The sequence below is a fragment of the Sphingobacterium siyangense genome (genome assembly GCF_023277505.1).
Lineage (GTDB): Bacteria > Bacteroidota > Bacteroidia > Sphingobacteriales > Sphingobacteriaceae > Sphingobacterium > Sphingobacterium siyangense.
In genome coordinates, this window is the sequence record NZ_CP080574.1 from 3,687,630 (window position 1) to 3,802,972 (window position 115,343).

Genomic DNA, 115,343 nt, shown 5'->3' on the forward strand with positions numbered 1-115,343 from the left:
TGCAATACCACCGATGACATACCAAGCAACAGTCATTAACTTCGTACGACTGGTCTTTTTTATGGGTTCGGCATCGAGTCCTGCCTGTTCCGGAATAGTCAATGTTGCGAGCCCTACCACAGTACCGAGCAAGGCTCCTTTAAGCAGTCTATTTTTCTGCCCCCCATAGCCGATAAGCGTATATAACATGGCATTTGATGCCACATCGGCGCCAAATGTAGCTGCTACCAGCGCATTACCTTGGGGTGGTTTAAATCCGGCGAAGCGTACTGTTTTCTTCATCGCCTCCTCACCCACCTTATCCACTTCGGGAGCCTGGGAATCAAATCTTTTGGCAGCGCTGTGCACTATATTGAGGACGAGTGCCCCGATCAATCCGCCCAGCATATTTTTATTCAATCCGTTCATAGCTTGTCTTTTTACTTTTTCAATCTTGCTTGTTAAGTTCTCAATCTTGCCGAGGCCATAGATCGACAGGTTATTTTAGAACGAATAGACCAGAAACCTCAAAGAAGCACCGGTCTTTTCTAACTATTTATCCATCAAATGGATTGATAGAAAGACAAGAGTCAGATTGAAATCGTTTAAAAAAGCTTCAGTTATCTTTAACAGAAAACAGCCCTTTTATCTCGGCATGTCTCTTTTCGATCAGAAGAACCGTATGATCGTATTCCTCCTGAACCTTCTGATCCCTAAAGAACGGATGCAGCTCACCTTCAACCAACTTATGCTCAGCAAATTTTAACAGAAGTGATTTGAGTTTCTCCCTTAACCGGCCGATCTCTTCATCATTGAACGTGGCTTCTCTAATCTTACGTCCCACATCCGCATCAACATCCTGCCATTGATCTTCAAATTTTTCCATAATTTAATTTATTTTAAAGTATCCTATTATATACCGAATCAGCCCCCTACCTTCTCTATCCAATCTCAATTTCTTCGATCCGCTATACATGCCCCCACGCTCCTTTCGGTTAACACTTTTTACACGTTTATTGCCGCTATTCACATACTTTCACACCTTTTATCGCCCTACTTTTGGATAACAACTTTTTTGCGGGTTGTTATTTAATATAATATTAATGGACACTGGGGCGAAGGGATTCGTTCCAGTATTTTTTTACACCAATCCGCACAAAAAAACAGCTGCTAATGCGCATACGCATCGCTCGCCGTTCGCATTCTTTCACGGTACTGCAGTGGATTGGAACCCGAATGTTTTTTGATAAAATGCCGAAAATTGGACTCTTCTGAAAACCCCATTTCATAGGAGATCTGGGAAATAGAAAGATCCGTATTTTCAATATAACGCAGCGCTTCTTTCAGAACGATGTCGATAATGGCATTCTTTGCCGTTTTATTCCAGACTTCTGTACATAGATTCGTTAGCTTTCTTGGCGTAATATGTAGTTTGTCTGCATAGAATTTGACGTTGCAATTTTCTTTATAATGCTTGTGTACGAGTATGGAAAAACGGTTGGCCATTCCCTGCACTGTACTGTCCGTACCCCTGCTGAGTTCCTTATCGAAATCTGTTTCCCATACCCCTTGTAAAAGGACCGACTCGATGAAGTTGTGCACGATCAGCGAAGTCACCGCGGCGTTTCTTGATGGATGACGTTGGATATTTCCCATGATCTGCATCTTCATCTCTTCCTGTTTTATCCGGCTTTTAACAGCTTTGAGCAATCTTTCACTGTCAAAAAATAGTCCTGAATTGATCAATGTCCTATCCAGGGCCGACCTTTCGTAAAACCGTGAAGTAAAGCGGATCAGATACCCGTTCGGAGTGCCCGATCCACTGAGGGTAAAATCTTTCGCCGGACCAATAAAAATCAGCGTATTGCCTTCCATGCAAAAAGAATCATTCGCCAGGCGGATCTCAATGTCATCAAATGGTACCAGGATAGTGAAAAGATCCTGACCATGATACCAGTGGGGAAACCGCTTCTGCTGCCATTCCTTTAACGGTATAATTTCAAATTCAGCCGCTTTACTGTCCATAAATGAGCTATGCTATGTATCTATCCTTTGCTTAATGGAGATCGGATGTCATCATCAAGCCAATATTTAATTTCGTCCAATGTCATTCTCAGGTTGGTTTTACTGAAAATGAAAAGTGCACCGTTGGCCTTAAACCGTTCAAGTTCGGTGACATTATCTGTGGTCGTATACCCGAATACTTTAATCGATGGAAACCGATCGCGGATATGAAGAGCGGCCTCATGTCCATCCATTACAGGCATATTAAGATCCGCAAGGCATACGTCGGGCAATTCAGTGGTACTTTCGAGTTTTTTCAGGAGCTCCAGTCCATTGCTGCAATTAAAACGCAGGTCAAATGTTTCATTGTTGACAAGCACTATTTTCATGAGCGTCCGCTGAAAGAGACTATCGTCGACAAATGCTATTTTTATTTTTCTTCCGATCTCAGTTGCCATCTTCTCCCTTCTGCAAAATATCCAATGGCAAATAGTCCTGTTCAGTTCCTGCTACAAAAGTAACCTGTATAGCCCCGAAAGCATCCTCCATCTCCACGCTGGTTGCATGAATTGCAGGTGGTATATATTCTCGTTTGGACTTTAATTGATCCTTCATTTGCGATTCTGTTTAAGTTTGAAATATATGCGTTAGTTACATAGTACTGTAGTCCAATTCAGACTACAACTTTTTTTTAATTAACTGATTTATAAAGGATAAAAAAAATGAAATTATCTAGCTAAATAGAATTTGTCATGAAATGAATAGCGATTAAGGTGTAGTTTTTAATAATATTTATTAGATTATTTTTTGTAAGGTAAAATAGTTACATTTGATTATTGGAACTGTAGTCTGAATTGGACTTCTCTGGAAAACTTATATATTTATTTTCAGAAAATTAGATTCAAGTCCAATGATAAATTTCAAATTTACGCTGCTATATTCCTCCCCTTTTTCAACAATATCCCTCACGATCCTTGATGATTCTCAGACGGAACATGTGATCAATACTCCCCTTAAAATTTGCCCGGATTTATGGGATTTAAAAAAACAGCGACCCCACAATATTTACCTCAAAAAAAATAAAAATTTAAATGCCAAGCTCGATAGGCTAAAAATCGGAATCGCCGAATACCTGGCCAATGTCACGGCAAAAAACAGCAAAATTTCGCCTATCAAACTCCGCAAGATCATAAAAGAAAATTGTGATGGCACAAAGACTTGTCGCCCCGCCAACAGCCTTCTAGATTATGTGGAAGCCTATATCCGGAGCCGTGCCCACCTTATTTCTGAACCGACTTCCAAGCGTTACCGGGTATTCCTCCATTTGCTTGAGCGATTTGAAGGCCATCGCAAAAGACACCTTTTGCTGCACGAAGTCAATGCATCCTTTGTCAAAGAGTTCCTTGAATTTGGCGAGCTGGAAGAATACAATAAAAGTACGATCGGCCGCACCATACATTTTGTCCGGACGGTGCTTAATTTTTTGGAAAAAAGAGGGGTCAGAACCTACGTATATGAACTTGAACTTCCCAAGGAAAAAAAAGTCAATCTTTTTGTCACCCTCAGTGAGGATGAACTGGTAAAACTCAAGGAAACGGATGTCCCGCCAAACCTACAGGCAGCCCGGGACTGGCTGATCATCAGCTGCTACACCGGCCAGCGCATTTCAGATTTCATGAATTTTGATATCCAGAACCTCGAGATAATCAAGGGAAAACCCTGTATCTCATTTGTCCAGCAGAAAACGCAAAAAGAAATTCTGCTGCCTTTACATCCGGTACCATTGACCATATTGTCGGGCAATTTAAACGTATTTCCCGAGAAGCTTACTGCGCAAAAGTATAATCTGCAGATCAAGGAAGTCGCGGAACTTGCCGGTATCAATAGCCTCGTCAAAGTCCGCAAAAGAAAGGGCTTCCGGGCGGTAGAAATGTTTGTCCAAAAATGGGAAGCGATCACGAGCCACATCGGAAGAAGAAGCTTTGCCTCAAATTTTTACGGTAAAATCCCTACTCCGCTACTCATGGAAGCTACAGGTCACAGTACCGAGCAGATGTTCCATCGCTACATCAGTACCATTGATACCGAGCGGACAAGAACGTTGGGACAGTACCTGGAAGATGCTTATAACGATAAATTCAGGGTAGCTTAATTAGCGATTAGATCCGTAATTCAGTTACAAGTTTCCGTAATTGGGGTAAACATGCTGCAGGCGCTGCTTCGTAATTTTGGGTAACAAAAATAAGAAGCAGATGAAAACAAGAAAATTAGGCACGCAGGGACTTGAAATTCCAATGATCGGCTTAGGCTGTATGGGGATGAGCAGTTTTGCGTCCACTGGCGATATCTACGGCAAGGCCGACGAAAAAGAATCCATAGCTACCATCCACCGTTCGTTGGAACTGGGTGGAAATTTTTTGGATACGGCCGATCTGTATGGGCCCTTTGAAAACGAAAGGTTGATCTCCAGGGCCATACGCGGCAAGCGCAACGACTATATCCTCGCCAGCAAGTTCGGCTTTGAGATTGATGATAAGGATCAGGTGACCTGGCGCATCAATGGTCGGCCAGATTATATCCGAAAGTCTATCGAGCGCTCGCTGAAAAACCTCGATACCGATGTGATTGACCTCTATTATATGCACCGCCCCGACCCCAATGTACCCATTGAGGAAACCGTAGGTGCCATGGGCGAGCTGGTCACAGCGGGCAAGGTCAGGTACCTGGGCATTTCGGAAGTCAGTGCCGAGCAGATCAGCAGGGCACATGCGACCTTCCCGATCACGGCTGTGCAGAATGAAATTTCCCTGTTCGGACGCGAAGTAGAGACCAATGGCGTATACGATCTGACACGGGAGCTGGGTATAGGCCTGGTCGCCTACTCCCCTTTGGGCCGTGGATTTATCACGGGTGAGATCAAGTCGCCGGACGATATCCCCGAAGATGATTTCCGCAGGCTTATCCCGAGGTTTCAGGGCGAGCAGTTTTATAAAAACCTCGATCTGGTGCGTGAACTCGAACAGATTGGAAAAGAAAAAGACATTACCTCGTCGCAGCTGGCCCTTGCCTGGCTGATCCAAAAAGGAATCGTGCCGATACCGGGGACAAAAAGAGTGCGCTATGTGGAGCAGAATATCGCCGCAACAGACATCCTATTGACCGCCGAAGAGCTGCAACGCATTGAGGCTATTCTGCCGATCGGACTGGATACCGGATCCCGCGATGTAAGTATTCCGCTGCAATCTTAAAAAATATAAATGCCATGCGAGCAAAAACCGCATGGCATTTTACTTAAATTAGGCTATTATTTAACAGGCAAAAAGAGCATGTCAAAGAAAGAACCCGTACTGATCAGGATCAATAGTATCGCCGACTATCATGAAGCGCTACAGCTGCCCAAACCGCAGCATCCGCTTTTTAGCATCACCGATTTCTCCAAAAACAAGCATATACATCCAACGGTCGAGACCACCTTTCAGCTCAACCTGTACTGCATTTCCATCAAAGAAGATGCACAATGCGTATTGGGTTATGGCCCACATCAGTACGACTTCCGGGAAGGCCTGATGACCTTCTTTAAACCCGGGCAGACGATCAGTGTTGATCCCGATACTGCCCATGCCGAAGTAGGTTATTCCCTTGTTTTCCATCCCGATTTTATCCGCACCTATGACCTGGCACACAAAATCCGCAGCTATAGTTTTTTCGATTACGAAGTCAACGAAGCACTTTTTCTGTCCGACCGGGAGAAAGAGCAGATCCGAAATATCGGAAAAGGGATTTTAAGCGAATATGACAGTCCGATCGACAGCTATAGCCAGGATGCCATTGTCAGTTTCATCGAACTGTTGCTGGTGTATTCGCAGCGGTTTTATAACCGGCAATTTATTACGCGTAAAGTACACAATGTGCCCTTGGTGAGCCGGTTTGAACAATTGTTGGATCAGTATTTTGAAGCCAAAACCCAACACAAGGGCTTGCCGCAGGTGGGCTACTTTGCTGAGCGGCTGAATATGTCGAAAAACTATTTAAGCGATTTATTACGGTTACAGACCGGTGAAAGTGCGCAGAACCATATCCAACATAAGCTCATCGAAAAAGCGAAAGATCTGCTGTCCAGGTCGGAGCTTTCCGTTGCCGAAATTGCCTATCAGCTGGGTTTTGAACAACCGCAGTCACTCAATCGTTTATTCAAAAAGAAAACGGAGCTCTCACCACTGGAGTTTAGACGGAAGATGGCTACAAGCTAAGATAGCATCCTTAAAATCTGCTGCATATTGAGCGGCGGGCCACCATACAGCAGACTTTTGATCTTAGAGGCGATAGCGAAGCGATAAATTGCGCCAGATTTCTGTCGCAAAATGCTGATCGGAGTGTCTGTTTTCAAAAAACCACTGGTCGCCTTTTTTTACGAGTTTTTGGTCAATTCCATCAAGCGAAATTGGCAATTCCGTATCGAGCTTTGATAAAGATTTTTTCAACAACACCAGCTGATAATCCTGTCCTTTGTAAGTTAAACGGAACACCTGTGAACGATGTGGTTCCCCGCTTATCCCGTCAATTGTGCCTTGCATAAATATAGATCTTCTAAAATTTTTAAAATACAGCAATTACGCCAATACGAATACGATAAAAAGTATAAAATCGAGCAAAAATCAGCTTAACATTGCATCATTTTCATAACGAATATCAACAAATAATCGTGCCAAAGTCGATGAATTTTCCGCTCCATTGGCGATGATTTTTTTCACACATTTTGATTTCGTCATTTTGGCTACAATCAAGCTCAATTTGGCAACAGGTATCCGATGCCTTCTTTAGACATTTGTGGTATGGAATCAAACAATAACAGCATGCAAAAGACAATTTTCATTACAGGGGCTTCTTCCGGTTTGGGAAAAGCAACTGCCAAATTATTTCAACAGGCGGGTTGGAATGTGATCGCAACCATGCGTAATCCCGAAAATGAAACCGAACTTACCGGGATCGAAAACATCAGGCTATTAAAATTAGATGTTACCGATGCTGCCCAGATCAAAGAAACTGTAGCAAAAGCAATCGCTATAAGTAACATTGATGTCGTTTTCAATAATGCAGGTTATGGGTTAATGGGTGCCTTTGAAACGTTGAGCGACGAAAAAATACTTCGTCAAATCGACACGAATCTATTGGGTGTATTGCGGGTTACACAAGCCTTTATTCCCCATTTTAAGGCACAGAAAAGTGGTTTATTTATCTCGACCACATCGATTGGTGGATTTATGGGATTCCCGCTAAATTCCATGTATCATGCGACAAAATTCGCCCTGGAGGGCTGGAGCGAAAGCATGTCCTTTGAACTGAAAAAATTTGGAATAGCCATCAAAACAGTTGCTCCGGGAGGAATAGCGACAGATTTTGCAGGTCGTTCTTTGGATCTAAACCGAACTTCCGACTATCAGGACATCGAAGACAAACTGTTCGAACAAATGGGTCTGATGATGCAAAATGCATCCACTGCCGAGCAAATTGCCCAAGTGGTGTATGAAGCCGCCACGGACAATAAAGATCAGGTACGTTATCTGGCAGGTGAAGATGCACATGCGCTCTATGAAAGACGATTACAAATCGGAAAAGAAGCCTTCAGGCAAGAAATCGCGAAACAATTTGAGGCCTAATTTTTTAAATCAGCAACTGCCTTGCGAGGCAGTTGTTTTTTGTAAATTTGTATAACAAAAAAAGGATGCATAGTATCAATTCCATATCCGAATTTCATCGGCAATTGTCCTTGCCGGCCCCATTACACCCGCTCGTCAGTGTAATTGATGTAGCTGGAATAAAACCCGATGAAAGCGACATCTGGGAGCAGTTCTACGTGAATTTCTACAGTATTTCGCTGAAAAAAGATGTTACTGCAAAAATAAAGTACGGCCAACAATATTACGATTTCGACAAAGGAACAATGAATTTTATTGCGCCCAAGCAGATTCAATCGTTGACGATGGCCGAAATCAGAAAGATGAAGGTCGAATGCGGAAAAGGTTACATGCTCCTATTCCACCCTGATTTTTTGTATACCCATCCCCTAGCCACCAAAATAAAAAACTACAATTTCTTTTCGTATGCGCTTAACGAAGCATTACATCTCTCCGAACGGGAAGAAAAAGACATTATAGAAATTTTTCTTAAAATCGAACAAGAATATCAGCATATCGACAAGCATACCCAAGACATTATTTTGTCCCAAATTGATATGCTCTTGCAATACAGCAACCGTTTCTATGAGCGTCAATTCATTACTCGGAAAGCGGTTAACCATGCGCTGCTGACCCAATTGGAAAAATTGCTGGACGATTATTTCGACAGCGAAGAAACCTTAAAACAAGGGCTTCCAACCGTAGAGTATTTAGCCGAAAGCCTCCATGTATCAGCACGTTATTTAAGCGATTTACTACGTTCCGTTACCGGTAAAAACACACAGCAGCATATTCACGACAAGTTAATTGAAGAAGCCAAGGAACAACTCACGGCGACAAGCCTTTCCGTGGCCGAAATTGCCTATAAGCTCGGTTTTGAACATCCGCAATCGTTCAACAAACTGTTTAAGAAAAAAACCAATGTTTCACCTTTAGCGTTCAGGCAATCGTTTAACTGACAAAACAGTGTAAAATAAATTTTAGTGCGAGTTGTGTGTTACATTTAAAGAAACCTGCGCTCCGGCAAATTGATATGGAATAGTTGATTAACGCGCAGGATACCTCGGCGCGGAATAAATACCGGAGGCTTCAAAAATTCAAAAGGTGTATCTTCCGGTCCATGGGAAATCAAGGATGGCAGAATGACCTTTAACAATCTTTAACTTTACTACCGCGATCTTTCAAATTTTATAGCGTATATTTACATTGTTCTATCGCTCAAGATCGAACGTAATAAATATTAAGCATATCTCTCGAGTAAAAATCCAAATGTCCCAGTCTGTAAAATTCAGCAATGTAAATACATTGTTCTCTAAAACGTTAAAACAAAAAATTAATAACTATTTTCAAAATTCACTTCAGCCAAAAACCGGGAATCGTAAGATCTATCTGAAAGCCGCTATCCTCCTGATCAGCTTTGCGGTATTGTATCTCCTTCTGGTATTTGCACCTTTGCATTGGAGTATTGCAATAGCATTATGTGTCATTTTCGGAGCTAACCTCGCTGCGATTGGTTTTAACATTATGCACGATGCTGGGCACAATTCTTTTTCGGACAATAAAAACCTGAACACTGTGCTCTCCTACTCGCTCAATCTACTGGGCGGCAATATCTACTTTTGGAAGCTCAAACATAATATTGCACACCACACCTATACAAATATCGATGGCGAAGATCACGATATCGAAGTAAAGTTTATGCGTATACACCACGACCAGAAACTTCGGAAACACCATCGCTATCAGCGTTTTTATTTTCCGTTGCTCTATGGAATCTCCTATTTAGCGTGGATCTTTTATCAGGATTATGAGAAATATTTCCGTGGGCGCATGGGACATAAAACGGAGCAATTTCATTTTCCGGTCAAAGAGCGTATTATTTTTTGGGTCAGTAAGCTAATTCACTTCAGTTTATTTGTCATTGTTCCGATCATTTTCGTCGGGTGGCTGCCCACACTTATCGGTTTGCTGATTTCTGGTACTGTATGTGGTATGAGTCTGGCCACAGTATTCCAGCTGGCCCATGTGGTGGAAGAAACCGAATTCAAAACCATTGACCAGTCAAAGGTCGAAGAAGAATGGATGATTCATCAGATTCAGTCCACCGCAAATTTTGCTACGGGCAGCAAGGTACTTACCTGGTTGCTTGGCGGTCTCAATTTTCAGGTTGAACATCACCTTTTTCCAAAGATCAGCCATGTTCATTATCCTGCGCTCAATAGGATTGTGAAGCAGACCTGCAAGGAATATAAAATACAATACAACGAGTTTCGGAGCTTCTGGACAGCATTTAGATCGCATTTAAAAGTGCTGGAGGCCTTGTCAAAATAACCTAGTTATTAGCAAGTCGCTTCATTTCCTTTGTCCCTTCCCTATGGCCTTTATGTGCCATAGAAGTTGGTAGCTTTCAGCAAAAAAGAAAAGACCAGAAATCGCTAAGAAGCCCGGTCTTTTCTAACTATTTATCCATCAAATGGGTTATTATAAGGATAAGATTGAGCTGAACATCGTTTGAAACAAATTCAATTTTCGGTTTGTTGTAGGTAGATCTTATCATTTCTGTCAATTTATCAGGTAAAATTTGACAGTTTTGCTGCAAAAATTTCAGTTTTTTAAGCTCGGTACCTTTTTTGTGAGATTTTTAATACAGTCGGCCGACTGATAGATTTAAATTATTGTTATACTTCATTAAAAGGAGGTTACTATGAAACTTGCAAAAAGAAACTGGAACAATTTTTCACTTTTTTCGCCCATGTTTGATAATTTTAACCGCGAGCTTTTAAACTGGGACAACAAAAATTATTCATCAACAAGTACCACCGTTCCTGCGGTCAACATCAAGGAAAACGCAGATAGCTTCGAAGTGGAGGTCGCCGCTCCCGGCATGGCCAAAGGCGATTTCAAGGTGACCCTCGACGGCAATCTCTTAACCATATCCTCGGCTAAGGAAGAACAAAACGAGGAGCATAAGGACAACTACACCCGCCGGGAGTTCAGTTACCAATCTTTCCAACGCAGCTTCGAACTTCAGAAGGAGGTTGTCGATCAGGACAATATTCAGGCACACTATGAGAATGGTATGCTCCGATTGACAATACCGAAGAAAGAAGAAGCCAAACAGAAAGAACCGCGGATGATCGAAATATCCTAAAGATCCAGATAGCAAATTTTAATGGTTAGCCTCCCACGGAGGCTAACCTATTTTTTTCAGTCTTTAAAACGAAGATTATGAAAACGTCGAATTACTATATTGAATTACAGATGTACAGCCACGGACATTATATCACTATCGCCAGTTTTGACCAAAAAAGCTGCGAAAAGATTATTCATGAATTGTTTGATGAACTGCGCGGTGAGCCTGAAGCCTCAGACAGCAGACGTCTTCGCATCAATCTTCTTCTGAACGACGCTACAATTCAGAGGACACAATTACGATCCATCCACTGTACACTGGATGAATTGGCCGAGAATACCAAGATTATCATCAAGAAGACCTTCCGCTCAGTAAACTTTGACTGACGGAAGTGTACTTTAGCATACAACACAAGCTATCAGCCTGTAGACCATTTAAACACATTTTTTTTACACTATTTTTTTTATTTCAATCTTGATTTTTATCAAATTGATTTTTAATTTGGGTGCGGTTTTTCAAAAAGGTAGCTGATACCCAAACCGACATTTTTTAAAAGCTAATATTCTATTTAAATATAAATTTTAGTTATTGGATCATGTTAACAGAATTACTAATTACAAACACAGACCGACGTTTTTCTTTCAGGCCATTTCTTATCGCACTTATTGTGCTGGCTAACAGTTTCTATCTATCGGGGCAGGCCTTGAAGCCCCTCAAATCCGGTTTCGAAGCGAGACTCATCAATATTGAGGCCCCCAGCAACGAACCTTTTCGTTATACGACGACCTTGACCAACGGATCTGCTCAATTGGTTAACTATAACCTGAATGCCCAGCTACCCGATGGATGGCAGATTAGCTACCGCGTAGAAGGCTCCCAAGTGACTTCCCTTCAGATGCAGCCCAATAAGGCACAGGAAATCAGCATTGAAATCAGCTGTCCGATTACGGCCAAGCCCGATAAATATAAAATTCCGCTACGGGCTATATCCTCAACCGATACCTTAAAGCTTGAGCTCGAAGCAGTCGTCAAAGGCTCCTATGCCCTTGAGTTGACCACCCCCAGTGGGCGGCTAAGTGACGAAGTCGTGTCTGGTAGCAGCAAGGAAATTCTACTTAAAGTCAAAAACACGGGCACCCTGCCACTCAATACCTTGGAACTGACGTCCCAATTACCCAGCCGATGGGAGGCAAGCTTCGATCCGTCGAACATCAAACAGCTCGAAGCAGGGAAATCTATTGACGTCAAAGTCAACCTAAAAGTTCCCGACAAAACTATTGCCGGTGACTATGCTTCAAAATTTGAGATCAAATCATCCAATAGTAGCGCCGACATTTCATTCCGTATGATTGTGAAAACTTCTTTGCTTTCTGGCTGGATCGGTATGCTTGTCATTGTATTGGCCATTGGTTTGGTGTATTTTCTCATCCGCAAATACGGCCGCAGATAAGGGCGCTACAAAAAGATTATCATGATGAAGGATCCTATCATTCAATTGACAGGCCTGACAAAAAGCTACGGCAAAGTAACCGCTGTAGATCAGTTGGACCTGCACATTTATCCCGGAGAGATCTTTGGCCTGCTCGGCCCCAATGGTGCCGGCAAGACAACCAGCATCCTCATGATGCTGGGCCTGACCGAACCCACTTCCGGCACAGCCTATGTCTGTGGCCATAATGCCACGCGCAATCCGATCGCCGTGAAACGAAAAGTCGGCTACCTGCCCGACAACGTAGGTTTCTACCCGGATATGACAGCGCTGGAAAACCTAAGCTTTATTGCCAGATTAAATGGTCTCACAGAATCCTATGCACAAGCTTCTGCAAAAGACATGTTACATGTCGTGGGGCTCGAACGGGAAATGCATAAAAAAACCGGCGCTTTTTCCCGCGGTATGAAACAACGTCTAGGCTTGGCCGAAGTGCTGATTAAGGCTCCCGAGGTTGCCATCCTTGATGAGCCTACGCTGGGCATTGATCCCAAGGGTGTTGACGAATTTCTTGAGCTCATCAAGCAGCTCAGCAGGGAGCATAACCTAACGGTACTGCTTTCTTCACACCACCTCCACCAGGTGCAGCGTGTATGCGATCGGGTGGGTATTTTTGTTGGCGGAAAATTACTGGTTGAAGGATCGCTCGAAAGCCTTGCCCATAACCTGCAGCAGCAGAAAGGCATCAGTACCGTCATTACCCTTGACCATGCCCAGGGCGATACCAAACGGTTTGAAGAAGCATTAAAGGCCCTGCCCGGACTCCGTGATCTTAAAGTGAACGGATTTACGATCGAATTAAAGACAGACAGCGATATGACAGCAATAGCGGTACGCATGCTGGTAAACAATGGCGCCGATATCGTTTCCGTGAGCCGCAACGACTACCAGCTCGACGATATTTATAATACATATTTTGAGAACAGCATAACTACAGATAATGCCTATGAAAAATCCAAGGGTTTCTTCAAAAGATACCAATAAACGGCCATCCTTTCCGATGCAGGTGCTGGTCCGCAAAGAAATTGCGGCACATATCCGCAGCTGGCGTTTTATTATACTAATCCTGCTCATCGTACTGACTTTCGGCGCATCCCTCTACGTTTCATCCATGGGGCTCAAGGACGCTGTCAGCAATATGCGCGATCCTGATCAGTCATTTCTTTATCTCAAGCTACTGACCACAACGGATAATTCCATTCCGCCATTTCATGTTTTTTTAAACTTTCTAGCGCCACTACTGGGCATAGCCCTGGGTTTTGACGCCGTCAATGCAGAATACAACAACGGTACACTCACCCGTTTGCTGGCGCAGCCAATTTACCGAGACAACCTGCTGTTCGCCAAATTTCTGGCACCACTGGCCGTGGTGGGCACATTATTTGTTGCGCTGGTCATGCTGATGATCGGCGGCGGTCTCCTGGGTACAGGTGTCCGGATAGAACCCCAGGAGTTGCTGCGTATCTTCGGTTTTACCTTGATCAGTGTGCTCTATGTTGCCTTCTGGCTGAGCCTTTCCATCCTGTTGTCGATACGCTTTCGCCAGCCGGCCACCTCAGCACTTACCGCGATCGGCATCTGGTTGTTTTTTACGGTATTCTTTCCTATTCTGGTCAATCTGGCAATACGCCCTTTTTTACCTAACCCCAATTATATTTCGGAGCAGGAGTACATCGGCTATAATGAGCTCATCTTAAATCTGCTCCGCTTATCACCAAGTCAGCTCTATACCGATGCCACCACTACCCTATTGATGCCCTCGGTACGCAGCTTAGGTCCCATTTCCATGGAACAGATGGTCGGTGCCATCCCCGCACCACTTTCCTTTCGGGAAAGTTTTCTGATGGTGTGGCCACAGGTCAGTGGACTCTGCGCAGCCATGATGATCTGTTTTGCCTGGTCCTATTACATTTTTATGCGAAGGGAAATCAGAAGTTAAGCGTTTCCACCAAAGCAGCTTGTCAGAACTGCTTTCACAAACTGTAAGGCGCACGCTTCCGTGCGCCTTTATTATTTCCTTTTCGCTCGCTCTTTTCGATCATTTAGCAAGCACCCTATTCACGTAGCCTATAGGTGGGGATGGCACAAGCACTCACTTCAAAGGCTCCAATGCACTGGAGTTGACCGAAGCCAGGGCAGAGCCAAAAAAGCTGTACACATGATGTTGCAATTAAAGTGCTACCTATTGAAGAAGTAAAAGATCAACTGCGTGTACCTTGCTACATTAGAATAAAAACACACCAAATCAAAACAAATTAGGTTTCATTGTGGTATATTTGTATACAACAAAATTAACAACTGAACTTAACAAATCAGGCTATGAAAATTCTATTGACCGGAGTGACGGGGTATATTGGAAAACGTCTTTTGCCTGTGTTGTTAGAACAGGGACATGAAATTATTTGTTGTGTAAGAGATAAGAATCGTTTTGATACCTCGGCAATCCCGGGGCATGTTCAAGTTGTTGAAGTCGATTTCCTGGATAACGAAAGTCTGAAAGAAATACCACTTGAAATTGATATTGCTTATTTCCTGATCCATTCCATGGCGACGCAGTCCGGTGATTTCCAGCAAATGGAAGCGCAATGTGCGACCAACTTCCGCAACTTTATGGAAAAAACCTGCGCACAACAGATCATTTATCTGAGCGGAATAATTAATTCAGATCACTTATCGAAGCATCTCGACTCGAGAAGAAACGTTGAAAACATCCTGGCCAGCGGGCGGATTCCGATAACCACCTTGCGGGCCGGTATCATCGTTGGCTCGGGAAGCGCATCTTTCGAGATCATTCGGGATCTTGTGGAAAAACTTCCGGTTATGATTACGCCCAAATGGTTGCAGACGAAATGTCAGCCTATCGCCATACGCAACGTGATCGAATTTATGATCGGTGTTATCGCCAACCCGCATACCTTTAACAAAAGCTATGATATCGGCGGTCCAGACATCCTTAGCTATAAAGAGATGCTGCTGCAATATGCTGCCGAACGAAAACTGAGGCGAAAGATCTTTGTTATCCCGCTCATGACGCCGCGGCTTTCCTCCTACTGGCTCTATTTTGTTACCTCGACGTCCTATAACCTAGCCAAAAATCTGGTCGATAGCATGAAAGTAGAAGTGATCTGTAAACCCAATAATCTGGCGGAAGAACTCGGTATTATGCTGATCAATTACAGGCAATCCATCCAATTAGCATTTCAAAAAATTGAAAGCGACAATGTGGTGTCCAGCTGGAAAGACGCACAGACCACTCATATTTTATCGGGCGGACTCACCCGGTTGCTGGAAGTGCCCAGTTATGGTTGCTTTAGGGATGTCCGCTCGGCTCCCCTCCACAATAGTGAAGCATCATTGACCAAAATCTGGTCCATTGGAGGAAATTCCGGCTGGTATTATGGCAACTGGCTCTGGAAAATCCGTGGATTCATGGATCAATTGGTCGGCGGAGTGGGGATGCGAAGGGGACGAAAAAATAAAAGCGATCTGGCTGCAGGTGATGCACTTGATTTTTGGCGCGTGCTGATCGCCGATAAAAAGACAAAACGATTACTGCTCTATGCCGAAATGAAACTCCCGGGAGAAGCATGGCTAGAATTTAAAATCGAAGATAATATCCTGCTGCAGACTGCGACCTTTAGACCCCTGGGCCTTGCCGGAAGACTCTACTGGTATGCCGTATGGCCTTTTCACGGCTTCATATTTAGGGGCATGATTAATAGAATTGCTAACACGTAGAAAAGTATTTTTAAACGATGATTTATAATGAACAGGCCATTGCGGCATTTGAAAGAAGATACAGAGCAAATTTTATAAACTCGCTGGGCGGCTTTAAAAGCCTGGTATTGATCGGTACAAAAAACAGGGACGGAAGTGAAAACCTTGCCACGTTCAGCAGTTTGTTCCACCTGGGCGCAGATCCGGCACTCTGTGGCATTATACTTCGGCCGACGACAGATTTTAGCAGCACCCTGGATAATATTCTGGAGCAGAAATGGTATACGATTAATCATGTCTCATCCGAATTTGTACATGAGGCACACCAATGTAGTGCAAAATATCCTAAAGGTGTTAGCGAATTTGAACAGGTTGGACTTAGCCCTGAATACCTGGAAAATATTCCGGCCCCTTTTGTTCAAGAAAGTAAAATAAAATTCGCCTGCAGCTTTGTTCAGAAAACAGCTGTTGAGCTGAACGGTACAACATTGATCATCGGCCAAATAAAAACAGCTTTCGTGCCCGATAACTGTTTAAAAGAGGATGGTTATATCGATATCGAAGAAGCCGGGACAGTTACTTCTAGCGGTCTTGACAGCTATCATACCACAAGCCGGATTGAACGATTACCTTATGCGAAGCCTTAAGCAACATTTCGCTAGGATTTTCATAAAGAAAGCACACCGTTCGGCTTTCTTCAAGACTTCACTTCCCAAAGCGGAAGATAATGTGTTACGCTATAGAATGTATTCTTTATCTTTGGTCTAATGGACATCAAGAAAAAATTTGGTAGTGCCTCATTTGGCGAAGACCTTATCTTACAGGCACTGAGTTGTTCTCCCGAGCCTACATCAATCTATACTGGAACAGAGATGACCATCCAGTTTGCCAATGAGGGCATGCTTTCCCTTTGGGGCAAAGACGCATCCGTTATTGGCAAAGCGCTGATCAGTGCTATTCCCGAACTGGAAGATCAGCCGTTTTTAGCTATTCTGCAAGAGGTTTGGCGTACGGGCAAATCCTATTCCGTGACCGAGGCACCAGCCAGACTCATTAAAAACGGTGTTCCGGTGACTGATTATTTCGATTATGAATATAGAGCCCTATTAGACGAAAACAATAAAACCTGGTGTATTTTAAACACTGCCCGTAACGTCACTTTAAGAAGGCAGCATCAGCAACAGATTCGGGAAAAAGAAAAAAAGGAACAAGGGCTGATGGAGGAAATGGCGGCAACACTCGAAGAATTGACCGCTACAAATGATGAGCTCAACAGTTCCTTACACCTTCTGGCAGAAAGCCGTGAACAAGTGCGGACAATTATTGAGCAGGCACCGGTCGGCATAGCGATGCTGAAGGGGCCGGAACTGATTATTGACATAGCCAATCCAACAATATTAAAAATCTGGGGCCATCGATTAGCGGATGTGCAGGGCCGGCCCCACGAAATCGCAAGGCCTGAACTGCAAGGCCAGCCAGTGAATCAGTGGCTCCGGGAAGCGTTCGAAAAAGGCGAACGTAAAACAAACAATGAACTCTCCATATTACTGCGTCACAATGACGGACTGCGAGAGGCTATCGTAAACTCGATCTATCAACCTATTTTTTCAACTGACAACAAAGTCACTGGAATTCTGATTATCCTTGAAGATATTACCGACCAAGTCCTTGAACGGCGGAAAAGTGAAAAAGATCAACACATGCTGTCCATGGCTATTGATGCCGGAGAGCTTGCGACGTTCTATTATGAGCCCAAAAATAATCTGTTCTCCGGAAATGCCCTGTTAAAATCATGGTTTGGTTTAGCCGATAAGGATCAATTGGATTTATCCGCCGCTATTTCTTCCATCGTAGAAGAGGATCGGGAACGTGTAATGGCTGCCATAACTGAAGCACTTAGCGAAGAGTCGGATGGCAATTACTTTATTGAATACCGTATTGCCCATGCGCAGTCCCCGAACGGCAGACTCGTGCAGGCACGTGGTAAAGTATTTTACGATGCTAAGGGAAAAGCAGTAAGTCTGAACGGTACTTTACGGGATATTACCGAACAAAAAGCTGAGGAACAGCGGAAAAATGATTTCATAAGCATCGTTAGCCACGAACTGAAGACACCCCTGACCTCTATAAACGCCTATCTTCAATTGATGCAGCGTCAGGCATTCCTTACAGCAAACACGAGTTATCAAGACATTACAATGAAATCCCTTCGACAAGTTCGCAATATGAAGAACTTAATCAATGGATTCTTGAACATCTCGCGATTCGACTCCGGCAGAATGATGATAGAAAGAGAAGTGTTTGATCTGAAGGAATTATTTGCAGAACTTGAAGATGAATTTAAATTGAGGATAAACTCCCATCAGATCGTCGCTGACCTGACGCAAAGTCTATCCATTGCTGCTGACCCGAATAAGATTTCGCAGGTAATCCAAAATCTTGTAGAAAATGCGGCCAAATATTCGCCGATAGGAACCCAGATTACATTTGGCTATTTGCCTACTGCAAATCAGGATGTAGAGATTTTTGTCAGTGACGAGGGTATGGGAATTGCCGAAGAAGACCGGGATCAGATTTTCGAGCGATTTTACAGGGCAGGAAAAGATAAGGTCGGAACAATTTCGGGATTTGGCATAGGACTGTATCTCTGCCGTGAAATTGTAGAACTGCATAATGGACATATCACTGTGGAGAGCAATTCAGCGGGCGGAACCACATTTAAGGTGCGGCTTCCAGCTCAGTAAATGTAAAAATTGTTAATATTATAAGTTCTTTTCTTCGGTTCTTAGCAAACACATACGCGGACATATCGGTCATTTAATTGCCTTTTTATGACTTTTCTTTTTTACGATAGGCTTACTTTTGTCGCAAATGTTTCCCGTTCGGGATTTAAGAAGAGCAAGATGAAGAAAGAATCGCGCATCATATCGCTCATTGTAGGTGGCACTTTACTTATGGAGATGCTCGACACCACAGCGATATCGACAGCCTTACCCAAAATGGCACATGATTTTGAGAGTGATGTTGTACACCTCAGTGCAGGTATTACCTCTTACACCGTCATGTTAGCTGTATTTATTCCAATCAGCGGCTGGATTGCCGACCGCTACGGCGCAAAAAAAGTTTTCAATTTGGCGATTATCGGATTTATACTTTCTTCAATCGCATGTGGACTGAGTACCAACCTAACATCTTTCGTTATTGCACGTATTTGCCAGGGTACTGCCGGAGCCCTCATGGTACCGGTGGGACGTCTTATTGTACTTAAGCACACCGAAAAGAAAGATCTGGTTGAAGCGATCGGTTATATTGCCTGGGCTGGGTTATTGGGCCCTATTATCGGCCCAGTGCTGGGCGGATTTTTTACAACCTATTTTAGCTGGCACTGGATTTTCTTTATCAATATACCCGTCGGTGTATTTGCGCTGTGGGCCGTGCATCAATTTATTCCAGCGATGGATTCCGAAAATAATCGTCCCCTTGATATTATCGGTTTTTTTATCAGCGGTATCGGTCTTGCCGGAATTATGCTGGGAACTGAAATGATCGGCGCAGCCCAAGGCGATTATACAAAACCAGCGGCGACCATTGTGGCAAGCTTTGCGCTGATGGCCGTTTCGATCTGGCACTCCAAACGTATCAAGTATCCGTTGATTGATTATAGTATTTTGAACGTAAAAACCTTCCGGATTACGGTATTTTCAGGCTCCATTACCCGTATGGTGATCAATGTTGCTCCTTTTATATTGCCCCTTATGTTACAGCTGGGTTTTGGACTGAGCCCCTTTCACGCCGGACTCCTTTATATGGCCAACATGTTCGGTAGTATGAGTATGAAACCCGTAGCCATGTGGATAACACGCAGATTTGACTTCCGCAAGGTCCTGATCGGCAACGGTATTATTTTAACACTCGTAACCGCCGGACTCTCCCTGCTTTCCATACAAACGCCGATCTGGCTGGTGGCAATTGTATTCTTTTTCTCGGGCCTTACACGCTCGCTCCAATTTACCAGCCTAAATACCCTGGCTTATGCAGACGTGCCCAATGAACAGATGAGCAATGCAAATACACTGTATAATACGGCACAACAAATGGCACTTGGTATGGGTATCGCCCTAGGCGCAGTGACGCTACACCTGGCAAGCAGTTATTATCAGGATACGGTTTATCAGATGCGGGATTTTAGCTTGGCCTTGCAGTTAATTGCTGGCTTATCACTCCTATCCTTAATCGAGTATTTCAAAATTAAACCAAGCGACGGAGCCAATTTAAGGGGTATATCCTTAAAGAAAGAAGTTCAGAATGCCGCTTAGTTTTTTAAATATTAGGTAGGCTTTTCGGTATTAGATAGGCTTTTGGGATTGTAGCCAAACTGCTTTTTAAACGCATGGGAAAAATGCGACAGATCTTCGAAGCCCAGATCAACAAAGATGTCCGAAGCAGACCGCTTTTCTTCCTTTAGGAGATAATGTGCTTCATCCAGTCTTTTTTTCAGCATCCATTGGTGCGGCGAGGTTTGGAAAACCTTTTCAAAATCGCGCTTAAAGGTGGCTAGGCTCCGACCGGTGAGACGGGCAAAACGGTCTAAATTAACGTTATACCTGTAGTTCTGATTCATAAAGGCTTCAAGGTCTATTTTATGCGGTTCAGAAAAATCAAACAGGATATTTTTGAGCGCTGGTTTCGTTTGCAGGAGGATCAACAAAAGTTCCTTGATTTTCAGGTCGGTGAGTGATTTATTATTCAAATTGCTTTGGAGAAGGGCCTTCAGCGACACGATAAAATTTTCAAGAACCGCATTGACATCAATTTTAACCAGCGCTTCTGTTGTCGTCGAATGTTCTGCTTTCAGCTCATACTCATGCGCAAAATTCTTTAGCGTTTCATCACTCAGGTAGATATTCAGACTTTCACAGGCGCCGTTTGGCGGCGGAATCTTTGCAAATTTCACCAGCTGGTTCTTTCTGATGAGATGAAAATCGCCCGGATGCGCAGTATGCTGGTCTCTATTGTCGGACAACATAAAACTTCCCGACAGCTGATATGAAATCGTATGCTGAGCCACAAAATTTTCCCCTTTTCTGCTCACTTGGTGGTAACAGGAATAGACAATATCCGAATTTTCTATCATAAGACTCTCGATCAAGACAAAGCGCCGTTCGTACGACAACGCTTTGTCAAATGTATAAAAAATTAGCTTAGTACGGCTTTGATTTCAAGGTAAGGTTGCAAACCATATACGCCATATTCCCGTCCAATGCCCGACTGCTTGAATCCGCCAAACGGAACCATTGGGTCGTGACTGAATCCATTGATACAGATCCGCCCGGCATCGATTTCTGCGGCCACACGTTTTGCCCTTTCGCTATCCGCCGATGAGATGTAGGCAGCTAGTCCATAAGGCGTATCATTGGCAATTTCTATGGCTTCCGCTTCGGTTTGATAAGGAATAATACACAAAACGGGACCAAAAATCTCTTCCCGCGCAATGGTCATCGCATTGCTGACATTTGTAAAAATGGTGGCTTTCACAAAATTGCCATCTTCCAGACCTTCCGGTTTTCCCAATCCGCCGGTCAACAAGGTCGCCCCTTCCTCGATACCCGTTTTAATATACTGCTGTACTTTATCAAACTGCTTCACACTCACCATCGGCCCGATGTTGGTATTGGCATTTTGTGGCAGACCGACAACCATACTTTCCGCAGTGGCCTTTGCTATAGCATTTACCTGATCCACCTTGTCCTGTGGCACGAGGAGCCTTGTCGGCGCTATACAGGCCTGGCCACTGTTCATATAAGCGCCGTATACGGCCATCGGAATTTCTTTATCGAGGTCTGCATCATCCAGTATAATATTGGGCGATTTTCCGCCCAGTTCGAGCGTGATGCGTTTCATGGTATCGACCGCTTGTTTAGCGATGAATTTTCCTACGGCTGTAGAACCTGTAAATGAAATTTTGGCAATTCCGGGATTCTCGGTCAGTTCCGTGCCCACCACATTTCCGAGACCTGTCACCACATTGATCACACCTTTTGGCAAACCGGCTTCGTGAAAAGCTTCCATCAGCACATTCGTCTGCAAAGCACTCATTTCACTGGGTTTGACGACTACGGTACATCCTGCTGCGATTGCGGTAGCGACTTTACTGGCCACCGAACTGTTACTGGCATTCCAGGGCGTAATGATCGCGACAGCACCTACAGGCTGAAATCGTACCGAGGCGGCGTTAATTGTCCGTTCAAATTCAAAACTGCTGAGCACTTCGATCATGCTGTCAAACCAGGCTCCGGTGTGTGCGTTGCTCATGCTGACAAATTGATGCGTTCCACCGTATTCTTCGATCATCGTATCGATAAAATCCTGCTTTCTGTTCTCAATCGCGGTTTTCAGTTTTGTTAAATAACCGATGCGTTCCGAAACGGTGGATTTTGAAAATGTCCGGAAGGCAGCTTTTGCAGCTGCAATGGCATTTGTTGTGTCGGTTACATCGGCTAAAGTGACTTCACCGATTTTTTGATTCGTAGACGGATTGATGAGCTCATAAATTTCCGTTCCGTGCGGGCTTACAAATTCCCCGTTGACATAAATCGTATTGACTGTTTTCATTTTGTTTCTATTTATAGTACAAATTTAGCTGTAACCTATTCACCTAACTTGGCAAAAAAGCTCAATTATACTTTGCAAAAAAGCTCAGATCCGACAAATGCGCATACTCGGTTTATAACAATGCCTTTGGATAAACACTGCCTCGGCAAAGGCCTTGTCTACCCGCAAGAATAATTCAAGGAACGTCATCTGATTGTTTTTCAAAAAAGTCAGAGATACAGCATTTTAGGCTATATCCGTTTGATCTTTATAATAGCAGAATTTATCAGTTCAGTGGTATAAGTTGGTCCCAGCCCTTATGCCGCAGATTATGTACGTTATCCAAAAAATCTTTTAACTTTTTTTCTTTTCGCATCCATTCTGTTACCAGCAGCAGGTTTCCGATCTCCATCGCCGTCATCTTCAACCTCAGACTTTGAATCACCTCCTTACGAAACTCCAGTTGAGTCGCGTTAGGCGAAATTGGAAAACGGATATGCATCATATTCACCCTACAGGTGCTACTTATACGGAAAAACCATTTGTCAAGTCCTCTAGTTTCTAGCTCATGCAAGAAACGATCGGCTTCTAGCCGCGTACCATCAATCTGTACAACTTCTTTTTTTCCTTTTTTAGAAAAATAAAAAGGGACATCAAACATACGAACAGCATCTTTCTGCAATGAACTTAGATCGAATCGAGCTTGGAGGTAAAGCACATCATAGAGTGATCCGATTGGAATACTTTTATCCAATGCGCTTGGAGGCAGTATGGTGACCACTTTTTCTACAGGAACTATTTTTTCTGGTAATAGATCGCTGAAAAGCGCCACTGCATTTGTTGGCGTAAGCCACCATAATTGGCCTCCAATAAAAACATAGCTTACATAGGCCAAGCATCCTGTAGCAATAAAAGGTATATAATGGAATAAATAGTTTATAAAAAGCATATACGTACTACCGCTACGTACAAAAGCGATTAAAAAGATAAAGCAGAGGTATAGCATTAAAACTGCTAAGGATGTGGACAGAATAGCCCATACCAGTTCTGATTTTGGTAAACTATTGGTCTGCACGCGTCCTCTTCCAAATAGTTGCAATTGCGGATATTTTTTCTGCCAATAAATCCACAAAACTTTCAATCGAACACGAATGAGCAGCGCAGCAACGACTATTGCCAAAGCAAATGCCAACGTCCAGGTCCAATACGCTGGCATCCAAATTCTATTTAATTTAAATCCATTGTTTCCAATTAGATTAAAAATCAAAGAGACGAAAAAACTCTCTACGAATAATTTTAACATTTTCATATCATTCCATCAAATACTGTTATTAGACTAAGGTTTATATTGTTTGAACATCTAATTTATTAAAATTAATCAAGTATTAAGCAAAATTTAATCTTCAAAAAGTAGATTATCCTCCAAAATCCCGGAGGTTATTCTTTGGCATTCGCTTAGGTAATCTTTAAAATAAATATTTGCCAAAAGAGAACTTTTATGAAAGAAAACTTAGACGATGTCGGTTTGACAGCTAAAGTTGCCACACTTCTCGCGCTACCTCGGGTAGATCGCGCACTAGCGCTGCAGCTTATGAGAGATAATTTTGTGGACTGGATGGAGCACAACTTTAACCTAAGCTCCAATCAGGCGGATAAACTTAACCAACTTCCCGCTGAGCTTAGTCAAAAACTTGGCATTGCGATCAGCAATTACCTCATGGAGGGCCATGTACTTCAAGTTCGAAAAGACGAAAAGAAAGTTGAGCAACCAGATTTCACAGAGCTTTGTATATACGGGGTCGACGAATGGCTCGATGGAGGAACTGAAGCAGAGGCGACTCCCCTGTATATACGGATTTCATACAAAAACGCCTAGCCTTATTATGTATGCCAGCCATTTTTCGAGGCTGATTTCATGATAGTTGCCGCTTTTAGCTGAAGCTATTTTTCTATTCTTGATTAGTAAACAAGCGTTTCTTTATAGAATACAATGAAAGCAATGAAAGGCCCAAAAGGACCTTTCACACTTTTTGGAGATAAAGATGTATACTTATTTTTCCAAAGGCAGCTTGACCCCCTCTTTGATTTCGTCATTGGCATGCAGCAAGATCTGATCACTGCTGTTTAGCTTTCCAAAAACTTCGGTAGAATCATGCGTGGATACCCCTTCTTTGATATCCACAAAATGTGTCTTGCCATCTATGAGCTGGATCACATACTGCCTTTCTGTAGAACGCACGATACTATTGGAAGGTACCAATAACGAATTGGCTCCGGCAGACAATGGAATATCGACCTCACAGTATAAACCGGGTTTGAGCTTATTATCCGAGTTTGCGACATCGACCTCTATTGCTTCAGACTGCATGGCGCCCAACGAATTCGCCGAACGGGCTATCATCCCTTCAAACACCTTATTCGGGGTATTATTAAAACGATATGCAACCTTTTTCGAGAGGTCTACTTTATCGACATAGGTCTCGGGGATCTGCACTTCCAACCGTAATTTATTGAGATCCTGCAGAATCAACAGAGGTTGATCATTGCCTTTTCCCGGTCCGACCAGTGCTCCTTCGGAGATATTACGCTGTACAATCACACCATTGAATGGCGCTTTGATGTTCAGGTACGATTGCAACATTTCAACTTCTTCCACATTTGCTTTTTCCGACATGGCGACTGCTTCGTCAGCTTTCATCTTCGAGAGGGCATTGTCCAGATCAAGCGGGGATACTGCGCCTTCCTCCTGTGCGGCATTTTTGAGTCTTTTATATTTATCCTTACTCGCAGATGCGGTCTCCTGTGCCTGTACAAAACGTGAATGTGCGGCCTGAACCGCTGCGAGCATTTCTGGCGCCTCCAGCTGCATCAGCAGCTGCCCCTTTTTAACAACTGTACCTCTATCCACAAAGATATGCTTAACAAAGCTATTCATCTTGGCATAGATATTTACTTCATTAAAGGGTTTGAGCTTACCGGGTAAACGCACACTGCTGGACATGACTTTCTCTTGTATGACTGTTGTCTGATAGGTACTGGCCTTAGCCGGATTTTTTGGCGTCAGGTCAATCGGCTTTTCGGTTTGACCGCAAGCGAAAAGTAAGCCTGTCAGTAGTAGTAAATAGCCTATTTTTTTCATCCGTTTTATTTTCATATTCATTACTCAATTGTGTCTTTAAGGCATCACTGCCATGGGCGATTTTATCTTTAAATACGATTCTCTTCCTGTTGCATAGCCACTTCCATCTTTATCGCCCTAGTTTATACTGCTGGGTTTAAATTCTGAAAGAACACTACATTTTTTTTAGTTAACACTATACTTGTCTTTTTCCACCAGTAACTTTTGATGATCGGGCTCGTCCTGCGGCAATAGTGATTCGGAATCGAACGTGGATTTTTCCTTCATCCACACAAACAGGAGCGGCAGGATAAAAAGAGCAGCAAATGTGGAGGCAAACAGACCGCCGATCACGGCCCGGCCCAATGGTGCCGCCTGCTCACCCGTCTCCCCCATTCCCATGGCCATAGGAATCATTCCGGCAATCATTGCCATACTGGTCATCAGGATCGGACGTAGCCGCGTTGTCGCGCTGGCCAGCGCCGCCGTCCTGGCATTACGGAAATCCAATCGCAGTGCTTCCGCATTGGACACGATCAAAATAGCGTTGGCTACGGAGACACCGGTAGACATAATCATACCCATGTAGGATTGCAGATTGAGCGTCGACCCTGTGAGCAATAGCATCGCCAAGGATCCAAGGATCACTGCAGGAATAGTCACCAATGCGGTCAGCGAAAGCTTCACACTCTGATAATTCGCTGCCAGTAGCAGAAATATAACAACAACTGCACAGGCAAGCCCCAACTGCAAACTACCCATGGTATCGAGCAATAGTGTCGACATCCCTTTCATTTCTACCACGACACCGCGCGGTGGAGCCTGGAGTTCACGAATAGCCTGTTGCACATCCGCTGTTGCTGTGCCCAGGTCTTTCTTATGGATATTTGCCATCACGGTCAAATACCGCCTTGGCCCCTGCCGGTCATACTCACCTGGTAGATACTGTGTATTAAAAGTGGCTATATCGCCCAAGGTCGGTGTGAGCTGTCCTTTCACCAGTGGAATTTCGCGCAGCTCGTCCATGGTATTCATCACATATTCAGGCACCTGCACCTGTACCTGATAGGTATAGGTATTGTTTTCATCGAGCCACTGGATCTTCTGCGTAAACCGGCTCGAGGAAGTGCTGGCCGTTACCGATCGAGCAATATCATCCATCTGCAGACCAAGCTGGGATGCTTTGAGCCGGTCGATGGCAATGGAAATGGTTGGCAGCCGCAGCGGTTGCGCGATCTGCACATCCCGCAGATAATCGATGTGCCACAATGCGCTGACAACCTGATCGGCATAGACCTTCAGTTCGTCCATTTTCTTTCCGGCTATGCGCACCTCGATCGGCGTTGCAGCGCCCTGGCTCATAATCTTTTCGGTCATATCAATAGGCTCAAAATTAAGGCGCAATTTGGGCAGTTTATAATGGATATTTCGTCGTAAAACATCTTTGAGTTCGTCCATATTCACATGGTAGTCTGCATTGAGGTTCACTTGGATCACGGCTTCATGCGTTCCGGTATTGAATACATAGAGGTTGCTGACTCCATAGCTGCTGGGCACCAGACCAACATAGGCCGAACTGATGGCGACCTGATGGTTCACCGTACTATCGATTACCTGCAGCACCTGTTTAACGGACTCTTCGGTACGTTCCAACCGGGTTCCATCGGGCTCTTTGATCCGTAGCTGAAACTGTCCATTGTTGACTTTTGGCATCATGTCCTTGCCGATGTACACAAATGCCGCTGCTGCAAGCCCCAGCGTAAGCACCAGATAACCGATGATGACTTTGCCCTTATGGCGCATGGAGCGGTATAGGCCGAAGCGATAACGCTTTTTGAACTTATCGAAAAAGCCCGGCGAGTCTGACTTGAAATGACCGATATGATGCTCTTTGAGCAGCCAGTTGGATAAAATAGGTACCAAGGTCTGGGCCATAAAGTACGAAGCGATCATCGTCAATCCAATGGATAAAGAAAGTGGCAGAAACATCGCCCGGGGAATTCCAGTCATCATAAAAGAAGGTGCAAATACGGCCAAAATACAGAACAGGATCAAAAGCAGCGGCACGGCAATCTCCTGACAGGCATTGTAGATCGCCTTACGCTTGTGCGTACCCTGTTCCTGATGCTGGTGTATGCTTTCGATGGTCACCGTGGCCTGATCCACGAGGATACCGATGGCCAGGGCCAAACCACTCAAGGTCATGATATTGATGGTCTGGCCAAACAATGTCAGTAGCAGGACGCCGATAAGGATGGATACCGGTATGGTTACGATTACGATCAGGCTGCTCCGCCAGTCGCGCAGAAACAAGAGAACCATGAGACCGGTAAGCAAAGCACCGAGCCCCCCTTCGTGCAAAAGGCTCTGCACCGAATTCATAACCGCTACTGATTGGTCAAATTCATAAGACACCTTCACATCCTCGGGCAGCAGATTCTGGATTTCCGGAAGCTTGGCCTTGAGGTTGCTGACCACTGCCCAGGTGGACGCATCCGATGTCTTAACGGCAGGGATATAAACAGAGCGCCGGCCATTGATCAGTGCATAACTTACCGTCACGTCCGAGGCGTCCGATACGCGTGCGACATCTTTGATATAAATCGGAATTCCATTTTTTGTCAGAATAGGGATATCAGCAAAATCTGCGACATTCTTGATCAGTGAATTGATGGTTGTCACATACATCGTGTTGTTGAGGTGCAGGTTACCGGATGGTGACATCACGTTAAATTTCGACAATGCCATCACCACCTCGTCGGCGGTCAGGTTGTAGCTCCGCAGTTTATTGGGGTCAACATTGACCGTAATCGTCCTGGAGTTGGCGCCAAAAGGTGGCGGTGCAGAGAGACCCGGTACCGCAGAAAACATGGGCCGCACCAGGGTACTCGCCATATCGTAAATCTCCTTGAGGCTTCTTGTCTTCGAAGATAGCACCAGTTGCCCCACCGGTAAGGAGGAAGCGTCAAAACGGACCACCTGTGGCGGCAGCGCCCCTGGCGGAAAAAACTTCATGGCGCGGTTTACCTGCAGTGCTACCTGCGCTGAGGCTTCGGCCATATCGGTATTTTCGTAAAAACTAAGTTTCAGGAGCGTAAGTCCCTGAATATTTTTGGCGGATATATTCTTGATTCCATTGACATAGAGAAACTGATCCTGCATCCGGGAGGAGAAAAAACCTTCCATCTGCTGGGGAGACATCCCGCCGTAAGATTCAATAACGTAAATGGTCGGTGAATTGAGCTGCGGAAAGATATCAATCGGTATTTTCAGTACAGCGAGTACCGAAAAGAGCAGTAGGCTCAGGGTGATGATCACTGTGGTAATCGGCCTTCGTAAAGCAGCTGTGACTAGTGACATAAGTGATTAGTTAAAAAGTTGAAGAAAGCCATCGACATTGTTCTGCGCCACCACCTGGTGGAACAATGCCAGATAATAATTATACTTGGCGGTGATGTAATCGCGCTCTGCCTGATTGAGCATGTTCTGGGCAACATTGACCTCCACAATATCGATAAGTCCATTTTTATATAGGGAAAACTTCTGGCGGTAGGCGGCATTTGCAGCTTTGGTCTGACGCGGAATTTCCTTCAGACGTCTTTCTGCAGTCGCCACTTCAGTGGTAGACTGTGCAATATTCATGGCGATGTTGGCCTGTTGTTCCTGTAGCTTTTGACCAGCCTCGTCCACCATGAGGCGTTGCGTATGGAGTTTTACCTTTTTGCGGCGCAGATCAAACAGGTTGTAGTTTATTCCCAGACCAACGAGGTAATTACCTCGCTGTAGCCCAAAGCCATCGGCGAGCGAACCATAACTATTATCGCTATGTACACTGGATGCCCTACCCCATACAGCTCCCGAGAGAAACAGCTTGGGACGGTAACTGTTGGCAACCAGCTTTTCTTCCATTTTCGTTTTGTCGAACAATGCATTATAATAGGCTACCATAGGATGCTGACGGCCGCCATCGAGTTCAATTGGCGCGTTCTTTACCTGTTCGAAAAGAATCTTTTCGGCAGTGGTATCCGCTACAATCTGCGCTGGCGGCATACCCGCCAAAGTAGCCAGTTGAATTTGTAATTGTTGTTGCTGATTATCCAGTTCAATGAGACCAAGTTGGCTACGCGATATTTCAGCATCGGCCATACTGGTATCCACGCCTGCCCGTATACCACTTTTGACCAGGGCAAAGATCGATTGCCGTATTTCCTGATTACGGGCTATACTGCGCGACTGGATACCGATGAGGTCATGCAATTTCAGTAGCTGCAGGTAACTATAAATCGTGAAGGACTGTAAGTCATACTTCGACTGTTCAAAACGACGGTTCTCCAAGGTCACCTCCGCCTGCGCAAGTTGGTCCTGGGCATTGAATTGACCAAAATTATAGACCTCCCACTGGAAGGCGGCAATGCCAAGATTGCTGCTCACAGCCTGATACTTATTATCGGCACGGATACCGCCATTATTGGTCGGCACGAGACCAAATCCGAAGTAAGGCCCCGGCACATTATTATTGGAGCCGACGTCTGCCTGATACGACAGCTTTAGGCTCGGCAGACGGTTGTTTTTGACTTCTGCGGCGCGCGCCTGCTGCACCTGTGTACGTACATAGTCGGTGCGTAGGGATGGCGCATGCTGCGTTACCGAAGACAGCAGCTGGTTGAGTTTAATAGGCACATGACTCTCCTGTCCATAGCTAAAGAAGCTACAGCAGAGCAGCACATGCCCCATAAGGACAAGTTTTTGAAACATATAAAAAGCTTATTTTAAAATAAATGAATGTTTGCAGCTCCATTGGAGCCACTTCATACGATTAAAATGGCTTTTTTATCATAAAGTCAGCTGAAGATGACGGAGGTATAGCCGTTCGAGCGGCAATATTATTTTGGATAGCAAGTTACCAATCGAAAACGTATCCGAATTCGGAAAGAAGGTGTTAAAGAAATGAGTAATAAAAAACGTCTTTACTTTGGCGGTAAAGTGACGAAGCGGCGATATCGTCAGACAGGCGCTATCGTTTACATCAACCCAATCCAGGTACTCCTGTTTTCGTTTACTAAAGGCCTTGATAACGGTGATAAACTCATTCTCGCCCTGTGTCTTTGCCTGATGATACAATGAAAATCCGATCAAAGGCTTCACGATCAGTAGCATAGCGCTTACCAGTAAGAGAAATTGAAATATGACTCGTCTTAACATAGGTTGTATGATATCTAAAGCACAGCATTTTGATTTGCGTACACTACAAATATAAAAAATGACGCAGTAGACCATTGTAACATTGACGTAACGAAAGCTTTTGTAAACATCATGTTGCAATTAGATTGCCTCTCACAAAAATCCAATAATACTAGCAATGTGAACCAGAATCTTGCTCCGGTTTTTCTTGTAGTCTGCTCGGTAGGTTTTATTTAATGGAAGATTTCCCTTCATTTATGCGGAAGGGTAAAAGCGATATCGGTGCCCGGCCCCTCTTTATCGAGCACATGGATCTGACCACCATGCCGCAATATAATATCGGCGCAGAGAAACAGCCCGATACCGAAACCTTCAATATGGCTGTGACCTTTGGAGCGATAAAATTTCTCAAATACTTTTTTTCTATCCTCAGGTTTTATTCCTATACCAAGGTCGCTAATCAATACGGATATTTCATGCTGATCTGTTGTCATCGTGATGTGTATGGGTGATTTTTTATCACTGTATTTAATGGCATTATTGATCAGGTTGGTAATCACCTGTCCGATACGATAACCATCCGCTTCCAAAAATACGGTATCATCGGGCAGATGTAAGTACAGATCACTCTCGGGAAATATGAGCGCAGCATTATGACTTATTTCAAGGATAAGCTGGGTCAAATCTATCGTAGATCTATCGAGTTCGATTCCTTTAGCCATTACCATCACGGGAGCTATCATCTCATTGAGGAGACGATTAATACGGTCAGTGGCTTTGAGCGCATTTTCTACGAGTTTATTTGACAGAGCATTTTCTTGCGCTGTCAACTGCCTGTTCAGAAGCTGCAGGGTTCCTTTGACGGATGATAGCGGTGTCTTAATTTCATGCATGGCGATGCTCAACATTTCATCGCGCAAAATTTCAAGTTCCTTTTTCTCTGTAATATCAAGCGTTGTGCCCGAAATTATCTGTGGGCAGCCGTTCTCGTCATAAGTAACCGATCCACGTGCCTCAATCCAATGGATGCTATCATCACCATATCTTACACGATACTGTGCAATATAGGGTATGTGCTGCTCAATAGCCCTTGCGACACTCGCTTGCATCGCTTCCCGATCTTCATCCACAATACAGCCCAGCATATCACTATAGCTAAAATCCTTTGCCGTATCCCAGCCAAAATTTCTTTTGCATTGATCGGTACAGGACATGTAATTTTTTTCCCGAAGGCTAACTTCCCAGAAGCCGATACGGGCCTGTGCGAGCGCCTGCGCAAGATGTTTTTGGGATACCGTAAAGGTAGAATCCGCACCGTGCAAGTTAATCATACAATTGTTAGGATTTAAAAGTGCTTTTCAATTACGTAAAGATACTTATTGTAAGAATATTAGCATTATTATTTTACACCTTATATTAACCTATAAAATTCGGGAAGTCTGTCGGCTAATTTAGTCAGCAAAACGGGCAAAAAAAACTATTCCACGCTAACCAAGATTTATTTACACATGAATTCATCTAGAGACGATTACGCATAACTGGAGCAGGATGATTTTCCTGATGCTGTAAATTGTATCGTTTATTTTAGTTTTATAAGCAAAAGAGATACATTTGAACATAAACAAAAGTCCTTATGAACAGTGCTACTTCCATTTTCGAATCGAACCATAAAAAATTAGGCCTGATTTCTTTCGATTCCTCCTCGCTGGACCTGGTAAACGGCGAAACGTTCCGCCATTACATTAAAATATTGCTCATTCCAGCTGGTTACGCACTAACGGTGGATTTCACGGCCTATGAAACCCAAAATCCCACCTTACTTTTCATCAATACCAATCAATATCTTGACATTCAGTCGGCCAATGAAAATAAAGCCTTTTTAATCCATTACAACAGGGATTTCTACTGTATTCAGATTCATGATGAGGAGGTTGCCTGTGACGGACTCTTGTTCAATAATATTTTTGAGAATCCGATAGTGGACTTGTCCGGCGATGAGCTGCACGCCATCCCCCAATTATTCGCTCAAATCAGCAATGAGCTTGATTTTCAGGACCGCTCTTCGGAAGAAATGATCCGAACGTACCTCAAGCAGATTATCATCCGTGCAACGCGGCAGTGGAAAAAGCAGAACCTCCAAAATGAAACGCTCGACCTCGTCAGCATGGATCAGGACTTTTTCAGAAACTTCAGCCGACTGGTCAATATTCACTACAGGGAAAAACACAGCGTAGCCGATTATGCAGACCTACTGAACCTTGCCCCGAAAACGCTTTCCAACAAATTCCATAAACTCAACCTTGAAAATCCGAACGAGATGATCAAAAACAGGATCGTCCTTGAAGCCAAACGCCTGCTCCTTTACAGTGAGCTTACCATAAAGGAAATCGCTTATCAATTGGGTTATGAGGACCCAGCTTACTTCAACCGGATCTTTACGCAGAAATCGGGAAAAACTCCGGCGGCTTTTCGGAAAGAAATTAAAAATTAAACTATAAAAGGAAAAAAGTACAATTTATATAGACTTTTTGCTCTTTATTTAGATTGCCTATATGACATACCTTTGTCCTATAAGAAATTAACAATCAAAAATAAAGCGTATGAAACGTAATGCTACCGCCGTTTGGAACGGCACCATCAAAGAAGGAAACGGACATCTGACCACACAAAGTTCTGTTCTGAACCAGACCCAGTATTCATTCAACAGCCGCTTCGCTGAAGGTGTCGGTACAAATCCCGAAGAACTGCTTGCTGCTGCCCATGCAGGATGTTTTACAATGAAGCTGAGCCTTGATCTCACACAGGCGGGTTATCCCCCTAAAAGACTCGAAACAAAGTCCATTATTACCTTGGATAATGGTAAAATCACACAGTCGGAACTTCTACTTGATGCAGAAGTAGATGGCATCTCAGCGGAAGAATTTGAAAAAATTGCCCGAGAGGCCGAAAAAACCTGTCCCGTAAGCGCAGCATTCAGCTTCAAAATCATCTTAAACATCAACCTAAAAAAATAATCACGATGAAGACAATCTATTCAACAGTTTTAACATTGGCGGCACTCGCCATCACAAATTCCAATATCATGGCACAATCAAACCCCGCATCTCAAGACCCCAACATTGGCCGGGAAACAAGAGCATTCTTAAAAGAGTTGAACAGCGGCGACGGAAAACCGCTGGAAACCCTCTCACCAAAAGACGCCAGATTGGTGTTGGTAGGCGCTCAAAAATCAGTAAGCTTCGATTATTCCGATATCCAGGAATCAGACAGAACCATTACCCAGGACGGGCAGACCGTAAAAATACATATCGTAAAACCCAAAGGTGCCCAAGCTGGCCTACCCGTATTTATGTTCTTTCACGGCGGCGGATGGGTATTGGGAGACTACCCTACCCACAAAAGACTGGTTCGTGACCTTGTTGTCAACAGTGGTGCAGTAGCCGTGTTCCCGGATTACACGCCATCTCCGGAAGCCAGATTTCCCGTAGCCATCAATCAGGCTTATGCCGCAACAAAATGGGTTGCCGAGCATGGAAAAGAAATCGGGGTCGACGCCAGCAGGCTTGCTGTTGCCGGAAACAGTGTCGGTGGAAATATGGCCGCAGTGGTCGCATTGATGGCCAAAGACAAAAATGGTCCCAAGCTAAAACAGCAGGTACTTTTGTGGCCCGTAACAGACTCCGACTTCAGCAGAGCATCGTACACAAAATTTGCACAGGAACGGTTTTTAACAACGCCGTTGATGAAATGGATGTGGGATAATTACCTGCCTGACTTAAAAGAACGCGACAACAAATACGCGTCCCCACTGAAAGCTTCTCTGGAAGAGCTGAAAGGTTTGCCTCCTGCACTTGTTCAGGTGGCCGAGAATGATATTCTCCATGACGAGGGTGTCGCCTATGGAAGAAAATTGGATGAAGCCGGTGTTCCAACGACTCTTACAGAGTATAAAGGCTTTATTCACGATTATGGGATGCTGAATCCGCTAGCGCATATCCACGCCGTACAGGAATCTGTGCTGGATGCGGCAACCGCTTTAAGAAAAGCGCTGTTTGCAAAGTAAAATACCCTGCATTTCCAAAGAATAACACCAAATAGGTATCTCTGTTTGGTGTTTTTTAAGTTTATAATAGCGTCTTAAGCATGTATTTCCCCTAATGAGCGGGATTTCTTACAAAATCTTTTCCAATTCATTTCTATGATCCTCACCCCATTGGGCCGTTACCGCAATGACTGGTATAAGGCTTTCCCCTAGTCCGGTCAGTTCATATTCTACTTTCAGCGGAAGCTGATCAAAGACGACTTTATTGATTAATCCATGTTCAATCAATTGACCAAGCTGCACATCAAGTACACGACGGGTTGCATTGGGGATTTTCCGCTGCAACTCACCCGGACGCTTGATACCTGAATGAATGGCCCAGAGCAGGTTTATTTTCCATTTGCCCTGAACCACCTGCAAAAACAGATGTAAACCGCAATCTAAATTAACCGGAAGCTTTTTTTCGTACATAGCTGATATATTTTACGAAGGCATAAAGTGGGTATAGATAAATTTATCCGTAATTGACACGGTTACTTGATGCCCTTAACTTAGCGGCAAAGTAAATATAAAAATATGAAATACAAGATATTTGGATCAAAAACAGGACTGCATGCCAGTGAAATAATCTTAGGAGCCGCCAACTTTGGGACAAAAAAAGGCTATGGAGCCGATCCCGATGAATCAAAAAAGATTTTAACAGCTTATGCAGATGCAGGAGGTAATTTTATCGATATATCGGATGTCTATCAATTTGGGGAGGCAGAAGAAATCGTTGGTAACTATTTAAAGGGACAGCGAAATAATTTTATCGTCTGCTCAAAATATACTAGAAGTAGTGATCCCAACCCTGCAATCAGTAATTTTGGGAATAACCGTAAATCTATGCGACAGGCTGTTGAACAAAGTCTGAAAAGATTGAAAACGGACTATATCGATATTTATATGCCGCATTACGATGATGGTGTAACTTCATGGGAAGAAATAGCTTTGGGACTTCAAGATTTGGTCAGCGAAGGGAAAATAGTGTATGCGGGACTCAGCAATTTCCCGGCATGGAAAGCATCGGCCATTGCATCAGCAACGAAAGTCACTGCTTTACAAATTGAATATAGTTTGTTGCAACGTACCGCAGACCGTGAACTGATGCCGATGGCAAAGGAATTTGGTCTTGGTGTGATGATGTACTCGCCACTGGCTGGCGGACTGCTGACCGCAAAATATAGAAAAGGAGAAGCCGGGCGCATCAGTCATTCCTCTGGCGCTGATTATTCGGAGGACGAGAAAACCAAACTGATCATTGATGAACTGGTATTAATCGCGGAAAAATATGAAACAACACCCGGTCAGATTGCATTTGCGTGGAATTTATCAAAAGAGGCATTTCCATTACTGGGAGCACGCAATATCAATCAATTTGAGCAAATTATTAGCGCTACTGAAATTAATTTGACAGCTGATGAGCTAACCAAACTGGACGCTTTAAGCTCTATTAGCCTCGGGTATCCGCACGATCTACTGCATACCGTACGAGGTTGATATTAAAAGATAGAATCTAATACAACTAAGAAGGAACTAACATAAAACGTAATCGATAGTAATTCTTAAAGTATATGAACTAAATTTGAACTTAAAATTGCGCCGCATGCCAAAAAGAGATTCTATTTTAGTGAACAGCATGGATTCCAGCAGCAGTATGGCTGTTGGAATATGGGATGGTTCAACGACGGGCATCCTAAAAGCGCTCAATCCGCATCGACATGACCATTATACCTGCATGCTTGTTGAAGCTGGACAGCTGGAAGTCCTATTTGATTTTGAACAGCTGATCATGCCAGCGGGAACGCTTTTTGTCTGCCCTCCCCATCAGGTCCATCAGATCACCACGGTTTTAGGCGCATCCGGTTATTACATTTCCTTCGAAGGCCATCACATGACCAGGTCAGCCAAAGATATGCTTGATGCATCTTTAAATGAAACCATTGTATTGTCCCTCTCAGCGACCGAGCAACAATGGTTTACTTCCATCTTGGACTCGCTAATAAATTTGGACAGTATAAACTATAGTGCCAATAAGGAAGTGCAGCAGCCACTGCTGTCAGCATTTATAACCCAGGCGGTGATTTGTCACGATTGCAGATCCGCCGCAGGGTCCATAAGTCACAGCCCCAGGGTTATAAGTATTGCCAACGAGTTCAGAAACCTTGTGAAGCGTGATTACCGCAGCCTTAAACGCCCCGCAGCATATGCCCAGCAGTTAAATATCTCCGTGGCCCACCTGAACGATGTCGTTAAAATGGTGACGGGCTTATCCGCATCAGCGCTGATACAGAAGGAAGTACTGAGCGAAGCACAGCGCCTGCTCTATTATTCGCGATTGAGTATTAAGGAAATTGCGGTGCAGCTAGGCTATAAAGACACCAAGTACTTTATCAGGCTTTTCACAAAAAAAACTGGGCGATCACCGGGCGATTACAGAAAGACGCTACGTTTCAATCCGAACCTGGATTAGACAATCTTATACTATTCAACTCAAACACGGCTTCTTTTTTTGTCCACCTTTTACCTTTGTTTGTCAGTTTTCCGGCATTCATTTTTTGATCAATTTTGCAGTATAGATAAGTTGTAAATTTAAATAGTTTAGCTATGAAAATCTTAGTAATCGGTGGTACAGGTCTTACTGGAAGGCTGGTCACAAAAAAACTGGCAAACCTTGGTCATCAGGTAATCATTGGTTCGCCTTCACATGGCGTGGATCTCATGACGGGAGAAGGTCTCTCCCAGGCCCTGGAAAATACAGAGATCGTCATCGATCTATCCAATTCCTCCTCTCCTGAAGAAGAAAATGCAATCCACTTTTTTCAGACCGCAGGAAAGAATCTGGTAAAAGCGGAGCGGACCGCAAACATCAGGCATCACCTCGTACTTTCCATTGTCGGAACGGACGATGCGCTGGAGATCGGATATCTTCGCGCCAAGAAATATCAGGAGGACAATATCAAAAACTCCGGAATACCTTATACCATCATTCGTTCGACACAGTTTTATGAGCATACTGATGCCATCATTGCCGTTCAGGGTCAGGGTGACGAGGTTTTTGTTTCCAAGATCGACTACCAACCCATTGCCCTGGAAGATGTGACAGACTACATTGTGCAGTTTGCACTCGAGGAGCCTAAAAATGGCACGGTCGAGATTGCGGGGCCTATAAAGGCCAATATGGACGATTTTGTTGCGAAATATATCGCGATCACCGGGAATCACATAAGGGTAGTTTCTGACGACGATAGCAAATATATGCATCTTGTTGTTCCTAAATCATTGCTCGTACCTGCTGGAGCATATTGTGCCGGCAAGGTTCATTTTGAGGATTGGGCACTAAATACAGCTGTGATTTAAGCCATCAGAAAAGAGAAATCACCGACCTTTGCTGAGCTGGATATCTTATAGATCGATACGCTCAGTAGTTGGTGTATATCAATAGAAAGTGCTGGAATTTTTTCAAGGTTCCAGCACTTGCATTTCAAAAGTAAAGTCCCAATTATAAAACCATTCCACCATCAATAAGGATTTCCGTTCCGGTCATGAAACTTGCCACATGGTTATCTGACAGATAAATAACAGCTTTTGCAACATCCTCAGCAGTTCCCATTTTTTGCAAAGGGATTCCGCTGATTAACCATTCATCAAGACCTTCCAATGTTTTTTCGTCCAATCCTGCTTTGGTCATAATCTCTGTTTTTGTGGGGCCCGGACTTACTAGATTTACCCTGATTTTTCTTGGTGCTAATTCTGCAGCAGCGGTCTTCGCAATGGAATTCAATGCTGCTTTGCTTGCCTGGTAAATCGAACTATTTGGTTTGGAGGTGGTCGCGACGTTGGATGAAAGAAATACCACTGAAGCACCATCGTTCAACAGCGGAATAAATTTGCTCAAAGTAAAATAAGCACCTCTGAAATTAATATCCATTACATTGTCAAAATTTTCGGCACTCATATGTTCGATCGGACCTAAACTTCCGGTGATGCCTGCATTAATAAACAGGATGTCAATTTTTCCGAATTCCTTTTCAATATAGCTTTTGAAATTTTCAATATCTTCCAATTTCCCCTGATCCGCCACAAAAGAAATAGCTCCTAGCTCTGCAGCGGCCTTTTCAATGGCCTCTTTTCGTCTTCCAGTGATAATGACTTTTGCTCCTTCGGCGATTACCTCTTTTGCGGTGGCATAGCCTATTCCGCTGTTTCCACCTGTTACGATGGCTAATTTGTTATTCAACTTTTTCATTTCTTTATTTTTTTTACAAAGTTATCAGAGAAATGGTATACTTTTGTTATCAGTATAACTGAGTATATCAGTATAACTGAGTATATCACTTAACTTTGTAACCATGGAAAGAGATCAGACAGAAGAACTTAGAGCGTTGCAGGACACCCTTTATTTCATTGGTGGCAAGTGGAGAATACCTGTTATTAATTCGCTTTGCAACGGCAACCGACGTTTTCGCGAAATTGAAAGAAGTATCCCCGGGATTACCACACGAATGCTTTCAAAAGAACTGAAAGATATGGAATTAAATAAGTTGGTTAAACGAACTGTTTATCCCGATACGCCTGTTTTAATTGAATATGAACCCACTGCATATTGCAGGACTTTCGGGAATATTATTTCGGAAATGATTAACTGGGGTAGAGAACATCGAAAAATGATTGTAGAGGATAAGGTTTAGAATTGTATTCTATGTACTACCATCAGCTAAAATGCTGATGCTGGTAGTACATATGAAATGCTTAGCCAGTTATCTAACAAAAAGATTGAAAAGGTCTTCAGCTCCAGCGTTGAACTTCTTGCCGTTAACATAAAACGATGGTGTCCCATTGACCCCGCTGATAACGCCGCCCTGAAAATCGGCATCTATTTTATTCAACAGCTCCTCTTTTTGTATATCGGACTTAAACTTTTCTATATCTAATCCTATTTTTTCCGCTATTGTAAAAAGATACTGGTCGTCAAGGTTCCGCTGATTTTCGTAAATGGCATCGTGCATTTCCCAAAACTTATCCTGCAAAGACGCAGCTTCTGCAGCGATCGCGGCCGGAAGCGCGTATTCATGCATTTCAGAAAGTGGGAAGTTTCTAAATACAAATTTCACCTCTCCACTAAATTTTTTCAAGAGCTTCTTTAGCACCGGATAAGCGGCTCCACAGTAAGGACATTGATAGTCACCATACTCTACGATAACTAAATCGGCATTTAGATTGCCTTGGGCGTGGTCAGTTGTACTGACAGGTATTTTTAATGACATAACTATTTTATTTTAAGATTTTCAAGAGCTTCCAATATTCCATCTGCACCGGGATTTACCGCCGTCGGTGATTTGTAGCTCCATTGGATGATACCTTCTTTATCGATTACAAAAAGTGCGCGGTTGCACTGACCTTCATTCGCATTATAGACATCGTATTTCTTTGCTACCCCACCCTTTGGCTCAAAGTCTGCAAGTAGCGGAAAGTGTAGGTTACGGGACTGCGAAAAAGCCAGATGACACCATTTGCTGTCCACTGAGATTCCGAACAATTCTGCGTCATACTTTTTGAAGTACTTGAGCATTTCATTGTACAGTGCCATCTGATCACTGCAGACTGGACTCCAATCGGCAGGATAGAATGCTAAGATCACGTTACGGCCCTTAAATTCGGATAAGGTGATTTTCTGGTCTGGTGTTGCAAATAATGTGAAATCAGGTGCAACAGTATTTTGTTCTAACATAATTTTATTGTTTAATAGTTGATATAGGCAATATGAATGCCGCTACCGGTAGAAAGAACGCTCGTAGAAAAACCTTCTTTTCCGGCAGCATAAGATTTACTTTTTAGGTTGAATAAAAATCTTTTTTGTTGGAAATTTTTCAATCTCGCCATCTGTAAGCCCAAAGTTTGTCACCACCACATCTTTGGGGTTGCCCGAAAGCCATTCGCTCAGATCAATAGACTCGTATTTCCCGCTGTTAAATCCGATAAGAATACGGCACACCGTATCACCCGTATTTTTAATGTAGTGCCCGGCTCCCATAGGTACATAGCCTACGTCACCTGCATTGAACTGTTCGGTGACTACAGTACCCTCGGCAAGAAAAACAGACATCTGCGCCTGGCCCGAAATATAATATTGCCACTCGTCGGCATTCGGATGCCAGTGCATTTCCCGAAGTGCCCCAGGCTGCAATTCAAGAATAGAACCGGCCATGGTCGTACTGATCGGAAATTCCTTACTTGTAACCAATCGCTGAAGACCACCCCCGGGAATAATTCTAGGCTGCTGGGCGTGAAGCGGATAACGATGTAAATTGGTAAGTTCTATGTCAGATTCTTCTGGTCTTGCAGCAGCATTAAACGACAATTCATCCGGGACAATACCTGCGGCGAAATAGGCTTCTTTTTTCGGCAGCGCAGCAACTTCTTCCAATGTCAACCCTAAATTCTGTGCGACAATTTCTGGAGGCATACTCGCAACGAAGTCAGTTACGCTAAACGTGTGGTCTTCAGAAAAATTACCGTTGTCAAATATCAGGATGAAGTGACACTCTTCAGTTCCTGTTGCCTGGATCGAATGTCCATAACCTTTAGGAAAATACCATACATCACCCGGTTCAAAATTGTCGGTATAGCTATGACCGTCCGGATGAATAATGGTTGTACGAACGGTTCCTGAAATGACATAGGCCCATTCAGCAGCATTTGCATGCCAATGGAGCTCTCGCATACTCCCCGGCTGTAATCGCATCGACACACCTGCGATTCCGATCGAAGCTGGGAAGTCGGTTACAGAAGCACCTCTGGTGGTGCCACCATCGTTTGTGCGAGGCTCTTTTTTTTCTAATTCATACTTGAAGCTTAATGATGTTGTTTTCATAATATTGTTTTTTTAATGGTTGATCTTCCTATTTTTTACTATTGTAAATTTACCGAAGAAAGGACGCGAGTGATACTGGCTTTCGGTGAACAGGCAAATATGATCGTTGAACGAGTCATGTAACAAAACATTCGTCATTCACATTATTATGGATTGGAGTAGCTTTTAGACTTATTTTTTAAAAAGTTGATCTATTGAGATAGCATGGTACTCGTTCATTAGCGCAATAAAACTTTGTTTAGTTGAAAGGCTTATAAAATTGAGGTACCATTCTTAATTGCTCCTTAACAAAAAAAGTGAACCATGCGGCTCACTTTTTTATATTTTTTGATAAGGAAGTTTTAGGATTCAATAAAGGCTAAAATATCCTTATTGATCGTAGCAGCCTCTGTCGTAGGCATACCGTGCGGAAAGCCTGGGTAAGTAATCAAGGTTCCGTTCTTTAAGAGTTTAGCAGATTTGACGCCAGCGTTTTGATATGGAACAATCTGATCATCCTCACCGTGCAGCACCAGAACAGGAATATCAACTGCTTTTAAATCTTCGTTGAAATCTGTTTCTGAAAAAGCTTTGATACCCTCATAATGGGCGACAATTCCCCCCATCATACCCTGTCTCCACCAGTTTCTCCGAATTCCTTCCTTAACATCGGCTCCTGCTCTGTTGTAACCGTAAAATGGAAGTGTTAGATCGATATAAAACTGTTGTCTATTGTTCAAAGTCTGATCCCTGATATTATCGAATACCTCCATTGGCACACCATCAGGGTTACTTTCATTTTGTACCATGATCGGAGGAACAGCACTGATAAGTACAGCTTTCTTTGCTCTTCCATTAGCATATTTGTTCACGTAACGAATGACCTCACCTCCGCCTGTTGAGTGACCGATATGAATGACATCTTTGAGATCAAGGAATTCAACAAGTTGGGCAGCATCAGCAGCGTACTGCTCAATGGTGTGTCCATAAATATCCTGACTCGATCTGCCATGCCCTCTTCGGTCATGAGTGACTACGCGATACCCTCTCTGTAGGAAGAAAATCACCTGTGCATCCCAGTCATCAGAAGATAACGGCCAGCCGTGGTGAAACATCAATACTGGTCCCTGTCCTTGATCTTTGTAAAAAATTTCTGTTCCGTCTTTTAGTTTTAAAGTGCTCATAGCTATTTGGTTTAAATGTGAATATGTATTTTCTTTTTGCTACTATAAAACTACACGAACAATTAGCCAATTTCAAAAATCATTCGACGAATGGGCAAAATGAGTCGTTAAACAGACAACAAAAAAGATCATTAAGCATGAGCTGATGATCTTTTCAATTACGTATTGTTCATGTAGAACTTAGTCCGTATAGCTTGCTAATAAACGTTGAGCTTCTTCGACGGCTGCGGTAAGGATCTGCACGACTTCGGTTAAAACACCTTCCGATAAGGTGTTCTGTTCGGTTGTAAGTTCAAGTATTCCCAGTTTATCATCAAGAATAGGAAGCAATCCCATAATGGCGACGCTAGTTTTAAAATCATGTGCTCTTAATTTAAATCTGGAGAAATCCTGACTTGCATAAGCGGCCTTTAGCTCCTGAAGCTGGCCTGGAACTTTGTCGATAAACTGGCGGGTGACTGTCCGCTCGAAAGCGGCGTCCCCCCTACTTACCGAATGCATGTAAGCAAGGTCCAAATAAGTATACTTCCCCTTATCCGCAATTTCTTCAAACTGCACTGTAGGCTGAAATCCGATGCCAAAATGTGAAATAAGCTTAAAGAGCTCTTCTTCATTGATGGGTTTGGAAATATATTCGTTCATTCCTCTGCTGAGGCATTTTTCTCGTTCACCTGCCAAAGCGTGCGCAGTCATGGCAATGATCGGAATATCCAATTGCAACACTTCCCTGATGTGTTGCGTTGCAGCATAACCATCCATCTGGGGCATCTGTAAATCCATCAACACAAGGTCGGCCTGATTATTTTTTAGATACGCTACGGCCTCCTGTCCATTGGAAACAATATCAAAATCTACATTCCATTGTACGAGCAGATGCTTCATCAGGCTCTGGTTCATCATATTATCATCAACCACCAAAATATGAAGCGGTACATTGGATTGATCTTTAAAATAATTAGTATGAGCCAGGGGTGCTATTACTAGTTGCTCTTGTGCTATACCGTAGGGAATAAAAAACTTGAACGTTGTGCCGCTTCCCTGCTCGCTCTGTACTTCAATGTCGCCATGCTGGAGCAGTACGAGGTTTTTTACGATAGACAAGCCGAGTCCTGTTCCGCCATAATTGCGGGTAATGGAATCTTCGCCTTGATTAAAACGTTCAAACACTTCATTGAGTTTTTCCTTGTCAATTCCAATTCCTGTATCTGTGACGACAAATCCAACCACAACTTCCTTTTCGCTCCTGCTCTTTTGGTAAATTTCGATATGTATACTGCCCTGTTTGGTAAATTTAATGGCATTTCCAATCAAGTTTACCAAAATCTGGGTTAACCTGGTTGCATCGCCTGTTAGTGTATCCGGAATGGATGGATCGACCTTACTAGAGATTGAAAGCCCCTTTTCTTTTGCCCGTTGAACAAAAAATGTTTCAACAGAATTTAACAATCCACTGATACTGAATGTACCGACAGTGATGCGCATCATACCAGCCTCGATTTTGGAAAGGTCCAAAATATCGTTGATGATCGTCATCAAATTCTCTCCCGACTGTTGAATGGATGATACAAACTCAGAAGAGGTCGCGTCCAGACTTCTTTTTTGCAGCAGGTTTGTAAATCCGAGAATTCCACTGAGCGGGGTTCTGATTTCGTGGCTCATATTGGCAAGGAAGTTCTCCTTGGTCTGCGCTGCAATGGAAGCTTTCTTTTCCGCAGCGTCCAATTCCTCGATCAGCACACGTTGCCGGCGGAACTGGCGTAGGATATGGAAACCGACTACCGAACCGCTCAAAATCAATAAAACCAATAGGGAAATATCGTATAGCCGTGCTTTTCTGCCCATTTCCTCACTCTGCAAGCTGAGCTCACTCATGTGCAATTGCCTACTTTTATAGATCTTCGCTGTTATTCCCGTAATTTCGTTTGAAATGATTCGGGCTCTTGGATTGGCAATTGAGGTTTGATCATCCATGTTTCCAAGAGAAAGATACCGTGCCAAAAGCTGATCACGGACTATTTTTTTGTCCATTGCAAGGACGCCCAGCCGTTGTATAAGCTTTTCTTCAACAGGATCGGAATTATCTCTGGACAAGGAATCCAGAAAGTTCTCGATCTGATTTATCTTTTTATCGATCCCTTCCAGATGGGTCGTATCGTTGGTGGCTATTGATGCTCTGATCCTACTTTCCACACCAAGGATATCGCGGTCGATTTCGCGCAGATGATTGCTCGCACGCAGCTCGTTCAGCAGTGTGTTATTGTTATGGATAAGTGCTTCTGTATTTCTGGCCGAATTGACCTGAACGGCAATCAGCAGTATTGTTCCCGCTATAAATGTCAGAATTATAAAGTAGCTAAACCGTTTACTGTTCATTATAGAATTACTTGTCATAAACAAAAGTTAAGAGGATTGGTTAAGTAATAGCTTAAGAAGAAAAACAGTAGGTGATTTAAAATACATTCATTCTTGTATTTAAAGCCTTACGGTACGCATCTGCTACCGGAATGAATGTACCGTTTATCACAATACCTCCGTCCTGTAAAGTATCTATTTTACTGATAGATACAATAAAGGACCGATGCACTCTGATAAAATCATTCTTCGGTAAACGCTCCTCTGCGGTTTTCATCTTGCCATGAATGGCAAACATCTTTTCTTTTGTGTAAAATTTCACATAATCTCCCATTGCCTCAGCGTAAAAGATATCTTCAAGCTTCAGGCGCCTCGTCACGTTAGCATCTCTGACAAACAAAAATTCATCGTTACTGATATGCACATGGTCTTTTCGGCTATCCAGGATTGCCTGGGCTTTCTCCACGGCCTGTAAAAACCGGACAGGAGAAATGGGCTTTAAAATATAATCCGCGATATTAAGCTCAAAAGCCTCGATCGCATATTCCTTTTTGGAGGAAGTGAAAATGATGATTGTATCTTTTCCCGATAAACTTTTGGTAAGCTCAATACCTGTCATTTCAGGCATTTCAATATCCAGAAAGAGCAGGTCAACCTCGTTTTTCTGAATAAAATGGTAAGCCTCCATAGCGTTTGAAAATTCCTGCACGATGGTAAGATCCGGAACCTGCTTTGCCAAATGGGCCAAGGTCGTTCTTGCAATATCATTATCGTCAACAATCAGAGCTTTCATAGTAATAAGTATATATGTTATTATGACAAATATACTTATTACTTTCTTTTTTTATCGCTCACCAATAGCTCCTATCTAAAATAAGAACGGATCATCCATGCCATCTGTTCATGAGTTTCCATCAGTCCAGTGATAAAGTCACTGGTTCCGTAGTCTTTATATGACTCTGCAAAAGGCGTAATATTTCCACGTAAAAATTCAATGATACTTTCGTGGTCTGCCAGCAGGTCTTTCATGTAGCCAAGACCATCATTCGTCCTGTCACTATACTCGGTAAGGTGAGTCAGTTCCAGGTAGCTCTTCAGGGTTGCTGGTGCATAATGCCCGATTTTTCGTAGGCGTTCTGCAACACTATCAATAAGTTCGTCCAACTGCTTGTACTGCTCCTCAAAGAAGATATGGTTTGCATGAAAATTGTCTCCGGTGACGTTCCAGTGTGCGTTTCGGGTCTTGATATAAAGTACAGTTTCATCGGCCAATAATTTTGCCAATTGTGCAGCAACAGCATCTGTGCTTGCTTCGTTTATTCCAATGTTTGCTTTCATAATATGTATGTTTTTAGTGTTATTTTTTTAATGTAAATGACCTGCGCTATCGAACAAGAATAATTTTACCTGTGTGCGTCCCTTCTTCTAACAGCTTATGTGCTTGAATAGCTTCGCTAAAGGGAAATGTCTGAAAAATGACAGGTCTTATCTTTTTTGATTCAAGCAGCGGCCATACGTTTTTTTTAACTTCGGCTGTTAAATATTTCTTAAACTCATACTCCCGGCTTCTTAAGGTACTCCCTGTGATCGTTAGACGCTTGATCATCATCTGCCAGATGTCAAGATCCACATGACTGCCAGATACAGCATTGATATAGACAAGCCGCCCTTCAGGTTTAAGGATATTGAGGTTCTTTCGGACATAGTCCCCTCCGATCATATCCAGGATAACATCTACACCTTCCTGCATCAGTTCTTTCTCGAAATCCTGCTTTTTATAGTTGATATAAAAATCTGCCCCCAGGTCAATACAGTTCTGACCTTTTTCATCTGATCCTACGGTCACAACGACGCGTGACCCAAGCGCATGCGCCAACTGTATGCCTGTAATACCAATTCCACTATTACCTCCGTGGATCAGAAGAGTTTCACGAGGCTTCAATGCCGCTCTCTGAAAGACATTTGACCATACGGTAAAAACTGTCTCTGGTAAACTTGCAGCCTCAGCATAAGTGAGATCAGCGGGTATTTCAAGGCATTGCCCTTCACGCACAGTTACAAATTCGGCGTACCCGCCACCAGCGAGCAGTGCGCACACCTTATCGCCCACTTTAAAGTTTGCGACCTGTGGACCGCATGCTACGATTATACCAGCTATTTCCAGTCCCAGTATGTCTGCGGGTACACCGGCAGGAGGAGGATAATTGCCCTCCCGTTGAAAAATATCAGATCTATTGAGACCCGCCGCTTTTACTTCGATCAGGACTTGGTCGGCTGTGGGTATTGGTGTTTCAAATTCTCTCAGCTGCAGGACCTCGGGCCCGCCGTAGCTTGTTATTGCGACCGCTTTCATATGTTTCAATTATTTGTTCTTAAATTTTCAGCTCTTTTCCATTTCAGTTTGTGCACAACTTCTTTTCCCGCTGAGAGAAAAGGTTTGCCACTTTCCAAAAACAGATATTCATTATCAAAATGTATCAACCTATTCTGTGTTTGACCGGTCCAGTTTGGAAAAAGCGAAATAAACATCGTATGACTTAATGTCTGTTTTACTTCATCAGTATCAAATGGACCAGAATAGGCTAAATAGGTAGAGCTTTCCTGCACATACTCTTCTGCAGTAGCACCGGTCCAGTGCTCTTGACTAAAGTTCTTCCGCTTAGGATTCATAATCTGTGCTGACATATAGCCGTCAGGATTATATATGATGAGACCCTTGGGTGATTTTCCCATCGGATATGAAATATCACCATTTTCGAGCCTCACTTCGATCAGTTCCACCAAAGTCCAGGTACCGATCAGTCGTTTAAATAATGTCGCTTCCATTTTTAAAAGAGTTTTATTAGGCGCAATTAATGGTACGCCTACTTGCTGTTAGAAAGGCTGATTGTACTTTCCTGTAAGGGCTTTATTTTCGATACTTTTAGCAAAGTTCGGAGTCTCCTCATGGTTGTGTGCATCCGAAGCGGCCTGTCTTGCTGCAGCTGCATCCGAAAGATTGATGCCATTTTCTTTGATATAAGCCAGCATTTCAGGAGTAGCAGTTGCATGGATCTCATTGGTGTAAAGACAGGAGTTATCGTCAATTTTGGTGGCCTTAAGCTCCCAAAGCACCTGAACTTTTGTACGGCCTCCTTTGGTGATTGAGTCTGAAATCGAAAGCATCCGACAGTAATCCGGTTCATGGACAACGGCTACGTAATGCTGTACCATTAAGGCATCTCCTATTGTTTCGACATTAAGTGAAACCGGTTCTCCGTCAAATGTTGTGGAGATTGCTGCACCGATATGCTGGGTAGAGCATCGCTGATATTCTGCATCGGGCAGGTTCAATAACCAATCGGCAATATTTACTTTCTCAATTGGTGCATTGATGATTGCTGTAACTGCTGAATGTGACAATGCGTTTTCTGAGGTTTGAATAATTTCCATAATATTAAATTTTAAATGATTGATTTGTGTTTACTGATGTAAATCTAGGCCTATTTACCGTCCGCCGAATTTACTATCCATCGGACGGGCATAAAGTATCGTTAAAAAGGGAATATTAATCGTTGAGGCGATGAAGGATGAAGTAATCTGCAAAGCGCGCGGCGGCTCTATGTTTTTTACGTTCAGGGTGTCAGTAAATGTTCTTCTGCAATCTGATGGTTTCCTTAACGATTATTTCAGCATCAAGAACAGCATTGTAGATGAAATGTCAGGGGGAGGTTTTTTATAGTTGGACTTTTGCTACTTGGTATTAAATCCCATTTGAAACGGGCTTTGCTACCTCATTTGGTGTCTTTCCGAATTCTTTCTTGAACGCAAAAGAAAAATGCGACAGATCTTCAAACCCTACTTCAAGATAGACATCACTCGGCTTTCTGGATTGCTCGGCAATTTGAAAATAGGCCTCCTGCAATCTTTTTCTCTTGAGCCAGGTGCCCGGAGCCATTCCGAATACACGTTGAAAATCCCGCTTGAAGGTCGATAGGCTCCTCCCCGTAAAAAATGCAAACTTTTCCAGGCTGATGTTAAACCTAAAATTTTTGTTCATGTATTCCTTTAAATTAATCCGATTAGGTAACGAGAAATTGAACAATATATGAATGAGGTCAGGATTCGATTTTAACAGAATAATCAGTAATTCCTCTCTCTTGACATCAACAAAATCTGCACTGATCTCCAGATCGCCGGTATAATACGGTTCCAGGGATGTTATAAAATTCTTAATAAACCTATTTTCCGGTATGAAAATAAAGCAGTCGCCGATGGCTGATGGCCGAATTTCATAAACATGGCGTTCAAGAAAGCGCTTCAGGAATTCCTCATCCAGGGTGATGATGATTTTTTCAAATTCATCATTGTCCTTATATTTTGTATAACGTACCAAATGATTTTTCCGGGCGATACAATAGTCGCCCGGTTTCATGCTGTAGTTTTTTTCGCCGTCATAAGCCTTCATATCTCCCTTCAATAAATATAGAAAATAGTTTTCCGGTATATAGTTTTCGGGGGAGATCTCTGGACCCAGGTGACAGGATTGGATGTTGTTTACTTTCATGGTTTACCAAATATACCGATCCCTAACGTTTAATCCTGTACCTGACTAAATTTTAGACTGTCCACGCTTGCAAGTATCGCCAGTTCTTTCGCACGCGGGTGCCAGCCGAGCATTTCTGTCGCTTTTTTGTTGGACATCTTTGTATACTCTTGGGGTGGTGTAGGCTGCAGAAAAGCAATTTTTCCGGCCAGTTTTGGGCGTTCTTTTTTGATCAGTTCGGCTACATCATAAAAGGACATAGCCCCTTCCGAAGTTGCCAGAAATCGCTGTCCGGCCGCTTCAGGGTGTAACATCGCTTTAATATGGATATCAGCGACATCGCGTACATCTACCACACCAAATGTAAACGGTGCATTTTCCTTGACGAGTCCGTCAACAATACCCTTAACGACAGTATCCAGCGAGGCCGACGAAATACCGCCGAGGATGGGGCCAAAAATTCCGACGGGATTAATGACCGTTAACTCCATACCTGTGGCTGCATCCTCCATAAATTGCCAAGCGGCCTTTTCTGCAATTGTTTTTGATTTTATATAAGCCTGTATCGGTGCGTTTTCATCGGTCCAGTCGAGCTCCGTAAAAACATGATTTTTGGGATCGATGCTATAACCGATCGCAGCAAAAGAGGATGTGAGCACGACACGTTTGACGCCTGCCCTTTTCGCGGCTTTCAAGGCTCTCAACGTACCTTCTCTGGCAGGTATAATCAGCTCGTTTTCGTCTTTGGGCTGCTCGGCGAAAAATGGCGAGGCCACATGCAGGACATAGTCACATCCCTGCGCCGCTTCGTCCCATCCGCTGTCGGAAAGCAGATCGGCCTGATAAAAAGATAGCTGATCAAACGTGCTGATGCCGCCTTCGCTCAGCGCATCCAAGATTTCGTTCTTACGGGCGAGCGTGCGTAGTGTTGTTCTTACGGTAAATCCCCGCTCAAGTAGTGCAAGAATAGTATTAACGCCTAAAAATCCGGTACCACCGGTTACTAAAACTGTTTGATTGTTCATTTCGGATCAATTATTTGAATTTGTAGGTCAATTGTATGGCGTTTTCCGCATAATCCCACAGCCTTTTGGCAAGCGCTTCATCATTCATCGCTGCGGTATGATGATTTGATAGCGCCGGATATCCCGCATATTCTTTCGGACCATCCGGTCCGTAAAATTTTCCGCCTTCAACCGACGCATCTGTCGCTGCGAATAAGCTGGGCAAAGCTCCCTGCCAGGGATCCATCACCTGATCAAATGCAGCAAACATGCCTTCCAGATTTTCATCCGGTATATTCCGCTGTAAATCGGTGCGCGTAACACCCGGGTGTGCCGCCACAGCAATCGCTGACATACGGGCATTTTTGAATCTCCTGTCCAGCTCATAGCTGAACAAGATATCTGCCAGTTTGCTCACCGCATATTCACGCCATTCGTCATAGCTCTTTTCCAATCTGAGGTTATCAAAATCTATGCTATCCACCAACGTAGCCGCCCCGCTGGAAAGTGTCACTACCCGTGCGTTGGCAGTCTGCTTAAGTAGCGGTAGCAGATATCCTGTCAGCGCAAAATGCCCCATAAAGTTTACACCGAACTGCAATTCAAATCCGTCATCCGTTTTAGCAGCTGGAGGCACCATTACTCCGGCATTGTTGACGAGTATATCCAGTTTTGTATGCTTTTGCATAAAGAGATCTGCAAATTCCCGAACCTGTCCAATGTTTGCGAGGTCGAGTTTTCCATAGTCTAATGTTCCGGTCCCTGCCGTGTCGGATTGGATTATTTGGATCGCATTTTTTGCTTTTTGTACATCTCGTGCAGCGATGGTCACCTGTGCACCTGCTGCATACAATGCTTTTGCTGTTTCAAACCCTATGCCCGTGTTTGATCCCGTCACGATTGCTATTTTACCTGATAAATCAGGTATATTATTTTTTGTCCACATAACCCTTTGTTTTTATTCTGCTACAAAATTCGTGGAATAGCTGTTACGCCGTTTTGTTGTGAAGTTCAATTTTTCTTTGTTGTGGAGTTCATCTTTCCGTTCTATTCCTAAGGTTAGCGATGTTGTACCAGAATTCCTTCCGTTCCAATGCTGTTACCCGGCCTTGCCCTAATTTTTGGATACCACTGCCGATCAAATCTTTGAAATGTCCTGTTTTGATATGCCTGTGTCCTTTAGGAATTTTTAAATAGAGGGAGCTAACGGAATACTTCTGGTTTATTGCTACAGCTCCCTGTATTCCTGATCTTTAATCTTCAATTTCCAGATGCGTACTCAAAGCAATGCGGTTCCAGCCATTGATGGTGACGATGAGCATAATGATCTGAGCAATCTGATTTTCATTAAAAAATTGGGACGCTTTGCTGTACGTTTCTTCACTTAATCCCTGCTGTTGGATAAGGGTTATTTCCTCTGTCATTGCCAGTATGGCCTGCTCCTCTTCGGTGAAAAATTTCACAGCCTCCCTCCAGGCACTCAACAAAAAGATACGCTCCGGTTTTTCACCATTTTTAATGGCATCCTTGGTGTGCATGCTGATACAGTACGCACAGTTGTTGATCTGTGATGCACGGATTTTGACGAGCTCTTTAAGCGTTTGCGCGATCTCAATTTTCGAAAGATAACCTTCCAATCCCAACATTGCTTTGAATGCCAGTGGTTCCGTTGTGCTGATGTTAATTCGTTTTTCCATGTTTCTTATTTTTTAATTTGATACTACAAATTTGAAAAATGGAGAGCCCAAAAAACTTAAACGGGTTTAAGAAAAATTCTTTTTGTGTATTTCGCTGAGATACCTCATCCAATATACCCGATCCGTGCTTACAGAGCGTCACCTACAGATAGAAGGAAAGTTCTGCCTGCTGATTTCTAGTCGAAGACGTTATAATCGATATGTCCTACTCCACAGAAGCTGCGTGGACCTTTGCAAACCTTGCTACCCTAAATGATAGGCTATTTCCGCAACTCCCTTCTCTCCCAATCTCAGTAGATTTTTAGCCTCCGAAGTCAAAAATATATGGATGAGTTCCAAAGCAGTTTTACCTGTTTCCTGTTTTAGTACGTCACTTAAATAACGTGGCGAAATAAACAGCTGTTCGGCAATATAGGTAACGCTTGGCAACCCGTTTTTTTCCAGAGCTCCTTCATCAATATATTTTTTAAGGATATCATTGAATCTTGCTGCTATTTTTCCAATAACCTGTTCTCGGTCGACAAACTGTCTTTTGTAAAAACGCTGTGCATATTTCAAAATCGATGATATATGACTCAAGATAATCTCACGGCTATATTCATCGGGATTATTAAAATATTCACCCTTAATTTTCGCATGAAGATCCAGAATAATCTGCTCTTCTTTTGGAGAAAGTTGCAGCGCTTCCGTTACATCGTAGTCAAAGAAGCCATAATTGTTAATGCTTTTAAAGAGCTCGTGACCGTTCAGATAATCTTCGTGAATCATCAACATATAACCTTTTTCTTCAAATTCAAGGTCTTTCATTTCAATGATCTGCCGTGGTTTGGCAAAAAATAGACAGCCATTATCGTGGTCGTATTTTGTACGTCCGTACATAAACATCCCTGATTTTATTCTTTTGAAAGCGATAATGTAACAATCTGTGGTAAATTCCCTATTTCCCAACGGAAAGGCCGCCTGACAGCCAATCATACTGAAGAGCGGATGCTCCGGAGCGTCCCAGCCATTTCCGCTGTGCAATTCTGTAAGGGTTTTATAATGTTTCATTTTATTCTTTTATAGAATGTTCGACAATCTCTTTCTATTACAACTGATTCTCTGAAGTTAAGCTAGAAAAGCAAACCAGTACAACTGTAGCAAGAAAACAATTTCTTTGTGCGGATCATTCCTAATAAATCTAGTGCCCATGTGCGGCAATGCTCACCTCTTTCCAATTTTGGATATCTTTCAATCTTTTGGTGTAAACCTCATTGACCACGTGATATGCAATTTTACCGAACAACAATCTTTGTGGAGGATTTTGATTGTCAATAAGATTCAAAACTGGGTCTACTGTCGATTCAGGTTTTCCCCATGTATCAGGATTGTCCCCTGTTTCCGCAAATGCCTCTCGTACTGGATCGTAATCGGTAATATCCGAAGAAGTCTGCACCGCTGAAGCTCCTGCCCAGTCCGTTGCAAATCCATTGGGTTCAATTAATGTTGTTTTTATTCCCAAATGTGCTGTTTCTGAACCAATCGTTTCAATTAATCCTTCGACGGCAAACTTTGAAGCATTATACAATCCTAAAAGCGGTAGCGTCGTTAAACCCAAAAAGCTGGAAATTTGAATGATATGCCCACTTCTTTGTTTTCTCATCACCGGTAAAATTGCTTGTGCTACCCAAAGTGAACCAAAAAAATTGGTTTCCATTTGGTCTCTCGCCTGCTGTTCTGTTGTTTCTTCCGTCGTTCCGAATAAACCAAAACCAGCGTTATTAATCAAAACATCAATTCTTCCAAAGTGTTTTTCTACTTTCTCCACTACTTCAAAAACTTCTGTACGGTTGTTAACATCCAGTTTCACAGGAAGAATGCTGTCACCATACTTCTCTTTTAAATCCTGCAACGCTTCAATATTTCTAGCGGAAGCAGCAACTTTATCGCCTCTTCTAAGTAAGGCCTCAGCCCATAATTTTCCAAATCCTTTGGAAGCTCCTGTTATAAAAATTATTTTGCTCATTATTTTTTCTTTTTTTGTTAATCCAAAATTATCGTTATCCATACTCATACACTAACTCATTTCAGCTGAAGAATAGCACATAATTACGATATAGCTTTAGCTCTACACCTTAGTTAAAAAGAGAGCTCCTTCAATTTCTAAAAGAAGCTCTCACCAACACGTCAATTAAAACACTTATTATAAACTTTTCGCTACCGGAAAATCAATCGGGATCTGGGTATTTGCAAAAACATAATTCGTAAAACTTCTAAGGGCAACCAAGGCTGTAAGTTCTACGAGCGCTTTCTCATCCAAACCAGCTTTATAGAAGCCTTCCATTGCAGCATTTCCGGCATTACCTTTATTGTTTGCGATCGATTGCGCAAGTTTGATGATGGCATCCAATTTAATATCCTCGACACCTCCCTTTCTGATTGCTAAAGTGTCCTCCTCACTAAAACCATTTAATTTAGCCAGCATGGTATGTGCAGCAAGACAGTAATCACAATTATTTACCTGTGACACAACCAAGTTGATCGCTTCCCTTTCCTTTGCAGTGTAAGAAGAATGATGCGCTAAGGTTGCTTCTGTTTCCAGCATCGCTTTTAAAGCTGATGAAGAGTATCCTATAGTAGCATAAAGGTTCGGGATCTTGCCCATTTTTTTCTCTACTGATGATAAAATGACCTGAGCTTCTTCGCTCAATTGTTCTTTGTTTGGAACTGTAATAGTTTTCATATTCTTATTATTTATTATTGTTTACTTGAATCTTTCAATTTCATCCCCGTCTAAGGACTGATCTTTTAAAGACAAAAATCCCAAATGTGTAAAAAAGCACGGCATTACCCGTGCGCTGCTTCTGAAACATCCTTCCATTCCTTCCACTGTTGAAGTTTTTCACCATACACTTTTTCTGTTTTGACATAACCCAATTTGCCCAGGAATAATCTTAACGGCGGATTTTCACTGTCAATCAGTTTTAATATAGCCGGAATAGTAGCTTCCGGAGTACCGTAATCAGTAGGGCCAAGTCCTTCAATTTTAGTTAGGCTTTCTTTCAGCGGATTATAAACATCGAGCGAATCGCCAAAAACTGCCGAACTTCCTCCAAATTCTGTTTTATAGCCATTTGGTTCGATAAGCGTTACATGGATGCCAAAATCTTTTACCTCGCTGGCCAGCGCTTCACTGAGGCCTTCCACCGCAAATTTTGTAGCGTTGTAAATGCCTAAGGTCGGAAGGCTCCATACGCCCAGTACACTTGAAAGCTGGATGATATGCCCATGTCCCTGTGCTCTGAGGATTGGCAGTGCTGCCTGTGTCACCCATAGTGTTCCGAACAGATTTGCATCGAAAACATCCCGGGCTACTTTTTCACCGATTTCTTCCACTGCACCAAAAACGCCATACCCTGCATTGTTGATCACCACATCAAGCTGACCGAAATGTTCCTTTGCTTTGTTTACGGTAGCAAATACAGCTTCTCTATCGGTAATATCCAACTGTAACGGTAATAACTGATCGCCATACTTTTCTGATAATGCTGTAAAAGCATTCGCTTTTCTGGAAGTTGCGACCACGTTGTCCCCACGTTGCAACAGTGCTTCTGTCCAAAGTTTTCCAAATCCTGAAGTTGCTCCTGTTATAAAAATTGTCTTTGCCATGTTGTTATTGTTTAAATTATTATTTGTTATTTTGATAAGACAAAGTTATATCCAGAACCGGCCTATGCTCTACTCCATATCAGCGGAAGAATAGCACAGATTTACGAAAATGTAATTTTGAAACATTTCAACAAGCAAATTCCTAAAATTAGAGACATTGGAAAAGATCAATCATTATAAAAGCATAACCGAACTTCATGATAAAAGTGGTTTTGAAACTCCGAAGCATCCACTATTGAGCCTGATGACCTGTAAAGAACTTATGACCTATTCGGTCGGAGAAGACAGGTTCACCGGAGACTTTTATATGGTTGCTCTGAAAAAGATCAAATCGGGCTATGTGCTATATGGCAAAACGAAATACGACCACAGTAATGGATCTACCGTTTTTATGAAGCCAAGGCAGATTATTGAGGTCAGTAATGTACAGTTTGCAGAAAAGGGTTTTGTTATATTTTTTCATGAGGATTATCTGGCCGGCCATATTCTGCATGACCAAATCAAAAACTACGGCTATTTTGAGTATGAAATAAATGAAGCCCTGCACCTATCTCCTGCTGAGGAGGTTATCATGTGGGAGCTCTATGAAAAAATACGCAAGGAATATGACGAAAACTCCGACGAATTCAGCCGTGAAATTATACTGTCACATATTGATTCCATCCTAAAATATTCTGACCGCTTTTATAAAAGACAGTTTGTGGATCGAAGTAATAACGTTTCGGGAACCACGCTAAAAAGGTTCCAGACAGTATTACAGAACTATTTTGATAGCAAGATACACCTTAAAGGAGGCTTGCCCACCGTAAATTACCTTGCGGGAGAACTTTTTCTATCAAGCAGGTATCTGAGCGATCTTCTTAAACAGGAAACCGGAAAAACCGCTCTCGAACATGTCCATATTTACCTGATTAAAGAGGCGAAAAATCTATTGCTGGGATCGGACAGCAACATTTCGGGCATAGCCTATGATCTGGGATTTGAAAGCCCTTCATATTTTACCCGTTTGTTTAAAAAATTGGTAGGTGTTACACCTGCCCAATTTAAAGAAGCCAAGAATTGATTTCATAATTATGGGTGCTGATGTTAATTCGTTTTTCCATGATTTTTATTTTTTAATTTGATACTACAAATTTGGAAAATGGAGAGCCGGAAAAACTTAAACGGGTTTAAGAAAAATTCTTTTTGCGGATTTCGCTGAGATACTCGGGTGTAAAGCCCAGATAGGAAGCCACGAGATATTGAGGTACGCGCTGGAGGAATGCAGGCTGATTCTTGAGGAATTGACGGTATAGCTCCTCCCTGGAGTGCTCGTAAAGCATCTTCACACGCATCTGTGCTGCAGCATACGCTTTTTGGTACACCATGCGAAAATACTTCTCCATGACCGGGTGCTTTTCCAGCAAATCATCGAAGGCATGCTGGCGAATGACCAGCACTTCCGTAGGCTGTACAGCCTGGATGTAAAATTCTGTGGCGGTCTGATTGATATAAGAGAAGGTCTCCGTCATCCACCAGTTTTCAATGGCGAATTCAGTTGTCTGCTGCACACCCTTTTCATTGATAAAAAATTTTCGCAGAATTCCATCCAGTACAAAATAACTTGCTTTGCAGATCTGCCCTTCGGTCAATACGTTTTCTTTCTTCTTAAGGCGCTGCCGCTCAAAATATCCGGTTATATCGACAAATTCATCGTTGGAAATTATTATAAATTTATCCAGGTGTTTTTTGAACTGTTCAAGCATTATTGTACGTCTGTTTCATTATCTTTAGTTCAATTAAGATAATAAAAAATAAGATAACTTCTGCAACCTCGGTTGGCGCTTTGTTTCTTTAGTTTATTTACTTAACTACCAAATGGGAGGATATTCGAGAGGGGTTAACACTGTAAATCAAGAAAATATGTTTACAATAGAACAAATTAAAACAGCGCATAGCCAAGTGAAATCAGGCGCGGACTTTCCTGCCTATATCCAGGAGATCAAAAAATTAGGGGTTACCACTTACGACGTTTTTGTTGCAGATGGACACGCTGATTATTATGGTGATAATCATTACAAAACCAGCTCACCAGCTAGTCATGAACCATTAACTATTGGTGGTACTGTTGACGCTGAACAGTTCAAAAAAGGTTTAAAAGAGCATCAACAGGGCAAAACAGACTACCCCACTTTTATGGCGATGTGTGCAACATGTGGTATCGAAAAATGGACTGTCTTTTTGGACAAGATGACCTGCGCATATTATGATAATGCCGGGAATGAAATTCTGGTGGAAGAAATACCGCAGTAACACGATCAGCAATTGCGCAAATACACATCAAAGTTAAATTAAACATAGGAAAGAAAATGGGCCAATACTTTTGGATTGCTATACCAGCGGAGCTATTTTATCAATATTGCGCGGAAACGATGGAAAAACATCGGGCGCATGCCTATGTTGAGAAGATAAACCGTCGTTCAGGCCAGCGGAATTATGTGAAATATAACAAGGAAAATCAGTCGGCATTTTTGAAAAGCTTTTCATCAGCAGATTATCAGGGATTTTTCCTTTCCACCTATCCTTTTTCAGATCAGGAAACCAGCGTAGATTCCGGTGTCTTCTATGACTCGCCTGTAGCCGAATATACCATTGCAGGAAGCGGTGGTTATGAAACGGACCGGACAAGAGAAATTATCCACTTACGGCAGATCATGAAGCAAGCGGACAAATCCGCAAAAGCATTTTTTAATGCCTTGCAGCGCAGCCTCAAAAAGATCCCCGATCTACGCGATACCTTAAGCAGTGGAAATAAAAATTATTTTTACCTGCCGACATCAAAAAGTATCATTCCCCAAAATGCACATAGTCGGCTTATAACACTACCCTGGGAAGAACACTGCCTGAGCAAAGACCTCGTCTACCAACAGCAATGATTCACATTTATAACATAAACAAATGGCAAAATCTATTTTAACAATCACCCTGAACCCATCCGTAGACAAGAGTACCCGTGTACCACATATCGTTCCTGAAAAGAAATTGCGCTGTGAAAAACCTGTATATGAACCTGGTGGCGGCGGAATTAACGTATCTCGGGCCTTGAAAAGACTTGGTTTGGAGTCAACAGCCCATTTTACATCCGGGGGAAAGACAGGCAGTTTACTCGAAAGCTTATTGGAGCTGGAAGATATTGCTATAGATCCTATTCGGGTGAACGGCGAGACCCGCGAAAACTTTATTGTGGTTGACAGCGCAACGAATCAGCAATATCGGTTCGGGTTTCCAGGCGAACAGTTTGAGTCCAACGAACTGGAGGGGATCAGGACTTCGATTGAGGAAATCACCTATGTTCCGGATTTTGTCGTTATCAGCGGTAGTATGCCCGCTGGTATGCCGCCCGAGTTTACACGATCGCTGATCAATACGTACAAAACGAAGGGCAGTAAAATAATTATTGATACCTCTGGCGATGCACTTCGCCTTGCACTGGATGAAGGTGTCTATTTAATCAAACCAAATGCCGGAGAGCTCGCTGCTCTTGTGGGAAAAGAGGAATTGGGGCATTCCGATCTGGATATAGCGGCCCAGCAGTTCATTTCGCAGGGAAAGGCTACGCTAATCGTGGTCTCGCTAGGTGCGCAGGGCGCTATATTATATTCCGAAACAGAGAGAATCCAGCTGCCTTCCCCACTGGTCAAGGTACGCAGTACGGTGGGCGCTGGTGATAGTATGGTTGCCGGAATGGTTTCTGTCTTAGCCCAACAGGGAGATATGGAGCATGTCCTTCAGATGGGAATCGCCTGCGGCTCGGCGACGACGATGGCGCAGGGAACCGGGCTGTTCGCTAAGGAAGATGTCGATCGGCTGTTTTCGGAAATAAAAAAAAGATAAAAATTGAAGATGTTGCCTTACACATAAAGATGTTGCTTTACAAAAAGGCGCACAATCCCGTGCGCCTTTTTGTTCAACTCATCTTTTCCGTTTACCCAATTTGGCCAGCAACCTACTTGTGGCGAAACTGACCAGCGTACCCAAAGCAGCCGTCAAGGCGGTCTGCAAAACATCCCCTAGCGAGATACTGGCCCAAATGGAACAGACGGTACCGCCGATGGCCGAAATGCGGATATCATTCACTTTCATCCATCGCGCTCCTTTCTACGGTTTCTTCAGTTCCATCTTTAACGGACCTATTCTTCGGGCCGCCCGCCGAAGGATCCTTATCGGTAGGCGATTCAGCTGCCGACATCGTATCATCCATTGCCGACTGATTCCTTTCGCCATCGTCCGGATTGTATTTCCCTTCCTGCGGCTCCTTGGCATCGTCTATCTCGGAATGTGATTTAGCCTCGTCCAATATTGTTTCCACGATACCAAGCCCCAAAGCCAGGTATTTTAATACATTTCCCACCTTACCCGGCAGCTTTACAGGTGCCACCAACAGCAGTTGCAGCACCTGTCCTATTTTATTGAAGATCTTTTTCATCTGTATAAATTTGTTTTTCAATTGAGATGAAGCTATCAGATTTATTCATTCTCCAATATGATTGAATAAATCATGATGGTTTCATGTTTACTTTTTTAAGGATGATCAATTATTTAGCAGGAACCGCTACTCACTCGACCTGTACTTCGACCAGTCCCTGGAGCAGCAGTTCGACCACCAGCGGATAGAACTTTTTGTAGGCGACACCCGAGGCTAACAGACGATAATCACCATCCTCCAGTACATATTGCGTGCCTACCAGGATGCAGCCCGCAGTCTCTTTGTAGCTGTTTCCTTTGTGGAAGTAGACATAGCTAAAATTCGGAATATCAAGCATCTCTAACATCCCGCGATGCATTTTTGGGTAAGCGTCGTAGTAACGGCCATTCATTGCCCCCTCGCTGTTAAAACCCAGCGGGTAATGCCCGGCTGGTATGGCGGTTTCGCCCCTTATTTTCACGGTGCGCGGAATATTCTCCAGCCCGTAGCAGACAAATTGATTGTTCAGGTAGATCTCGGACAGCGTGCTATGCTTGCCCTGTTTTGTGCGGAGAACTTTTATCGTTGATTTCATACGCTAGCTATTCATTAGAAAAGACCGAGGTACTGACTTCTGGAATACAGGTTTTCATCACGATCATGTAGGAAAAGGTACAGGTGCACCGGTCGATCATGCAGAATGGATGGCAGCTCGATCGTCATTTGGAGATCCTTGCGCAGCACCTGTTGTTCATTGATGGCTGCCTGCTCGCCAATAATATCATAAGCACAGAGTATGACCTGGTCATCCCATTGGTTATAATCTTTAATGTTGGATTCGGTTACATCCCAGCTCAGCTGAATCGTATTGGTCGTACGTACACAGGTGTTCACTGCGAGCGGAGACAGCATGCCATTGCTAATTTTTGCCAGGGCGGGCACCACCTTAAAATCCGGATATTCCCCCTGTATCACGTTCGTCAGCGTATGTGACATGGCACGGCCAAAAGCCGCCTGCACCGTGCACTTGCTATGGGCAAAACCTTTGCGGATGAGCGGGTACAGCGGATTTAAAAATCGGCGTGCCAGCCGAAAGCGCTCTTGCGCAGCCTCCCTACGTGTCGGATCTGTAACCTGCTTTTTAAACTCAGAAATCACCAGCATGTCTTATCATTTTGTGTTCAAAAATCAGGAGGAGCCACATGCTCCTCCCGTTCAATTAATCCTTTAGCGGCTAAGCCAGGTCAAATTCGCCCAAATACGTACTTTTGGATACCTTTTCGGCCTTGCGGTCGGTAAAGAAGATCCAGACATGCCCCTTGCCACCGAGCAGGTGGGCCGGAATCTGGATGTCTATCGTACCGGCAGCACGGGTAGGCGGTGTAGGTGCTGTCATAAATTCATCCTTTTCGGGTGAATAGACCAAGATAATGACCTGATCATCGGCCTTGGTCTTGTACAGGCTGTTGAGGATGGTATCCCAGTAGATAGAAAGAATTCCATTATCCACAGCAGCCTCCATGCCGCCGCCGTTGAGGTAAGAGCCCGTACTGATTTCGATCTTGCTGTAATCCAAGCTAAAGTTTGGATAAGTACCGCTTACCGCCTGTGCGATATTGAGCTGCAGTGCCACGTTTGTGGGCGTCATCTTTTCGGTTTTGGAAAGCCCAAACCCCACCTGCAGGATCGGCGTGATCGGCATCAGAAATTTGGAGATTTTCAGGAAACGGTCCTGTTGGATCAGCTGTTCTTCGGACATCCCTTTCGTCCGCTTTTTGGGTAGGCCTTTGAGGTAGTTGATGGATTTCCAGGACGAAGCTATCACAGCGCCCACTTTACCACTTGCTCTTCCGATTACACCATTGTTGATTGTTGCCATGTTGTTATTTTATTTAAAAAGTTAAACCCCATAAAGCTTTCATTTATACCGGTATGTATTGCTTTACTTCGACAAACATACCACATCACATAGCCCCTTGTCAATAGCACTAATCAGCTTGGCGGAGACTCGTCGGCGGTACCCCGATTTTTGTCGGCGGGCTGTCGGAGGCAATCGGACATATTCCATCCACACAGTCGTCTGGCACTTCAAAAACTACGGGTTTGAGCAGCAGTCTTGGGCCTTTGCTTCGGACCTTCTCCGTACCTGCTTCGGATCAGCAATAGATCTTGTACAGATACTGACCAGACCTTCACCAGTCTCCGAACAGGGAAATACTGTTCAGCAACGGATTAACAGTGGCTGCCTTTACATGCAGCGCCGAAGACAATACGAAGCAGGTACGAATAGTGTAGGGATTTAAGGCATTTGTCTTATACTGAAATAGGTTTACATTTACCGAACAGATTACTATATAGATTTTACATCCTATTTTTTCTACTGGATTTGGTTGTCATTGTCCGTTTTCTGACTGTTATCGGTTGTCCTTTCCCTAACCACAGTTTCCCTAGTTTTGCTGCGGAACTTTTTTGACTCAGCGTTACGTCTTTGAAACATTTTGGGAACTTTTTGGTTCTGCAATTGCTGATGTGCCTGCTGGGGAGACATCATATTGCAGGACATATGTGGCCTAAAATGATTGTATATATTGACTGCCTTGACCAGCTGTGCAAGTGCCGTTTTGTAGTCTGGAAAGGTCTCAGCCATGCGATATTCGCTTTTTAGGATGCCATTTAGCCTTTCTGCCACGGCATTGTCGTACGGGCTTCCGGATTGTGTCATGCTTATTGTAATCCTATTTTCCTGCAATATAGTGACATAATTTGTACTGCAATACTGGATGCCGCGATCGGAGTGGTGGGTCAGATCGCTCTGTGGATACATTCTATGTGATATTGCCATCCTGAGCGCTGATATACAGGCCTGTGCTGTTGGCCTGTGCGTAAGTTTGTAGCCCACGATCTTTCGGGAATAGGCATCTGTGACCAGGCACAGGTAGATCCATTTGTCCCGGATGCGGATGTAGGTGATGTCACTTACCCATATCTGCTCGGGACGCAGGGCCTGCCTGCGCTGCACAAGGTCGGGCCACTTTTTGAAACGGTGGTCGGACTGGGTGGTGATGGCATACCTGCGTTTGCATTTGACCAAAAGGTCATTTTCGCGCAACAGTCTGAAGAAAGCGTCCCTTCCCAGTCCAACCATCGCACTACCCATTTCTTTGACCAATATGCTGCGGAGTTTAAGGGTACCCATGCGATGGGAGTCCTTCCGAATTTCACGTACCCGCGCCAGCACAAGCCCGCTGCGAACGGAGTATTCCTGTTCTCTGCCCATATATTTATAGTAGGATTGCCTTGTTCTGCCAAATAGTCCACAAAGTCTGGAGACCGAAACATTCTGGTAACACGACTTCATTTCTTGGACGATTTGGCCCCAGACTTTTTTACAAAATCAGCCCCATGGAGCTCCTCCGCTTTTTTGATCAACATCTCCAGGGCAGTAATTTTGAGGTTCGCCTGGAAGAGTTCATCCCTGAGATCCTGCTCATTTTTCACCCCAGTGTCTTCTGGCTCAACAGTCTGGGAAACTTCCAGCTCCAGATTGTTTTCCCACTGCTGGTACCATTTCATAAAATACCGCGGAGTGGCTTCCCCCGGAAGATTGTACTTCTGGGCAAGTTGCGAATAACTCAGCTTGCCCGCAAGGTATTCTCTGGAAACGAGGATCTTGAAGCTATCACTGTAAACTTGCTGTCCCCCTGATTTACGTTTTGTCATACGCTTTTTCATAATATTAAATTTAAGATTTTAATATTCGGTTTTTGTAAACCTTTTTCAGGAATGGACAATTTGCCGCGGCCATTTTTTATATTCGGTCACATACAGCTGCACCACATCTTTTTTGAGAAAGAGATCCGCATTACCCTCTTTATAGGTGGCTTTGAGCAGGCCTTTGGCGATACGGCGCTCGATGGTACGCACACTTTTGCTCAAAAAATAGGCGACTTCGTGGATGGTCATCGTGCCTGTCAGCTTGTGGAGCTCGGTATACTGCTGTTCCTGCAGCAGGTCGAGGATACGGTCCAGCTTGGCCGCTAAGGGCGTATATCCGATGCCTGATTTTAATTGAAAAGAATAGTGGATTTTAAGGTGAATAGCTGTCGCATTGGACACAAAACGGGGGGTGATCTCCTGTTGATCAGGAGATCCTTTTACAAAAAACATAAACGGTTAAGGTTAGCTCGACTAACCGCCGAAATCCAGCTCAGCAGCAGACCTGTTGTCTACTGCGCTCGGTCTATCTAAGTTTATAAAATGGGATTTTTTAATAGAGCGGCATAAGGTGATCCCATCCCTTATGCTCCAGGTTATTGACGTTATCCAAAAATTTTGTAAGCCTTTTACTCTTTCGTATCCATTGCGATACAGCCAAGAGATTTTGAATCTCCAGTTCGGTCATTTTATCACGCAGGTTAGCAAATACTTCCTTACGGAATTCGAGCTGCGTTGCGTTTGGAAGTACCGGATAACGAATGAGCATCATATTGACGCGGCAGGTGCTGCTGATGCGGAAATACCATTTATCCAATCCAATTACTTCCAGTTCCTGCATAAAGTGCTCCGCTCTACGTCTCGTACCGTCCATCAAAATAACTTCTTTCTCCCCTTTCGTCGAAAAGTAAAACGGTACATCAAACATGCGAATGGACGTCTTTTTTGTAAAGTCATGTTCAAATTTGGCGTGGTTATAAAGGATGTCATACAGCGACCCCACAGGGATCTTTTCATCTAATACACTGGGGTTCACTATAGGAATTTCTTTTTCTACGACCTTTTCCAAGGTGATTATTTTTTCGGGCAGCTGCCGCTTGAACACAACAATCGCATTTTGAGGCGTAAACCACCAGAGCTCGCCCTGTTTAAAAACATAACCGATATAACACATGCAGCATATCGCGATAAAGGGCATATAATGCTTAAGATAGCTCTTAAATAAAACATCCGGATCATAATCGCGGCGCACATAAGCAATGCAATAGACAATACAGAGATAGGCAAGCTGCAGTACGACTGCCGTCAACAGGATAGCCAATACTTTCTCCCAATTGGGTAGCTCCCTGATGTGCACACGTCCCTCCTTGAACAATTCCAATTCAGGATATTTTTTTTGCCATTTTATCCAGGATATTTTTAAGGAGAAGCGGGCCAATATCGTGGCAATAATAATTGCCACAGCAAAAGGTACTGTAAATACCCAGTATGTACCGGTTCCAAAACGTTCGAATTTAATTCCGTTATTACTGATCAAATTAAATAGCATGGAAAAGCATACGCTGCCCAAGCATAGCTTCAAGAATTTCTTTCTCATGTTCCGTCAAGCGTAAATATTTAAGTTTAATGTCTGAACATCCAAAATACTAAAAATTTAAAGTTTTAAGAAATATTGAAAGTACTCAAAGAAGATTAACCTACTAAATGTGGTAGGTTATTTCCAAATACTGGCTTTAATAACCTGTAAAGTAAATATTTGCTAAAATTTCAATTGCATGAAAGAAAATTTAGACAATGCAGGTGTGGCACGTAAAGTAGCCACACTTCTCGCTCTGCCCGTAGCTGAGCGCACCATTGAGCTGCAGCTTATGGCAGTGAATTTTGCCGGTTGGATGGAGCAAAATTTTAATTTACTGGAGCATCAATCGCAACAGCTCGATCGTATGCCGATTGATGTCCGGGAACAGCTCGGCAAGTCCATTTCCAATTACCTGATGCGCGGATTTGCCGTGCAGTTTCAGAAGGACGAAAAGGAAAAAGAAGATCCGGATTACAAAGAACTGTCGACCCTAGGGCTTGAGCTATGGGAGGAGCCAGAGCCCGAACAAGCCTGGAGTCCACTCTTCTTTCGGATACACTATCGGTATCCGCAGGCCTAATTAAGCCCAACGTTATCCAAAAACCATTTCCCCCGATCATACCGAAATCCTGATCGGGGGGATTTTATTGACCTATACACCATTATGAAAACAGCACTACAGATCGATATCGCAAAGGTATTTGACCAGCCGATCAGTCCGAGAACTGATATGCTCAAGCCAAGAATAAGCATGTCCAATGCGGACTATCAACATTACGAAAACCAACATGGGCAAGCCTGCCTGCAGCAATTTGATGGCATGCTCGGCTACATCAATATATTGGATCTGCATCTACCTGCCGATATTGTCATTCCTATACAAGTCACACGTTCAGACCTGCATATCTTTTATCTCTTCACAGAAGATCGTGCTATTCAGATCAGGGATGTCCAGAAGCGGATCAGTTACAGCATCTCTTGCAATCGTGGCCGCTACTTCTACTTAACCAGAAGTGATTATGAAATCCATGTTCCTTCCGGAAGTTATACCCTTGTTAACTTTTATTTCCGCGGCAGCATTTTCCGCGATGGCAATGAGCGTCCCTTCCAGTTTCTTCACCCCTTAATCCATGCCTATCGAAAACACGATCCGAATTCGTGGTGCAGCATCGATTTCCGTGCCGGCACCAGGACCATTTCATTGCTAAAAACCATTGCGTCAAAAATCAAGAAAGGCGACCTCGACAGTGAGGTCAATATCCTCTGGGGTATCAAGAAACTGATCCAGCTATCGAAGGAAAAGATCTTTGAAGAATATGACAAGATTTCGGAATCCCAAATCAAATCCAAAGAAGCCCATGCTGCCATTAAGCAGGCAGTAGCCGAGCTTGGCCAGGATTTTAAACTGGACGACATTGCCTGGCAGCTCGGGATCAGTATGGACTATCTGCATCAGCTTATCCAACTTTATTACGGACAGAGTCCTCAAGAGCTGAAGGTAGAATTTATGCTGGATCTCGCCAAGAAATATATTGTAGACGGTATGCCTACCGATGCAATCGCCTATGAACTGGGCTATGCCTCACCGAGCAGTTTTGCACGCTTTTTTAAAAAGAAAACGGGCATGACGGCTACGGAGTTTTTTAAGCGGTATAACCAAGACTATTTATAAAATTTATTGTTAAATTAACCTAGTGACCTAAAAACATGAAAGAAATCATTCAAAAAAGCGTAAAATTTTTCAGCGTGATCGGACAATTTTTTGTAGCTGAGCCAGCTGACAAAAGCACGCTAATTGCGAGAAAAGTCTGTGGAAAATATAGAGCCTGGAAATATGGCCCGTTACGTATTTGTATCGAGATGGCCGCCTCATATTTCCCTGAAAATTATCAGCTTGATGAAGAGGTACTCAGGAAAGCAAATGCTGCTGGCAACATTTATTCTCCAAAGGCTATGCTTTATTATCTTTTGTCCCATGCGAGAAAGGTAGCGGCACCACGGCAGCCATTACCCATTAAAAAGAGCTATAGCTATGTGGCCTGGCAGATGATCAATCTATCAAAAGTGGATATCGTGACAACCCTCACCAAACACCCTCGTTTAATAGAAATTCGTGAGGAAACGCTGGAACTGTCTGCAGCGAAAGCCGAGATACTGATCTTGAGCAGCGGTGGTGATTATCTTGAAGTAAATCATCTTCTTTCGAAGGTTGACCTGACACATAAATATGTAATTATCTGTTCTGTTTTTGAAGAAGCCTTTATACGCGATCATATTCTTTATCGAGTAGATCGGAAAATTACACCAAATTTTAAAAGCGAAAACGAATATCTGGCATTCATTGACGAGATTATCCAAGAAGCCACCACAATACCTTTGAAAATTTAACCGTAGCATTCCCCCCCGAGGGGATTTTTTATTGCTATACGCTTTCATTATTCCAAACCTGTACATACACGACTCCAGATTCGGCCAAGCCCAGTGCTCCTTTAAGGCCGAACTTTGGTATAAGTTAACGACGAAAACGTTAACCGGATAAAACGAAGAAATAATAAAAGTCAAGTGGGCAGGCCATGATAAGGAGGCGCCGCTGCCAATAGAAAAATGGATCAGGTAAAACAAAGTTGTATGAACAGAAAGCACCATATATTGAACAGGATGACAGCCCTTTTCCGCTGGATCGGAAAGCTATACTCGTCCCTGAGGACGCAGGTGCATCTGCTGTCTATGCCCAAGGCATTGGTCTGCAGACTGGTCAAAGACAAGCTTCAGCTGGACACTTTGCCGCATCAGATAGCCTTCGCCCAGAAGAGAGTTGTTCAGCGAAGGTCGCACAACCGTAAAGGGGCACTGTTCACGGAAATCCCGGATGGCCCTTAGGGGGCATCTGGGAACAGGCAGGCTGCGTATCGGGATGCAAAGCCGGCCAGCGAGGTCTGCTAAAAGACACCCAACAACATAAAAATTAATCAAAGTTTTTTGAGGCAACCTTTTTTTGACCGTATAAAAAAGACCACAACCATGATTTCAAAAAAAATCATTAAAAATAATAAAAGATGGTTCAGTGCGTCTGCGCTAGCCACTATGGTCGGAATTGCGACCCTAACATTTGCTTTTAAGCCAGATGTTAAAGACAGTTCAAACCACAATGCCAATAAAGTATTTGCTACTAAGTGGTATCAATACAATGGTAGTGGGTCAAGAACTGCCGAAAGCAACTATACCCTGTTAAGCACACAGCCTGCAAATGAAACCGAAGCGGCAAATTTATGTCCGAATGTAGGTGAGATCTGTGTAATTAATGCGCCGGAAGGTAGTGGAATGCACCCTGCTTCGTTTTCAACTGCATTTAAAAACGAAATCAATAATGCGCAAGCCAGCGGTGTGGAAACGACTAATGTTAAATTAAGAGATTAGTTGTAAATTGAGATTAGTTGTAAATAAAGGAACTGGAGGCCGATATATGGGCCTCCAGTTCTCTTTTAACGCTCATTTTGTGGAAGTCCGGTAATTTCAATTATTTTTAACGGAATCAAGCTGATATACCGATTATCATCCTGTTTTAATTCAAACAGTTCGTTATCCAGTTTTCTGACCGGATAGATACGGTACCGATCTTCTTTATTCAGTCTCCTTATATCCGACCAACGTACACCTCTAAAAACCAGCTCCTTTCTTCTTTCCGACAAAACAATATCCAATGCCTGTTGGGAAGTACTAGCCTGTATTGCCTGATATTTGCCTTTCAAAAATCGTTTTTCAAGCATAAGATTCAGATATTGCACTGCAGCCGGTATATTGTTCAATCTTGCATAACATTCGGCCAAAATCAGGTATTGTTCATCCGTAGCAAGACCATTAAAATAAGCACCTCCATAACTCCCGTCATAGCTCGCTTTTACTGTAAAAGAACCGTCCGTGTTAGCTTTAAAAAAGATGTCTTTACGGAGATCGTTTTCCGCATAACTCCTATACAAGACAGTATCTATTCTGCACCTTGATGTGTACAGCAACGACGATTCACTAAAAGAACGGCTTGCAAAGATCACTTCCTCATTAAATTTTGGGATGGGTACTGCTGCCGTTGGACTTAATGCATTATAGTCCATCAGCTTACTATAAATTCGCAGGCAGGAATCGGCATACAACGCGGCATTTTTATAATCCCCCATATTTAAATATATGCGGCCGAGCAGTCCGAAAGCAGCAGCTTTGCTTGGTCTGTTTTTCGTTTCTGAATTCTCAGGCAGGAGCCGAGCAGCAGTACGCAGGTCGTTAATCATTTGGGAATAGCATTCGCTAACGGTCGCCCTCACCGAAGGTATAGCAGGATCAGGATTCAGACGCAGTGGAATGCAGGGGGCCGATAAAGTATTTTCCGCATATTGCGGTGCAAATATCTGTGCCAATTCATAAAACATAAACGTCCTAAAAAACAACGCAGATCCCCGAACTGCATCAAATTGGTTCATATCATCAGGCTCGTTCTTAGCTACTGCATCAATTTCATCCAATACAACATTGGCATAAAAAATCGCACTGTAAGCATTTACCCAATCGCTAAAAAGCTCGCCTTTGTCATTCCAAATATAATTATTGCGGGTATTTATGTTGGAAATCGCTTTGAAACCCGTAGCGGTTAAATAATACGTGTCGGCATATTCTTCTCCTGCTCTTGGAGAAGACATATTCATCTTTGTATAGTTATCCAACAATGCCCACAAATCTGCTATCGTAGCTGGTATAGCTAATTTTTTATCAGGTTTTGCATCAAGATATTTCTTGCATCCCAAAAACATGCTACATACTATAACGATGAAATAGAATCTAGTTTTCATAATTTAATCTTTTAATTTAGAGACTTGTCTTCAGTCCAAAAGCAATGCTTAAAGGTGCTTTTAAACCACCGACAAAATTGGGGTCAACTCCTTTCTTATTGGCTTTCCATAAGATGATGTTTAGGTTGTTCAGATAAGCATAAATCTGGATCTGTTTAAATAGACCACTTTTGTTGATGCTATAATTTATCTGTATATCATTTAGCCGGATATGATCGCCCCGTTCAACCGTAGCTTCTGAAAGTGCATAAAAGTTGTCACGGTCATTATCTAATGGATAGGTAAACGAAGGTACATTTGTCAATTTTTCATCGCCTGGCTTTTGCCAGCGCTGCGCAAAATCGCTATGCCCCTTCCCATAACTTGCCAATAAAGAATAGTCAATGGAGTTGCGCCTGAAATAATAATCAAAATTGTAGCTGATGTTGAGCGAAAATGATAGATTTTTCCAGGATATATCATTGCGTATTGCCCCGAAATATAAAGGTAAGGGCGAGCCATGAAATACCGCATCCGATAATAGTGAACTATAGACGAGATTATAGTAGTCTTGACTAAGCTCGCCGTTATAAAAGCCCTGGGGATTACCATTATTGCCATCCAAGCCTGCCCATTTATAACTCACCACCATATAGGGCATTTTTCCTTCAATTGAAATTAAATCGCCACTGTTGACATAACTATTTGCATATACTGACGGTTTTGTCAGGAAACGCGTAAGTTTATTCTTTACGTAGCTGAACAATACATTGGAGCTCCATTTTACGGCACCAGTTGTATTCACAGAGCTTAGGTTTATATCCAACCCTCGTCCTTCCATATTGGCACTATTGGTCACCATACTGCTAAATCCTGTAGAAGCGTCCATCGTCTTATTTCCCAGCATATCCCTTACATTTTTATTGAAATATTCGATAGTTCCAGAAAGCCTGTTACCCTTTAACCCAAAATCAAGCCCCATATTGAACATACCAACTTTTTCCCATCTCAAATTTGGATTGGGCGGATTGGTAATGGTTGCATAAGGAAGTTTTACCTGACTTGCAGTAGCGGGCTGATAGTTCATAATTACCAGGGCAGATTGGTTCGCTGGCAGATTACCACTAAAACCATAAGTAAGTCTTAGTTTTAGATTTGACAATCCATCAATCTTGTAAAAAGGTTCATCTGCAATATTCCACAAGACTCCTGCAGACCATAGTGGCACTCCTTTTCTATTTGTTTCTACTCCAAATAAATTTGAAGCATCTTTCCGTGCACTTCCTGTTACCGTATATCGCTTTTTATAGGTATATGAAACATTACTATACAACGAAATAAAACGGTTCAACAAGGAACCAAAATTCTGATTCCCATCTATCCTATTCGACCCAAATAAATTATTGTAACTCGGAAATTCCGTCACATAATCTACGGGAACAAAAGTGAGCAGATTATCATCGTAGCCATAAGTTCGCGTTGTTTTACTTTGAGTTTTGATCTCCCTCGCTTCAACCCCAGCAATTGCGACAACTTGGTGATCATTTTTCCAGCTCTTGTTGAAATTCAGTTGAGAACGGATTGAGTTTTCGGTCAACTGACTCACATTTTCATCAAGGATACCTCCGTAAGGAATATTTCGGATCATTTTACCGGACGATATATCTGTAAATCTATTGATCAGGTCACGTGCGAAATAGGTTTTCGAACTATGGTAATTCCTACCATTTACATCATACGTACCATATTGATAACGGACATCCAGTTTTAAGGCGGATGAAAAACTATATGTACCATTCGCTCCGATCCGCAGGTCTTTACCCCTATTTCTATTGTCGGCTAATTCCAATTCTTCTAACGGCCTATAAGACCAGTCCAAAAAACCCGTCGTTTGCAGGCTATCGATATAAGATTGGCGCAGATTCCGTTCAATAGGCAAGGGATTACCCGCTTCATCAGCAAATCTTGTATACGGGTAAAGCTGTCTATTTCCGATCGAATAGGCTCCAAAATAACCACCAGGGCTGTTGGATTGGGTTGAATTTTGAGTAAATAATATATTCGTGCTAATTTCAAGATTTTTAATAGGTTTCAGACTTTGATTAAAACGAAATGTGAACCTCTCACTGCTGTTGCCTTTTAACTCGCTGGCCGTCTTATCATAGCCGGCACTCAACACATACTTTATTTTTTCATTTCCGCCATTTAGGTTCAGCGCATACTGTTGGTTAATAGCTGACCTGTAGAGGTATTTTTCAAAATCGTTACGAATATCAATCTTTCCCAATGCTTTAATCTGCTGATCAATAGCAGATATGCCCACCAAGTCACTTTCCGGAGTATTTTTCTGCTTTTCCAGCAGTTCAATCAGCTGTCCCACTGGAGGGTGATAATCTAAGTCATTCAGTTCATTATCATAAAAGCCATTTTTGAACAAAAACTTTTGCGCTTCAATATAATCCGGGGTGGACATTATTGGAATGTTAAAAAGATTAGGCTTTTGTGCAATCGTGAGGTTTGTATTCAGATCCAAATGAACAGACTGATTGTACCTGCCTTTTTTCGAGGTGAGCACAATAACCCCATTTCCTGCCCTAGCACCCCAAATGGATGCCGCTGCTGCATCCTTCAAAACTGATACCGACGCTATATCATTAGGATTGATATTGTTGATATCCCCCTCATACGGGAAATTATCTAATATAATCAGCGGATCATCGGAAGCATAAAGCGTACTGACTCCCCTTATTTGAAGTTTCACCTGGTCGGCATTTCTTTTGTCGACTAGTAAACTTCCCGTCACTCCCTCCAGCCTCGAAAGCACATCGGGCCCTACCCTTCGGTTAAACAAAGCACTATCGATATGTTCAAATGAGCCCGTAGCCCTTTCTTTTGGAATATTCTGATACCCCGTGTTGATGACACTGACTTCTTCCAGCGCCATTATCTCTTTACCCATAGGAATTAAGAGCATTTCCTTTTGGGAAAGATCCACCTGTATTTCCTTCTTTTTATATCCCGTATAAGTAATCGTCAAAACCACTGTTGGTTTATCGGTTTTTAAACTGAATAGTCCACCCTCATCAGTGACAAGGACATTTGCTTCTCCACCAACTTTTATAGTACAATGGGATAATGGCCTATGCGTATCTGTATCAAAAACTTTCCCCAGCAGCGTAGTTTGAGCGATCAACCCTTTCATTCCGGCTAAGGCAACGAATATTACTATCAGTATGTTTTTCATGGCTTATCGGATTTTATGAATGGTAAATGTTTCTATCTCCCGATCTTCCAGCATACAAGCATATCCCTCGGCTTCAAGCGATGTACGCAAACTTATGAGATCTTTACACTGCATAATCGACGAAGAAACTAGCTTCGTAGGATCATTCGTTTCATCCACAATCAGTGGAACTGAAGAAATCGTATTATTGAAGGTCCAAATTAGGTCAGATAATTTGATACCGACCTTATTGCTATTTCTAGCGGTTTTTGTAGAACGGATGACAAGGCATTGCATATTGGTCCTATTTAAATATCCCGCTATGCCAAAATAGCGTTTAAGGTCTTGCGCCAGCATATCGTTAAAATCTGCAGAGCTTGTATGTTCGGGCATCACCGCCTCGTAACAATAGGTATTTTCCCTATTCCAGTCCTCACTATAAACAGCTTCAGGCCGTACGTACATACTTTTTTTAGCGGTCGGATATACATATTGCTTTGCAGATAGTTCGGGTATGGATTTTCCCCATGCAATCACACAAAGATTTACCAGCCCTACATTGATAAAGTATTTGCGGACTGATTTGGCTATGCTGTCCCTAGATGTACCCACAGTTGGGTTCACACCATTCAGATGCCCTGAAAACATCGTGTAATAGATTTTCGATGGTACGGGAGCCCCGTTTTCTGTAGATGTGAGCAGCGGCATGTCCTTATTAAATTGGAGCATGTCATTTTTCATTGTCCAGTTTAGCACTTTGCCTTCCAATACCATACTAATGTTTGCAGCATTGGCATATTCAGACCATGTGGTTGCCCTAAGTATTCCCTTTTTATCAATCCACACCAAGTGTGAAAGTAATTGATGCGGGAAAACGGTGGAAAGCAATGTGTCACCGGTGACAAGTGAGAAGTTCAGCTTCTTACCAATTTCATTACGCTTTATAAAGGTATTTACAATCTGTTCCTTTTGAAAGGTAATGGGAACTATCGCTATTTGGTCGCTGAAAGCGGCCTGTAGCTTTTGCAATTTTGGAAGGGCTGCTACACAAGGGCTACACCAAGTCGCCCAGAAGTCCAAGATAATGAGCCTTCCTCTGTAGTCATTTAAAGAAATGACTTTCTTACCATCGGAGTGGTTTACAACCTGCAAAGGCGTACTCCAAAGTGATTCGGGTATAGTATCACCGATCTGCAAAGGAGTTGGCCCATTGGCCCCGCTGTCCTTGCGGGGCGTCTGAGCCGATAAACTAAACATATGAAATACAGCAATGCAAGTAAAAAGCATTGTTGTATTCTTCAATGCCTTTAAAAAACAAGTTAAATAGGATTGAAAAACTAGTATGAATAAGATTACAAGTAGTGTAATCTGTATAACTGGAATATTGACTACCTTATCCAATAAGGCAGTGCATAGATTAGATCTTTTTATCATCTGCTTATGGATTAGATATTATTCTGAAATTCTATTAAAGAAACTGTGGATATTTTGCTTGGCTTCCAGATCGGCGATTATCGCTTCTGCAGGTTCTGCGAAGGAAAATGGTACCGCATCCATTTCGATCTTACGAAAATGCACTAGGAAATAAGCCATCAGCACACGGCACACTTTCATCAAAAAGGTATGCATCTGCTTTACATCAATAGCATCTTCCTGTACCGTACACTTTCTATAGTTTTCAAAGAGTGCGCATAGGCTTTCCTGACAGTCATTTATTGTATTTTGGGACCAGAACTCCCGAATGGTATTTAATGGATCGTATCCAATGTCGTATATTTCATAACATGCTAGCTCAAAAGGTAGCATGTTGTTTGCTTGTTGGTTCATAATTTAGTTTCATCAAGTATGACAAACCCGAGTTACTAGCTTAAATAAAGGCATAGCTTCCCCCTTCGCGATTTTTTCGCGTTAAAATGGCTTGTCTTTGCACAGGTCAAATGCGACCTATGCCAAATGGACAAATAAGGTTAAAAGTCCGAAAAGCGCCGAGATACAATTTCAAGGCATATATAGGGTTAATTATGGCGCTCCCTGCCGGAAAGAAGTAAAAACCGACCTACAGCAATATCGTCTTGCAATAAAAACTACGGGTAAAAAGTTTGGACTCAATGAAAATTTGCTTAATTTTAAGGTGCAAATATTAAATCAAGCTGTAACATTGGCCAATATTACCTTTTATGCAATTATATATATGTATAGGTCGGTGACAGGCATATCAAGAGGGAAATTAAACTGAACCGGGTTCAGCTGTCTTTTCGTTATAAGGAAAGTCAAGACCTCCCCTTTTTATTGCTCTTTACAGCCTGTTTTTGATTGGACGCAACCTATTCAGGTGCGCGGAATATGTTCTTTAAAAATGATTTGCGGGAATACCTCGACATCCGATCTCTGATCGAATGCGGGTGATGGGTGGTGTTTGTTCGTTTCGTTCTCATAATCGTTTTGGTTTTTATGTGAACGACCTAAAATGCAGAAGGCAGGGTTATCTGTCTCATACCTGAATCCAGGGACTAGCAGCCCTCAAAGCGGTAATCAACAGGCCCTGCCTAAAGACTGCGTAAATATACACAATATCTTTAGACGTGGGTTAAACCTGCTACCTCGCTTTGAATTTAAAGTTGCTAGTTTTTGGATTCAGAGGCTCGTTCAACTCACTCTCCACCTAGGCGGAGTTAGTTAACTATTTTATAACCAATCCTTGATTGGGTACACAAATATACACATAATGTTTAAGACGACCAAATATATGGTCGTATAATTTATTTAAATGATTGAAATTTATCAAACAAAAGCTATATTTCGAATAGAGTACGAATTGATGTGCAATATCAAAATTCTACGTGACAAAAAAGGCTGGTCACAAGAAGCATTGAGCGACAAAATGGGGTTTGCTGTAAAATTTGTAGGTAAATGCGAATCCCTCGACCAACCTGAAAAGTATAACCTTCGCCATATGGGAATATTAAAGAAAGTATTTGGTTTGAAAAGCTTGGATGATTTTTTTCCTAACGGAATTCCTATTGATGAGCAAATCGTAATTCAATATAAAAAGGTACCGAAGAAAAAAGCTGATGGTACGGACTCAAAGTTGATGGAAAATGTAGTCGTTGAGATTGTAGTTGTTGATGCAGAGACTAAAGCGGAAGGAAATAAGCAGAATAAACAATAATAGTATACTCTATCTTTAACTTTTTTCAACTTAACTTTAATACTAATTAAAAGAAATAAATGAGACTAACAAATGAAGTCTATGGCGTATCCAATAAATTGATTGATACATACATAGAAAGACCCCAAGTCGATGAGCTATTTACAAAGGGACTTCAGAAAAATAAACATATAATTATTTATGGGGCATCAAAACAAGGGAAAACATCGCTAACTAATAAACATTTGACTGAAGACCAATACGTTAAAGTTAACTGCTCACCAACTTCCACAGTTTTAGACATTTATAACTCAATTGCAAGACAACTTCAAATAGATATCCTCGAAACTAAAGAAGTATCGACAACAGTTGGTGGAGAAGCTACAGTTGGTTTAAAAGCTAAAATACGAATTCCCTTTTTCGGCGGCGGCGACGCTGAAACATCAGCCTCGATTTCAGGAGAAAAAGAATCCGGCCAGTCTTTCAGGATAATTGATTTTAATTTGGCTTTAGCTCAAGATCTGTCAGAACTATTGAAAAGTATAAGTTTCAAAAAAAGAATAATATTGGAAAATTTTCATTATTTAAATGAAGATACCCAGAAGCAATTATCTATCGACTTGAGAATTTTTGAGGATTATAATATTCTTTTTATAATTCTTGGTATTTGGAGAGAAAAAAACAGATTAGCCCAGTTTAATGGTGATTTGCTCGATCGAGTTATAGAGGTGCCAGTTGAACCTTGGGAAAGAGATGATTTGAAAAGAATTGTTGAGGAAGGGCGACCGTTATTGAATACAGATTTTGATTCAGTTGTAGATTATATTATAGATAGTTGCTTTGATAGTGTCGGTGTTTTCCAAGAAATTTGCAAAGAGTCTTGCTATTCAGCTGGCGTAAACGGTACTCAAGGAGCTTCAGTAGAAATTACAAAAGAACATGTTGATTCTGCTATCCAAAAGAAATTGGATGATTATTCAAGTCGACATGTCAGGTGTTTGGAAAGTTTTATTGAGCAAAAGGCTCGCTCGTCTCAAGAAACCCCTTTATATATACCTTATTATTTTATCAAGATTCTTTTTACAGAAAATATAGATACTATCATTCAGGGGCTAAAGCGAAAACCTTTACAAGATAAAATAAAAGAAATTCATCACCGTCCAGATGATGTTAGGCCCTCTGATATGGGATATTTTCTTAAAAATCTAGTTTCAAGTCAAATTACAAAAGGAATTTCACCACCAATATTTGATTATGATAATAGTACCGCGTCTATTAAAATTATTGACTCAACTTTTTATTTTTATATTAAAAATTGCGTGAGACAGGATGTAATTGAAGAGCTTGCAATACCTGAGGGATTGAATCCATAATAATATAAAAGAAGTTTTTATACCCACTGATTATTTCAAAACTCTAATTAAAATAAAACAGCCATATGTGAGCCACCTTCCTCAGTGCCCCTTAGTTAATTACATTTAACGCAAAAATTCATAACCAAAATATTAAAGATTAAAAGATATAATTATTAATCATAACAACAATTTCTTTTATTAACATGAAAAGTGGTGTTGGGAAAACAACATCAGTAGTCGAGATAGCAACTATTCTCGCAACAGAACATGATAAAAAAGTTCTCGTAATTGACCTTGATCCCCAAACTAATGCAACCCTTTCATTTATAACCTTAGACAAATGGGAGCAGTTAAAGGATAGTGCAACAATAGCAGACGTTCTCGGTATGAATAGGGGTGCATCTTCGAGAGATGATGATTTTGACATACGAGACGCAATAATTGAAAATGTTGGTGGAATTAAAAATTTACACTTAATTCCATCTCATTTAGAATTGACATTTCTTGACTTAGATTTAGTATCAGTACCAGCAAGAGAAAACCAAAACTAATGAGTCAGATAAAGCAATTAATCAGATTGTACCAGAGCGGTAGCGGAATAAAAACAATCGCCCGCATTCTTGGTATGAGCAAGAATACGGTGAAGTCTACCTTTTCAGGTAAATTGTAGGAGTACTTATCAAAGCTTAGATGAGCTCCATCTTTAATGTAATCAACCTAATACCTGGTATATAACTCCTTCCATACACCCTTTATCCAATACATTGAATATTAACTTTATCATTCTACCCTATGTTTCTTCCTTGCTATCTTAGGTTTAACTTCTCCTTTTAGCCTAACAATCTCAGCTAACAAATCGTTCGCATCGCCATCGGTAGGCAGCTGTGGAACTAGTTCACCCTTGAAGGCTTTGTGCAAGATAGCTTGCGGCAAGGCATCAACTTTTGCTTTTAACGTTTGATAATGTGATTCAATTAAATCAGCTTTAGCAAACAGGCTTTCTACTCGACAGACTATTTCTTGTTGTTCTTGAAGTGTAGGAACATTAATTTTTAGATTTTCAATTTGAGTTTTAGATATAGCTTCCATTCCCGCTCCATACTTTATCTCTTCTATAAAACTTTGAACTATATTGGATCGTAAACAACATTCTAGAAACTTAGGGTTGACAATTTCTCTATTAGAACGAATAATAAAAACATGCTGATTCACTCTGCCTCCAGTGACGGTTTTATCAGCTAAACACAAACGACCAATTGAGGCGCCTGTTATATTTAACAGGATATCTTCAAATTGAATTTCTACACTTTTTAGTGCGGTAGCTTGAGCATCGTTGATAAAAGCTAGACCATCCGATTTTATTCCTCCAAAAACGATATTCATCGACCGAACAAGTGGAATTCCTTCAGAAAGATATGTTGTACTTCCGCCACGTGGAGTCGATCCGCTACCGAGTTTAGTAGTAATATTCTTCATCAGCCGTTCCTGCCAATCTCCCAATTTTTTTCCTCTACGCCATGACTCTGTAAGTTTTCCAGAAACGGCCTGTGTCAATACCTGCTGACGGAAATCTTTAAGCAATTGTGGAATGCGGTCCAACACCGTTTTCATCTTTTCGTGCTGTGCAAAAAGTTTATCTAATTTAGCGACTATACGTTCTTGTTCTGCTAATGGCGGTAGAGGGATTTGTATATTCTCAATTAATGTTGAAGATATATTTGGCTGAGCTCCCCCATATGCCCGATCTTCTATTTCTTTTCTTAATGAAGCTATCAAATAGTACAAAAATTTTTTACTACCTAAGCTATCTTTTTGAAGCTTGATATTGCCCACACGTTGATTTTGCAGTAATAAGTCATTAGAATTATATACACCAAATTTACCCGTAGTTGCTCCTGACATGGCTATCACAATATCGCCAGATTTCACCAAAAAAGCTTCATTAATTAAGCTTTCGTCAACATATTGTGGATTAGAAATATCCACTTTGCCATCCTTTGTTATATTTGAAATCTTTAAAATTGGTATACCAGAATCTTTAAATTGTGTTGTTTTATAAGCATAACCATTTTTTAAGTATGCAAAGCTTCCCAACTCCGTCTCTACCCACCCCTTAGGTAACACCTTTTCCATCAATTCAACTCCTTTATCAAATCATTCAACTCCTTGGTAATAGCATCCAGTTCCAATAACGCTTCACGGGCGATATCAATAGGCTCTCCGAGATCATCTCCACTACTTAATGAGCTATCGGCTATTAAGCCAATATCTAACGAGTCCCCTTTGGCAGCAATGGCTTCACGGCTGAATACCTGCCAACGGTTATCGTCTTTGGCAATTTCTGCACGCTTAGTCTCATCGATATCACCTTGCCAGTTTTCTTTGACTTCATCAATAGAAATCCCTCCAGTGTATGCTTTTACAAAATCGGCAAAGGCTGTACGGGTAAATGGTGTGCGCTTACCAAAGCTCGGCGCATTGGTACGCATATCATAGACCCATACGTTTTTGGTGTTGCCGGTTTCTGTATTGCCACGTGTAAAAAATAATACATTCGTCTTGACACCTGCCGCGTAAAAGATTCCTGTAGGTAAACGCAGGATGGTATGTAGATTACACTTGTCCATCAGGTCACGACGGATTTTCAAACCGTCACCGTCTTCAAATAGCACGTTGTCTGGTAGCACAACTGCCGCACGTGCTTTACCGTCTTTTTTCAATGAGCGGTAAATGTGTTGTAAAAAATTCAGCTGCTTGTTGGAGCTTAAAAAGGTCAAGTCTGTACGGGTAGGTCGCTCCCCTCCTTTTTTGGTACCAAAGGGCGGATTGGCCAGTACACCATCGTAATTGTTGAAAGCCTCTCCTTCTTGGCTCAGTGTGTCCGCCAAAGCAATCGGGGACTCTATACCATGTAGTTTGGCATTCATTAATGCTAAACGATGGGCATCTTGTACGAGTTCACAGCCAGTAAAGGCTTCATACTTCTGAAAGTGAAGCTCCTTCTCGCCCAATGTAAAATAGCTATCGGTCTTCTCTTTAAGATAGTGGTCTGCTGCGATCATAAAACCAAATGTTCCCGCAGCAGGGTCGTTCCAACGTTCGCCAATTTTGGGCACCAACAGATCGACCATCACATTGATCAACGGCCGTGGCGTGAAATATTGCCCAGCGCCAGATTTTTTCTCGTTGGCATTTTTCTCTAAAAGTTCTTCATAGATCGTTGCAATCTGATCTTTCTCGGTATCTTCAAACCAGTCAATACCGTCTATAGCTGTAACCAAGGTACGTAAGTTAACAGGCTTACGCAGCATACTGCTTGCATTGGTATAGATCTCTTTAATCGTTGCGTTTTGCGTCTTTGCAGATATTGTAGCTAAGAGCTCCCGATAGGTGTCGTATAATTCTTTATTATCTTTGATCGACTTAAACTTGTTCCAGCGGTACTCTTCTGGTATCTCGTTGTCAAATTTCCGAACTTCGGAAAGTTTGAGAAAAAGAATATAAGTCAATTCATTTAAATATTGGTGATAGGTAACTCCGTCATCACGTAGGACGTTACAGAGGTTCCAAAGTTTCTGTGCGATTTCTTCAGCGCTCATGATTTGTTATTGTATCTATTTCAATAAATTGCGGTCCTCCACGTTTTGCAATATGCTTATTTGTTGAATAGCTATTTTATTGAGTTTTATAAGTTTTTGTTTTACATTTTCAACCTTTAAAGTGGTGAGATTCCACCACTTTAAAATGACATTAACACCCTGTTACAAACGAAAAATAATCTCTATTTGCTATTGATAAAACCACTAGTATGGTATCAGGTACATTAGTTTTAGACATTTCAATTAAGCTGTTTGATTTCCATTATACATATAAGTGTTGATCTTCTGCAGAATATCAGGCAGATGATTTTCAAACCTTTTATTGATCCGTTCAAATCCACCTATCTCATCAAAGGGCTGCTTGTCCAGATCTTCTACAGTCACAATGCCTTCGGCAATCATCTGCTTTTCAATTCGCTGGAGCAAACTCTTCTGCGGCACGGTCCAGTTTTGTTCCTGGTACAGCCGTAGAAAGGCTTTTCTGACACGATCTTCTCGGCTTTCAAGTACAGATCCTAGCATAAGAGTACGAATATAGGCAATAATATCGGCAGCCACATCTTGTCTTTTTGCATTTTTCCATGCATCATGTAGGGTGCGAAGATTATAGCCCTTGGTATCAAGCAATAAGCTTAGTTCCTTGAGGTCGGCACGTTTTAATTGCGTTGGAGATGTGGCAATCAATTTAAGTGCAGCTATCTCATTTTGATTTTCTTCTAGATAACGTCTGAATCCTTCGATATAATCTTCTGGTTTATCCATCTCCCCATATCCGGTACTTACCTCACGAAGTACATCAGCATGATTGGAGTAAAACTGATGAGCTGGTGCTTGCCTGTACTCGTCTAAATACTTCCAGAGCTCCGTTTTTTCAGTCAGCATTTTCACCTGCTCTGTAATGTCTTTCTCGCGAAGGTGCTGAATAAATTCGTCCAATGTATCGGCTCCGGTAAAGTATTTGATCATTTCAGCATCTAGGCCTGCGGTTCGCTTTTTGCGTTGCAACTTCGCAATGATCTGATCAACCTGCACAGCGGCCCGTTCATCGGTTTGTATAGCTGCAAATTCGCTGTTCAATGTACTGAAATCAACCGAAGGATTGACAACCAACGGTTTCATATCGGTGTAATCTTTGATACCCTCATACAGATTGACCGCATCAAAAACACGAAAACTTTCCTTGTTTATCTCCGGACAGAGACGGGTGGCACGACCGATCATTTGATCGTATAAGATACGTGACCGAACGCGACGCATAAATACGAGATTAGCAATCTTAGGTACATCAATCCCTGTGGTCAATAAATCTACTGTAACAGCAATATTTGGGTATTTCTCGTTTTTATACCGTTTGACCTTCTCTTCAGGCTTATCAATGATACCTGTGATTTTTACGATAGCGTCATCAGGTACAGGTATCCCTACAGCGGCAAACTCTTCTTTCAGAATTTTGACAATCATATCTGCATGATGGTCTGTAGCCGCAAAGATAAGGGTTTTGGCGTCGCCATCGGGATCAATATGATTGACAAGTTCTCGAAGTACTGTACGGTTAAAGTTTTCGGTAATAACACGTTTATTGAATCCTGAGATATCGAATTTGAGTTCGTCACTCAACTCATCAAGTTCAACAATCTGATTACCTTCCTTGTCGTAGACAGTAGGTTTTTCGCCTTTCTCCCATACAATTCCTTCTTCTGACAGTTGGGTCTTGATCTTGATTGGTGGGTCTTGATCAACTAGGTAACCATCTAATACGGCTTCTCGTAAACTATAGTTATAGATAGGTTTATTAAAAATTTCTTTCGTATGAAGCGCTGGTGTAGCTGTTAAACCAACTGCAAAAGCATCAAAATAATCCAACACTTGACGGTACTTGCTGACATAATCATCTTGGTCTTTGAAGTAAATCTCTTCATCGTCCATTTCCTTATCCAGTAAATAGCCCCGATGTGCTTCGTCGACGATAATACAGTCATATGTATCTATACTGAGTGCTTTTTCATCACTCTCATTGGAATAGAGTCTTTTGACCATGCTCTGTACAGTAGCAAAGTGGATACGGCTATCGATATCGGGCCATACATGCTTTAGCCCATCAATGTGGTAATAGTCGCTGAAACTTTTCAAATCTTCAACCTTGTAATCTTTAAAACCGTCGAGTGCCTGTGTAGCCAGCAGGGTGCGGTCTACCAAAAATAAGATACGTTTAAAGCGATTGGTCTGGATTAAGCGATAAGCCAACCCGATAACTGTACGTGTCTTACCAGTACCGGTTGCCATGGCCAATAATGCCCGGTTGATCTGGGGATGATGGATAATAATATCTTCGACAGCTTGAATTGCTTTAATCTGATAATCTCTCAAACCCAATCCTGTCTTGAGCTGAAGAAAATCCAATGAATTATCTTCTAATTTCTTATTGGCGAGTGCTATATCTTGCTCAAACTTTTTTTGCAGATCCGCTGGGCTATGGAATCCTTTGATGGAGCGAGAATTATTATACTTCTCACGGATATCAAGAAACCATACACCACTTTTGGTAGCAATCTGTTGAAGATATTCGCGACCATTGGTTGAATATAGAAATGGTACTCGAAAGCCATTCCAGTCGCCCAATAGCTCGACCCCTGTTTGCGGAACAACATTCATTGCATAGCGCTTACTTTGATCAAGATTGGTCGATATATCCTGACCATATTTTTTGGCTTCAACGACACCATATAAACTTGTCCCTATGAATAGTGCATAGTCTGCATAGCCACCTTTAACTGGCCACTCAGCAATAGCCATATTACGCCCTCTTTCAGGTTGTGTCTTATGGATTTTAGCATTCAGTAATTTGGTATCTGCTTCCCATCCTATCTTACGCAAATTTAGATCGATAAGCTCTCTGGTCTCGGATTCGTCCATATCAAGTTTGGATGCAGACTGTTTGGCACGCGCCGTAAACGTCGACCGTTGTTCTGCACTGACCATTTTTTGCTGGGCTATCGCCTGCTCATATTGATCCTTTAAAACCTTATTTTCCTGTTCAAGGATATGCAATGCGTGTCTAGCATCTAAATCCTTCGGTGTACCAAATCTTACTGTAGAAATGTCCATATTCTTTACAGAATAGGATTCGTAAAACCATTTTCCTAGTTTAAATGCAGAAAAAAGAGATGAGGTCGCATCTGCAGTGGTTCCTATATATTCATGTACTGCATCATTACCCTGCTTGCGAAGTATTGTAAAATGGTCTATTACGTTTGAAGGTAGAATACCCTGACTCCGCAGGTTATAAATCAGATTTTGAAATTTTGTATCATCCGGCAGATCAATTCCATAGGTCTCAAAAATCTGCTTGGCCATGTATTCTCCATATTGCCGCAGCTTGAATAAAGATGTCGCTGGATCTTGATATAGATTGTATTCGGCGGCTTGCGCCAAATTAAAAAGCAAGGGATATTCTAGTTCTAAAAATTGGAAATTAGATACGGCCATATTTTCTACTTAATTGATCTGTCGGTTGAAAACAAATATACTGAAATTAAAATACGATTTCTTTTTTAGACAATTGAAATTTGTTATAATCTGGCATAATGTCATACATTCTGACATGTGGAAAATGTATTTTTAAAACATTAATTAACCTCTCTCGTAAAACAGGATCTACAGAAGCCCCAAAAATAACTTCGCTAATAATACTGTTAGGCAACTTATAATAGAATCTTTTATTTTTAAAAGCAAGAGGCCTAGCAATTAGCCTAATTTCTTGCTCATAACTCCATACTGAATGTTTGGTACCAAACCAAGCCATAACACTATCTATGCCCCTAAAATCTTTTATCTTGGTAATTTCATCTTTATAGCTTACCGCAATAACACATGACTCTGGATTTATCGCAGCAATATGATCTCGTAAAGCTAATAGGTTGTAGCCAATACATATACCTTTATGACTTGCACCATAATGTGCCCACATAAGCATTTTATCGCAGCATTTGGAAAAGCATGTTACACCTCTATCAGCATTCTCATTGATAAAACACTGTTCCATAAATTGCGTAGTGTTGGACTTAAGCCTAGATTGAAAATTTTTATATAACCTAAATCGCTCTTGATAGTTGCTCCCCTTTTCGCGCTTAATAAGATCTTTAGCATATCTCTCCACCTCTTCCTCTCCAAATTCAAATAAAGCGACATTACAGTCAAATGGGTCGTTAAATACGCTCGCATGCGAAAACTGTAAACCACCCTCGTTAAGCACAATCTCTGCGGTTGATGCATCATAATATTTGTAATTGACAGGCTGTACGTGAAGATGTCTACCCAGTTCATTTAGTTCTTTAACTAACATATCATTATCTCATAAAAACTTTATAAATCTCATCTATAAAAACTAGGTTTATCTGCATTTTGGCACTGGAAAAATAACCTATTGGACATATGCCTGCGTTCTAACCCAATCACCTAACTATTTTTGACCTCAAAGTATTGACAGTAATACCTAGTAGTCTGGCTGCTTCAGCATTGCTTTTTGTCATCTTTAAAACATTAGCAATATGTCTTCTTTCAACGGAAGCCAAATCTAGCCTATTTTCTTCTTTCGGCTCTAAAATTCTATTTGGCACTGAATCTATCCCAACATTTTCTCCATTATAAACGTAGAAACTTTCGATAACATTTTCCAATTCACGGACGTTTCCGGGAAATTGATAGTTCAGCAACGATTGATAAACGTCTTTATCCACTAACAACTGTTTCGATCTTTTAAAGATTTTTTTCTTAGTTTTAATAAAGAAATCAATCAACTCCTTTCTTTCGTCCTCTTTTCGCTCTCTTAAGGATGGTAATGATAACTCAGTTACGGTTAATCGATAATAAAGGTCCCAACGAAAACGACCATCGGCACATAAAGATGGTAAATCTTTATTCGTAGCAGCTATAATTCGAACATCTATCTTCTTTTCCTTACTCGAACCTACGTCTAATATTTTTTTCTCTTGAATAACCCTAAGTAATGACTGTTGCATGAAAGGAGAAATATCACCTATTTCATCCAAAAAGATTGTACCTCCTTTAGCCTCTTCAAACAAACCTATTTTATCTTCAATAGCTCCTGTAAAAGCCCCCTTTTTATGACCAAATAACTGCGAAGACAGCAATTCATCCGTTAACGCAGAGCAATTTACAGCAACGAAAGGTTTCCCAGAACGAGCAGACTCTTGATGGATGAAGTTTGCTAAATGTTCTTTTCCGACGCCACTTTCCCCATAAATTAACGACGTAACCGAATCTGCCGCCGCAATCATTTTGGCTTTTTCATAAATAGGCTCCAATGATTCTGTGATCTTATAGTCTTCAAAATATTTGCCCAAAGCCCTCTCTTTCATTAAGCTGCTCAATGGAATAGTTGACTTTTCCGTAGCTATTTGCAGCAATTCTGGTTTACCATTCTTAGTATGCTTCCCTGGTCTTACTTGATATAGAGAAGTATTAAATGCTGACGATTCATTAATTAAGTACCAGGATATTTGCATAGCAGAGGTTCCCGGCGAAAAGAAAATATCGATATCATCATCTATATGATTCTCCAAAAGGTAGTGCTCAACTTTACTTCTTATCTCCTCAATATCAATAACATCTAGAACATCGATATAATAGACCTGAACATCATGATTGACAAACTCCTTTCTTAATTCCGTGCTAAGTACTTCAGTTTTTGGGTCGGGTTCCTCCCCTTTACCCCGGCATAATATAATATGTCTATCATGATTATAAAATTCTCTATGAAAATTAAACGTTGGCCCATTTAAATTCACTTTGTTACCTCTCTCATTATTCTCTTGTTGAAAATCATGCATAGCTGCCACCCACGAAATAAGTATTTTCATATCAATATTTGATAGTTAAAAATCAAATATTGATATAATTAATGATTAAAACAAGATAAAAACAAATATTTTTCAATTGGCACATAATTAGACTTGTATACCGTAAATAAAACAGAAAGGAGGTATATAAAAATGGCAAAGAAAACATCAGTGCACCGCGACGCAGGAACTGGACAATTCGTAACAAAAACTTACGCGGATAAACATCCTAAAACAACTGTTAAGGAAACAGTCAAAAAATCCAAATAATTCACCGGAGTTATCAAGGATAAGATGACTCCATTTTTAAACAATTTAAGCTTTACAAAATGGCTACAATAATCACTTACGACATTCCTTCTAAGCATCGGGAATTCAAACAAAAGATGTTTGAATTGGGGTATAAACAAGTTCTCAAAGACGCAAAAGGAAAAGATGTTAACCTTCCCAATACTACACTTCTACATCAAACAAAGAGTTCAGAGAACGCACGTGATGATGCTAAACAAATCTGTTTTGCTTTGAAGATAACTCTTGAAAGGTGCATCTCGAGCCAATTTGGCCCAGATTGGTCAGGAATTTATGGAGAACTACTAAATTAAAAGCTATTGCATGGATAAAAAATTTAAAATACTCTCCATAGATGGAGGCGGGATAAGGGGACTTATCCCAGCCAAAGTCCTGGCTGAGTTAGAGGCAGAACTTCAAAAGGAAGAGCCGGACAAGAAACTATACGAACATTTCGATTTGATTTGTGGTACATCAACTGGAGCGATTCTAGCAATCGGCATCTCCTTAGGGATACCGGCCAAAGATTTGGCAAAATTTTATGAAGATCATGCCAACATTATCTTTCCTCGGTTTGTGTTTCGCTTTTTACCACGAAAAAGTAGAGCTTTCTTTAACGCAATATATAGCAACAAAAAGCTATTGAAGAAATTGAAAAGTGTGTATGCTGATGCCAACGGAGGACGAGACCCATTAATGAATGATCTGAAGACTAAAGTATGCGTTCCGGCTTTCAATGGAAATGACGGAGCAATAAACGTACTAAAGACCAAGCACCATCCAGAGTACAGAAGGGATTATAAACTTCCCGCTTATCATGTCGCAATGTCGAGTGCCTCTGCCCCTGTCTATTTCCCTCCTCATACATTTTCGTTTAAAAATGAGTTCGGCGAAGGAACAAATATCAATATGATTGACGGGGGAATTTTTGCGAATAATCCTGCTTTGATAGGCGTGTTTGAAGCAACGGACAAACTAGATATTCCAATTGGAAATATAGTTTTACTATCACTTGGAACAGGCCAGGGGAAGCAAATTATTAAGCGCTCTTGGCGACCGAAAAATGTATTTGACTGGTTGTTTCCAAATCCGAAGCTCGTAGACATAGTGCTAGATACACAAGCACAAATCACTGAGCAATATCTTAATTTCTTGCAGCGTGCTTTGGGGAAAATTGGAAACACATTTCAACATCTACGGATACAGTACGATATGAAAGGGGACAATATAGAACTTAATTCTTCCAAAAAAAAGCATATAGACAGAATGAAATCTATTGGGGAGGAGTTAGCAAAAAATAGATTAACGGAAATTTTAAACTTTTTAAAACAATAACAATATGGCAAACTGTCACAATTTATTTCAGGATTATCACTCAGAGATATCCATTGGCTCAAAAAAGAATGAGAGAATGAAGTACTCAAAAGAAGGCCTACGTACCAGAATAAGAAAATGGTTCAAGGAAAACCAACCGGAGTATATCCCATATTTTTACATCCAAGGATCTTACAAAATGAAAAATGGAATTCGCACATCAGAAGATATTTGCGACCTAGACGATGGAATTTACTTTTTTCGTGCACCAGATGTCACTGCATCAACGCTTAAAGAATGGGTTCGGCAAGCGGTTGACGGTTACACCAGTACTGCTGCGGAGAATCGTAAGAAATGTGTTCGCACAATATTTTCGAATGACTACGAAATTGACCACCCTGTCTATTGTAAAGAAGACGGAAAGGAGTATCAGATCGCAGTTAATGGCGTTGGTTTTGAAGACAGTGATCCCAAAGCCATGGTAAACTGGTTTATTGGAAAAAAAGATAAAGAAGGGCGACTTGTTAGAATTGTGAAATATCTAAAGGGCTGGGCTAATCAACAATCCTTCAAAATGCCTAGCGGATTAGCCTTAACTATTTTAGCAAGCAATGCTAAAGATAAGATTGTCCTTAACGAGCGTGATGATATAACATTAAGAGACGTCGCAAAAGAGATTAAAAACGAACTGAATAGAGCTTTTAAATGCATCGTACCTGCAATACCAAATGATGATCTATTAGAAAACTATGCCAACAAAGAAAAGTTCTTAGATGCATTGGATAAATTTATCGAAGATGCTGATGCGGCAATTCGTGGAACCAATCAAAAAGACGCTAGTAAAAAATGGCGTAAACATTTAGGTGAAAGATTTCCTCTTGGTGAAGACAAAGAAGAAACGAAGTCTTTTGCCGCAGCTGCAGCGGCAGCCGGAGCGATAACATCATATCCATTTGGCCATGAATAACGCATACATTAAATTTACGACTGATGCTGATGAAGCAATAAGTGAATTTCCCGAACTACAGTTATGTGTTCGGGAAGATTCACTTCCGTTTTTAACTGGGACTTTCGAACTCAAGGACGCAAACAATGTTCTATACGACACCTATTCTATAAAAATAGAATGTACTAACAATTATCCCAACAGCTTCCCCTATGTATACGAAACTGGAAAGCGATTACCTCATAATATCGATTGGCATGTATACTCCGACGGGCATTTTTGTATTTGTACACCTGTCGAGGAATACATCCACTGCGCAGGAGAAATTACACTTGTAGGCTTTATTAAAGAACAACTTATACCGTACTTACACAACCAAAGTTTCCGAGAGAAAGAAGGTTATTTTCTTAATGAAAGGTCTCATGGCTCAGAGGGAATCTTAGAATCTATATATGCTCTATTAAATGTGAATGAACTAAATAAGGCATACCAGTTACTAAAATTAATCTATAAAAATGAAAATCCGTCACGCACATCGAAGTGTTTTTGCCGTAGTAATAAAAAATATCGGTACTGCCACAGAAGTTCTTACCAAAAACTAAAAAACATTGGTCAAGATCGCCTGTTGGAAATAATTAATTATTTAAAACGTATAATCAATTCTCAATCAACTCATATTTGAAATGCTCATTTGTTGCATACCAGTCTTGATGTGGATTTTCGAAAGAAACGGTGTCTTCTCTTGAAACTATTACCTTATTCAACTTAGGCGTTTTCTCTAAAAGTTTTCTGAGGTTTTGATCTCTATTCACAGGGTCTTGATAAACTAACACATAGTTATTCAAAGGATATTGGTTAATAAAATTATTCAAGGAGTCAGCCAGTTCCCCTATTTTATCAAGATCAAGACATGAAAGAGAATTAGCGATCGTTATAACAACCGTATAAGGTAAGATAAATTCATCTCTATAATAGCTAGTGTTACTTTTGCCTATGGCGCCGCAAAGGTCAAAAGTATCATTTGGTTTAAAAATTCCTGATCCAATAAATTCCTGTGCCTTCATAAGCATAGTCTCAGAAATATCTATTCCTAAGTAATGCACTTTTCTTGCAATATGAGATTTAAAAACATTATTGAATGCTAATGATGCTGTCAAAGGTCCGCAGCCAAAGTCTATAAACATTACTTTATTATTCGTGTTCTGAAACTTTGATAGAAAGAATGCTTTATGATGTATAAAGATATTTTCCAAAGAAAGAAACTGCTTTCTCATATTCCAATAACAATAGAGTAACACATTCTCGCGTGCAGTATAATAGGTAAGAAAACCTTGATCAACTATTAAATCGCCTAAGTTCTGCTCATAGTTTAAATCAACTTGCTGATCAAAGTCAGCCATACCGTATCGTATTAAATTATTACGGGCAAAATCAGTATTTAGCCCCAATATCTCTTTTGGCCAGTTTGTTCGCTTATCTTTTCGAAGTGGAATTTCTATCAGGGTTTCAAATACTCCTTTAAAAGGCTCAACAATCTGAACAGTTTTTACGTAACTTTTGGAAATAGTTTCATCAGGGAAATAGATTGGTGCTCCACTTATCATATCCGGCAACGAATTGTTGATATATCCTCCCTTTGACTTACAGTACTCGATCAACCGCAAATATATCAGATTGCTAGATAAAATATTATCATTACCAATCAATATCATTTGTTCTCTAGCTCGAGTAAGCGCGACATTTAGCTTCCTATCAACATCGCCTTCGTCATTCAGATTTATCATCCCCCTTAGCTGGAAAGGATTATTAATTGAAAAGGAATAAATAATTATATCTCGTTGACTTCCCTGGAAACGCTCAACAGAGTCCACAGTAATTGCTTCATAGTTTGGAATCCCCGCTTCCTCCAACTTCTGTTTAATAAAGGCTATTTGACTTCTAAAAGGTGCTATAACACCTATGGTTTTATAGGGATCGAATACCTTATTATTTGATTTATATAAAGAGATAATATCTTTAACGATTGTAACGACAAAATCAGCTTCATACGAATTGGATTTGGCATAAAGATCATCAACGTTCTTATTATTGAAGAATATCAACCGTTTTTGACTTAGCAATTTCGGAAGAGTATTAACGCTAGGTTCGTGAAAATCCAAATTTGCAATCTGCCTTTGCAAGAGCATTTTTGCAGCTATATCGATATCTGGCGTATCGTAAGCTTCAAGCAATCGACCTTTATAGAATGCAAAATTTGGGAATAAAGAAATCTCTTTATGCATACGCCCTTGATATGTTAAGGTATCATAGACATCCGTTAAACCACTATCCTGGCAGAACTTATAGAGACGTTCAAATAACGAATTTTTTCTATTATAAAGCCCAATAGACTCAAGCAACGTATCATTTGTTTTAGATTTTTCTATTGACTGTAAAGATATTGCAGGCAATTGCTTATGATCTCCTATGAGAATAAACTTGGAGGCCTTAGACAAAATGCCCACCAATTGCGGTTCCAAAATCTGAGAGGCCTCATCAACTATAATATAGTCGAAAGTCTTTACTTGAAAAATATTCTGTTTGCTTCCGACAGAAGCCACGGTAGAAACGTATACATTGTTCTGAACAATTACGTTCCTTACTTCAGCACGGTCAAATCTCTTATTCAATGCTAGCAGTTCTTTTTCCTTCGCTTCCATCACAACATCTATAAGATTATCGTGATATTCATCGCTAGTGGACAACTTTGAGCCGAACCGTATAAAATTTAAATTTTGTCGACCACCGCAGGCGTTATCAATAGCTTCACAAAGTTCGTCCACGGCCCTATTTGTATATGCCAAAACTAGAATACTTTTTCGAGCATTAATTAGTTCCTTAACCAAGTTCTTAATAATAATAGAAGTTTTTCCTGTTCCAGGAGGGCCATTCAGTAGGAAGTAGTCATTGGCTGATAGTGCCTTATTGATCACTTTTCTCTGTTCTAAAGACAGAGATGGATTTATATAACCATAATCCCTTTCTTTCTTGGGTTGCCTTTGAGTCAATATTAGATCTTTAAATGATTGTCGGGCTTTTAAGAAACCATAAAGATTTCTATACATCGAATTGAAAGAGGTTTCCATAAAATCACTCTCTAAAGCCCACTTTCCATTCAGTCCAAACGAATCAAAGAAAGCCTTATTGCGCTGTTTGTATCGAAAGTAAACAGTAACATAATCAGCAAAAATTTCCTTTATTGTGCATTTAAAAATTTGGCTGTGAGATACAATTTCAGTATCTGTATTGCGTGGATATAGGACGCAAATATCACCCTTTCTAAAATTAACATGCTTATTTTCAAGATTGGCTCTTTTAAATACAATCACCTGCTCTTCTTTGTTAATTTTGTTTTCTACAATTTCTAGGTCATATAATATCTCGAATTTACTTTTCTTTTCCTCAAAACTATCCAGCCATAACCTTGCTAAACCATTTGATCCCCCCTCTCTATCTCTGTCGGGGCCTCCAACTTTGCTCAAAAAATGCTCATATGAAACATAGTTTGCAAATGAGAGAAAATAACTTTTCTCAAGATCCGTAGCCGAAGAAATTGGAGCTAGAAAATCGATTATTTGAGCTTCAATTATAATTCTAAATTTAGGATAAATATCCTTATTGATTAAATTTTGTGGAGTAATTCGACACAAAATATTCTCAGTAGTTTCTTTATTGTCTGCAATTAAAAGGTGTTCAGTAGCTACAATTCTATTCCTAAGATCAATTACTTCTTGAAATCCCCTTAAATATGCACCTTTATTTCTTAAATTATTTTCCCCAGGTTTAGAATAAAGAATGAAACCTTGTAAGCGACTATTCACCTGACTAAGACTTAATTTCCCCACCTGAGAATAAAGAATATAATACATAAATAACTGAGCAAGATGATTCCCTTTAATACTAGTTCCATCATCACGAAATGGTGTACTTCCCGATTTCAGCTCTATAATCTTTGACACCTCAGTACCTTTTCGCCAATCGAGCATATCCAATCGACCTTGTAGACCGAACTTTTCGGATAAGAAAGATGGCTCAAGTGAGATATTCTCTAAATTTATGTCTAATTTGGAAAATCCATTTTCAATAGTGTCTTTAATTTTTAAAAACTGCTTGTGGCACTCTTCATGATAGCTTTTAAATTCTTGTATATCGTTGATATCTTTACAGGTCGTATATTCAAGTGGAGTTGTTTTGAAGTGTTTTCGGAAAACACCGCTAAATTCTATCGGTGTCTGTGGATTTGAAAAGACTTCATCAACAACTAAGTTGGCAAAGTTTCCCAATAAGAGATGTTTCGAATCTGGCTTTTCTTCGAACTTTGATTTAAAAAATAAAAGTTCGCTTTCTCCATAGTCTTGTATACATTCAGCAATAGAGGATACATCGAGTAGATAATCTGGCTCTAAAACAATTATTTTGGGGTGAAAAACCTCATTGATATCAATTTCAATATCAACAAGATACAACAAAGCACCAACCCAAAAACTATTGCATGATGTAATAGCATCATTCACTCCCGTTTCAAATATCTGAATAGTCATCAATTTATCTGGAGCAAATTCATACTTCTCCTTGACTGTCAAGGGGTCTAATTGACAAACCAAATGATTCTCACGTTTTTCGACGATACAAACCTTTGCCTCAGTTAAATGAACATTTTTGACAGGTGTATAATCGACCCTCCGTTTTCCCTCAAATAATAACGTCGCGGGAATATTAATGCCGTAAACAACTTTAAGAAACTCAGCGAAAAGAGATACGTGAGTTTTATAGTCATCTTCATTAGGTTTAAGTCCCGCATGCAATACCTTATTGGCGATAATACGTAACCCATGTATTGCCCTGTCTACTTTGTATTGATTGCAAACATAAACCAATCTAGAAAAAAAATCGGAAAATTGTGTTGAACTATTTGAGGTTAAATTCTTACAAACTTTTTCCAATAAAGTCCTAAGTTGCGGATATTTTATAGATAAAGATAAAGCCTCATTTTTATGAATGCTTTCAAGCTCCTCGAGAAATTCCAGCGCGATTATTTTTTGAGACATTAGTAAATACAGTTTAATTTTTTTATCATAATTTTATTATAGAGAATATAAAAAGATTATCTATAACATTCCAATTACCAAATACAGCCTCTCTCGTTAAAAATCCATAATATAGGCAATCACAATATGGTGTATTTTTGAAAGAAACTAATACTTCTTCCATTCAAAACTCTTAAAACCACTATCTTTAGCCCATTTATTCCAGACAGCCTCTAAGATTTCATTATCCCTTAGACCGGTAGCATATTTGTAAGTTTGCAATTGATCATTCTTGTCACGCTCATGTGTTTCAAATACATGTAATTCTAAATCCTCGTTGAAAGAATAAGGATATGCAGGCAAACCTAATGATGGTTCCTTACGTAATGCTTCGGTAATATTTGTCTTGTTCTGGATACAATAATCTCTAATCTTATGAATCTCTTTTTCTCCAAAATAATACTGTTTATTCAAATTTTCATTGTTATATTCTAGGTATCCATCGGTAAATATGTAGATATGATTAGTAAAGTTTACATAAGTTGTGTCAACACCATTGACCACAAAAGTATCCCTTTTACCTATAGAACCACTCTTGACTTTTTCCATTAAGCTACTGATTAGGTCTAATCCAGGATTTCTTGTATTAGCGTAAATAGAATGTACTTTACTCTCGAAAGCTCCTAATTCAAAATCCAAGCCTTTACCTTGATAATTACCTTTTGAGTTTACAAACTGCTGCTTCTCAGATATCCCTTTGATCTGACTTAAATCAATAACATTTTCAACTTTTCCACCAAAAGATGCAAATGAAAGCGATGATTTACTACCTATTTTTTTTCCCGGTTGTACACAGTCGTTCTTAAAAAATTCAACAATCTTGTGTATTTCGTCGAAATCCTTATTTTTTTTATTATCCAGTCGACTCGACAAATCTGACATAATAACAATATTTGGATATTCCACAGATACTATTTTCGATTCCGTTTGGCACCCTACAAGTGTAAATAAGCCAGCGATAAAATATAATATTCTTTTCATTTTCAAATTTCTATGCTACTATCCGTAATGTCGTTTGCTCTATTTCTCTTACTCTCTTCGCGACCTCATCTGGAGCAAAATATTCAGGCAAGAACGCTACAAATCCGGATTTATAAGCAGATACAACGCTATCTAGAATCATTTCTGTAAACATTTTTCCACTCATTATTCGTGCATAATAATCATCAAATATTGACTTTATATTCTTCTGATAATCTGAATATAAAGTTGCTATCTGAGTTTGAAGAGAATTTAATTCCATATCCAAATTTTGCATCGTTGAAATATGACCTTCAATTACAGAGGTAGTATATCCAATTTTACTAAATAAAACCTCCTTCTCCGTATTCAAATCAATCAATTGTTTATCCAAAAAAAGTATTCTGCTATTTGTATTGGCATCTACAATATCCCTTTGCGACTTTTTGTAGACATTAGTAAGATAATCTATAATATGATGTACTATAATTAATGGAAGCATCCCAAAGGCAAAAATTAACCAGAATTCGGCGTGTGAAAATGCCTGATATATCTCGATATCAGACTGCTCACCATTTACTAATGCTTTCACTTCCGCAGTTGTCATGGTAATCATAATAGACACAATTACATCAAATACAACGATACCTATCCAAAACATAAGTTTATTTACCCGTTCATTCTTATTACCAAAAATTTTAATATTGGAAATCAACACTGGAACTAAAAAAAATAACATACCTACAAAACCAAAAGCAAAACCATATCTGGTAAACATCTTCCCAATAGCATTGGCGTCTACAATAGGTGGAATGCTGGCATTACCGGTGGCTTCCAAGGCATTTCGTATTTCATTTGCTTCAAAGAAAGATTTAAAAACAGCTGATCCAAAAAATATTGACAAATAAATAGACAATAATCCTAAACCTATTACAGCCATAATTGTACCTGGGGTCCAGAATTTTTGCAATACAACAGATTGTTCCAAAGTACTTTTTTCTAATTTATTCTGTTCAACTTCCATATTTAACTGGAGAATTCCTTTTTCTCCTGTAATTTTATCGCCTGACTCCAACTTTGATTTTTTCTCCCTCGCTTCTTCTAGCTTACCTTGAATTGAAAATTTTTCTAAATCATTTTTACGCTTTTCATTGAGAAGTTTATCATCACGTTCAATATTTAAACTAATCTTCTCACTTTCATAAGCCATTGAAATATTCGAAATCAAAAGATTCTTTTTACTACCAAGGCCCTCATCTGTAGCATAACTTCTTATTTTTTCTTTAATACTATTATATTCAGTACGGAAAATATCCAAATTACCCGTACTTTCTCTAGCATTTTCATAACCTTTGTCTCGATAATTATCTGTATTTAAATCTATTGCCGAATAAACTAGACTGTTTAATTGATCTGAAAAACTATCAATTTTATTTAATGATTGCATTCTTGGTTCTTTAGTAGATGTATTATTTTCACTTTGATTATTATATATTCGATTTAATTCAAGTTTATGGTCAATATTGTGTCTTAATCTTTCAAATTCAGCCAAAAACTTAGAATACAATGCTGTATCATAAGAAATAGATACATTCTCAACATTGTTCTTACTTGCATTATAAGAATAATTATAAGAGCCATTAATTGTCAGTCTATTGTCGATCAATATAAACTTGTGATGCATTATTCCCCTAGAATCGCCTGTTTCAAATGCATGTACTGCTATATTCGCCTCAACAAGCATATTCTTAACGGTTTCATTCTGCTCATTTGAAGATAGAATAACGTCGACATAAACGTTCCTATTTTTTGCTTCGATCATTGCTGCTGCAATATCACGATCTGTAAACCACGCCATAGCTAGCAAAACACTTTGCTCTGCCCCTTTAATTTCTAAAATAATTCTATTTTTTATTTCAGAACCATCTGTAATTAGATCACTCATTACTATAAACTGTTTTTTTTAATTTCTGAAAAAGCATAAGCTAACATTTAACATGTATAGAGTTTAATATATCTTGAGGAATCATGAATTTTACATTTTTAATCATATTCTACTATATTATTTTAATATTTAAGTCAATAAATCTTCTCATCTTATTGAAGGCATAGTAATACCATTGCCTAATGTCATTGGAAGGATCATCTTGATTGAGAAATTCTGCCAGATCTTTATTTAAATGTAAACCTATACCATTGATAGTTTTCGAATAAATAAATTCCTCTCTTTCTGCTTCTCGAAATATAGGCTCATATTTTAAATTTTTGTTATAATACAAATGGACATTCAAGACCTGTGTTTCAAAATCTATACTGTATGCTAACTCATTTGGAGAATCTACATTATAATCAAATCCAACAATTTTCCATCCGATTCGAATGCTATTTCCCGAGGCAACTTCTTGTTTAGAAATAGACATTCCCGGCCCTAAGAAAATTGATTGAAAATCTGATTTGCTTATTTTTAAATAGTATTCGAATGTCTTCAAGGTATCCTGCAAAAACTTGGCTGCATCAAGCTTTTCCTGCGTGAGTTCGTAACTATCGGCCATATGTTGTTTTTTTAAAAAGTGATAAAAACTTGTGATATAATAATTTTCAGGATATTGTCTTAATAGCTTGGAAAGTTGATGCCAAGTAAATTGGTAAAAACGATGATCGGCAATTGTTTTATCCTCATAATACTTCGTACAGTATCTTAAAAACCTTGTCTTATTTATTTCTGTTAAGACATCAGAATAACGGAGTAACTGATCGTCGCCTTCCGACGACTCTACCTTATTTTCAATAAAACAAATTTTATCATTACTCTCAAGCACAAGATCCACAATACACGCACATCCAGATTTTGAGGGAAATCTTCTTTGTGTATAAATGGTATAGTCATCTACTGGCAAATGTATCAAACTATAAAATGACTGAGCAAACTGTGATTCAGCTTTGAGTAAGCTCGCTAAAATTTCGGTTGTAAAATCCTCGCTAGCTCGGTTACCTCCGCCGTCTTTTGGAGAGAGCTTAAATAATTCGTAAAACATAAATAGAAATCGCTTAAGTTTTTTTTAATCAATAAGGTGAAGATTATGTGGCGTTAGTTCCTTCAACGATTCGTACTCTTCTACTGAACATTTCATGCGCGATTTCAGGCTTCAAAGTTTTCTCTTCAAAGCCTCCAAAGAGAGATGTATAGCTCGCTCCTATAGCGCTAAAGACAGTGGTACCGATAACAACATTGGCTGCTAATGGATCATTAAATCGTGAAATCTTCCTCCCTTCGATGGAATTGGTGGTAGTGGTGGTTACTATCATGGCATTATACTTTTCAATCGGGCAAGGTTAATACCCAAGCCGAATATACATTATTTATGCTGAATTAATATCTTTACGGATATTAACTTTCAAGATTATTACAAACTGTAAGGCTAAAGTATGGGTTTGGAAGAAGGATTGGTTACGGGAAACCGTAACTGATGATCCATCGGTTCTACAAAGAAATCAAGGTAAATAGTTAACCAATAAAGGTACTGTTTTAAATTTCAAATATTTAGACAAAAAGTATTTTTGTATTCTAAAGAAGTTCAACATCTGAACTATATAGTGTAATCTCGATTTTCCGATCGGGACTATTTACTTTGAGACTGTAACATGAACTGTGTCAATGGAATAATTCAATAAGATTATTTATATTCAATTATTCAAACGACATGGTCATGAAAGAAAAAGACCCATTCGACTTTGAACGCTTCAAGACAGAAGCCATGCAAGGTCTTTACGAAGGTAAAAGTTTGTCTCCCAACGATGGCGTCCTAGCGCCGTTAATGAAGCATCTGTTGGAATCAATGATGGATGGAGAACTGGAAAACCATTTGAACGAAGAGAAAGCGTCGGGCAATAGTAACCGGCGAAATGGTAAGACAAAAAAGACTGTCCGAGGCCTTAATACTGGGACATTTGAACTGGAAACAGGTCGTGATAGATCCGGCACGTTTGAGCCGAAAGTAGTACCTAAAAGACAATTAATCATTACTGAACAGCTTGAGGGACACGTATTGAGCATGTATGCCAAAGGAATGAGCACACGGGCGATAAGTGAGTTTATCCGCGAAATGTATGCAATGGAGATCTCTGCCACAGAAATATCACGTATTACCGAAAGTGTACTTCCAGCGGTAAATGAGTGGCGTAGCAGGCCTCTTGAAGCTGTTTATCCCTTTGTTTTCCTGGATTGCATGCACATTAAAGTTCGCCAGAATGGAACTGTTGAATCAAGAGCTATTTATAACATACTGGGAGTTGGCATGGATGGTAGAAAAGATCTGATCGGTCTTTATAGCTCAGAAAATGAGGGAGCTAAGTTCTGGCTTTCAGTTCTTACGGATCTAAAGCAACGTGGTGTTGAAGACATCCTTATAGCTTGTATTGATGGTCTAAAAGGGTTTCCCGAGGCCATAGAAGCTATTTTTCCAAAAACAAAGATCCAACTGTGTATTGTTCATCAGATCAGAACAAGCATGCGCTATGTAACCGAAAAAGATAAGAAGGTAGTAATGGAGGATCTAAAGCCAATCTATAAGGCCGTGAACGAAGAAATGGGATATGAAAACCTACTGTCTTTCGAAGAAAAATGGGGTAAGAAATACCCTCTTGCCGCCAAATCCTGGATCGATAATTGGACTAATCTTTCCACTTTCTTTGAGTACGAAGAACAGGTTCGCAAGATTATATACACCACAAATCCGATTGAGGGAATACACCGTCAGATACGAAAGATTACTAAGTCCAAGGGAGCGTTTAGCTCTGAACAGGCTTTATTGAAGCTGATGTATCTGATTATTAAGGACATTTCTAAAAAATGGACGATGCCAATACATAACTGGGGCTTGACTATATCCCAACTATATATTAGATTTGGGGATAGACTCAAACTCGAAAGAGGTTTTTAAGTTTTTAATCCAATGACACAGTTGGTGTTACACTCCCTTTACTTTATAATTTTCTATAAATACTGTATCATTTTTCCAAATCGTATGCATTATGATTAATAATTTTCTCTGTATGGCAACCTGCCCGACCATTTTTGATGACTTTTTTTGAATGATTCTAACGTTGGTTTCCTTTAGCTATGCATTGTATCAACAAGCTACCATAGCCGGAAAATACAGTGCATTCCTCTTCTTTTTAATACTCCATTTGTTAATTTTCCTCTTCCAGCTGCATATCTTCTTCAAAATTTATTGGCATCAGACTCTCGGGTACTTTCTTTTCAGACTTTAAACCTAAATTTTTTAAGCTTATTGCCTTGTCAATCAAGTTCCCTTTTCCGTCTTTAAGTCGACCTAATGCAGTCTCATAGGAACCTTGAGCGTCTTTTAACTTTTTTCCGATAGCTTCAAAACTCTCTGTAAAGCCTACAAATTTGTTATATAGGCTCTCCCCTCGCTCTACAATCTCCATTGCATTCTTGTTTTGCCATTCACGCCTCCATAAATCAGAGAATAACTTAAGGCAGGCTATCAGCGTAGTAGGGCTAACTAGAAGAATCCTTTTTTCATAAGCGAAAGACCATAAATCAGATTCTCCTTGTATTGCAATTAAATATGCTGGTTCAATAGGAACAAACATCATTGTGAAATCTAAAGATTTTTCTTCAACATCATCATATTTTTTATTGTTCAGCCCGTCAATATGTTTTTTTATTGATTTTATGTGCTCAGCCAGATATTTTGATTGTTCGTCTACATTTTCACTAGCAGTATATTGGTTATATGCTACTAATGAAACCTTTGAGTCAATCATGATTGCCCTCTCGTCAGGAAGGACAACTTTTACATCAGGTCTTAGACTATTACCTTCCTTATCTTTCATTGACTGCTGAACAAAATATTCTCGATTCTTAGTCAAACCAGAAGACTCAAGTATCCTTTCCAAAATCATTTCACCCCAGTTACCCCTTTTTTGTGAATTCCCTTTTAATGCAGAAGCTAAACTGTTGGCCTCCGAACTCACAATATTTGTTTGATCGATCAACCCTTTTATTCTTTCCTCTAATGTTGATCTTTGTTTTGTGTCTTCTGTATGCGTTTCTTCGATTTTTGCTTTGAACTTGTTGATATCCTCCTTTAGCGGATTGAGCAATGTTTCAATATTTGATTTGTTGGTCTCTGTAAATTTTGACGATTTTTCTTCAAATAATTTGTTGGCAATTTTCTCAAATTGCAGGTGTGCTGTTTTTTGGAGATCTTCAACCTCTGTTTTTTGCGTGGTCAGCTTTTCCGATATTGTGGTATTATATGCTGTTAATTTGCTGACCTGTGCTGTTAGCTCATTAAGCTTTGATTGTAAACTATCTATCTGTTCAGTTTGCTTATGGTTTATATCGTTCTGCCTGGATAAGGTTTCAGAAATAGCACTATTGACCGCATTTAATTCAGATATTTTTTGCTTATGGTTGTTGATCTCATCTTGTCGAACTATGTTTGTTTCAAGCTCATTTGTAAGCCTGTGTGACAGCTCAGCTATTCTGTTTTCTCTGTTAGTTAACTGTGTTTCCAGTGAAGTTGACTTCGTTTGGAACTGGATAGCTTCATTTTCTTTTGATCTGACCTTATCTAAAAGTTCTTCATTCTTCGTCTGGCACATTGCTATCTTCTCTTCATAAACTCGAAGGTGTGTCGTTGTTTCATGGTATTTTGAAGACATTTCGTCGTATGCTGATTTTAAAACATATTTTGTTTTGTTGAATAAATGAAAAATAATGTAAATTACTATTCCACCTACTAAAAAGCCAATTGCTATGCTTATCGCTTCCATATTCTATTTTTTATTTTAATTATTCTTTATTAGTCAGTCTTATGTGTAATACCTACTTAAGGCCCCTCGTTGTTATCGGGGTACAGTACGAACTCTTATTATTGCACGTCTCTCTTTATGGATTAGGTTATTAATAATGAATCGAAAGAATATTTCGATGACGATAATAGAGGTAAAAAAATACCCTCAAAAAGTTTAAATAGCTCGCACCTATATCACTAAAGACAGTAGTGCCGATAACAACATTGGCAACTATTGGATCATTATAGCGTGAAATCTCCCTCCCTTCGATGGAATTGGTCGTGGTTACTATCATGGCATTATACTTTTCAATCGGGCAAGGTTAATACCCAAGCCTAATATACATTATTTATTCTGAATTAATATGTTTTCAGATATTAACTTTCAAGATTATTACAAACTGTAAGGCTAAGGTATAGGTTTGAAAGCAGGATTGGTTACGGGAAACCGTAGCCGATTTACTCAACCGTTTTAATAAGACAATAAATAAACAAAAAGGCCTCCCTCGTTAACCGTCGAGGGAGGCCATGTTGGCTAGATGTCCGCTTGGGCTAGATGTTAACCGGCTTTGGGCATTCATCTACTGTAAAGATCGCGAGATTAGTTGAGATAATTGTTGTTCATTTCTTATAAAATGTTGTTCAAAAATTCCATTCTAATTATAATTCAATTCCAAAAGGCTATTTCACTTCATCAAATATTATTATCTGTCTTAAGAAAATTCCAGATCAACCCACTCTTCGATAATGACTACCGTCTTTTATCAAAAAGTTCTTCCATGATCATCCCCATCTGATCCGTCAATGTAAAATATTTTTTAATGCTTAGAATTTCTATAGTCAAAAATCAGGTAACAGAAGACTTTTTGACTGTTCGTACTCCGTGCTCAACAGCTAGAAATAATGTTTTTTCAAAAACCAAACAGGATTCGCCCCTCCCAGACTCAAGGTTATTTTATTCCTTTTATATCCGTTTTCATCGAATATCGTCCTTTATCCACTTTAATTCCCCACGTTGTATCATAGCTATATACTTTTGCACCTGATCATCGGTCAATAAGCAATTGTCTTCAAGGTGGTAATTGAACTGCTTAGTGAAGGTGTAATATTGAATACTTCCTACATAAGCATTATTGAGATAAATATGCCAAAGGCTGTATTTCTTGGCCCGGACTTCCACTACCTGGCGTTTTCCATGATGATAAAACAACTCAGGCACATCCGTATCAAAGCGAAGTATAAGAGCGTCAATGCACGCTTCCTTGATGTCATCGGCAAGTACACCGAATGCCAATTGCCACACGCCCTGAGATTTCCTGAAAACATAAAAAGCAAGACCATTTTTGTTGTAAAGATGATAATCTTTCATGCCCATGCTTTTATCATGCACGGTAATTTGAGCGTACAGTACCCGATTTCGGCAAAAGATTTCTAGCGGTTTCATTTTACAATATTACTAATATTATTAGTAATATTGTAAACGGTATAGATTTATAGGTTTCTCAATTTTTATATGTAATCGGATATATTAAGCCTATCATAGCCCGATAATAGCATCGCACAAATTGTTTGGACATATGGCTTGAGCGTTGCTATGACACGCTTGTACATTTCCTGCATCTTCTTCTCATACATGGTAGAGCGGCCACCAAAGAAATCGACATAGCTCGCTGCTATATCGCTAAAGGCAGTGGCGGACAATATTGGCAGCTATTGGAATGTTGGAATCGGTCGTGGCATTCTGAATTAATATGTTTACAGCTATTAACTTTCAAGATTATTACAAAATGTAAGGGTGAGGTATTGGTTTGAAAGTCGGATTGGTTGCGGGAAACCGTACTGATTTAGTTAGCAGTTTTAAGAAGGCAATTAAGATAAACACCAGGTAGCGATTTCTGGATATGAATACATAAAAGTAAGGTACAACGGAATAAGACCGTAGGACAGTGGAAAGGTTTCAGGATATTGAAAAGCTCACCGAAATTGAAAAGGATCACATATTTGCACTATTTGACGCATTCATCGCCAAAAGCAAGATGCAGGCGATACTCAAATAAAGCAATAACGCCCAATCTCTATAGGATTGAGGGTTTTATCTCAAAGGTACCATTCGGTTCTTTTCTATAAGCAAAAAAGCCGGGCTCCATATCAGAAAGAGACAACAGTTCCTCATCTATGTTCAATATCTCTTCCATGGAAATAACTTTATACTCCGATTCTTCAACCGCTCTGTCACTAATAAATTCCCACATTCCATCCTCTAGATGATGATACACTCTAGTTATTTGATCCGTCTTATTCAAAACAAATGATGTTGTCAAAACTGCCTCTTTGGCATCAGAAAAATAGTTAATTAACTCCATTAGAGATCCTGTTGTAGTAGCGGCTTAATGCCCACCGAAACTAAATAAAATATGACTTTTCCCTTTATACGATATTCCTCTAAAATGGTACTCTTTTCATAAACGTTTTATATTGATGTAATTTTCGATTGGACAAATTTTAGAAATTTATGAATGAGCTTATTTTACACTTTCTAGTTCTGAACTATGCAAATCTGCTATTTTTTTATCCAGTTTATTGGCATCTATCTGTTGTAAAAATTTTTCTCTATTGGATATCATTCCTTGTAAATTATGAAGCCAAACATCCAACTTGCCAAACTTCCATTCAAATAGATTCGGTGACCAAGATATTGAAACGTTATTTATCTCAGTCAAAACTTGTTCAACCTTATTTATATCGTTTACATAAAAAGCTGCTAAAAGTTTTGCTTCAAAAAGTTTTGCCTGTCCAACTGGACTTGATTTTATAAGCGTTTGGGTAAACTGTTTATTAAAAATCTCAAATAATTGACCGACAGTTATATAATTCCTCCCAAGAATTGGAACCTGTTTCTTTGTACATTCTACAGCTTCTTGAAAAAAATTCAGATGTTTCTCGTAAGGAATATTAAATTGAAAACCTCTCCTATTATATATTTCCTGTATAAAAATAGGTTCTATAAGACATTCCTTTATGTTTGTTTTCCATAGAGGATAACACACAAAAATTGGCCTATAACATTGTGTTCGCGGAAGACTTAATATTTCTATGCCTAAAAGAAATGCTCCACATACTTTGTACAATTTATTTTGGTTATAAACGGACAATTCTAAAAAGTTATCGGACCAATTATTTATAACTTCTTTCTTTATATTATTTGCTATCATTTCTGTTTAATAACTTGTGTAGATAACCATCAAAGAAATCTACATAACTCTCACCTATATCACTAAATACAGTGGAGCCGATGACAACATTGACAGCTATTGGAAAGTTGGAATTGGTGGTGGTTACCATCATGGCATGCTAATTTTCATTGGGGCAAGTTAATGCCCAAGCCTAATATACATTATTTATGCTGAATTAATAGGCTTACAGATATTAACTTTCAAGATTATTACAAACTGTAAGGCTAAGGTATTGGTTTGAAAGAAGGATTGGTTACGGGAAACCGTATCCGGTTTACTCAACCGTTTTAAAAAGACAATAAAATAAAAAAAAGCCTCCCTTATAACCGTTAAGGGAGGCAATTTTGGCTAGATGTCTGCTTGGGCTAGATGTTAACCGGCTTTGGGCATTCATCTACTGTAAAGATCGTGAGATTAGTTGAGATAATTGTTGTTCATTTCTTATAAAATGTTGTTCAAAAATTCCATTCTAATTATAATTCGATTCCAAAAGGCTATTTCACTTCATCAAATATTATTATCTGTCTTACGAAAATTCCAGATCAACCCACTCTTCGATAATGAAAACCGCCGTTTATCAAAAAGTTCTTCCATGAGCATCCACACCTGATCCGTCAAAGTAAAATATTTTTTGGTGTATAGACCATCTATAGTCAAAAATCCGGTAACAGAAAACTTTTTGACAGCTAGTACCCAGTGCTCAGCAGCTAGAAATAATTTTTTTTAAAAACCAAACAGGACTCGATATTGTATTAATAGTACTTTTCAAAATAGGTAGTAATTAGGAAGCCTTGAGATCCTCCCAGACTCAAGGTTTTTTTTTATTCCTTTTATATCCTTTTTTCATCGAATATCGTCCTTTATCCACTTTAGTCCCCCGCGTTGGATGATGGCTATATACCTTTGCACGTGATCATCGGTCAATAAGCCATTGTCTTCAAGCTGGTAATTGAACTTCTTATTGAAGGTGTAATATTGAATACTTCCTACATAAGCATTGTTGAGATAAATATGCCAAAGGCTGTATTTCTTGGCCACAACTTCCACTAACTGGCGTTTTCCATGATGATAAAACAACTCAGGCACATCCGTATCAAAGCGAAGTATAAGGGCGTCAATGCACGCTTCCTTGATGTCATCGGCGAGTACACCGAATGCCAATTGCCACTCTCCCTGAGATTTCCTGAAAACATAAAAAGCAAAACCATTTTTGTTGTAAAGATGATAATCTTTCATGCCCATGCTTTTATCATGCACGGTAATTTGAGCGTACATTATCCGATTGCGGGAATCCGTAGCCAATCTATTTATTCAGTAACTTTAATGAGACAAACAAATTAAGCAATAAAAGCTCCTCTCGTTAACCACCAAAGGAGGCAATCTTCGCGAAATATGTTCATACGTATAAAGCTCACAAGATTGGACAGATTCCTATCCCGGTCTATCAAGGATAGAAACTGACTGAAAACACTATCCGCCACTTTTTTATACGAATTATCTTATCGTTTTGGACGTTTCCTCTGTTCCAACTTTGCTTAGAAGATATTGAAATTAGACCTGATATTTTAGCTGATACAATGGTGGTTACTGTTTTTATAGCAGAAGAACTTCCAATGGATATAACTGCCAACGGAAATGAATGGCTTTTGCGAGAATATAAAAAATCAGACAAATTAATAATTAAAGAATTAAACAATCCTGATTCAGGACTAAAACCATTCCCCCTAAAACCTTCAAAAATAGAAGAAGATTATCCCGTGTGGGATGGAGGTGGTTTAACAAGTGAAATGGAAAATGAAATATTAAAACTTGAAAGTTCGGGAATAATTGAAGGTTATTATGATATAGCTGAAAATCAATATGGACACAAACTTGGAGGATATCCAAGCTTTTGTCAACCAGGTGTTTATTTCGGCAAAGACTTTGAATTTGTATTTCAAATTGCATCCGACGACAAAGCAAATTTGAATATAGTTGATAGCGGAACGATGTATTTTGCTAAAAATGCGAAAACAGAAGAATGGAATTTTTACTGTGACTTTTATTAACAAAAACAGCAGAGCTCAAAACAACTGTAATAGCCACTACTTGATCTGAGGATCAAAACTTCAAACAAAATATTCCTTCCCGACATTTCCAATTGCCTAAGCCTCCTGCCTAATATTTTCCCAAGTGCTTTTTGTCATTTCAAACTTAACCTCTTTACTGCCGTGCATTCCGTTTCTCTCCCAACCTGATTTCAGATAAAACCCTTCTGCTCTTGAATTAGGAGCTGTGCCCAGCCATACAAATTGCTTTCCTGTAGAAAAATACCAGTCAAGCATCATTTGATGGAGCTTGCGGCCTATTCCTTGTCCTTCAAATTCCGGTGCTAAGAAAAGTGCCCAGATATTATCTTCTTTTAAATCTGCAATCGCAAAACCTACAATTTGGTCAGCTATCTCACAAACCCAGCCCTTTCCCCGCTCAAATAAAAATTCTTCGCAGTCTTTATCACTTACCAGTGCTGGATCAGAAAGCGTATTTTCTTTGACAGAATTTCTAACGATCTGGATCTGTTTAATATCTTCAATTTTTGCTTCTCTAAATTTCATGGTTATAAAAGGCTAATAATTCAATTTTTAAATATTTTGACCGTACCAATATAATTATATTCAGCAAATGGATAGTTAATATTCACAAAATATTATCAAAGAAAAATTAATACCACAAGGATTTGATCCAATATATATATTTGAAGAAACAACTTTCTCAATATAATCGAATAAAAATATTATGACCAATAAATCCCCAAACCTTAAAGATGGAAAAAGTTTGTAATTTTTCAGCGCTTTAACGGAAGGTGGATTACATTCCTTAAATAGCGCTATTGGTTAGCTGCTGATCCAAATTATCACTCCGCTACCCGACAATCGAACCCAGCTCATGCTGATAGTTATCTACCTCCGATCTGGGCATCAGGAAAACGTATAGGTCCAAGACCGACCCTCGGCAGCAGTTTCCAAAAGGGTGAATGTTTGTCATTATGATTAATATGCATAGTTAAATATAATTCTTTTCTAGCCTATAATATGTCCGTCCTGCGCACTTACACGAACGAGCTTCCCCTGTTTATTGTACACCAGCTGCAGCCCATGTTCCTGCTCCCAATCGCAATCGCAAAGCAGTTGCAGATATACACCTTTATCTTCATACGGCTCGCGGCTTACATATAGCCCGGTACATTTTACAAACTGCCACACCTCTTCAGGCTGCTTCATCTTCCACATCGCATCATCAGCATCATCGTAACCAATGGCGTCCAAAAAATCCATGCAATTTTGGTACACATATGCCGATACCGTAAGGCGGTGGCTGTTATCCTGCGCCAAGAAGTTACGTAACAGTTCATCCGCTTCCTCGATAAAAGAATGGTCTTCATTTGGATTAAAATCCGTAAACGAAACCGGCATTTTTTCATTGTTGAAGAAGGGAATGTCGACCTCATCTATGGCCGTCCACCAATCATCATACTCCGTATTAGTTAATCTGCCGACAACGGCGGACTGTATCTCGGTTTGGGTGATGGGAGACGGTTTGGTGACAATTGGCACCTTGTTGTCGAGTGATTCAAAAATAGTACGTTTTGTTGCTTCATCACGCTCGATAAAATTATTGAGCTGCTGTGACAGTTCCTTGATATTAGTGATCCGGGTTATTCCTTTTGCGGATATCCTGATAGTAAAATCCCCTATAGCAGCATCATATTGCATAGAGACATATTGATAATCATAAGTGGGCAGTTCAAAATATGTATAGGCGTTTATGGTATAATACGCCATACAATATCGGAAATCATCTGTTTGATAAGTTTCGTTCTCGGGACTGCAATTTAGGGAAGGGTGGTACTTACGTATGATAAGCAAAATGTTATGGTCCGCGCTTACGGTAGCCAGCGGGTATCGCTTTAAAAACTCATTCAATGTTTTGTTTAACCTGTTACGGCTAGTTTGCAGCAACTCTCCCGGTTTTTCAAGTTCCCATCCAGTCATTATTTATTATATATTAATAATACTACCCCAAAGTTACTAAAAAATAAAATTCTTCGCTATTGGCTGGCAAAAGAAAAGCCCTGCATGACACATCAGCTATTCACCGTAAATGCCTTTTCATCCCCCCGCTAAGCAGCTGCGCTACGTGTTGATTTTCACTTTATCTTGGTGATTATAAAAACATGATTATTTAAACATAGCACAAAAAGCCGATGAACGCGGAGACATTGAACCGGACAACACAGCGGCAAGCCCGTTATGTTGCCCTGCGTTCATCAAAGGATATATTGGGGATATGCTTATAAGACGCCGAGTTTTTGATCGGGAAAGCCATAGACAATTTCATCAGCAGCAATTTTTGAGCCAATTGCGCTATTAACTGTGGTTTGTTTCCTCCCATTTACATAACCGTCTTTATCAATGATTTTTGCAAACTGTGCATTAGCTAATTATATTCTATATCCACCAGAAACTTCTATCCGTTGCGCATTAATCCATTTGGAATCATCGGAGCAAAGGAATGCTACCACACTTCCAATATCATCCGGCAATCCTACCCTTCCCAGAGCTGCTTCGGAAGCTAAGTATTTATTTACGTCTGACATATCACGGACAACACCGCCATCAAAATCAGTTTCAATTGCACCTGGAGCAAGTGCATTGACTCTTATTTTTCTACTTCCCAGTTCCAAAGCCTGATATCTTGATAGTGCATCTATTGCAGCTTTCATAGCGCCATATGCAGAGTATCCTGGAGATGAGAATCTGGCCAAACCCGAAGAAATATTCACGATACTGCTTCCGTCATTTAATAGGGGTAGTAGTTTCTGCGTTAAGAAATATGGGCCTTTGAAATGGATATTTGTCATGAGATCGACTTTTTCTTCCGTCATCGTTTCAAAGCTCTGGTTGATCCCTATGCCTGCGTTGTTTACGAGTGCATCCAGTTTTGCGCAAGAAAATTGTGTATCCAAGATGTTTTTCACTTCTGCTGTGAATTGATCGAAACCTGCCGTTGTTGAGATATCAAGAGACAATGCAAATGCTTTTTGTCCGATACTTTCAATTTCCGTTACTACCTCATCGGCAAATTCTTTTTTGGTTTGATATGTAAGGATAATATCAAACCCTTTTTTTGCCAGTTGCAAAACGGAATCCTTACCCAGTCCACGGCTTGCGCCTGTTACTAATGCTATCTTACTTGCCATTTTTATTGTTTTATTTGTTTTTATAAAGTTTAAAATAGGATGTTTACACTATGCAAAAGATCAATAACTTTCTGGTTATTTAGGCTATTAAATGTGCTTTCGAACTTATTGGTATATTCAATACTTTAGAAATTAAGCAATTTTTTTTAGCATCTTTTGTTATGGTTTCGAATTCATCTGCACTAATACCGGGCACTGCCCCAGAGATTGAAAGATGAATTCCTGCTATTGAAAGACCTTCCATGGTCAATGTAGCTTCGGTATCCAATGATGTTGGATTTAGTCCTTTTTCTGTTAATGCAAAACTAACCGCCATAGTAAAACATGCAGAATGTGCTGCTGCCAATAATTCTTCAGGATTTGTTCCTTTTTGATGGTCTTCAAGACGGGTTTTGAAACTGTAATTTGTCTTGTTTAGAATTTCACTTTGGGTAGTCAACTCCCCTCTACCTTCTTTTATAGTACCAGACCAATGTGCTTTTGCTGTACGTTCCATACGTTATGATGTTGTATTTATAGGTCAATTATTGGCAACTGCCATTGTTAGTTTAAGAAGCGTCCTCTGAATTGATTAGGGGTGACACCTACTTCTTTCTTAAAGAGACGGGAAAAATAAGTGGTGTTTTCAAAACCTAACAGGTACGAAATTTCAGAGATATTGAGTTCACCTTCACTCAGTAAATTTTTGGCTTCGGCGATTAAAAACAGATGGATGAGCTCCAGGGCTGTCTTACCTGTTTCTTCTTTAAGTAAATCGGTTAAATAACGGGGTGATATATGCAGCTTTTCTGCCATCTGCGCTACCGTGGGTAATCCAATGTCCTTTGTTTTTCTGCTTTCAAAATTTGCAACAAGCAGCGCATTAAACTTCGTTACCGTTGATCCTGTTAATTGCTTTCGGTTGATAAACTGTCTTTTATAAAACCGTTGTGCATATTTTAACATTGAATCAAGATGACTGATAATGATAGACTTACTTAGCTCGTCCGTATTGTTATTGTACTCTTTTTCGATATTGAAATACAAATTCCAGATGATATTTTCTTCCGCAGGTGAAAGGTGTAAAGCTTCGTTGACTTCATAATCGAAATAACTGTATTTTTTTATTTCGTTGTAAAGTGCTGTTCCGGCTAAAAAATCTTCGTGAATAATAATTAAAAAGCCTTTTTCCTCTAGCATTATGTTTTGGAATGCTACTTTCTGCTGTGGCTTTATGAACGACATGGAACCTAAGTCGTGGTCATATTTGGTTTTACCATACGACATACTCCCCGATTTCAATTTTTTGAATCCGATGATGTAAAATCCGGAAGAAAATTCAAGTTTATTATTCCCTTTACACATATCTTGCTCACCATAGACCACACTAAAAAGCGGGTTTTCAGGCGGCTTAATACCGAAAGCCTCGTGCAGGTCGCTAATTTTGGTAAAATGTTCCATATTTTTTTAAACGATATTAAAAGTAGATTCTGGAAAAGTCAGATCCCGCTCATTTTAAATTTCTGTTAACCGTGTGCTGCTACAGAGACATCCTGCCAAGATTCCCAGGTTTTAAGACGTTCGTCGTAAGTGTGTTGTGTCCAGGTGAATGCATTTTTACCTAACAGTAGTCTTAATGGTGGATTTTCGGCATCGACTAAACTCAGGATAGCTGTAGCCGTGGCATTTGGATTACCAGAATCTTGGTCTGCTGCGTGGTCATAAAAATCTTTTCTTATGGTATCGTAAGCAGAAACTGTTGAGCTGATCGCAAGAGAATTGTTTCCGAAGAAATCTGTAGCGAATCCGCCCGGTTCTACGATGGTTACTTTAATGCCAAAACCGCTTACTTCGCTTGCCAATGTTTCCGTAAGCCCTTCAACTGCAAATTTAGTGGCGCTATAAAGTCCCATTAATGGTACTGTATTTAGTCCCAAAGCACTTGAAAGCTGAATGATCTGACCTGAATTATGCGTACGCATAATTGGTAAAACCGCCTGAATCATCCATAATGAACCCAATACATTGGTTTCGAATTGCGCTCTAACATCGTCTTCGATAAGTTCTTCTACAGCTCCAACGTGTCCAAAACCTGCGTTATTTATGAGTACATCGATACTTCCAAAATGTTTTTTTGCGGTTTCAATTGCTTCAAAACTTCCAATTCTGTCTGTAACATCAAGTTTAAGAACCAAAAGATTTGATGAAAATTCTTGTTCCAGTTCTGCTAAGGTCTCAGGATTACGAACAGCCGCAACGACATTGTCGCCACGTCTTAAAAATGCTTCCGCCCAAATTCTTCCGAACCCACGGGATGCGCCTGTTATAAAAATTGTCTTTGCCATTATATTATTTCTAAATATTTGATATGGACAAATTTCTGCAAATTTTTACCTGTAATTATGATACAAAAGTAGGCAATAATGAAACGTTTTTACCTACTTTTACTAACGATCAAATTCAATTTTCTAGTTGTCGTTCAGTTTTTTACTTTGTTTTTGGATTTTTTTCAAACAATGCTCTATTGTATTTAACAACATCGGGATGAGACGGATAGCTTGACCTAGCTGAAAGTTCAACAATAGCTTTATCTCTCAAAATGGGTGCATTTTCTTTCACACCATCTGCCAATGCCTGTTTTAATTCTGCTGCATCCAATTCTGTACAGTAAGCTGGTGTGCCGGGCTGGTGTCTCCAAGATTCGGAAAGGTTACCCGAATCAACTGCATCGTAACCAGCTTCATTAACCAATCCGGCTATTACCTTTTTTGCTTCGGCATCATCACCGGCTACGGCCATTGCAATTCTGTTTTCAGCACCAGTTTTTTTTCCACCACTGGCAAGTGTTTCTGCCAATAAGTTATTGAATGCTTTTACTACAGGTCTTCCCAATTGTTCAGATACCCAGACACTCTCTACCTTTCCATTTTTGATTTCTTCAATATCTGCATCGCGGAATGGATAATAATTGGAGGTATCGACCACAATTACATTTTTCGGAACGTCGGCAAACAAATCTTTGGGCAGAGTGGGGATGGCTATAGTCGGCAAAGATAGAATAATGACATCTACATCCTTTACCACATCTTTTTGATGAGCAGCTGTAACACCTAATTCCGCAGCACGGGCATTCAATTTGTCGATGTCGCTTGCATTATTTATTTTCACTTGGTGACCGGCCGCAGCCATTTTTTTGGCGATTGTTCCGCCTATGGCTCCAGTACCTATTATTCCTATTTTCATATGTTATTTACTATTTTGTCTTCCCATTTTTACTCTAAACACAAATACAGCTTTTAGAGCCAGAAATGATCTAAATGCAAAACCTACATTTATTTTCTAGATTAGATATACAATGCACGATTGATGCGAAGTAGATACGCTGGATCTAGATCTTTGGAAATTCCACCCAATCGTTCCGTAATAGCCAGGATAGCTAAATCTCTTCGTTTTGGTAAGCGCT

The 115,343-nt window shown here is 40.8% G+C and carries 115 protein-coding genes (2 of these 115 cut by a window edge); 42 read left to right on the forward strand and 73 right to left on the reverse strand.

The genetic code is table 11. The features are described from left to right. From K2F45_RS15265 to K2F45_RS15285, 5 genes are all read right to left on the reverse strand, one after another. Positions 1-408, reverse strand: the 5' portion of a protein-coding gene (locus K2F45_RS15265; RefSeq protein WP_248931771.1) for a hypothetical protein. 36 nt of this gene lie to the left of the window's left edge; only the first 408 of its 444 coding nucleotides appear in the window; the start codon lies at positions 406-408; its stop codon lies beyond the left edge, outside the window. A 187-nt stretch (positions 409-595) separates the two neighbouring features. Beyond that, a complete protein-coding gene (locus K2F45_RS15270; protein WP_248931772.1) occupies positions 596-865 on the reverse strand; it encodes a hypothetical protein in 270 nt (89 codons plus the stop codon). Between the two features lie 284 nt (positions 866-1,149). After that, the gene (locus K2F45_RS15275) at positions 1,150-2,004 is read right to left on the reverse strand and encodes a helix-turn-helix domain-containing protein (RefSeq protein WP_145326930.1); all 855 of its coding nucleotides are present in this window, start codon (positions 2,002-2,004) and stop codon (positions 1,150-1,152) included. Positions 2,005-2,024: 20 nt separating this feature from the next. Continuing rightward, positions 2,025-2,441 carry a response regulator transcription factor gene (locus K2F45_RS15280; RefSeq protein WP_145326931.1) on the reverse strand — a complete coding sequence of 139 codons (417 nt, stop codon included), beginning with the start codon at positions 2,439-2,441 and terminating at the stop codon, positions 2,025-2,027. Further along, positions 2,431-2,598: a hypothetical protein gene (locus tag K2F45_RS15285; protein ID WP_158638771.1), complete on the reverse strand. Its 168-nt coding sequence runs from the start codon at positions 2,596-2,598 to the stop codon at positions 2,431-2,433. The genes K2F45_RS15280 and K2F45_RS15285 overlap by 11 nt, the downstream gene beginning before the upstream one ends. 295 nt (positions 2,599-2,893) lie before the next feature. Between K2F45_RS15285 and K2F45_RS15290 the strand changes: the two genes are divergently transcribed. The 3 genes from K2F45_RS15290 to K2F45_RS15300 all read left to right on the forward strand — a co-directional run bounded on the left by K2F45_RS15290 (position 2,894) and on the right by K2F45_RS15300 (position 6,233). Continuing rightward, on the forward strand, positions 2,894-4,135 hold the full coding sequence (locus tag K2F45_RS15290) for a site-specific integrase (protein WP_145326932.1): 1,242 nt from the start codon (positions 2,894-2,896) through the stop codon (positions 4,133-4,135). Between the two features lie 100 nt (positions 4,136-4,235). Continuing rightward, the gene (locus tag K2F45_RS15295) at positions 4,236-5,231 is read left to right on the forward strand and encodes an aldo/keto reductase (RefSeq protein ID WP_248931773.1); all 996 of its coding nucleotides are present in this window, start codon (positions 4,236-4,238) and stop codon (positions 5,229-5,231) included. Positions 5,232-5,309: 78 nt separating this feature from the next. Next, positions 5,310-6,233 carry a helix-turn-helix domain-containing protein gene (locus tag K2F45_RS15300; protein ID WP_075992932.1) on the forward strand — a complete coding sequence of 308 codons (924 nt, stop codon included), beginning with the start codon at positions 5,310-5,312 and terminating at the stop codon, positions 6,231-6,233. Between the two features lie 63 nt (positions 6,234-6,296). On the opposite strand, the gene K2F45_RS15305 is transcribed toward K2F45_RS15300, so the two are convergent. Then, a complete protein-coding gene (locus K2F45_RS15305; protein WP_159726345.1) occupies positions 6,297-6,557 on the reverse strand; it encodes a hypothetical protein in 261 nt (86 codons plus the stop codon). A gap of 279 nt (positions 6,558-6,836) precedes the next feature. Here K2F45_RS15305 and K2F45_RS15310 point away from each other — a divergent pair, with 279 nt between their 5' ends. The 12 genes from K2F45_RS15310 (at position 6,837) to K2F45_RS15365 (ending at position 20,313) form a co-directional block, all read left to right on the forward strand. After that, positions 6,837-7,640, forward strand: a complete 804-nt coding sequence (locus tag K2F45_RS15310) for an SDR family oxidoreductase (RefSeq protein ID WP_075994843.1) — start codon at positions 6,837-6,839, stop codon at positions 7,638-7,640. Between the two features lie 65 nt (positions 7,641-7,705). Further along, on the forward strand, positions 7,706-8,617 hold the full coding sequence (locus K2F45_RS15315) for a helix-turn-helix domain-containing protein (RefSeq protein ID WP_075992934.1): 912 nt from the start codon (positions 7,706-7,708) through the stop codon (positions 8,615-8,617). A gap of 310 nt (positions 8,618-8,927) precedes the next feature. Further along, on the forward strand, positions 8,928-9,989 hold the full coding sequence (locus tag K2F45_RS15320) for a fatty acid desaturase family protein (RefSeq protein ID WP_075992935.1): 1,062 nt from the start codon (positions 8,928-8,930) through the stop codon (positions 9,987-9,989). Between the two features lie 373 nt (positions 9,990-10,362). Next, positions 10,363-10,809: an Hsp20/alpha crystallin family protein gene (locus K2F45_RS15325; protein ID WP_075992936.1), complete on the forward strand. Its 447-nt coding sequence runs from the start codon at positions 10,363-10,365 to the stop codon at positions 10,807-10,809. A 77-nt stretch (positions 10,810-10,886) separates the two neighbouring features. Then, entirely contained in the window at positions 10,887-11,177 is a 291-nt protein-coding gene (locus tag K2F45_RS15330) for a hypothetical protein (protein WP_120334036.1), read from the forward strand. 209 nt (positions 11,178-11,386) lie between these two features. After that, positions 11,387-12,241 (forward strand): COG1470 family protein, encoded by an 855-nt coding sequence (locus K2F45_RS15335; RefSeq protein ID WP_248931774.1) that lies wholly within the window; start codon positions 11,387-11,389, stop codon positions 12,239-12,241. A 21-nt stretch (positions 12,242-12,262) separates the two neighbouring features. Next, the gene (locus tag K2F45_RS15340) at positions 12,263-13,264 is read left to right on the forward strand and encodes an ABC transporter ATP-binding protein (RefSeq protein ID WP_248931775.1); all 1,002 of its coding nucleotides are present in this window, start codon (positions 12,263-12,265) and stop codon (positions 13,262-13,264) included. After that, a complete protein-coding gene (locus K2F45_RS15345; protein ID WP_205397862.1) occupies positions 13,227-14,219 on the forward strand; it encodes an ABC transporter permease in 993 nt (330 codons plus the stop codon). Before K2F45_RS15340 ends, K2F45_RS15345 begins: the two co-directional genes overlap by 38 nt. A 380-nt stretch (positions 14,220-14,599) precedes the next feature. Next, positions 14,600-16,018: an SDR family oxidoreductase gene (locus K2F45_RS15350; RefSeq protein ID WP_248931776.1), complete on the forward strand. Its 1,419-nt coding sequence runs from the start codon at positions 14,600-14,602 to the stop codon at positions 16,016-16,018. A gap of 17 nt (positions 16,019-16,035) precedes the next feature. After that, positions 16,036-16,644 (forward strand): flavin reductase family protein, encoded by a 609-nt coding sequence (locus K2F45_RS15355; protein ID WP_120334032.1) that lies wholly within the window; start codon positions 16,036-16,038, stop codon positions 16,642-16,644. 120 nt (positions 16,645-16,764) lie between these two features. Continuing rightward, positions 16,765-18,741 (forward strand): PAS domain-containing sensor histidine kinase, encoded by a 1,977-nt coding sequence (locus tag K2F45_RS15360; protein WP_248931777.1) that lies wholly within the window; start codon positions 16,765-16,767, stop codon positions 18,739-18,741. An 87-nt stretch (positions 18,742-18,828) separates the two neighbouring features. Next, entirely contained in the window at positions 18,829-20,313 is a 1,485-nt protein-coding gene (locus K2F45_RS15365; RefSeq protein WP_248931778.1) for a DHA2 family efflux MFS transporter permease subunit, read from the forward strand. An 11-nt stretch (positions 20,314-20,324) separates the two neighbouring features. Here K2F45_RS15365 and K2F45_RS15370 read toward each other — a convergent pair whose 3' ends face one another. The 3 genes from K2F45_RS15370 to K2F45_RS15380 all read right to left on the reverse strand — a co-directional run bounded on the left by K2F45_RS15370 (position 20,325) and on the right by K2F45_RS15380 (position 23,891). Beyond that, a complete protein-coding gene (locus tag K2F45_RS15370; protein WP_075992944.1) occupies positions 20,325-21,131 on the reverse strand; it encodes a helix-turn-helix domain-containing protein in 807 nt (268 codons plus the stop codon). A 62-nt stretch (positions 21,132-21,193) separates the two neighbouring features. Then, entirely contained in the window at positions 21,194-22,609 is a 1,416-nt protein-coding gene (locus K2F45_RS15375; RefSeq protein WP_248931779.1) for an aldehyde dehydrogenase family protein, read from the reverse strand. 265 nt (positions 22,610-22,874) lie between these two features. Beyond that, positions 22,875-23,891, reverse strand: a complete 1,017-nt coding sequence (locus tag K2F45_RS15380) for a hypothetical protein (protein WP_120334028.1) — start codon at positions 23,889-23,891, stop codon at positions 22,875-22,877. A 195-nt stretch (positions 23,892-24,086) separates the two neighbouring features. Here K2F45_RS15380 and K2F45_RS15385 point away from each other — a divergent pair, with 195 nt between their 5' ends. After that, positions 24,087-24,464, forward strand: coding sequence for a hypothetical protein (locus K2F45_RS15385; RefSeq protein WP_075992947.1), 378 nt, complete (start codon positions 24,087-24,089; stop codon positions 24,462-24,464). 174 nt (positions 24,465-24,638) lie between these two features. Here K2F45_RS15385 and K2F45_RS15390 read toward each other — a convergent pair whose 3' ends face one another. From K2F45_RS15390 to K2F45_RS15410, 5 genes are all read right to left on the reverse strand, one after another. Next, entirely contained in the window at positions 24,639-25,727 is a 1,089-nt protein-coding gene (locus tag K2F45_RS15390; protein WP_075994845.1) for an efflux RND transporter periplasmic adaptor subunit, read from the reverse strand. A 165-nt stretch (positions 25,728-25,892) separates the two neighbouring features. After that, positions 25,893-29,066 carry an efflux RND transporter permease subunit gene (locus K2F45_RS15395; protein WP_075992948.1) on the reverse strand — a complete coding sequence of 1,058 codons (3,174 nt, stop codon included), beginning with the start codon at positions 29,064-29,066 and terminating at the stop codon, positions 25,893-25,895. A gap of 6 nt (positions 29,067-29,072) precedes the next feature. Continuing rightward, positions 29,073-30,431 (reverse strand): TolC family protein, encoded by a 1,359-nt coding sequence (locus K2F45_RS15400; protein WP_248931780.1) that lies wholly within the window; start codon positions 30,429-30,431, stop codon positions 29,073-29,075. 108 nt (positions 30,432-30,539) lie between these two features. Continuing rightward, positions 30,540-30,908 carry a hypothetical protein gene (locus K2F45_RS15405; protein ID WP_248931781.1) on the reverse strand — a complete coding sequence of 123 codons (369 nt, stop codon included), beginning with the start codon at positions 30,906-30,908 and terminating at the stop codon, positions 30,540-30,542. Between the two features lie 230 nt (positions 30,909-31,138). Next, entirely contained in the window at positions 31,139-32,218 is a 1,080-nt protein-coding gene (locus tag K2F45_RS15410) for a PAS domain-containing sensor histidine kinase (RefSeq protein ID WP_075992951.1), read from the reverse strand. Between the two features lie 302 nt (positions 32,219-32,520). Between K2F45_RS15410 and K2F45_RS15415 the strand changes: the two genes are divergently transcribed. From K2F45_RS15415 to K2F45_RS15425, 3 genes are all read left to right on the forward strand, one after another. Then, positions 32,521-33,378, forward strand: a complete 858-nt coding sequence (locus tag K2F45_RS15415) for a helix-turn-helix domain-containing protein (protein ID WP_075992952.1) — start codon at positions 32,521-32,523, stop codon at positions 33,376-33,378. A gap of 109 nt (positions 33,379-33,487) precedes the next feature. Continuing rightward, the gene (locus tag K2F45_RS15420) at positions 33,488-33,901 is read left to right on the forward strand and encodes an OsmC family protein (RefSeq protein WP_145326946.1); all 414 of its coding nucleotides are present in this window, start codon (positions 33,488-33,490) and stop codon (positions 33,899-33,901) included. Between the two features lie 5 nt (positions 33,902-33,906). Continuing rightward, on the forward strand, positions 33,907-34,950 hold the full coding sequence (locus K2F45_RS15425) for an alpha/beta hydrolase (RefSeq protein WP_248931782.1): 1,044 nt from the start codon (positions 33,907-33,909) through the stop codon (positions 34,948-34,950). Between the two features lie 108 nt (positions 34,951-35,058). Here K2F45_RS15425 and K2F45_RS15430 read toward each other — a convergent pair whose 3' ends face one another. Continuing rightward, positions 35,059-35,400: a winged helix-turn-helix transcriptional regulator gene (locus tag K2F45_RS15430; protein WP_153848237.1), complete on the reverse strand. Its 342-nt coding sequence runs from the start codon at positions 35,398-35,400 to the stop codon at positions 35,059-35,061. Positions 35,401-35,505: 105 nt separating this feature from the next. On the opposite strand from K2F45_RS15430, the gene K2F45_RS15435 reads away from it, so the two are divergent. From K2F45_RS15435 to K2F45_RS15445, 3 genes are all read left to right on the forward strand, one after another. Continuing rightward, positions 35,506-36,468 carry an aldo/keto reductase gene (locus tag K2F45_RS15435; protein ID WP_248931783.1) on the forward strand — a complete coding sequence of 321 codons (963 nt, stop codon included), beginning with the start codon at positions 35,506-35,508 and terminating at the stop codon, positions 36,466-36,468. Between the two features lie 106 nt (positions 36,469-36,574). Further along, positions 36,575-37,441 (forward strand): helix-turn-helix domain-containing protein, encoded by an 867-nt coding sequence (locus K2F45_RS15440; RefSeq protein ID WP_248931784.1) that lies wholly within the window; start codon positions 36,575-36,577, stop codon positions 37,439-37,441. Positions 37,442-37,575: 134 nt separating this feature from the next. Further along, positions 37,576-38,328 carry an SDR family oxidoreductase gene (locus K2F45_RS15445; RefSeq protein WP_201668105.1) on the forward strand — a complete coding sequence of 251 codons (753 nt, stop codon included), beginning with the start codon at positions 37,576-37,578 and terminating at the stop codon, positions 38,326-38,328. 142 nt (positions 38,329-38,470) lie between these two features. Here K2F45_RS15445 and K2F45_RS15450 read toward each other — a convergent pair whose 3' ends face one another. After that, on the reverse strand, positions 38,471-39,217 hold the full coding sequence (locus K2F45_RS15450; protein ID WP_248931785.1) for an SDR family oxidoreductase: 747 nt from the start codon (positions 39,215-39,217) through the stop codon (positions 38,471-38,473). A gap of 103 nt (positions 39,218-39,320) precedes the next feature. Between K2F45_RS15450 and K2F45_RS15455 the strand changes: the two genes are divergently transcribed. Continuing rightward, complete coding sequence (locus K2F45_RS15455) at positions 39,321-39,659, forward strand: winged helix-turn-helix transcriptional regulator (protein ID WP_120334022.1); 339 nt, start codon at positions 39,321-39,323, stop codon at positions 39,657-39,659. Between the two features lie 69 nt (positions 39,660-39,728). On the opposite strand, the gene K2F45_RS15460 is transcribed toward K2F45_RS15455, so the two are convergent. The 18 genes from K2F45_RS15460 to K2F45_RS15545 form a co-directional block, all read right to left on the reverse strand. Next, positions 39,729-40,235 (reverse strand): DsbA family protein, encoded by a 507-nt coding sequence (locus K2F45_RS15460; protein WP_248931786.1) that lies wholly within the window; start codon positions 40,233-40,235, stop codon positions 39,729-39,731. Positions 40,236-40,237: 2 nt separating this feature from the next. Next, positions 40,238-40,699 carry a redoxin domain-containing protein gene (locus K2F45_RS15465; RefSeq protein ID WP_120334020.1) on the reverse strand — a complete coding sequence of 154 codons (462 nt, stop codon included), beginning with the start codon at positions 40,697-40,699 and terminating at the stop codon, positions 40,238-40,240. A gap of 96 nt (positions 40,700-40,795) precedes the next feature. Then, positions 40,796-41,842 (reverse strand): cupin domain-containing protein, encoded by a 1,047-nt coding sequence (locus tag K2F45_RS15470; protein WP_120334019.1) that lies wholly within the window; start codon positions 41,840-41,842, stop codon positions 40,796-40,798. 341 nt (positions 41,843-42,183) lie between these two features. Further along, a complete protein-coding gene (locus tag K2F45_RS15475; RefSeq protein ID WP_248931787.1) occupies positions 42,184-43,005 on the reverse strand; it encodes an alpha/beta fold hydrolase in 822 nt (273 codons plus the stop codon). Between the two features lie 180 nt (positions 43,006-43,185). Then, entirely contained in the window at positions 43,186-45,396 is a 2,211-nt protein-coding gene (locus K2F45_RS15480; protein ID WP_248931788.1) for an ATP-binding protein, read from the reverse strand. Between the two features lie 58 nt (positions 45,397-45,454). Then, positions 45,455-46,150 (reverse strand): LytR/AlgR family response regulator transcription factor, encoded by a 696-nt coding sequence (locus K2F45_RS15485; RefSeq protein WP_182331728.1) that lies wholly within the window; start codon positions 46,148-46,150, stop codon positions 45,455-45,457. Between the two features lie 71 nt (positions 46,151-46,221). After that, positions 46,222-46,695, reverse strand: a complete 474-nt coding sequence (locus K2F45_RS15490; RefSeq protein WP_120334015.1) for a Dps family protein — start codon at positions 46,693-46,695, stop codon at positions 46,222-46,224. A gap of 46 nt (positions 46,696-46,741) precedes the next feature. Continuing rightward, complete coding sequence (locus tag K2F45_RS15495) at positions 46,742-47,710, reverse strand: NAD(P)H-quinone oxidoreductase (protein WP_248931789.1); 969 nt, start codon at positions 47,708-47,710, stop codon at positions 46,742-46,744. A gap of 5 nt (positions 47,711-47,715) precedes the next feature. Further along, complete coding sequence (locus tag K2F45_RS15500) at positions 47,716-48,183, reverse strand: lipocalin-like domain-containing protein (protein ID WP_201668967.1); 468 nt, start codon at positions 48,181-48,183, stop codon at positions 47,716-47,718. Positions 48,184-48,231: 48 nt separating this feature from the next. Continuing rightward, positions 48,232-48,789, reverse strand: a complete 558-nt coding sequence (locus K2F45_RS15505; RefSeq protein ID WP_182331722.1) for a hypothetical protein — start codon at positions 48,787-48,789, stop codon at positions 48,232-48,234. Positions 48,790-49,099: 310 nt separating this feature from the next. Beyond that, positions 49,100-49,903 carry a helix-turn-helix domain-containing protein gene (locus K2F45_RS15510; RefSeq protein WP_248931790.1) on the reverse strand — a complete coding sequence of 268 codons (804 nt, stop codon included), beginning with the start codon at positions 49,901-49,903 and terminating at the stop codon, positions 49,100-49,102. Between the two features lie 29 nt (positions 49,904-49,932). Beyond that, positions 49,933-50,907: an SDR family oxidoreductase gene (locus tag K2F45_RS15515; RefSeq protein WP_248931791.1), complete on the reverse strand. Its 975-nt coding sequence runs from the start codon at positions 50,905-50,907 to the stop codon at positions 49,933-49,935. A 10-nt stretch (positions 50,908-50,917) separates the two neighbouring features. After that, positions 50,918-51,832 carry an oxidoreductase gene (locus K2F45_RS15520; protein WP_248931792.1) on the reverse strand — a complete coding sequence of 305 codons (915 nt, stop codon included), beginning with the start codon at positions 51,830-51,832 and terminating at the stop codon, positions 50,918-50,920. 307 nt (positions 51,833-52,139) lie between these two features. Next, positions 52,140-52,583: a carboxymuconolactone decarboxylase family protein gene (locus tag K2F45_RS15525; RefSeq protein ID WP_248931793.1), complete on the reverse strand. Its 444-nt coding sequence runs from the start codon at positions 52,581-52,583 to the stop codon at positions 52,140-52,142. A gap of 243 nt (positions 52,584-52,826) precedes the next feature. Next, positions 52,827-53,633, reverse strand: a complete 807-nt coding sequence (locus tag K2F45_RS15530) for a helix-turn-helix domain-containing protein (RefSeq protein WP_248931794.1) — start codon at positions 53,631-53,633, stop codon at positions 52,827-52,829. A gap of 130 nt (positions 53,634-53,763) precedes the next feature. Continuing rightward, positions 53,764-54,588: an SDR family NAD(P)-dependent oxidoreductase gene (locus K2F45_RS15535; protein WP_248931795.1), complete on the reverse strand. Its 825-nt coding sequence runs from the start codon at positions 54,586-54,588 to the stop codon at positions 53,764-53,766. A 177-nt stretch (positions 54,589-54,765) separates the two neighbouring features. Then, a complete protein-coding gene (locus K2F45_RS15540) occupies positions 54,766-55,305 on the reverse strand; it encodes a carboxymuconolactone decarboxylase family protein (protein ID WP_248931796.1) in 540 nt (179 codons plus the stop codon). A gap of 104 nt (positions 55,306-55,409) precedes the next feature. Continuing rightward, a complete protein-coding gene (locus tag K2F45_RS15545; protein WP_248931797.1) occupies positions 55,410-56,231 on the reverse strand; it encodes an SDR family NAD(P)-dependent oxidoreductase in 822 nt (273 codons plus the stop codon). 157 nt (positions 56,232-56,388) lie between these two features. On the opposite strand from K2F45_RS15545, the gene K2F45_RS15550 reads away from it, so the two are divergent. Further along, positions 56,389-57,294 (forward strand): helix-turn-helix domain-containing protein, encoded by a 906-nt coding sequence (locus K2F45_RS15550; protein WP_248931798.1) that lies wholly within the window; start codon positions 56,389-56,391, stop codon positions 57,292-57,294. A gap of 106 nt (positions 57,295-57,400) precedes the next feature. Here K2F45_RS15550 and K2F45_RS15555 read toward each other — a convergent pair whose 3' ends face one another. Next, on the reverse strand, positions 57,401-57,976 hold the full coding sequence (locus K2F45_RS15555) for a Crp/Fnr family transcriptional regulator (protein ID WP_201668976.1): 576 nt from the start codon (positions 57,974-57,976) through the stop codon (positions 57,401-57,403). A 157-nt stretch (positions 57,977-58,133) separates the two neighbouring features. Here K2F45_RS15555 and K2F45_RS15560 point away from each other — a divergent pair, with 157 nt between their 5' ends. From K2F45_RS15560 to K2F45_RS15570, 3 genes are read left to right on the forward strand one after another with little or no spacing between them, the layout of a single operon-like run. Continuing rightward, positions 58,134-58,523 carry a DUF1398 domain-containing protein gene (locus K2F45_RS15560; protein WP_248931799.1) on the forward strand — a complete coding sequence of 130 codons (390 nt, stop codon included), beginning with the start codon at positions 58,134-58,136 and terminating at the stop codon, positions 58,521-58,523. A 56-nt stretch (positions 58,524-58,579) separates the two neighbouring features. Beyond that, positions 58,580-59,146, forward strand: coding sequence for a hypothetical protein (locus K2F45_RS15565; RefSeq protein ID WP_248931800.1), 567 nt, complete (start codon positions 58,580-58,582; stop codon positions 59,144-59,146). A gap of 22 nt (positions 59,147-59,168) precedes the next feature. After that, positions 59,169-60,104, forward strand: a complete 936-nt coding sequence (locus tag K2F45_RS15570) for a 1-phosphofructokinase family hexose kinase (RefSeq protein ID WP_248931801.1) — start codon at positions 59,169-59,171, stop codon at positions 60,102-60,104. A gap of 235 nt (positions 60,105-60,339) precedes the next feature. Here K2F45_RS15570 and K2F45_RS15575 read toward each other — a convergent pair whose 3' ends face one another. The 4 genes from K2F45_RS15575 to K2F45_RS15590 all read right to left on the reverse strand — a co-directional run bounded on the left by K2F45_RS15575 (position 60,340) and on the right by K2F45_RS15590 (position 62,554). After that, the gene (locus tag K2F45_RS15575; RefSeq protein WP_248931802.1) at positions 60,340-60,696 is read right to left on the reverse strand and encodes a hypothetical protein; all 357 of its coding nucleotides are present in this window, start codon (positions 60,694-60,696) and stop codon (positions 60,340-60,342) included. Between the two features lie 130 nt (positions 60,697-60,826). After that, positions 60,827-61,270, reverse strand: coding sequence for a DUF5675 family protein (locus K2F45_RS15580; protein WP_248931803.1), 444 nt, complete (start codon positions 61,268-61,270; stop codon positions 60,827-60,829). Between the two features lie 14 nt (positions 61,271-61,284). Beyond that, complete coding sequence (locus K2F45_RS15585; protein WP_248931804.1) at positions 61,285-61,839, reverse strand: DUF6266 family protein; 555 nt, start codon at positions 61,837-61,839, stop codon at positions 61,285-61,287. A 70-nt stretch (positions 61,840-61,909) separates the two neighbouring features. Continuing rightward, positions 61,910-62,554 (reverse strand): DUF6266 family protein, encoded by a 645-nt coding sequence (locus K2F45_RS15590; RefSeq protein WP_070561184.1) that lies wholly within the window; start codon positions 62,552-62,554, stop codon positions 61,910-61,912. A gap of 97 nt (positions 62,555-62,651) precedes the next feature. On the opposite strand from K2F45_RS15590, the gene K2F45_RS15595 reads away from it, so the two are divergent. Further along, a complete protein-coding gene (locus tag K2F45_RS15595) occupies positions 62,652-62,978 on the forward strand; it encodes a hypothetical protein (RefSeq protein ID WP_248931805.1) in 327 nt (108 codons plus the stop codon). Positions 62,979-63,052: 74 nt separating this feature from the next. Here the strand turns inward: K2F45_RS15595 and K2F45_RS15600 are convergent, their stop codons facing one another. The 4 genes from K2F45_RS15600 to K2F45_RS15615 all read right to left on the reverse strand — a co-directional run bounded on the left by K2F45_RS15600 (position 63,053) and on the right by K2F45_RS15615 (position 65,986). Continuing rightward, positions 63,053-64,033, reverse strand: coding sequence for an IS3 family transposase (locus K2F45_RS15600; RefSeq protein WP_157698357.1), 981 nt, complete (start codon positions 64,031-64,033; stop codon positions 63,053-63,055). Next, a complete protein-coding gene (locus K2F45_RS15605) occupies positions 64,030-64,407 on the reverse strand; it encodes a hypothetical protein (RefSeq protein WP_075993755.1) in 378 nt (125 codons plus the stop codon). Before K2F45_RS15605 ends, K2F45_RS15600 begins: the two co-directional genes overlap by 4 nt. A gap of 45 nt (positions 64,408-64,452) precedes the next feature. Next, positions 64,453-64,842 (reverse strand): hypothetical protein, encoded by a 390-nt coding sequence (locus tag K2F45_RS15610; RefSeq protein ID WP_248931806.1) that lies wholly within the window; start codon positions 64,840-64,842, stop codon positions 64,453-64,455. Positions 64,843-64,942: 100 nt separating this feature from the next. Continuing rightward, the gene (locus K2F45_RS15615; RefSeq protein ID WP_248931807.1) at positions 64,943-65,986 is read right to left on the reverse strand and encodes a hypothetical protein; all 1,044 of its coding nucleotides are present in this window, start codon (positions 65,984-65,986) and stop codon (positions 64,943-64,945) included. A gap of 178 nt (positions 65,987-66,164) precedes the next feature. On the opposite strand from K2F45_RS15615, the gene K2F45_RS15620 reads away from it, so the two are divergent. The 5 genes from K2F45_RS15620 (at position 66,165) to K2F45_RS15640 (ending at position 69,385) form a co-directional block, all read left to right on the forward strand. Beyond that, positions 66,165-66,548, forward strand: a complete 384-nt coding sequence (locus K2F45_RS15620; protein ID WP_248931808.1) for a hypothetical protein — start codon at positions 66,165-66,167, stop codon at positions 66,546-66,548. 84 nt (positions 66,549-66,632) lie between these two features. After that, the gene (locus tag K2F45_RS15625; RefSeq protein WP_248931809.1) at positions 66,633-67,640 is read left to right on the forward strand and encodes a helix-turn-helix domain-containing protein; all 1,008 of its coding nucleotides are present in this window, start codon (positions 66,633-66,635) and stop codon (positions 67,638-67,640) included. Positions 67,641-67,675: 35 nt separating this feature from the next. Then, a complete protein-coding gene (locus tag K2F45_RS15630) occupies positions 67,676-68,356 on the forward strand; it encodes a hypothetical protein (protein WP_248931810.1) in 681 nt (226 codons plus the stop codon). Between the two features lie 236 nt (positions 68,357-68,592). After that, entirely contained in the window at positions 68,593-68,811 is a 219-nt protein-coding gene (locus K2F45_RS15635; RefSeq protein ID WP_248931811.1) for a hypothetical protein, read from the forward strand. Positions 68,812-68,989: 178 nt separating this feature from the next. Continuing rightward, complete coding sequence (locus tag K2F45_RS15640; protein ID WP_112376318.1) at positions 68,990-69,385, forward strand: hypothetical protein; 396 nt, start codon at positions 68,990-68,992, stop codon at positions 69,383-69,385. A 65-nt stretch (positions 69,386-69,450) separates the two neighbouring features. On the opposite strand, the gene K2F45_RS15645 is transcribed toward K2F45_RS15640, so the two are convergent. Genes K2F45_RS15645 through K2F45_RS15660 form a run of 4 tightly spaced genes read right to left on the reverse strand, consistent with a single transcriptional unit; the run spans position 69,451 to position 75,835 of the window. Then, positions 69,451-70,806 (reverse strand): RagB/SusD family nutrient uptake outer membrane protein, encoded by a 1,356-nt coding sequence (locus K2F45_RS15645; protein ID WP_248931812.1) that lies wholly within the window; start codon positions 70,804-70,806, stop codon positions 69,451-69,453. A 16-nt stretch (positions 70,807-70,822) separates the two neighbouring features. Next, complete coding sequence (locus tag K2F45_RS15650) at positions 70,823-74,029, reverse strand: SusC/RagA family TonB-linked outer membrane protein (protein ID WP_248931813.1); 3,207 nt, start codon at positions 74,027-74,029, stop codon at positions 70,823-70,825. A gap of 3 nt (positions 74,030-74,032) precedes the next feature. Next, positions 74,033-75,442, reverse strand: a complete 1,410-nt coding sequence (locus K2F45_RS15655) for a TlpA family protein disulfide reductase (RefSeq protein ID WP_248931814.1) — start codon at positions 75,440-75,442, stop codon at positions 74,033-74,035. 18 nt (positions 75,443-75,460) lie between these two features. Next, positions 75,461-75,835: a hypothetical protein gene (locus K2F45_RS15660; RefSeq protein ID WP_248931815.1), complete on the reverse strand. Its 375-nt coding sequence runs from the start codon at positions 75,833-75,835 to the stop codon at positions 75,461-75,463. A 940-nt stretch (positions 75,836-76,775) separates the two neighbouring features. On the opposite strand from K2F45_RS15660, the gene K2F45_RS15665 reads away from it, so the two are divergent. The 4 genes from K2F45_RS15665 to K2F45_RS15680 all read left to right on the forward strand — a co-directional run bounded on the left by K2F45_RS15665 (position 76,776) and on the right by K2F45_RS15680 (position 79,181). After that, positions 76,776-77,177 (forward strand): helix-turn-helix domain-containing protein, encoded by a 402-nt coding sequence (locus K2F45_RS15665; protein WP_248931816.1) that lies wholly within the window; start codon positions 76,776-76,778, stop codon positions 77,175-77,177. Positions 77,178-77,236: 59 nt separating this feature from the next. Continuing rightward, positions 77,237-78,529, forward strand: a complete 1,293-nt coding sequence (locus tag K2F45_RS15670) for a hypothetical protein (protein ID WP_248931817.1) — start codon at positions 77,237-77,239, stop codon at positions 78,527-78,529. A 170-nt stretch (positions 78,530-78,699) separates the two neighbouring features. Further along, entirely contained in the window at positions 78,700-79,062 is a 363-nt protein-coding gene (locus K2F45_RS15675; RefSeq protein WP_276521470.1) for a ParA family protein, read from the forward strand. Further along, positions 79,062-79,181: a helix-turn-helix domain-containing protein gene (locus K2F45_RS15680; RefSeq protein WP_248931819.1), complete on the forward strand. Its 120-nt coding sequence runs from the start codon at positions 79,062-79,064 to the stop codon at positions 79,179-79,181. Before K2F45_RS15675 ends, K2F45_RS15680 begins: the two co-directional genes overlap by 1 nt. A 110-nt stretch (positions 79,182-79,291) precedes the next feature. Here K2F45_RS15680 and K2F45_RS15685 read toward each other — a convergent pair whose 3' ends face one another. The 5 genes from K2F45_RS15685 to K2F45_RS15705 form a co-directional block, all read right to left on the reverse strand. Further along, complete coding sequence (locus tag K2F45_RS15685) at positions 79,292-80,644, reverse strand: restriction endonuclease subunit S (protein ID WP_248931820.1); 1,353 nt, start codon at positions 80,642-80,644, stop codon at positions 79,292-79,294. Then, a complete protein-coding gene (locus tag K2F45_RS15690) occupies positions 80,644-82,110 on the reverse strand; it encodes a type I restriction-modification system subunit M (RefSeq protein WP_248931821.1) in 1,467 nt (488 codons plus the stop codon). Before K2F45_RS15690 ends, K2F45_RS15685 begins: the two co-directional genes overlap by 1 nt. A gap of 243 nt (positions 82,111-82,353) precedes the next feature. Next, on the reverse strand, positions 82,354-85,596 hold the full coding sequence (gene hsdR / locus K2F45_RS15695) for a type I restriction-modification system endonuclease (RefSeq protein WP_248931822.1): 3,243 nt from the start codon (positions 85,594-85,596) through the stop codon (positions 82,354-82,356). Positions 85,597-85,642: 46 nt separating this feature from the next. Continuing rightward, positions 85,643-86,452 carry a DUF2971 domain-containing protein gene (locus tag K2F45_RS15700; protein WP_248931823.1) on the reverse strand — a complete coding sequence of 270 codons (810 nt, stop codon included), beginning with the start codon at positions 86,450-86,452 and terminating at the stop codon, positions 85,643-85,645. Positions 86,453-86,561: 109 nt separating this feature from the next. Next, positions 86,562-87,989 (reverse strand): sigma 54-interacting transcriptional regulator, encoded by a 1,428-nt coding sequence (locus K2F45_RS15705; protein ID WP_248931824.1) that lies wholly within the window; start codon positions 87,987-87,989, stop codon positions 86,562-86,564. A gap of 308 nt (positions 87,990-88,297) precedes the next feature. Here K2F45_RS15705 and K2F45_RS15710 point away from each other — a divergent pair, with 308 nt between their 5' ends. The 3 genes from K2F45_RS15710 to K2F45_RS15720 are packed head-to-tail and all read left to right on the forward strand — an operon-like array spanning position 88,298 to position 90,537. Then, positions 88,298-88,570 (forward strand): hypothetical protein, encoded by a 273-nt coding sequence (locus tag K2F45_RS15710; RefSeq protein ID WP_248931825.1) that lies wholly within the window; start codon positions 88,298-88,300, stop codon positions 88,568-88,570. Between the two features lie 10 nt (positions 88,571-88,580). After that, positions 88,581-89,591, forward strand: a complete 1,011-nt coding sequence (locus tag K2F45_RS15715; protein ID WP_248931826.1) for a CBASS cGAMP-activated phospholipase — start codon at positions 88,581-88,583, stop codon at positions 89,589-89,591. A 4-nt stretch (positions 89,592-89,595) separates the two neighbouring features. After that, on the forward strand, positions 89,596-90,537 hold the full coding sequence (locus K2F45_RS15720) for a cyclic GMP-AMP synthase DncV-like nucleotidyltransferase (RefSeq protein WP_248931827.1): 942 nt from the start codon (positions 89,596-89,598) through the stop codon (positions 90,535-90,537). 635 nt (positions 90,538-91,172) lie between these two features. On the opposite strand, the gene K2F45_RS15725 is transcribed toward K2F45_RS15720, so the two are convergent. The 5 genes from K2F45_RS15725 to K2F45_RS27470 all read right to left on the reverse strand — a co-directional run bounded on the left by K2F45_RS15725 (position 91,173) and on the right by K2F45_RS27470 (position 99,908). Then, a complete protein-coding gene (locus K2F45_RS15725; protein ID WP_248931828.1) occupies positions 91,173-95,603 on the reverse strand; it encodes an AAA domain-containing protein in 4,431 nt (1,476 codons plus the stop codon). Between the two features lie 147 nt (positions 95,604-95,750). Continuing rightward, positions 95,751-96,623: a hypothetical protein gene (locus K2F45_RS15730; protein ID WP_248931829.1), complete on the reverse strand. Its 873-nt coding sequence runs from the start codon at positions 96,621-96,623 to the stop codon at positions 95,751-95,753. A gap of 10 nt (positions 96,624-96,633) precedes the next feature. Then, complete coding sequence (locus tag K2F45_RS15735) at positions 96,634-98,547, reverse strand: phospholipase D-like domain-containing protein (RefSeq protein WP_248931830.1); 1,914 nt, start codon at positions 98,545-98,547, stop codon at positions 96,634-96,636. A gap of 112 nt (positions 98,548-98,659) precedes the next feature. Continuing rightward, entirely contained in the window at positions 98,660-99,637 is a 978-nt protein-coding gene (locus tag K2F45_RS15740; protein ID WP_248931831.1) for a PD-(D/E)XK nuclease family protein, read from the reverse strand. Positions 99,638-99,680: 43 nt separating this feature from the next. Continuing rightward, positions 99,681-99,908, reverse strand: coding sequence for a heavy metal-binding domain-containing protein (locus K2F45_RS27470; protein ID WP_420833001.1), 228 nt, complete (start codon positions 99,906-99,908; stop codon positions 99,681-99,683). A 401-nt stretch (positions 99,909-100,309) separates the two neighbouring features. Here K2F45_RS27470 and K2F45_RS15745 point away from each other — a divergent pair, with 401 nt between their 5' ends. Next, complete coding sequence (locus K2F45_RS15745; protein ID WP_248931832.1) at positions 100,310-101,542, forward strand: IS256 family transposase; 1,233 nt, start codon at positions 100,310-100,312, stop codon at positions 101,540-101,542. A 250-nt stretch (positions 101,543-101,792) separates the two neighbouring features. On the opposite strand, the gene K2F45_RS15750 is transcribed toward K2F45_RS15745, so the two are convergent. The 7 genes from K2F45_RS15750 to K2F45_RS15780 all read right to left on the reverse strand — a co-directional run bounded on the left by K2F45_RS15750 (position 101,793) and on the right by K2F45_RS15780 (position 107,898). Beyond that, on the reverse strand, positions 101,793-103,409 hold the full coding sequence (locus K2F45_RS15750; RefSeq protein WP_248931833.1) for a DNA recombination protein RmuC: 1,617 nt from the start codon (positions 103,407-103,409) through the stop codon (positions 101,793-101,795). 130 nt (positions 103,410-103,539) lie between these two features. Beyond that, positions 103,540-103,725, reverse strand: coding sequence for a heavy metal-binding domain-containing protein (locus K2F45_RS15755; RefSeq protein ID WP_248931834.1), 186 nt, complete (start codon positions 103,723-103,725; stop codon positions 103,540-103,542). 680 nt (positions 103,726-104,405) lie between these two features. Next, positions 104,406-104,798, reverse strand: a complete 393-nt coding sequence (locus K2F45_RS15760; protein ID WP_248931835.1) for a hypothetical protein — start codon at positions 104,796-104,798, stop codon at positions 104,406-104,408. A 706-nt stretch (positions 104,799-105,504) separates the two neighbouring features. Continuing rightward, positions 105,505-105,792: a hypothetical protein gene (locus K2F45_RS15765; protein ID WP_248931836.1), complete on the reverse strand. Its 288-nt coding sequence runs from the start codon at positions 105,790-105,792 to the stop codon at positions 105,505-105,507. Positions 105,793-105,951: 159 nt separating this feature from the next. Further along, positions 105,952-106,641: a hypothetical protein gene (locus K2F45_RS15770; RefSeq protein ID WP_248931837.1), complete on the reverse strand. Its 690-nt coding sequence runs from the start codon at positions 106,639-106,641 to the stop codon at positions 105,952-105,954. Next, positions 106,628-106,774, reverse strand: coding sequence for a hypothetical protein (locus K2F45_RS15775; protein ID WP_248931838.1), 147 nt, complete (start codon positions 106,772-106,774; stop codon positions 106,628-106,630). Before K2F45_RS15775 ends, K2F45_RS15770 begins: the two co-directional genes overlap by 14 nt. A gap of 731 nt (positions 106,775-107,505) precedes the next feature. Beyond that, on the reverse strand, positions 107,506-107,898 hold the full coding sequence (locus K2F45_RS15780) for a hypothetical protein (protein WP_248931839.1): 393 nt from the start codon (positions 107,896-107,898) through the stop codon (positions 107,506-107,508). 341 nt (positions 107,899-108,239) lie between these two features. Between K2F45_RS15780 and K2F45_RS15785 the strand changes: the two genes are divergently transcribed. After that, a complete protein-coding gene (locus tag K2F45_RS15785) occupies positions 108,240-108,710 on the forward strand; it encodes a DUF1963 domain-containing protein (RefSeq protein WP_248931840.1) in 471 nt (156 codons plus the stop codon). A gap of 96 nt (positions 108,711-108,806) precedes the next feature. Here K2F45_RS15785 and K2F45_RS15790 read toward each other — a convergent pair whose 3' ends face one another. The 9 genes from K2F45_RS15790 to K2F45_RS15830 all read right to left on the reverse strand — a co-directional run. Next, on the reverse strand, positions 108,807-109,256 hold the full coding sequence (locus K2F45_RS15790; RefSeq protein WP_248931841.1) for a GNAT family N-acetyltransferase: 450 nt from the start codon (positions 109,254-109,256) through the stop codon (positions 108,807-108,809). A gap of 465 nt (positions 109,257-109,721) precedes the next feature. Beyond that, a complete protein-coding gene (locus tag K2F45_RS15795; RefSeq protein WP_248931842.1) occupies positions 109,722-110,693 on the reverse strand; it encodes a DUF6985 domain-containing protein in 972 nt (323 codons plus the stop codon). A 256-nt stretch (positions 110,694-110,949) separates the two neighbouring features. Continuing rightward, positions 110,950-111,093 (reverse strand): hypothetical protein, encoded by a 144-nt coding sequence (locus K2F45_RS15800; protein ID WP_248931843.1) that lies wholly within the window; start codon positions 111,091-111,093, stop codon positions 110,950-110,952. A 49-nt stretch (positions 111,094-111,142) separates the two neighbouring features. Beyond that, positions 111,143-111,901 carry an SDR family NAD(P)-dependent oxidoreductase gene (locus K2F45_RS15805; protein ID WP_319030492.1) on the reverse strand — a complete coding sequence of 253 codons (759 nt, stop codon included), beginning with the start codon at positions 111,899-111,901 and terminating at the stop codon, positions 111,143-111,145. Between the two features lie 79 nt (positions 111,902-111,980). Beyond that, on the reverse strand, positions 111,981-112,397 hold the full coding sequence (locus tag K2F45_RS15810) for an OsmC family peroxiredoxin (RefSeq protein WP_248931844.1): 417 nt from the start codon (positions 112,395-112,397) through the stop codon (positions 111,981-111,983). Positions 112,398-112,444: 47 nt separating this feature from the next. Beyond that, positions 112,445-113,341: a helix-turn-helix domain-containing protein gene (locus K2F45_RS15815; protein WP_248931845.1), complete on the reverse strand. Its 897-nt coding sequence runs from the start codon at positions 113,339-113,341 to the stop codon at positions 112,445-112,447. 65 nt (positions 113,342-113,406) lie between these two features. Continuing rightward, positions 113,407-114,225, reverse strand: coding sequence for an SDR family NAD(P)-dependent oxidoreductase (locus tag K2F45_RS15820; protein ID WP_248931846.1), 819 nt, complete (start codon positions 114,223-114,225; stop codon positions 113,407-113,409). A gap of 142 nt (positions 114,226-114,367) precedes the next feature. Then, the gene (locus K2F45_RS15825) at positions 114,368-115,123 is read right to left on the reverse strand and encodes an NADPH-dependent F420 reductase (RefSeq protein ID WP_248931847.1); all 756 of its coding nucleotides are present in this window, start codon (positions 115,121-115,123) and stop codon (positions 114,368-114,370) included. Positions 115,124-115,224: 101 nt separating this feature from the next. Beyond that, a protein-coding gene (locus K2F45_RS15830; protein ID WP_248931848.1) for an NADPH-dependent F420 reductase crosses the window boundary here: on the reverse strand, positions 115,225-115,343 show its end. The gene runs 628 nt beyond the window's last position; only the last 119 of its 747 coding nucleotides appear in the window; the start codon falls outside the window, past its right edge; the stop codon is at positions 115,225-115,227.

What these genes read in the sequence shown, in the direction of transcription:
- K2F45_RS15270 (WP_248931772.1), bottom strand. Translation starts at nt 865, where the DNA reads ATGGAAAAATTTGAAGATCAATGGCAGGATGTTGATGCGGATGTGGGA.
- K2F45_RS15275 (WP_145326930.1), bottom strand. Translation starts at nt 2,004, where the DNA reads ATGGACAGTAAAGCGGCTGAATTTGAAATTATACCGTTAAAGGAATGG.
- K2F45_RS15280 (WP_145326931.1), bottom strand. Translation starts at nt 2,441, where the DNA reads ATGGCAACTGAGATCGGAAGAAAAATAAAAATAGCATTTGTCGACGAT.
- K2F45_RS15285 (WP_158638771.1), bottom strand. Translation starts at nt 2,598, where the DNA reads ATGAAGGATCAATTAAAGTCCAAACGAGAATATATACCACCTGCAATT.
- K2F45_RS15290 (WP_145326932.1), top strand. Translation starts at nt 2,894, where the DNA reads ATGATAAATTTCAAATTTACGCTGCTATATTCCTCCCCTTTTTCAACA.
- K2F45_RS15295 (WP_248931773.1), top strand. Translation starts at nt 4,236, where the DNA reads ATGAAAACAAGAAAATTAGGCACGCAGGGACTTGAAATTCCAATGATC.
- K2F45_RS15300 (WP_075992932.1), top strand. Translation starts at nt 5,310, where the DNA reads ATGTCAAAGAAAGAACCCGTACTGATCAGGATCAATAGTATCGCCGAC.
- K2F45_RS15305 (WP_159726345.1), bottom strand. Translation starts at nt 6,557, where the DNA reads ATGCAAGGCACAATTGACGGGATAAGCGGGGAACCACATCGTTCACAG.
- K2F45_RS15310 (WP_075994843.1), top strand. Translation starts at nt 6,837, where the DNA reads ATGCAAAAGACAATTTTCATTACAGGGGCTTCTTCCGGTTTGGGAAAA.
- K2F45_RS15315 (WP_075992934.1), top strand. Translation starts at nt 7,706, where the DNA reads ATGCATAGTATCAATTCCATATCCGAATTTCATCGGCAATTGTCCTTG.
- K2F45_RS15320 (WP_075992935.1), top strand. Translation starts at nt 8,928, where the DNA reads ATGTCCCAGTCTGTAAAATTCAGCAATGTAAATACATTGTTCTCTAAA.
- K2F45_RS15325 (WP_075992936.1), top strand. Translation starts at nt 10,363, where the DNA reads ATGAAACTTGCAAAAAGAAACTGGAACAATTTTTCACTTTTTTCGCCC.
- K2F45_RS15330 (WP_120334036.1), top strand. Translation starts at nt 10,887, where the DNA reads ATGAAAACGTCGAATTACTATATTGAATTACAGATGTACAGCCACGGA.
- K2F45_RS15335 (WP_248931774.1), top strand. Translation starts at nt 11,387, where the DNA reads ATGTTAACAGAATTACTAATTACAAACACAGACCGACGTTTTTCTTTC.
- K2F45_RS15340 (WP_248931775.1), top strand. Translation starts at nt 12,263, where the DNA reads ATGATGAAGGATCCTATCATTCAATTGACAGGCCTGACAAAAAGCTAC.
- K2F45_RS15345 (WP_205397862.1), top strand. Translation starts at nt 13,227, where the DNA reads ATGAAAAATCCAAGGGTTTCTTCAAAAGATACCAATAAACGGCCATCC.
- K2F45_RS15350 (WP_248931776.1), top strand. Translation starts at nt 14,600, where the DNA reads ATGAAAATTCTATTGACCGGAGTGACGGGGTATATTGGAAAACGTCTT.
- K2F45_RS15355 (WP_120334032.1), top strand. Translation starts at nt 16,036, where the DNA reads ATGATTTATAATGAACAGGCCATTGCGGCATTTGAAAGAAGATACAGA.
- K2F45_RS15360 (WP_248931777.1), top strand. Translation starts at nt 16,765, where the DNA reads ATGGACATCAAGAAAAAATTTGGTAGTGCCTCATTTGGCGAAGACCTT.
- K2F45_RS15365 (WP_248931778.1), top strand. Translation starts at nt 18,829, where the DNA reads ATGACTTTTCTTTTTTACGATAGGCTTACTTTTGTCGCAAATGTTTCC.
- K2F45_RS15370 (WP_075992944.1), bottom strand. Translation starts at nt 21,131, where the DNA reads ATGATAGAAAATTCGGATATTGTCTATTCCTGTTACCACCAAGTGAGC.
- K2F45_RS15375 (WP_248931779.1), bottom strand. Translation starts at nt 22,609, where the DNA reads ATGAAAACAGTCAATACGATTTATGTCAACGGGGAATTTGTAAGCCCG.
- K2F45_RS15380 (WP_120334028.1), bottom strand. Translation starts at nt 23,891, where the DNA reads ATGTTAAAATTATTCGTAGAGAGTTTTTTCGTCTCTTTGATTTTTAAT.
- K2F45_RS15385 (WP_075992947.1), top strand. Translation starts at nt 24,087, where the DNA reads ATGAAAGAAAACTTAGACGATGTCGGTTTGACAGCTAAAGTTGCCACA.
- K2F45_RS15390 (WP_075994845.1), bottom strand. Translation starts at nt 25,727, where the DNA reads ATGAAAAAAATAGGCTATTTACTACTACTGACAGGCTTACTTTTCGCT.
- K2F45_RS15395 (WP_075992948.1), bottom strand. Translation starts at nt 29,066, where the DNA reads ATGTCACTAGTCACAGCTGCTTTACGAAGGCCGATTACCACAGTGATC.
- K2F45_RS15405 (WP_248931781.1), bottom strand. Translation starts at nt 30,908, where the DNA reads ATGTTAAGACGAGTCATATTTCAATTTCTCTTACTGGTAAGCGCTATG.
- K2F45_RS15410 (WP_075992951.1), bottom strand. Translation starts at nt 32,218, where the DNA reads ATGATTAACTTGCACGGTGCGGATTCTACCTTTACGGTATCCCAAAAA.
- K2F45_RS15415 (WP_075992952.1), top strand. Translation starts at nt 32,521, where the DNA reads ATGAACAGTGCTACTTCCATTTTCGAATCGAACCATAAAAAATTAGGC.
- K2F45_RS15420 (WP_145326946.1), top strand. Translation starts at nt 33,488, where the DNA reads ATGAAACGTAATGCTACCGCCGTTTGGAACGGCACCATCAAAGAAGGA.
- K2F45_RS15425 (WP_248931782.1), top strand. Translation starts at nt 33,907, where the DNA reads ATGAAGACAATCTATTCAACAGTTTTAACATTGGCGGCACTCGCCATC.
- K2F45_RS15430 (WP_153848237.1), bottom strand. Translation starts at nt 35,400, where the DNA reads ATGTACGAAAAAAAGCTTCCGGTTAATTTAGATTGCGGTTTACATCTG.
- K2F45_RS15435 (WP_248931783.1), top strand. Translation starts at nt 35,506, where the DNA reads ATGAAATACAAGATATTTGGATCAAAAACAGGACTGCATGCCAGTGAA.
- K2F45_RS15440 (WP_248931784.1), top strand. Translation starts at nt 36,575, where the DNA reads ATGCCAAAAAGAGATTCTATTTTAGTGAACAGCATGGATTCCAGCAGC.
- K2F45_RS15445 (WP_201668105.1), top strand. Translation starts at nt 37,576, where the DNA reads ATGAAAATCTTAGTAATCGGTGGTACAGGTCTTACTGGAAGGCTGGTC.
- K2F45_RS15450 (WP_248931785.1), bottom strand. Translation starts at nt 39,217, where the DNA reads ATGAAAAAGTTGAATAACAAATTAGCCATCGTAACAGGTGGAAACAGC.
- K2F45_RS15455 (WP_120334022.1), top strand. Translation starts at nt 39,321, where the DNA reads ATGGAAAGAGATCAGACAGAAGAACTTAGAGCGTTGCAGGACACCCTT.
- K2F45_RS15460 (WP_248931786.1), bottom strand. Translation starts at nt 40,235, where the DNA reads ATGTCATTAAAAATACCTGTCAGTACAACTGACCACGCCCAAGGCAAT.
- K2F45_RS15465 (WP_120334020.1), bottom strand. Translation starts at nt 40,699, where the DNA reads ATGTTAGAACAAAATACTGTTGCACCTGATTTCACATTATTTGCAACA.
- K2F45_RS15470 (WP_120334019.1), bottom strand. Translation starts at nt 41,842, where the DNA reads ATGAAAACAACATCATTAAGCTTCAAGTATGAATTAGAAAAAAAAGAG.
- K2F45_RS15475 (WP_248931787.1), bottom strand. Translation starts at nt 43,005, where the DNA reads ATGAGCACTTTAAAACTAAAAGACGGAACAGAAATTTTTTACAAAGAT.
- K2F45_RS15480 (WP_248931788.1), bottom strand. Translation starts at nt 45,396, where the DNA reads ATGACAAGTAATTCTATAATGAACAGTAAACGGTTTAGCTACTTTATA.
- K2F45_RS15485 (WP_182331728.1), bottom strand. Translation starts at nt 46,150, where the DNA reads ATGAAAGCTCTGATTGTTGACGATAATGATATTGCAAGAACGACCTTG.
- K2F45_RS15490 (WP_120334015.1), bottom strand. Translation starts at nt 46,695, where the DNA reads ATGAAAGCAAACATTGGAATAAACGAAGCAAGCACAGATGCTGTTGCT.
- K2F45_RS15495 (WP_248931789.1), bottom strand. Translation starts at nt 47,710, where the DNA reads ATGAAAGCGGTCGCAATAACAAGCTACGGCGGGCCCGAGGTCCTGCAG.
- K2F45_RS15500 (WP_201668967.1), bottom strand. Translation starts at nt 48,183, where the DNA reads ATGGAAGCGACATTATTTAAACGACTGATCGGTACCTGGACTTTGGTG.
- K2F45_RS15505 (WP_182331722.1), bottom strand. Translation starts at nt 48,789, where the DNA reads ATGGAAATTATTCAAACCTCAGAAAACGCATTGTCACATTCAGCAGTT.
- K2F45_RS15510 (WP_248931790.1), bottom strand. Translation starts at nt 49,903, where the DNA reads ATGAAAGTAAACAACATCCAATCCTGTCACCTGGGTCCAGAGATCTCC.
- K2F45_RS15515 (WP_248931791.1), bottom strand. Translation starts at nt 50,907, where the DNA reads ATGAACAATCAAACAGTTTTAGTAACCGGTGGTACCGGATTTTTAGGC.
- K2F45_RS15520 (WP_248931792.1), bottom strand. Translation starts at nt 51,832, where the DNA reads ATGTGGACAAAAAATAATATACCTGATTTATCAGGTAAAATAGCAATC.
- K2F45_RS15525 (WP_248931793.1), bottom strand. Translation starts at nt 52,583, where the DNA reads ATGGAAAAACGAATTAACATCAGCACAACGGAACCACTGGCATTCAAA.
- K2F45_RS15530 (WP_248931794.1), bottom strand. Translation starts at nt 53,633, where the DNA reads ATGAAACATTATAAAACCCTTACAGAATTGCACAGCGGAAATGGCTGG.
- K2F45_RS15535 (WP_248931795.1), bottom strand. Translation starts at nt 54,588, where the DNA reads ATGAGCAAAATAATTTTTATAACAGGAGCTTCCAAAGGATTTGGAAAA.
- K2F45_RS15540 (WP_248931796.1), bottom strand. Translation starts at nt 55,305, where the DNA reads ATGAAAACTATTACAGTTCCAAACAAAGAACAATTGAGCGAAGAAGCT.
- K2F45_RS15545 (WP_248931797.1), bottom strand. Translation starts at nt 56,231, where the DNA reads ATGGCAAAGACAATTTTTATAACAGGAGCAACTTCAGGATTTGGAAAA.
- K2F45_RS15555 (WP_201668976.1), bottom strand. Translation starts at nt 57,976, where the DNA reads ATGCTTGAACAGTTCAAAAAACACCTGGATAAATTTATAATAATTTCC.
- K2F45_RS15560 (WP_248931799.1), top strand. Translation starts at nt 58,134, where the DNA reads ATGTTTACAATAGAACAAATTAAAACAGCGCATAGCCAAGTGAAATCA.
- K2F45_RS15565 (WP_248931800.1), top strand. Translation starts at nt 58,580, where the DNA reads ATGGGCCAATACTTTTGGATTGCTATACCAGCGGAGCTATTTTATCAA.
- K2F45_RS15570 (WP_248931801.1), top strand. Translation starts at nt 59,169, where the DNA reads ATGGCAAAATCTATTTTAACAATCACCCTGAACCCATCCGTAGACAAG.
- K2F45_RS15575 (WP_248931802.1), bottom strand. Translation starts at nt 60,696, where the DNA reads ATGAAAAAGATCTTCAATAAAATAGGACAGGTGCTGCAACTGCTGTTG.
- K2F45_RS15580 (WP_248931803.1), bottom strand. Translation starts at nt 61,270, where the DNA reads ATGAAATCAACGATAAAAGTTCTCCGCACAAAACAGGGCAAGCATAGC.
- K2F45_RS15585 (WP_248931804.1), bottom strand. Translation starts at nt 61,839, where the DNA reads ATGCTGGTGATTTCTGAGTTTAAAAAGCAGGTTACAGATCCGACACGT.
- K2F45_RS15590 (WP_070561184.1), bottom strand. Translation starts at nt 62,554, where the DNA reads ATGGCAACAATCAACAATGGTGTAATCGGAAGAGCAAGTGGTAAAGTG.
- K2F45_RS15600 (WP_157698357.1), bottom strand. Translation starts at nt 64,033, where the DNA reads ATGAAGTCGTGTTACCAGAATGTTTCGGTCTCCAGACTTTGTGGACTA.
- K2F45_RS15605 (WP_075993755.1), bottom strand. Translation starts at nt 64,407, where the DNA reads ATGAAAAAGCGTATGACAAAACGTAAATCAGGGGGACAGCAAGTTTAC.
- K2F45_RS15610 (WP_248931806.1), bottom strand. Translation starts at nt 64,842, where the DNA reads ATGTTTTTTGTAAAAGGATCTCCTGATCAACAGGAGATCACCCCCCGT.
- K2F45_RS15615 (WP_248931807.1), bottom strand. Translation starts at nt 65,986, where the DNA reads ATGAGAAAGAAATTCTTGAAGCTATGCTTGGGCAGCGTATGCTTTTCC.
- K2F45_RS15620 (WP_248931808.1), top strand. Translation starts at nt 66,165, where the DNA reads ATGAAAGAAAATTTAGACAATGCAGGTGTGGCACGTAAAGTAGCCACA.
- K2F45_RS15625 (WP_248931809.1), top strand. Translation starts at nt 66,633, where the DNA reads ATGAAAACAGCACTACAGATCGATATCGCAAAGGTATTTGACCAGCCG.
- K2F45_RS15630 (WP_248931810.1), top strand. Translation starts at nt 67,676, where the DNA reads ATGAAAGAAATCATTCAAAAAAGCGTAAAATTTTTCAGCGTGATCGGA.
- K2F45_RS15640 (WP_112376318.1), top strand. Translation starts at nt 68,990, where the DNA reads ATGATTTCAAAAAAAATCATTAAAAATAATAAAAGATGGTTCAGTGCG.
- K2F45_RS15645 (WP_248931812.1), bottom strand. Translation starts at nt 70,806, where the DNA reads ATGAAAACTAGATTCTATTTCATCGTTATAGTATGTAGCATGTTTTTG.
- K2F45_RS15650 (WP_248931813.1), bottom strand. Translation starts at nt 74,029, where the DNA reads ATGAAAAACATACTGATAGTAATATTCGTTGCCTTAGCCGGAATGAAA.
- K2F45_RS15655 (WP_248931814.1), bottom strand. Translation starts at nt 75,442, where the DNA reads ATGATAAAAAGATCTAATCTATGCACTGCCTTATTGGATAAGGTAGTC.
- K2F45_RS15660 (WP_248931815.1), bottom strand. Translation starts at nt 75,835, where the DNA reads ATGAACCAACAAGCAAACAACATGCTACCTTTTGAGCTAGCATGTTAT.
- K2F45_RS15665 (WP_248931816.1), top strand. Translation starts at nt 76,776, where the DNA reads ATGATTGAAATTTATCAAACAAAAGCTATATTTCGAATAGAGTACGAA.
- K2F45_RS15670 (WP_248931817.1), top strand. Translation starts at nt 77,237, where the DNA reads ATGAGACTAACAAATGAAGTCTATGGCGTATCCAATAAATTGATTGAT.
- K2F45_RS15680 (WP_248931819.1), top strand. Translation starts at nt 79,062, where the DNA reads ATGAGTCAGATAAAGCAATTAATCAGATTGTACCAGAGCGGTAGCGGA.
- K2F45_RS15685 (WP_248931820.1), bottom strand. Translation starts at nt 80,644, where the DNA reads ATGGAAAAGGTGTTACCTAAGGGGTGGGTAGAGACGGAGTTGGGAAGC.
- K2F45_RS15690 (WP_248931821.1), bottom strand. Translation starts at nt 82,110, where the DNA reads ATGAGCGCTGAAGAAATCGCACAGAAACTTTGGAACCTCTGTAACGTC.
- hsdR (WP_248931822.1), bottom strand. Translation starts at nt 85,596, where the DNA reads ATGGCCGTATCTAATTTCCAATTTTTAGAACTAGAATATCCCTTGCTT.
- K2F45_RS15700 (WP_248931823.1), bottom strand. Translation starts at nt 86,452, where the DNA reads ATGTTAGTTAAAGAACTAAATGAACTGGGTAGACATCTTCACGTACAG.
- K2F45_RS15705 (WP_248931824.1), bottom strand. Translation starts at nt 87,989, where the DNA reads ATGAAAATACTTATTTCGTGGGTGGCAGCTATGCATGATTTTCAACAA.
- K2F45_RS15710 (WP_248931825.1), top strand. Translation starts at nt 88,298, where the DNA reads ATGGCTACAATAATCACTTACGACATTCCTTCTAAGCATCGGGAATTC.
- K2F45_RS15715 (WP_248931826.1), top strand. Translation starts at nt 88,581, where the DNA reads ATGGATAAAAAATTTAAAATACTCTCCATAGATGGAGGCGGGATAAGG.
- K2F45_RS15720 (WP_248931827.1), top strand. Translation starts at nt 89,596, where the DNA reads ATGGCAAACTGTCACAATTTATTTCAGGATTATCACTCAGAGATATCC.
- K2F45_RS15725 (WP_248931828.1), bottom strand. Translation starts at nt 95,603, where the DNA reads ATGTCTCAAAAAATAATCGCGCTGGAATTTCTCGAGGAGCTTGAAAGC.
- K2F45_RS15730 (WP_248931829.1), bottom strand. Translation starts at nt 96,623, where the DNA reads ATGAAAAGAATATTATATTTTATCGCTGGCTTATTTACACTTGTAGGG.
- K2F45_RS15735 (WP_248931830.1), bottom strand. Translation starts at nt 98,547, where the DNA reads ATGAGTGATCTAATTACAGATGGTTCTGAAATAAAAAATAGAATTATT.
- K2F45_RS15740 (WP_248931831.1), bottom strand. Translation starts at nt 99,637, where the DNA reads ATGTTTTACGAATTATTTAAGCTCTCTCCAAAAGACGGCGGAGGTAAC.
- K2F45_RS27470 (WP_420833001.1), bottom strand. Translation starts at nt 99,908, where the DNA reads ATGATAGTAACCACCACTACCACCAATTCCATCGAAGGGAGGAAGATT.
- K2F45_RS15745 (WP_248931832.1), top strand. Translation starts at nt 100,310, where the DNA reads ATGAAAGAAAAAGACCCATTCGACTTTGAACGCTTCAAGACAGAAGCC.
- K2F45_RS15750 (WP_248931833.1), bottom strand. Translation starts at nt 103,409, where the DNA reads ATGGAAGCGATAAGCATAGCAATTGGCTTTTTAGTAGGTGGAATAGTA.
- K2F45_RS15755 (WP_248931834.1), bottom strand. Translation starts at nt 103,725, where the DNA reads ATGATAGTAACCACGACCAATTCCATCGAAGGGAGGGAGATTTCACGC.
- K2F45_RS15760 (WP_248931835.1), bottom strand. Translation starts at nt 104,798, where the DNA reads ATGAAAGATTATCATCTTTACAACAAAAATGGTCTTGCTTTTTATGTT.
- K2F45_RS15765 (WP_248931836.1), bottom strand. Translation starts at nt 105,792, where the DNA reads ATGGAGTTAATTAACTATTTTTCTGATGCCAAAGAGGCAGTTTTGACA.
- K2F45_RS15770 (WP_248931837.1), bottom strand. Translation starts at nt 106,641, where the DNA reads ATGATAGCAAATAATATAAAGAAAGAAGTTATAAATAATTGGTCCGAT.
- K2F45_RS15775 (WP_248931838.1), bottom strand. Translation starts at nt 106,774, where the DNA reads ATGATGGTAACCACCACCAATTCCAACTTTCCAATAGCTGTCAATGTT.
- K2F45_RS15780 (WP_248931839.1), bottom strand. Translation starts at nt 107,898, where the DNA reads ATGAAAGATTATCATCTTTACAACAAAAATGGTTTTGCTTTTTATGTT.
- K2F45_RS15785 (WP_248931840.1), top strand. Translation starts at nt 108,240, where the DNA reads ATGGTGGTTACTGTTTTTATAGCAGAAGAACTTCCAATGGATATAACT.
- K2F45_RS15790 (WP_248931841.1), bottom strand. Translation starts at nt 109,256, where the DNA reads ATGAAATTTAGAGAAGCAAAAATTGAAGATATTAAACAGATCCAGATC.
- K2F45_RS15795 (WP_248931842.1), bottom strand. Translation starts at nt 110,693, where the DNA reads ATGACTGGATGGGAACTTGAAAAACCGGGAGAGTTGCTGCAAACTAGC.
- K2F45_RS15800 (WP_248931843.1), bottom strand. Translation starts at nt 111,093, where the DNA reads ATGGGAGGAAACAAACCACAGTTAATAGCGCAATTGGCTCAAAAATTG.
- K2F45_RS15805 (WP_319030492.1), bottom strand. Translation starts at nt 111,901, where the DNA reads ATGGCAAGTAAGATAGCATTAGTAACAGGCGCAAGCCGTGGACTGGGT.
- K2F45_RS15810 (WP_248931844.1), bottom strand. Translation starts at nt 112,397, where the DNA reads ATGGAACGTACAGCAAAAGCACATTGGTCTGGTACTATAAAAGAAGGT.
- K2F45_RS15815 (WP_248931845.1), bottom strand. Translation starts at nt 113,341, where the DNA reads ATGGAACATTTTACCAAAATTAGCGACCTGCACGAGGCTTTCGGTATT.
- K2F45_RS15820 (WP_248931846.1), bottom strand. Translation starts at nt 114,225, where the DNA reads ATGGCAAAGACAATTTTTATAACAGGCGCATCCCGTGGGTTCGGAAGA.
- K2F45_RS15825 (WP_248931847.1), bottom strand. Translation starts at nt 115,123, where the DNA reads ATGAAAATAGGAATAATAGGTACTGGAGCCATAGGCGGAACAATCGCC.